The organism is Paenibacillus abyssi, from assembly GCF_014640295.1.
Lineage (GTDB): Bacteria > Bacillota > Bacilli > Paenibacillales > Paenibacillaceae > Paenibacillus_D > Paenibacillus_D abyssi.
The window spans coordinates 346,028-460,996 of record NZ_BMGR01000002.1 but is presented as its reverse complement, the minus strand read 5'-3'; the positions used below and the strand labels follow the sequence as shown (position 1 = coordinate 460,996).

The 114,969-nt window shown below is 48.8% G+C and carries 105 protein-coding genes, 1 tRNA gene and 3 pseudogenes (1 of these 109 running past the window's edge); 87 read left to right on the top strand and 22 right to left on the bottom strand.

Going from position 1 to position 114,969, the window contains the following annotated elements; genetic code table 11:
* Window positions 1-125: 125 nt before the first annotated feature.
* A tRNA-Ser gene (locus IEW11_RS04630) sits at window positions 126-216 on the top strand.
* 345 nt (window positions 217-561) lie between these two features.
* Here IEW11_RS04630 and IEW11_RS04625 read toward each other — a convergent pair.
* Entirely contained in the window at window positions 562-744 is a 183-nt protein-coding gene (locus IEW11_RS04625; RefSeq protein WP_188529468.1) for a YjzC family protein, read from the bottom strand.
* A gap of 266 nt (window positions 745-1,010) precedes the next feature.
* Between IEW11_RS04625 and rpsF the strand changes: the two genes are divergently transcribed.
* Genes rpsF through rpsR form a run of 3 tightly spaced genes read left to right on the top strand, consistent with a single transcriptional unit; the run spans window position 1,011 to window position 2,192 of the window.
* A complete protein-coding gene (gene rpsF, locus IEW11_RS04620) occupies window positions 1,011-1,295 on the top strand; it encodes a 30S ribosomal protein S6 (RefSeq protein WP_188529466.1) in 285 nt (94 codons plus the stop codon).
* Window positions 1,296-1,334: 39 nt separating this feature from the next.
* The gene (gene ssb / locus IEW11_RS04615) at window positions 1,335-1,856 is read left to right on the top strand and encodes a single-stranded DNA-binding protein (RefSeq protein WP_188529464.1); all 522 of its coding nucleotides are present in this window, start codon (window positions 1,335-1,337) and stop codon (window positions 1,854-1,856) included.
* A 51-nt stretch (window positions 1,857-1,907) separates the two neighbouring features.
* Entirely contained in the window at window positions 1,908-2,192 is a 285-nt protein-coding gene (gene rpsR / locus IEW11_RS04610; protein ID WP_188529462.1) for a 30S ribosomal protein S18, read from the top strand.
* 98 nt (window positions 2,193-2,290) lie between these two features.
* Here rpsR and IEW11_RS04605 read toward each other — a convergent pair whose 3' ends face one another.
* Complete coding sequence (locus IEW11_RS04605; protein WP_188529460.1) at window positions 2,291-2,638, bottom strand: DUF4870 domain-containing protein; 348 nt, start codon at window positions 2,636-2,638, stop codon at window positions 2,291-2,293.
* A 191-nt stretch (window positions 2,639-2,829) separates the two neighbouring features.
* Between IEW11_RS04605 and IEW11_RS04600 the strand changes: the two genes are divergently transcribed.
* From IEW11_RS04600 to IEW11_RS04530, 15 genes are all read left to right on the top strand, one after another.
* Window positions 2,830-3,876, top strand: coding sequence for an LCP family protein (locus tag IEW11_RS04600; protein ID WP_188529458.1), 1,047 nt, complete (start codon window positions 2,830-2,832; stop codon window positions 3,874-3,876).
* Between the two features lie 29 nt (window positions 3,877-3,905).
* Window positions 3,906-4,379 carry a CBS domain-containing protein gene (locus tag IEW11_RS04595; protein ID WP_188529456.1) on the top strand — a complete coding sequence of 158 codons (474 nt, stop codon included), beginning with the start codon at window positions 3,906-3,908 and terminating at the stop codon, window positions 4,377-4,379.
* Window positions 4,380-6,410, top strand: coding sequence for an amidohydrolase family protein (locus IEW11_RS04590; RefSeq protein ID WP_188529455.1), 2,031 nt, complete (start codon window positions 4,380-4,382; stop codon window positions 6,408-6,410).
* Window positions 6,411-6,502: 92 nt separating this feature from the next.
* A complete protein-coding gene (locus tag IEW11_RS04585) occupies window positions 6,503-7,459 on the top strand; it encodes a DUF2232 domain-containing protein (protein WP_229724951.1) in 957 nt (318 codons plus the stop codon).
* An 18-nt stretch (window positions 7,460-7,477) separates the two neighbouring features.
* Complete coding sequence (locus tag IEW11_RS04580; RefSeq protein ID WP_188529453.1) at window positions 7,478-9,439, top strand: DHH family phosphoesterase; 1,962 nt, start codon at window positions 7,478-7,480, stop codon at window positions 9,437-9,439.
* Entirely contained in the window at window positions 9,436-9,879 is a 444-nt protein-coding gene (gene rplI / locus IEW11_RS04575; protein WP_188529452.1) for a 50S ribosomal protein L9, read from the top strand. Before IEW11_RS04580 ends, rplI begins: the two co-directional genes overlap by 4 nt.
* Before the next feature lie 34 nt (window positions 9,880-9,913).
* Window positions 9,914-11,275: a replicative DNA helicase gene (gene dnaB, locus IEW11_RS04570; RefSeq protein WP_188529451.1), complete on the top strand. Its 1,362-nt coding sequence runs from the start codon at window positions 9,914-9,916 to the stop codon at window positions 11,273-11,275.
* A gap of 219 nt (window positions 11,276-11,494) precedes the next feature.
* Complete coding sequence (locus IEW11_RS04565) at window positions 11,495-12,781, top strand: adenylosuccinate synthase (protein ID WP_188529450.1); 1,287 nt, start codon at window positions 11,495-11,497, stop codon at window positions 12,779-12,781.
* Window positions 12,782-12,933: 152 nt separating this feature from the next.
* Window positions 12,934-13,599, top strand: a complete 666-nt coding sequence (locus IEW11_RS04560; RefSeq protein ID WP_188529449.1) for a hypothetical protein — start codon at window positions 12,934-12,936, stop codon at window positions 13,597-13,599.
* A 164-nt stretch (window positions 13,600-13,763) separates the two neighbouring features.
* The gene (locus tag IEW11_RS04555; protein ID WP_188529448.1) at window positions 13,764-15,305 is read left to right on the top strand and encodes a M23 family metallopeptidase; all 1,542 of its coding nucleotides are present in this window, start codon (window positions 13,764-13,766) and stop codon (window positions 15,303-15,305) included.
* 212 nt (window positions 15,306-15,517) lie between these two features.
* The gene (gene yycF / locus IEW11_RS04550) at window positions 15,518-16,273 is read left to right on the top strand and encodes a response regulator YycF (RefSeq protein ID WP_188529447.1); all 756 of its coding nucleotides are present in this window, start codon (window positions 15,518-15,520) and stop codon (window positions 16,271-16,273) included.
* Entirely contained in the window at window positions 16,270-18,102 is a 1,833-nt protein-coding gene (walK, locus tag IEW11_RS04545) for a cell wall metabolism sensor histidine kinase WalK (protein ID WP_188529446.1), read from the top strand. The genes yycF and walK overlap by 4 nt, the downstream gene beginning before the upstream one ends.
* Window positions 18,099-19,550 carry a YycH family regulatory protein gene (locus tag IEW11_RS04540; RefSeq protein ID WP_188529445.1) on the top strand — a complete coding sequence of 484 codons (1,452 nt, stop codon included), beginning with the start codon at window positions 18,099-18,101 and terminating at the stop codon, window positions 19,548-19,550. Before walK ends, IEW11_RS04540 begins: the two co-directional genes overlap by 4 nt.
* A gap of 49 nt (window positions 19,551-19,599) precedes the next feature.
* Window positions 19,600-20,367 carry a two-component system regulatory protein YycI gene (gene yycI / locus IEW11_RS04535; protein WP_188529443.1) on the top strand — a complete coding sequence of 256 codons (768 nt, stop codon included), beginning with the start codon at window positions 19,600-19,602 and terminating at the stop codon, window positions 20,365-20,367.
* A 21-nt stretch (window positions 20,368-20,388) separates the two neighbouring features.
* The gene (locus tag IEW11_RS04530; RefSeq protein WP_188529441.1) at window positions 20,389-21,207 is read left to right on the top strand and encodes an MBL fold metallo-hydrolase; all 819 of its coding nucleotides are present in this window, start codon (window positions 20,389-20,391) and stop codon (window positions 21,205-21,207) included.
* Here IEW11_RS04530 and IEW11_RS04525 read toward each other — a convergent pair.
* The gene (locus IEW11_RS04525; protein ID WP_188529439.1) at window positions 21,176-21,397 is read right to left on the bottom strand and encodes a hypothetical protein; all 222 of its coding nucleotides are present in this window, start codon (window positions 21,395-21,397) and stop codon (window positions 21,176-21,178) included. The two genes, IEW11_RS04530 and IEW11_RS04525, sit on opposite strands and share 32 nt — an antisense overlap.
* A gap of 161 nt (window positions 21,398-21,558) precedes the next feature.
* Here IEW11_RS04525 and IEW11_RS04520 point away from each other — a divergent pair, with 161 nt between their 5' ends.
* Both IEW11_RS04520 and IEW11_RS04515 read left to right on the top strand, forming a co-directional pair.
* Complete coding sequence (locus IEW11_RS04520) at window positions 21,559-22,899, top strand: S1C family serine protease (protein ID WP_188529437.1); 1,341 nt, start codon at window positions 21,559-21,561, stop codon at window positions 22,897-22,899.
* 49 nt (window positions 22,900-22,948) lie between these two features.
* A complete protein-coding gene (locus tag IEW11_RS04515) occupies window positions 22,949-23,116 on the top strand; it encodes a CxxH/CxxC protein (protein WP_188529435.1) in 168 nt (55 codons plus the stop codon).
* 153 nt (window positions 23,117-23,269) lie between these two features.
* Here IEW11_RS04515 and IEW11_RS04510 read toward each other — a convergent pair whose 3' ends face one another.
* Window positions 23,270-23,503 carry a hypothetical protein gene (locus tag IEW11_RS04510; RefSeq protein WP_188529434.1) on the bottom strand — a complete coding sequence of 78 codons (234 nt, stop codon included), beginning with the start codon at window positions 23,501-23,503 and terminating at the stop codon, window positions 23,270-23,272.
* 196 nt (window positions 23,504-23,699) lie between these two features.
* Here IEW11_RS04510 and rlmH point away from each other — a divergent pair, with 196 nt between their 5' ends.
* The 5 genes from rlmH (at window position 23,700) to IEW11_RS04485 (ending at window position 28,658) form a co-directional block, all read left to right on the top strand.
* Window positions 23,700-24,179 (top strand): 23S rRNA (pseudouridine(1915)-N(3))-methyltransferase RlmH, encoded by a 480-nt coding sequence (rlmH, locus tag IEW11_RS04505; protein WP_188529433.1) that lies wholly within the window; start codon window positions 23,700-23,702, stop codon window positions 24,177-24,179.
* Between the two features lie 131 nt (window positions 24,180-24,310).
* Window positions 24,311-25,180 carry a sce7726 family protein gene (locus tag IEW11_RS04500; protein WP_188529432.1) on the top strand — a complete coding sequence of 290 codons (870 nt, stop codon included), beginning with the start codon at window positions 24,311-24,313 and terminating at the stop codon, window positions 25,178-25,180.
* The gene (locus tag IEW11_RS04495; RefSeq protein ID WP_188529430.1) at window positions 25,162-26,097 is read left to right on the top strand and encodes a sce7725 family protein; all 936 of its coding nucleotides are present in this window, start codon (window positions 25,162-25,164) and stop codon (window positions 26,095-26,097) included. Before IEW11_RS04500 ends, IEW11_RS04495 begins: the two co-directional genes overlap by 19 nt.
* A complete protein-coding gene (locus IEW11_RS04490) occupies window positions 26,098-27,192 on the top strand; it encodes an RES family NAD+ phosphorylase (RefSeq protein WP_188529428.1) in 1,095 nt (364 codons plus the stop codon).
* 659 nt (window positions 27,193-27,851) lie between these two features.
* Window positions 27,852-28,658, top strand: a complete 807-nt coding sequence (locus IEW11_RS04485; protein ID WP_188529426.1) for a hypothetical protein — start codon at window positions 27,852-27,854, stop codon at window positions 28,656-28,658.
* Window positions 28,659-28,801: 143 nt separating this feature from the next.
* On the opposite strand, the gene IEW11_RS04480 is transcribed toward IEW11_RS04485, so the two are convergent.
* Entirely contained in the window at window positions 28,802-29,893 is a 1,092-nt protein-coding gene (locus IEW11_RS04480; RefSeq protein ID WP_188529424.1) for a GntR family transcriptional regulator, read from the bottom strand.
* Window positions 29,894-30,258: 365 nt separating this feature from the next.
* Here IEW11_RS04480 and IEW11_RS04475 point away from each other — a divergent pair, with 365 nt between their 5' ends.
* From IEW11_RS04475 to araA, 3 genes are read left to right on the top strand one after another with little or no spacing between them, the layout of a single operon-like run.
* Window positions 30,259-31,875, top strand: a complete 1,617-nt coding sequence (locus IEW11_RS04475; RefSeq protein ID WP_188529422.1) for a xylulokinase — start codon at window positions 30,259-30,261, stop codon at window positions 31,873-31,875.
* Between the two features lie 2 nt (window positions 31,876-31,877).
* Window positions 31,878-32,573, top strand: a complete 696-nt coding sequence (locus IEW11_RS04470) for an L-ribulose-5-phosphate 4-epimerase (RefSeq protein ID WP_188529420.1) — start codon at window positions 31,878-31,880, stop codon at window positions 32,571-32,573.
* A gap of 42 nt (window positions 32,574-32,615) precedes the next feature.
* On the top strand, window positions 32,616-34,040 hold the full coding sequence (gene araA, locus IEW11_RS04465) for an L-arabinose isomerase (protein ID WP_229724950.1): 1,425 nt from the start codon (window positions 32,616-32,618) through the stop codon (window positions 34,038-34,040).
* Between the two features lie 509 nt (window positions 34,041-34,549).
* Here the strand turns inward: araA and IEW11_RS04460 are convergent.
* Window positions 34,550-35,542 (bottom strand): LacI family DNA-binding transcriptional regulator, encoded by a 993-nt coding sequence (locus IEW11_RS04460; protein WP_188529416.1) that lies wholly within the window; start codon window positions 35,540-35,542, stop codon window positions 34,550-34,552.
* A 300-nt stretch (window positions 35,543-35,842) separates the two neighbouring features.
* Here IEW11_RS04460 and IEW11_RS04455 point away from each other — a divergent pair, with 300 nt between their 5' ends.
* The 4 genes from IEW11_RS04455 to IEW11_RS04440 all read left to right on the top strand — a co-directional run bounded on the left by IEW11_RS04455 (window position 35,843) and on the right by IEW11_RS04440 (window position 40,574).
* Window positions 35,843-37,321 (top strand): alpha-L-arabinofuranosidase family protein, encoded by a 1,479-nt coding sequence (locus IEW11_RS04455; protein WP_188529414.1) that lies wholly within the window; start codon window positions 35,843-35,845, stop codon window positions 37,319-37,321.
* A 57-nt stretch (window positions 37,322-37,378) separates the two neighbouring features.
* Entirely contained in the window at window positions 37,379-38,710 is a 1,332-nt protein-coding gene (locus IEW11_RS04450) for an ABC transporter substrate-binding protein (RefSeq protein ID WP_188529413.1), read from the top strand.
* 86 nt (window positions 38,711-38,796) lie between these two features.
* Window positions 38,797-39,708: a carbohydrate ABC transporter permease gene (locus IEW11_RS04445; RefSeq protein WP_373289300.1), complete on the top strand. Its 912-nt coding sequence runs from the start codon at window positions 38,797-38,799 to the stop codon at window positions 39,706-39,708.
* 47 nt (window positions 39,709-39,755) lie between these two features.
* Window positions 39,756-40,574, top strand: coding sequence for a carbohydrate ABC transporter permease (locus IEW11_RS04440; RefSeq protein WP_188529521.1), 819 nt, complete (start codon window positions 39,756-39,758; stop codon window positions 40,572-40,574).
* Between the two features lie 10 nt (window positions 40,575-40,584).
* Here the strand turns inward: IEW11_RS04440 and IEW11_RS04435 are convergent, their stop codons facing one another.
* Window positions 40,585-40,746 (bottom strand): hypothetical protein, encoded by a 162-nt coding sequence (locus tag IEW11_RS04435; protein WP_188529411.1) that lies wholly within the window; start codon window positions 40,744-40,746, stop codon window positions 40,585-40,587.
* Window positions 40,747-40,932: 186 nt separating this feature from the next.
* On the opposite strand from IEW11_RS04435, the gene IEW11_RS04430 reads away from it, so the two are divergent.
* The 6 genes from IEW11_RS04430 to cysI all read left to right on the top strand — a co-directional run bounded on the left by IEW11_RS04430 (window position 40,933) and on the right by cysI (window position 52,394).
* A complete protein-coding gene (locus IEW11_RS04430; protein WP_188529409.1) occupies window positions 40,933-43,368 on the top strand; it encodes a bifunctional diguanylate cyclase/phosphodiesterase in 2,436 nt (811 codons plus the stop codon).
* A 205-nt stretch (window positions 43,369-43,573) separates the two neighbouring features.
* Complete coding sequence (locus IEW11_RS04425) at window positions 43,574-45,022, top strand: DEAD/DEAH box helicase (protein ID WP_188529407.1); 1,449 nt, start codon at window positions 43,574-43,576, stop codon at window positions 45,020-45,022.
* Window positions 45,023-45,263: 241 nt separating this feature from the next.
* Entirely contained in the window at window positions 45,264-47,567 is a 2,304-nt protein-coding gene (locus IEW11_RS04420) for a stalk domain-containing protein (RefSeq protein ID WP_188529405.1), read from the top strand.
* A 283-nt stretch (window positions 47,568-47,850) separates the two neighbouring features.
* Window positions 47,851-48,474 (top strand): helix-turn-helix domain-containing protein, encoded by a 624-nt coding sequence (locus tag IEW11_RS04415; RefSeq protein ID WP_188529403.1) that lies wholly within the window; start codon window positions 47,851-47,853, stop codon window positions 48,472-48,474.
* A 314-nt stretch (window positions 48,475-48,788) separates the two neighbouring features.
* Complete coding sequence (locus IEW11_RS04410) at window positions 48,789-50,636, top strand: assimilatory sulfite reductase (NADPH) flavoprotein subunit (protein ID WP_188529401.1); 1,848 nt, start codon at window positions 48,789-48,791, stop codon at window positions 50,634-50,636.
* A gap of 36 nt (window positions 50,637-50,672) precedes the next feature.
* On the top strand, window positions 50,673-52,394 hold the full coding sequence (gene cysI, locus IEW11_RS04405; RefSeq protein WP_188529399.1) for an assimilatory sulfite reductase (NADPH) hemoprotein subunit: 1,722 nt from the start codon (window positions 50,673-50,675) through the stop codon (window positions 52,392-52,394).
* 89 nt (window positions 52,395-52,483) lie between these two features.
* On the opposite strand, the gene IEW11_RS04400 is transcribed toward cysI, so the two are convergent.
* Both IEW11_RS04400 and thrC read right to left on the bottom strand, forming a co-directional pair.
* Window positions 52,484-53,536 carry an LLM class flavin-dependent oxidoreductase gene (locus IEW11_RS04400; protein ID WP_188529397.1) on the bottom strand — a complete coding sequence of 351 codons (1,053 nt, stop codon included), beginning with the start codon at window positions 53,534-53,536 and terminating at the stop codon, window positions 52,484-52,486.
* Between the two features lie 157 nt (window positions 53,537-53,693).
* Entirely contained in the window at window positions 53,694-55,082 is a 1,389-nt protein-coding gene (thrC, locus tag IEW11_RS04395) for a threonine synthase (RefSeq protein ID WP_188529395.1), read from the bottom strand.
* 207 nt (window positions 55,083-55,289) lie between these two features.
* Here thrC and IEW11_RS04390 point away from each other — a divergent pair, with 207 nt between their 5' ends.
* From IEW11_RS04390 to IEW11_RS04345, 10 genes are all read left to right on the top strand, one after another.
* A complete protein-coding gene (locus tag IEW11_RS04390; protein ID WP_188529393.1) occupies window positions 55,290-55,646 on the top strand; it encodes a nucleotide excision repair endonuclease in 357 nt (118 codons plus the stop codon).
* A 243-nt stretch (window positions 55,647-55,889) separates the two neighbouring features.
* On the top strand, window positions 55,890-56,087 hold the full coding sequence (locus IEW11_RS04385) for a spore gernimation protein GerQ (protein WP_188529519.1): 198 nt from the start codon (window positions 55,890-55,892) through the stop codon (window positions 56,085-56,087).
* 36 nt (window positions 56,088-56,123) lie between these two features.
* Entirely contained in the window at window positions 56,124-56,510 is a 387-nt protein-coding gene (locus IEW11_RS04380) for a spore coat protein (RefSeq protein ID WP_188529517.1), read from the top strand.
* Entirely contained in the window at window positions 56,507-57,643 is a 1,137-nt protein-coding gene (locus IEW11_RS04375) for a zinc-dependent alcohol dehydrogenase (protein ID WP_188529391.1), read from the top strand. The genes IEW11_RS04380 and IEW11_RS04375 overlap by 4 nt, the downstream gene beginning before the upstream one ends.
* Before the next feature lie 32 nt (window positions 57,644-57,675).
* Entirely contained in the window at window positions 57,676-57,870 is a 195-nt protein-coding gene (locus tag IEW11_RS04370; RefSeq protein ID WP_188529389.1) for a hypothetical protein, read from the top strand.
* 16 nt (window positions 57,871-57,886) lie between these two features.
* The gene (locus tag IEW11_RS04365; protein ID WP_188529387.1) at window positions 57,887-58,186 is read left to right on the top strand and encodes a spore coat protein; all 300 of its coding nucleotides are present in this window, start codon (window positions 57,887-57,889) and stop codon (window positions 58,184-58,186) included.
* A 262-nt stretch (window positions 58,187-58,448) separates the two neighbouring features.
* Window positions 58,449-60,497, top strand: a complete 2,049-nt coding sequence (locus IEW11_RS04360; protein ID WP_188529385.1) for a catalase — start codon at window positions 58,449-58,451, stop codon at window positions 60,495-60,497.
* 157 nt (window positions 60,498-60,654) lie between these two features.
* A complete protein-coding gene (gene rlmN / locus IEW11_RS04355) occupies window positions 60,655-61,752 on the top strand; it encodes a dual-specificity RNA methyltransferase RlmN (protein WP_188529383.1) in 1,098 nt (365 codons plus the stop codon).
* A 126-nt stretch (window positions 61,753-61,878) separates the two neighbouring features.
* On the top strand, window positions 61,879-62,199 hold the full coding sequence (locus IEW11_RS04350) for an MGMT family protein (RefSeq protein ID WP_188529381.1): 321 nt from the start codon (window positions 61,879-61,881) through the stop codon (window positions 62,197-62,199).
* A gap of 29 nt (window positions 62,200-62,228) precedes the next feature.
* Entirely contained in the window at window positions 62,229-63,128 is a 900-nt protein-coding gene (locus IEW11_RS04345; RefSeq protein WP_188529379.1) for a DMT family transporter, read from the top strand.
* A gap of 184 nt (window positions 63,129-63,312) precedes the next feature.
* Here the strand turns inward: IEW11_RS04345 and IEW11_RS04340 are convergent, their stop codons facing one another.
* The gene (locus IEW11_RS04340; RefSeq protein WP_188529377.1) at window positions 63,313-63,690 is read right to left on the bottom strand and encodes a winged helix-turn-helix transcriptional regulator; all 378 of its coding nucleotides are present in this window, start codon (window positions 63,688-63,690) and stop codon (window positions 63,313-63,315) included.
* 128 nt (window positions 63,691-63,818) lie between these two features.
* On the opposite strand from IEW11_RS04340, the gene IEW11_RS04335 reads away from it, so the two are divergent.
* From IEW11_RS04335 to IEW11_RS04315, 5 genes are all read left to right on the top strand, one after another.
* Window positions 63,819-64,379, top strand: coding sequence for a DJ-1/PfpI family protein (locus tag IEW11_RS04335; protein WP_188529375.1), 561 nt, complete (start codon window positions 63,819-63,821; stop codon window positions 64,377-64,379).
* A 141-nt stretch (window positions 64,380-64,520) separates the two neighbouring features.
* Entirely contained in the window at window positions 64,521-65,069 is a 549-nt protein-coding gene (locus tag IEW11_RS04330; RefSeq protein ID WP_188529373.1) for a class I SAM-dependent methyltransferase, read from the top strand.
* Window positions 65,070-65,128: 59 nt separating this feature from the next.
* On the top strand, window positions 65,129-65,920 hold the full coding sequence (locus IEW11_RS04325; protein WP_188529371.1) for a formate/nitrite transporter family protein: 792 nt from the start codon (window positions 65,129-65,131) through the stop codon (window positions 65,918-65,920).
* Between the two features lie 71 nt (window positions 65,921-65,991).
* Entirely contained in the window at window positions 65,992-66,270 is a 279-nt protein-coding gene (locus IEW11_RS04320; protein WP_188529369.1) for a hypothetical protein, read from the top strand.
* A 124-nt stretch (window positions 66,271-66,394) separates the two neighbouring features.
* Window positions 66,395-67,414 carry an MBL fold metallo-hydrolase gene (locus tag IEW11_RS04315; RefSeq protein WP_229724948.1) on the top strand — a complete coding sequence of 340 codons (1,020 nt, stop codon included), beginning with the start codon at window positions 66,395-66,397 and terminating at the stop codon, window positions 67,412-67,414.
* A 154-nt stretch (window positions 67,415-67,568) separates the two neighbouring features.
* Here the strand turns inward: IEW11_RS04315 and IEW11_RS04310 are convergent, their stop codons facing one another.
* Genes IEW11_RS04310 through IEW11_RS04300 form a run of 3 tightly spaced genes read right to left on the bottom strand, consistent with a single transcriptional unit; the run spans window position 67,569 to window position 69,737 of the window.
* Window positions 67,569-68,291: an amino acid ABC transporter ATP-binding protein gene (locus tag IEW11_RS04310; protein ID WP_188529368.1), complete on the bottom strand. Its 723-nt coding sequence runs from the start codon at window positions 68,289-68,291 to the stop codon at window positions 67,569-67,571.
* The gene (locus tag IEW11_RS04305; protein WP_188529366.1) at window positions 68,284-68,943 is read right to left on the bottom strand and encodes an amino acid ABC transporter permease; all 660 of its coding nucleotides are present in this window, start codon (window positions 68,941-68,943) and stop codon (window positions 68,284-68,286) included. Before IEW11_RS04305 ends, IEW11_RS04310 begins: the two co-directional genes overlap by 8 nt.
* Window positions 68,940-69,737 carry a transporter substrate-binding domain-containing protein gene (locus IEW11_RS04300; protein WP_188529364.1) on the bottom strand — a complete coding sequence of 266 codons (798 nt, stop codon included), beginning with the start codon at window positions 69,735-69,737 and terminating at the stop codon, window positions 68,940-68,942. Before IEW11_RS04300 ends, IEW11_RS04305 begins: the two co-directional genes overlap by 4 nt.
* 553 nt (window positions 69,738-70,290) lie before the next feature.
* Between IEW11_RS04300 and IEW11_RS04295 the strand changes: the two genes are divergently transcribed.
* Entirely contained in the window at window positions 70,291-70,719 is a 429-nt protein-coding gene (locus tag IEW11_RS04295; protein ID WP_188529362.1) for an SRPBCC family protein, read from the top strand.
* 323 nt (window positions 70,720-71,042) lie between these two features.
* Here the strand turns inward: IEW11_RS04295 and rbsK are convergent, their stop codons facing one another.
* Together rbsK and IEW11_RS04285 are read right to left on the bottom strand one after the other, a co-directional pair.
* Complete coding sequence (rbsK, locus tag IEW11_RS04290; RefSeq protein ID WP_188529360.1) at window positions 71,043-71,969, bottom strand: ribokinase; 927 nt, start codon at window positions 71,967-71,969, stop codon at window positions 71,043-71,045.
* Window positions 71,970-71,971: 2 nt separating this feature from the next.
* Window positions 71,972-72,979 (bottom strand): LacI family DNA-binding transcriptional regulator, encoded by a 1,008-nt coding sequence (locus IEW11_RS04285; RefSeq protein WP_188529358.1) that lies wholly within the window; start codon window positions 72,977-72,979, stop codon window positions 71,972-71,974.
* A gap of 317 nt (window positions 72,980-73,296) precedes the next feature.
* On the opposite strand from IEW11_RS04285, the gene IEW11_RS04280 reads away from it, so the two are divergent.
* From IEW11_RS04280 to IEW11_RS25295, 12 genes and pseudogenes are all read left to right on the top strand, one after another.
* Complete coding sequence (locus IEW11_RS04280; RefSeq protein ID WP_188529356.1) at window positions 73,297-74,277, top strand: nucleoside hydrolase; 981 nt, start codon at window positions 73,297-73,299, stop codon at window positions 74,275-74,277.
* Window positions 74,278-74,386: 109 nt separating this feature from the next.
* Window positions 74,387-75,856 (top strand): ABC transporter substrate-binding protein, encoded by a 1,470-nt coding sequence (locus IEW11_RS04275; protein WP_188529354.1) that lies wholly within the window; start codon window positions 74,387-74,389, stop codon window positions 75,854-75,856.
* Window positions 75,857-75,949: 93 nt separating this feature from the next.
* Window positions 75,950-76,870, top strand: a complete 921-nt coding sequence (locus IEW11_RS04270) for a carbohydrate ABC transporter permease (protein ID WP_188529352.1) — start codon at window positions 75,950-75,952, stop codon at window positions 76,868-76,870.
* Window positions 76,867-77,718 (top strand): carbohydrate ABC transporter permease, encoded by an 852-nt coding sequence (locus tag IEW11_RS04265; protein ID WP_188529350.1) that lies wholly within the window; start codon window positions 76,867-76,869, stop codon window positions 77,716-77,718. The genes IEW11_RS04270 and IEW11_RS04265 overlap by 4 nt, the downstream gene beginning before the upstream one ends.
* Before the next feature lie 20 nt (window positions 77,719-77,738).
* Window positions 77,739-78,827: an ABC transporter ATP-binding protein gene (locus IEW11_RS04260; protein WP_188529348.1), complete on the top strand. Its 1,089-nt coding sequence runs from the start codon at window positions 77,739-77,741 to the stop codon at window positions 78,825-78,827.
* 16 nt (window positions 78,828-78,843) lie between these two features.
* Window positions 78,844-79,935, top strand: coding sequence for an ABC transporter ATP-binding protein (locus IEW11_RS04255; RefSeq protein WP_188529346.1), 1,092 nt, complete (start codon window positions 78,844-78,846; stop codon window positions 79,933-79,935).
* Window positions 79,936-80,332: 397 nt separating this feature from the next.
* A complete protein-coding gene (locus tag IEW11_RS04250) occupies window positions 80,333-81,529 on the top strand; it encodes a ParM/StbA family protein (protein ID WP_188529344.1) in 1,197 nt (398 codons plus the stop codon).
* Between the two features lie 50 nt (window positions 81,530-81,579).
* On the top strand, window positions 81,580-81,939 hold the full coding sequence (locus tag IEW11_RS04245; RefSeq protein ID WP_188529342.1) for a hypothetical protein: 360 nt from the start codon (window positions 81,580-81,582) through the stop codon (window positions 81,937-81,939).
* Between the two features lie 297 nt (window positions 81,940-82,236).
* Window positions 82,237-83,568, top strand: coding sequence for a purine/pyrimidine permease (locus IEW11_RS04240; protein ID WP_229724947.1), 1,332 nt, complete (start codon window positions 82,237-82,239; stop codon window positions 83,566-83,568).
* Between the two features lie 81 nt (window positions 83,569-83,649).
* A complete protein-coding gene (locus IEW11_RS04235) occupies window positions 83,650-84,021 on the top strand; it encodes a Na-translocating system protein MpsC family protein (protein ID WP_188529338.1) in 372 nt (123 codons plus the stop codon).
* Window positions 84,022-84,160: 139 nt separating this feature from the next.
* Window positions 84,161-85,174: a sodium-dependent bicarbonate transport family permease gene (locus IEW11_RS04230; RefSeq protein WP_188529336.1), complete on the top strand. Its 1,014-nt coding sequence runs from the start codon at window positions 84,161-84,163 to the stop codon at window positions 85,172-85,174.
* 24 nt (window positions 85,175-85,198) lie between these two features.
* Window positions 85,199-85,321: pseudogene (locus tag IEW11_RS25295) on the top strand (group II intron maturase-specific domain-containing protein); the annotation flags it as partial.
* A gap of 95 nt (window positions 85,322-85,416) precedes the next feature.
* On the opposite strand, the gene IEW11_RS04225 reads toward IEW11_RS25295, so the two are convergent.
* Window positions 85,417-91,122, bottom strand: a complete 5,706-nt coding sequence (locus IEW11_RS04225; RefSeq protein WP_188529334.1) for a HAMP domain-containing protein — start codon at window positions 91,120-91,122, stop codon at window positions 85,417-85,419.
* A 4-nt stretch (window positions 91,123-91,126) separates the two neighbouring features.
* Window positions 91,127-92,779 carry a response regulator gene (locus IEW11_RS04220; RefSeq protein WP_188529332.1) on the bottom strand — a complete coding sequence of 551 codons (1,653 nt, stop codon included), beginning with the start codon at window positions 92,777-92,779 and terminating at the stop codon, window positions 91,127-91,129.
* A 429-nt stretch (window positions 92,780-93,208) separates the two neighbouring features.
* On the opposite strand from IEW11_RS04220, the gene nthB (IEW11_RS04215) reads away from it, so the two are divergent.
* Window positions 93,209-93,907 carry a nitrile hydratase subunit beta gene (gene nthB / locus IEW11_RS04215; protein ID WP_188529330.1) on the top strand — a complete coding sequence of 233 codons (699 nt, stop codon included), beginning with the start codon at window positions 93,209-93,211 and terminating at the stop codon, window positions 93,905-93,907.
* On the opposite strand, the gene IEW11_RS04210 is transcribed toward nthB (IEW11_RS04215), so the two are convergent.
* Genes IEW11_RS04210 through IEW11_RS04200 form a run of 3 tightly spaced genes read right to left on the bottom strand, consistent with a single transcriptional unit; the run spans window position 93,904 to window position 96,232 of the window.
* Window positions 93,904-94,131: a helix-turn-helix domain-containing protein gene (locus IEW11_RS04210; RefSeq protein WP_188529328.1), complete on the bottom strand. Its 228-nt coding sequence runs from the start codon at window positions 94,129-94,131 to the stop codon at window positions 93,904-93,906. The two genes, nthB (IEW11_RS04215) and IEW11_RS04210, sit on opposite strands and share 4 nt — an antisense overlap.
* Window positions 94,132-94,184: 53 nt before the next feature.
* On the bottom strand, window positions 94,185-95,543 hold the full coding sequence (locus tag IEW11_RS04205) for an MFS transporter (RefSeq protein WP_188529325.1): 1,359 nt from the start codon (window positions 95,541-95,543) through the stop codon (window positions 94,185-94,187).
* 35 nt (window positions 95,544-95,578) lie between these two features.
* Window positions 95,579-96,232, bottom strand: a complete 654-nt coding sequence (locus tag IEW11_RS04200; protein ID WP_188529323.1) for an isochorismatase family protein — start codon at window positions 96,230-96,232, stop codon at window positions 95,579-95,581.
* Window positions 96,233-96,411: 179 nt separating this feature from the next.
* Here IEW11_RS04200 and IEW11_RS04195 point away from each other — a divergent pair, with 179 nt between their 5' ends.
* From IEW11_RS04195 to IEW11_RS04165, 8 genes and pseudogenes are all read left to right on the top strand, one after another.
* Entirely contained in the window at window positions 96,412-97,206 is a 795-nt protein-coding gene (locus IEW11_RS04195) for an isochorismatase family protein (protein WP_229724946.1), read from the top strand.
* Between the two features lie 233 nt (window positions 97,207-97,439).
* A pseudogene (locus IEW11_RS25430) lies at window positions 97,440-97,654 on the top strand (transposase); the annotation flags it as partial.
* A gap of 391 nt (window positions 97,655-98,045) precedes the next feature.
* Window positions 98,046-99,104, top strand: a complete 1,059-nt coding sequence (locus IEW11_RS04190; protein ID WP_188529321.1) for an ABC transporter substrate-binding protein — start codon at window positions 98,046-98,048, stop codon at window positions 99,102-99,104.
* Window positions 99,105-99,140: 36 nt separating this feature from the next.
* Window positions 99,141-99,860, top strand: coding sequence for a nitrile hydratase subunit beta (gene nthB / locus IEW11_RS04185; RefSeq protein ID WP_188529319.1), 720 nt, complete (start codon window positions 99,141-99,143; stop codon window positions 99,858-99,860).
* A complete protein-coding gene (gene nthA / locus IEW11_RS04180) occupies window positions 99,847-100,512 on the top strand; it encodes a nitrile hydratase subunit alpha (RefSeq protein ID WP_188529317.1) in 666 nt (221 codons plus the stop codon). The genes nthB (IEW11_RS04185) and nthA overlap by 14 nt, the downstream gene beginning before the upstream one ends.
* Window positions 100,513-100,563: 51 nt before the next feature.
* A complete protein-coding gene (locus IEW11_RS04175) occupies window positions 100,564-101,313 on the top strand; it encodes an isochorismatase family protein (RefSeq protein ID WP_188529315.1) in 750 nt (249 codons plus the stop codon).
* A 251-nt stretch (window positions 101,314-101,564) separates the two neighbouring features.
* A complete protein-coding gene (locus IEW11_RS04170) occupies window positions 101,565-101,993 on the top strand; it encodes an SRPBCC family protein (RefSeq protein WP_188529313.1) in 429 nt (142 codons plus the stop codon).
* 2 nt (window positions 101,994-101,995) lie between these two features.
* On the top strand, window positions 101,996-102,337 hold the full coding sequence (locus IEW11_RS04165; RefSeq protein ID WP_188529311.1) for an ArsR/SmtB family transcription factor: 342 nt from the start codon (window positions 101,996-101,998) through the stop codon (window positions 102,335-102,337).
* A 112-nt stretch (window positions 102,338-102,449) separates the two neighbouring features.
* Here IEW11_RS04165 and IEW11_RS04160 read toward each other — a convergent pair whose 3' ends face one another.
* On the bottom strand, window positions 102,450-103,550 hold the full coding sequence (locus IEW11_RS04160) for an NADH:flavin oxidoreductase (RefSeq protein WP_188529309.1): 1,101 nt from the start codon (window positions 103,548-103,550) through the stop codon (window positions 102,450-102,452).
* Between the two features lie 210 nt (window positions 103,551-103,760).
* Here IEW11_RS04160 and IEW11_RS04155 point away from each other — a divergent pair, with 210 nt between their 5' ends.
* The 11 genes and pseudogenes from IEW11_RS04155 (at window position 103,761) to IEW11_RS04105 (ending at window position 113,916) form a co-directional block, all read left to right on the top strand.
* Window positions 103,761-104,102, top strand: a complete 342-nt coding sequence (locus IEW11_RS04155) for a winged helix-turn-helix transcriptional regulator (RefSeq protein ID WP_188529307.1) — start codon at window positions 103,761-103,763, stop codon at window positions 104,100-104,102.
* A pseudogene (locus IEW11_RS04150) lies at window positions 104,071-104,343 on the top strand (MetQ/NlpA family ABC transporter substrate-binding protein); the annotation flags it as partial. The gene IEW11_RS04155 and the pseudogene IEW11_RS04150, both read left to right, overlap by 32 nt.
* 317 nt (window positions 104,344-104,660) lie before the next feature.
* Window positions 104,661-105,344, top strand: a complete 684-nt coding sequence (gene biuH / locus IEW11_RS04145; RefSeq protein WP_188529303.1) for a biuret amidohydrolase — start codon at window positions 104,661-104,663, stop codon at window positions 105,342-105,344.
* Between the two features lie 66 nt (window positions 105,345-105,410).
* The gene (locus IEW11_RS04140) at window positions 105,411-106,430 is read left to right on the top strand and encodes an ABC transporter substrate-binding protein (protein WP_188529301.1); all 1,020 of its coding nucleotides are present in this window, start codon (window positions 105,411-105,413) and stop codon (window positions 106,428-106,430) included.
* A gap of 14 nt (window positions 106,431-106,444) precedes the next feature.
* Complete coding sequence (locus IEW11_RS04135; protein WP_188529299.1) at window positions 106,445-107,272, top strand: ABC transporter ATP-binding protein; 828 nt, start codon at window positions 106,445-106,447, stop codon at window positions 107,270-107,272.
* The gene (locus IEW11_RS04130; protein WP_188529297.1) at window positions 107,269-108,021 is read left to right on the top strand and encodes an ABC transporter permease; all 753 of its coding nucleotides are present in this window, start codon (window positions 107,269-107,271) and stop codon (window positions 108,019-108,021) included. The genes IEW11_RS04135 and IEW11_RS04130 overlap by 4 nt, the downstream gene beginning before the upstream one ends.
* Window positions 108,018-109,082, top strand: coding sequence for a cyanuric acid amidohydrolase (gene atzD, locus IEW11_RS04125; protein WP_188529295.1), 1,065 nt, complete (start codon window positions 108,018-108,020; stop codon window positions 109,080-109,082). The genes IEW11_RS04130 and atzD overlap by 4 nt, the downstream gene beginning before the upstream one ends.
* 51 nt (window positions 109,083-109,133) lie before the next feature.
* Entirely contained in the window at window positions 109,134-109,568 is a 435-nt protein-coding gene (locus IEW11_RS04120; RefSeq protein WP_188529293.1) for a cupin domain-containing protein, read from the top strand.
* Window positions 109,569-109,583: 15 nt separating this feature from the next.
* The gene (locus IEW11_RS04115; RefSeq protein WP_188529291.1) at window positions 109,584-111,215 is read left to right on the top strand and encodes a PucR family transcriptional regulator; all 1,632 of its coding nucleotides are present in this window, start codon (window positions 109,584-109,586) and stop codon (window positions 111,213-111,215) included.
* Window positions 111,212-112,969, top strand: coding sequence for an allophanate hydrolase (gene atzF, locus IEW11_RS04110; protein WP_188529289.1), 1,758 nt, complete (start codon window positions 111,212-111,214; stop codon window positions 112,967-112,969). The genes IEW11_RS04115 and atzF overlap by 4 nt, the downstream gene beginning before the upstream one ends.
* A 218-nt stretch (window positions 112,970-113,187) precedes the next feature.
* Window positions 113,188-113,916 (top strand): stalk domain-containing protein, encoded by a 729-nt coding sequence (locus IEW11_RS04105; protein ID WP_188529287.1) that lies wholly within the window; start codon window positions 113,188-113,190, stop codon window positions 113,914-113,916.
* Window positions 113,917-114,106: 190 nt separating this feature from the next.
* Here IEW11_RS04105 and IEW11_RS04100 read toward each other — a convergent pair whose 3' ends face one another.
* A protein-coding gene (locus IEW11_RS04100; RefSeq protein ID WP_188529285.1) for a hypothetical protein crosses the window boundary here: on the bottom strand, window positions 114,107-114,969 show its 3' portion. It continues 247 nt past the right edge of the window; the window shows 863 of its 1,110 coding nt (coding positions 248-1,110); its start codon lies off the right edge, out of view — the gene reads right to left on this strand; the stop codon is at window positions 114,107-114,109.

Here is a 114,969-nt window from a genome sequence, read left to right as displayed (position 1 = left end):
CTGTCCCATGGTGACATTATCTCAGAACAGTTATGGGGTGACATTATCACAGAACAACGACATCATGATAAAATCTGCTTGCATCGGTTGTTGGCATGTGTTAAAATGATAATCGCTGCGGAAATGGAAAGGTACCCAAGTGGCCCAAGGGGGCTGACTCGAAATCAGCTAGGCGTCTCACGGCGTGCGTGGGTTCGAATCCCACCCTTTCCGCCATACATACAAGAACAAACGGCTCTCATGCGGAGGCCGTTTTTTTGTTTTTATGAAGTGTCCCATGAAAAAAAGGACTCTTGCGAGTCCTTTTTCGACGGTGATTTAGTTTGGAACGAGTCTACATCTCACACTGCTAGCTGGTCAGAAACCTAGGTCATCGCTTCCATACGATGCATGTGTTACAGACAAGTGTCTTTGGCACATCCCTCCGGTTCTATGCTGAGTGGATAACATCCTCTTGCGGTTGTTGCGCCATCAGGTTCAACGGAACCACACCTCTCTTTAACACCGTCACTTATAGGATGCGCTAATCTGAGTTTTCTATACCTGCCTTAATCATTTTCATTAGTGCTTCATTTTTTTCCACTTGCGATTGTGGTTAGAGGTATCGGGAAACCGCTCCCCTTTGCGAAGCTCAACTTTTTTGGGGTTCTCGATGCCCATGTGGAAAGCGCGCTCTCCGATTTCGATGTAGACACCGTCATTTGGCGCTCTGTCGCCCGGTTCGAACTCAGTCCATTCACCCATCGTATAGATCCTCCTTATTCAGCAGCTGATGTGTACAGGGTGAGCTGTACCTTTCACCATATCTATTGTTAGCGGAATAAGGGGAAAGCATGAATAACAGTTCCTGTTAGGGGAGGGGGAGATGATCCATAAGGAGAAAGTCAGCGCCGCTGTCAAGTAGTACTTGTCATGAAGGTCGTGATTTGGTATAGTATTATGGTATGCGAGTTAGCTCTCGCTCCTTGCTCCCCCAGGGAGCCGCTTAGTCCAAAAGGAGGTGAAACAATATGCGCAAATATGAAGTGATGTTCATTATTCGTCCTGAAGCTGAACAGGAAGCTGTTCAAGCGATCGTCGAAAAATTCGAAGGCATCATCAACAACGGCGGAGAGGTTACTAAAACCGATCTGATGGGTAAACGCCGTCTTGCGTATGAGATCAATAAGATTCGTGACGGGATTTATGTCCTGGTACATTTCAATGCAACGAATGAAGTTGTTGCTGAATTAGACCGCGTCATGAAGATTACGGATGAAATCATCCGTCACATGATCGTCAGAGACGTAGCTTAATCCACACGAGGATGTTGTTCGATTGGGAGGCGATAATCGATGTTGAACCGTGTTATTCTGATAGGCAGACTTACGAAGGATCCCGAGATGAGATACACTCCATCCGGCGTGGCGGTAACCCAATTCACGCTTGCGGTTGATCGGCCATTTACGAGCGGCCAAGGTGAACGTGAAGCGGATTTTATCCCTATCGTGACGTGGCGGCAGCTCGCCGAAACTTGTGCCAATTATTTACGCAAAGGCCGTTTAACAGCGGTTGAAGGCCGTATCCAGGTACGGAACTACGAGAATAACGAAGGTAAGCGTGTCTATGTGACGGAAGTCATCGCAGACAATGTTCGTTTCTTGGAGTCCGGTAATCGTGATGGCGGCTCGCGTGAAGAGTCAGGCGGAGGTTATGCAGGCGGAAGCGGCGGCGGTTACAGCGGTGGATCAAATGCAGGCGGCGGGAATTCGTATGGCGGTGGCCGATCCGGCAATACTTCGCGGAATACCAACAACGATCCGTTTTCAGATGACGGACGTCCAATCGATATCTCGGAAGATGATTTGCCGTTCTAATGCAGAAGGGCGCCTAGAATTTAAAATTTCGACGAAATGGAGGACATGACCATGGCTTTCAAGCAAAGAGATAACGGCGGCGATGAGCGTCCAGAACGCAAATTCGGCGGTCGTAAAGGCGGACGCAACAAGCGTCGCAAAGTATGTTTCTTCACTGTGAACAAAATTACTCACATTGACTATAAAGACATTGAGTTGCTCAAAAAGTTTATCAGTGAGCGTGGCAAAATCTTGCCTCGCCGTGTAACGGGAACAAGCGCGAAATATCAACGTGCGTTGACAATCGCGATTAAACGTTCGCGTCAAGTAGCATTGCTGCCTTACACAACGGAATAGCAGTAATCGAGAAACCAGCCGGTCCGCCGGCTGGTTTTTTTGTTTGTTTTTCTTTTGGAAACGGTATTGCAATGGCTGTAATGGTTACACTAAGAAGATTAAAACTTGTCAGCCTGCTGCTCCGCAAAATCGCCGATGATCGGCAGCTTGAACCATTTGCCCTGCAGTGCTGTCAGCATCAATACAATCCAAAGAATAAATGCCAACGGCGTAATGAACAGGCTGATCAGCCACCCGATAAATGGAATGATGCCAAGCAAAAAATGGATGACAAAGAGTGTGGCGGTCACAACAATCGATTGCATGGCATGGAATTTTACAAACCGGCTGTTTTTTTCGATCATCAGGAAAATAATGCCGGTTACAAAGCTGCCCAGGTAACATAAAAGCCCCGCTGCTTTAGGATCCAATCCAGTGGAGGATTTGGGCAATTGAGGTCCGTGCATAACGACCATCCTTTCCCTTGCATGGATATCTTACCGCATTTGTATTCGCCATGCTGGCCAAGTATGCCAACTAGCTGCCTATACTGCCACAGCAAAAAGATCAGATCCTGTAGCTTACAATGGTTTTGCCCCGTTTAGAATATAGGGAAGTCGTTTATATAGATAAAGAGGATTGGAGACAGGCGTTTACGATGCGTATCTTAAAAAAGCATAAGTGGCTTACTGCAATCGCCGCAATTGTGCTGTTAACAGGGACTATCGGCTATTTGAATCGTTCAGCTATCGCCTTATGGGCATTTGATACGTTTTTGTCTGCAGATGTACAGAAAAAATTAGAGAAATCTTACAAAACCTTGGAGGGCCGCGAGCCAGCACAAGTCAGTCATAAAGAAGATAAGAAGCCGTTCTCACTCCTGCTGCTTGGCATCGATCAACGCGGCCACGAGCGGGGTCGGTCTGATACAATGATTTATACGGTCGTTAGACCGGTAGACCGAATGATGCTGATGGTATCGATTCCCCGTGATTCCTACGTTGAAATCCCCGGCAGAGCAAAAGGCGATAAAATTACGCATGCCTATGTCTATGGAAAAGCAAAGTTGGCGATAGAGACCGTAGAAAAATTGTTTGATACTAGATTGGATCATTATGCAGCGATTAATTTTGAAGGCTTCCGGGACGTCATTGACGCCATGGGCGGCATAGCGCTGCCGATTGAGAAGGATCTGGTCAATGATGACCCCTATCACGAGAAGTTTGTGGTAAAAGCGGGACAAAATCGATATAATGGAAAAGATGCCCTTAATTACGTCCGATATCGTGAGGATGTGGGCGGAGATGTAAGCCGAACGCAGCGTCATCAGATTTTCATTACTGCCCTGCTGGATAAAGCGACCGAATTCGGCCAATGGACAAAAATCCCACAGTTGATCGATATTATGGGCGACAATTTCACAACCGACCTGGCACCTGATGATATGATTGATCTTGCCAAGTCCATGGTGAAGACAGGCGATCGAACCCTTTACAGTCATACCCTCAAGGGAGAGGGAAGGCGTTCCAGCAGTAATGGACTGTGGTACTATTATCTTGATGAAGCCGATCTGGAAAAAGCGAAATCGTGGATTAACAGCTGGATGAACGACTCGCTGACCAAAGCGCAACTGCCGATACCTGATCCACATCAAACCAAGCGGCCTGCTCAATCACTGCCGGTATCAGAGGTTGTTCAGCCGTAACTCAAGGGGAAACGGAGTGGCACCAACAAATGAATATTGCTTTTTTCTTATTGCCTAAGCAGGAAGTCATATGCGTCACCAACGAAGCGACACTGCGTCAAACGTTAGAGCGCATGGAGTATCATCGTTATACCGCAGTTCCTATATTAGATAACAATGGAAGCTATTGTGGTACGGTCACCGAAGGGGATCTGCTCTGGTATATGAAGAATCGTCCAGACGTCACCTTTGATCAGGCCCATCGTGTGAAGCTGGCGGATGTGCCGCTGCGCATTCAGAATCGCGCGGTGCAGATCGATGCAAACATGGTAGATTTGATCTCCCTGGCCAAAGTCCAGAATTTTGTTCCGGTGGTCGATGATATGAACCGCTTTATTGGAATTGTCCGCAGAAGCGATATTATTGATTATTGTGCGAAGGTCATGATGAGAGGTACGGGAATGGCGGATGAGTCCGCCGCAGCTTCTGCCGATGATTCTCTTGCACTTGGGCAGGAGGCATAAATGGATAACCAAAATCGACAATCAAGGAACGGGCGCAGGCCATTCCGCGGTATTCTGGCGATCGCCGCAGTATTGGTGGCGATCTTTGCCGGTTTTATGATCTGGTCGCTATTCGGAGACCAGGGGCAAAATCCGGGCAGTGGGCCGGGAAATCAGATCGCTGAAGATAACGGCAATGCCAGTACCGGAGGCAGTGATGTTGAGGACCCGGTTAACAGTGGCGGCAACGGCGGCAGCAACGGTAATCAGGCCGAACAGGAAGGGACTGCGGACCCGGAAGAAGAAGCAACCGAAGCGGAGTTGAATAAAGTATACGACATTGTCATTTCGAACGGCCGCGTCATCAATCCGGAGACAAAGCTGGATAAAGAGGGCATGAATGTAGGAATCAGCGGAGACACGATTGAAGTTGTGACGTCAAAACCGCTGAAAGGCGACCGGGTCATCGATGCAACAGGCTTAGTCGTCGCGCCGGGATTTATCGATAATTTATCCTATGATCCGAATCCGCTTGGCGTATGGAATAAAATAGCCGATGGTGTAACGTCAAATATCGCGATGCACGGCGGTACGTCAACACCTGAGAAATGGTATGGATATTATGAGCGGGACAAGCCGCCCGTTCACTTTGGGGCTTCATTCTTTTATACCCAGGCACGCAATCAATTCAAATTGGGGCGTTATGATGCGGCAACTCCCGAGCAGAGCAAGAAGTTGACTGAACAGGCGGAGAATGCGCTGAACAACGGCGCGCTTGGCATATCGTTCAGCTTTGAGTATGTACCGGGAATTACGCATGAAGAAGTGCTGCCGCTGATGCAGTTAGCCCATGAATATAATGTTCCCGTCTATTTCCACGGGCGGTATTCGGACATGGAAGAACCCGGTACCAATGTGGAGACAATGAACGAAATTATCGGTCATGCAGTGGATTCCGGTGCGGCGGTACATATCGATCATATCAATAGTACAGGCGGTACGTTCTCCATGAAGGAATCGCTGGCGATGATTGACGAGGCGCTTGCTAAAGGGCTTGATATTACCGCTTGCGTCTATCCGTATGATTTCTGGGGGACTTATCTCAATTCGGCACGCTTTGATGAAGGATGGCAGGAGCGGTTCCGTATTTCATACAACGACCTGCAAATCGCGGGAACGGATGAGAGGCTGACCGAAGAATCGTTCAAGCGTTATCAAAAGGAAGGCAAGCTTGCGGTTGCCTACGCCATCCCGGAGCAGGATGTTATCGATGCGCTCAAGCATCCGGTTGTCATGATCGGAAGTGACGCGATACTGGAGCCGGGGCATAACAATCATCCGCGTGCTTCGGGGACTTTTGCACGGACAATAGGTGTGTATGCAAGGGAGAAGCAGGCCATTTCGTTAATGGAGGCGATCGAGAAGCTTTCCCTGCAGCCGGCGCAGCGGCTCGAAAAGCAAGCACCGGCATTGCAGAAGAAAGGAAGGATCGCCAAAGGGAAGGACGCGGATATCGTCATTTTCAATTATGATACGATTACTGACCGTTCAACCGTGGAGCAGCCCGAATTGCCGTCAGAGGGCATTGAATACGTCCTCGTAGAAGGACAGCTTGCGCTGGAGAATGGCGAAGTGAATAAGAAGATCCGGGTTGGACAGCCGATCCGTAGTGAGTTCATTCGTTATAGCGAGACTGCGGGCAGCCTGCAGTGGGATGATAAGCAGTATCCGATGGTCAATTATCGAAATCAGCTTTATGTGGATTTAAATGCCCTCACACAGCACGGCTATGGCGTAACATGGAATGGGCTGCAGCGTACCTATACCGTTCAGAGCGGTGCAGCGAGCCCTGCAGCGGATGGAGATCCGACTCAGTCGCCAACGGACAATGAGCTTATGCTCGAGCGGGGTTACAAAGCGCTATTTGATGGACAGTCGGCCAAGCTGCTGTCGATCGGTGAGCGCGCGTATGTGCCGATTGAATTTTTACGGTCACTTGGTTTTGATGTTAGCAATGACGGAGACGTATGGACTGTTGAAACGCAGGAATAGCGATTAATCATGCCGGCCCTATGAGGCCGGCTGTTTTCATTCAAATATTGCCGCCATGAAGTTTCTTATTTCCTAGGGTGTTTTATGTTATAATGAAGAGTAAAGCTTGCTTGCAGGCTTATCAAATGCTAGAGGTGAACGGCTTGAAAACCGGCTTAAAATCGTTGCTTTGGAGCGCGGCGGCCCTTGTCATGTTAATATCACTCATCGTGCCAGCGCTCAATATTCTGACCGTCGCCTTAATGATGGTTCCTTTCGTTGTCTTATACACAACGTTAACGAGAAAGGAGTTTGCGCTGCATTTGTTTGCGGTGCTTGGTATCGGCTTTTTTGTATTGGGTCCGGCTGCGCTGATCCTAGGATTATTCTTTGTGATCCCTTCGATCGTGATGGGGCACATGTACAAGCGCCAAGCACAGGCGCGTACCGTACTAACCGTAGTGCTGTTGACGATTCTCGGACAGCTCTTATTGCAACTGGTATTATTCTCTGCCGTTTTGGATGTGTCGTTAACAAGGGAAATCGGCCAATTAATCCGCGGCTCTGTAACCGAATTGAGCTCACAAGGCCTGTTGCCGGCGAGTTGGTCAACGGAGATGACCGAATCACTTATTCGGACCATGGTGCAGTCTATTCCATTGACGTTCATCGTGATTGCGTTTCTCTATGCGGTTATTACGCATTGGGTGGCGCGAAATGCCTTGAGAAGGCTGCATGGCCTGGAAATTCCGGGTTTAAAGCCGGCCAAGGAATGGATGATGCCCAAAATCCTGGTTCTATATTATTTAATTGCACTCGTGCTTGATTTAATTGTGACGGACGATGGTGATTCGTTTCTTAATGTCGTATTGCTAAATCTAATTCCACTCTTGCGGTTAGTATTTACGATTCAAGCGATCGGATTTTTCTACTATCTTGCTGACCAGAAACGTTGGAATAAAGTTGTTCCGGTGCTGCTTTCCATACCTGTCTTCTTGTTCCCGCCGCTAAGTTTGATTGGTGTGCTGGATGTTGCGTTTCCGATTCGAAAGTCGTTTAAGAAACCATAGTTACAGGGGCGGATTAGAATGCCGAAATTTCTTGTTAAACGTTGGCACGGAATGCATCATGTGTGGGCATTTGTGCTGCTGATCCTAATGACGGTTGCATTGACCTGGTATCATTGGTCATTTGGCCTGATCGCTCTGATTTTTACCCTGGCAATCGGGGTATTCACCGTGCTGGCGGAACGGGCATTTCGCAGGGATTTGAAAGATTATTTGGGGACGCTGTCCTACCGGGTCAAAAAAGCCGGTAACGAGGTCATCAGCGAGCTGCCGTTTGGTATTGTGATTTATAATGAGCAAATGGTCGTAGAGTGGCATAATCCGTTTGTCTCGGAAATGCTGGAGCGCGATTCTGTGATCGGCGAATCGCTTAGCGCGATGTTCCCTTCCTGGCATCAGGCCAAAGACAAAGACCGATTGTCGGAAGTAACGATCGGCTCGCGAATTTATGAGCTTATTGTGAAGCAGGACGATCGGTTGATGTACATCCGGGATATTACGCAGCGTTGGATGATCACTAAAAAGTACGAAGATGAGAAGCAAGTAATCGGCGTTGTCATGATGGATAATCTCGAAGAGGTTACCCAGGGGATGGATGACCAGCAGCGGGCCACGCTGCTATCTAAAGTAACAGGCGCCATTACGGATTGGGCCCATCGGTATCAGCTGTATCTGAAGCGTCTAACCTCGGATCGTTATCTGATCTTGACGAATCAGGCAACGCTGAAGCAGCTGGAGCATTCGCGGTTTGTCATTCTGGACGAGGTTCGGGAAATGACGCTTGACCAGAAAATCCCGATGACGCTCAGCATCGGGATGGCAGCTGGGGCGGACAGCATAATCGAGCTGGGTCAATGGGCGCATACGAGCCTGGACATTGCACTTGGCCGAGGCGGCGATCAAGCGGCCGTTAAGGTTGGGCAGCGGCAATCGTTCTACGGCGGGAAATCAAATGCTGTGGAGAAACGCACACGCGTGCGCGCACGCGTTGTCGCCCATGCGCTGCGTGATATGATCCGGGACAGCGACAATGTCGTCATCATGGGGCATAAAATGCCCGATATGGATTCTGTCGGTGCGGCAATTGGGGTATTAAAGGCCGCACAGCTGTTTAACAAAGAAGCGTTTATCGTGCTTGAGGGCGTCAATCCTGCGATTCAGAAGATGATGGAGCTGATCAAGGAAGAGGAGCATCTGTATAAGCGATTTGTATCGCCTGAGCAGGCGATTGGGCTGACCGGGCCGCGAACGCTGGCCGTTGTCGTGGACACGCACAAAGCCTCCATGGTGAAAGAGCCTAAGCTGCTGGCATTGACGGATCGCATTGTGGTCGTTGACCATCATCGCCGCAGTGAAGAGTTTATCAACAATCCGACGTTAGTCTATATGGAGCCCTATGCTTCTTCCACTTGTGAGTTAGTGACGGAGCTGCTGCAATACATTCACGAACGCGTGGTGCTGGATGTGCTTGAGGCGACTATGCTGCTCGCAGGCATTACCGTTGATACGAAGAACTTCTCGCTGCGTACAGGAGCCAGAACGTTCGAAGCGGCATCCTTCCTGCGGCGTAATGGCGCCGATTCATCAGTAATCCAGCGGATGCTGAAGGAAGACCTGGATGAGTATATGAAGAAAGCCGAGATCATAAAGCATGCGGAAATCATATACGATCACATAGCGATTGCCGTGACGGAGCCGGGCCGCAGCTACTCACAGCTGCTGATCGCCCAGGCGGCCGATACGCTGCTGAATATGACGGATGTGGTAGCGTCCTTTGTCGTAGGGGAGCGGCCGGACGGCTATATCGGAGTAAGCGCAAGATCGCTGGGCCAGATGAATGTTCAATTAGTGATGGAACGGCTCGGCGGCGGCGGCCATTTGACGAATGCGGCCGCACAGCTGGAAGGAACGACGGTGGAAGTGGCGGAGCGCCTTCAGCAGGTATTGATGGATATCGATAAGGAAGAGGGGTTATTCGAATGAAAGTGATTTTTCTGCAGGATGTGAAGGGGCAAGGAAAGAAAGGCGAGATAAAGGACGTATCGGAAGGTTATGCGCGTAATTTTTTGCTGCCAAAAGGTTTAGTGAAGGAAGCATCAGACGGCAATGTGAAGACGCTTGAGGTTCAGAATGCCTCCGAAAATAAACGGAAAGAAAAAGAAAAGCAGGATGCGCAGGCGTTGGCGAACAAGATGGGCGAGATGACCGTTGTCATCAAAACCAAAGCCGGAGAAGGCGGCAGATTGTTCGGCGCGATTACAAGCAAGCAAATTGCCGAGGCGTTGGAAGCAAAGGGCGTTAAGATCGACAAGCGGAAAATCGAGCTCGATGAGCCGATCCGCTCGCTGGGTGTCACTCAAGTGATGGTGAAGCTGCATCCGGAAGTGAAAGCAAAGTTAAACGTACAAGCCGCAGAGGAATAGAATAAATCGCAATCTGACAGAGGAGTTAGGACCGATGAACACCGATCTGATGTTTGACCGGGTCCCGCCGCAAAATCTGGAAGCGGAGCAAGCGGTGCTTGGGGCAGTTCTGCTGCAGGGCGAAGCATTAATAACGGCGATGGAGCGGGTGCGGAGCGAAGATTTCTACAGCGTTCCGCATCAGCTTATCTTTGAAGCGATGATTGAGCTTGGAGAAAACAGCCAGCCCATCGATCTCGTTACATTGACGGCTTATCTGCAGGACCGCCAGCAGCTGGAAGAAATCGGCGGGGTCAGTTATCTGGCAAAGCTGGTCGGCGGTGTGCCGACGGCGGCCAATGTGGATTATTACGCGCAAATCGTAGAAGAGAAATCGATGCTGCGCAGGTTGATTCGAACAGCTACCCAAATTGTCAGCAATGGTTATGCTGCGGCTGAAGATGTCGGCATGCTGCTTAACGAAGCGGAACAGAAGATTATGGAGCTGTCGAATCGCCGGGCAAGCAGCGGTTTTATCTCGATACGAGACGTATTGATGGAAGTATTTGAAAGAGTGGAGCATCTATACAGCCAGAAGGGTGGGGCAACAGGCATTCCTTCGGGCTTCACTGATCTGGATAAAATGACGTCAGGCTTCCAGCGCAATGATCTTATCATTGTGGCGGCCCGTCCTTCCGTAGGTAAAACTGCATTTGCTCTGAATATCGCGCAGAATGTCGGTGTACGTGCCCGCGAAACGGTCGCGATCTTCAGCTTGGAGATGTCGGCCGCTCAGCTTGTGCAGCGGATGATCTGTGCGGAGTCGAACGTCGATGCGGGACGGATGCGTACCGGTTATCTCGAGGGTGATGATTGGGAGAAGCTGACGATGGCGATTGGTTCGCTATCCGAAGCCGAGATCTATATCGATGATACGCCCGGCATTACGGTCGCCGATATTCGCGCCAAATGCCGTCGTCTGAAGAAGGAAAAGGGACTGGGCATGATTCTGATTGACTACCTGCAGCTTATTCAAGGGCGCGGCAAAGCGGGGGAAAACCGTCAGCAGGAGGTATCCGAGATCTCCAGGACGCTGAAGCAGATTGCCAGGGAGCTTGAGGTGCCGGTCATTGCGCTGTCGCAGTTAAGCCGGGGCGTGGAGCAGCGGCAGGATAAACGGCCGATGATGTCTGACCTTAGGGAGTCGGGGTCGATCGAGCAGGACGCCGATATCGTGGCTTTCTTGTATCGTGATGACTATTATGACAAAGAATCCGAGAAGAAGAATATTATCGAGATCATTATTGCCAAACAAAGGAATGGCCCGGTAGGAACCGTAGAGCTGGCGTTTCTGAAAAATTACAATAAATTCGTCAGTCTGGATCGGACCCATCAGGAACCGGGCGTGGCTTCTTAAAATATATCGTTTTAAATTCCGAACAATTACATTGACTATAGTGTAATTGTTCGTTTTTGTTGACATTAAAAAACGGGACTGCTACACTATTATTGCTGCCTTTTTGAAAGAGTATCTTTCATTGCGAAGCGAGGCTGTCCGTCATCGGACGAAACAGCCCATTACGTATGCCGGCAGTAATTTTCGGTGTGTTCTAAACACTGAATCGGGGGTATGAGCATGTCAACAGTTGTTGTTGTAGGAACGCAGTGGGGAGACGAAGGGAAAGGCAAGATCACGGATTACTTGGCAGATGGCGCCGATGTCGTCGCCCGTTATCAAGGCGGAAACAACGCTGGCCACACCATTCTGATCGGCAATAAGAAATACAAATTAACGATGATTCCATCCGGTATATTTAATGATGATAAGCTGTGTGTGATCGGCAACGGAATGGTTATCAATCCGGCGGCGCTGATTGAAGAAATTCAATATATTCATGACAACGGATTCTCATCGTCCAACCTGAAGATCAGCGACCGTGCACATGTTATTATGCCGTATCATATGGTACTGGACGGTTTGGAAGAGGACCGCAAGGGTGATAACAAGATCGGTACGACCCGTAAAGGAATCGGTCCGTGTTATATGGACAAAGCCGCGCGCTCCGGAATCCGGATCGCGGACTTGATGGATGCGGAAGAATTCGAGATGAAGGTACGCCATTTGGTCGCGGAGAAGAATCATGTGATCCAGCAAGTATACGGCGGCGAACCCGTCGATGCGGATACAATTATTCGCGAGTATCTCGGATATGCGGAGAAGCTTCGTCCTTATGTGACCGATACGTCGGTTGTTTTGAACGATGCGATCGACAGCGGCAAAAAGGTATTATTCGAAGGCGCACAAGGCGTCATGCTGGATATCGACCAAGGTACTTATCCATTCGTAACCTCGTCCAATCCGACGGCTGGCGGCGTATGCATCGGTTCCGGCGTAGGTCCTTCCAAGATCGAACAGGTTATCGGCGTGGCGAAGGCCTACACGACTCGTGTTGGAGACGGTCCATTCCCGACCGAGCTGCACGATGAGACCGGCAGCTGGATTCGCGAGAAAGGCCATGAATACGGCACCGTAACCGGACGCCCGCGCCGTGTCGGTTGGTTCGACAGCGTCGTTGTCCGCCATGCGCGCCGTGTTAGCGGGATTACCGGGCTGTCGCTTAACTCGCTCGATGTACTGACCGGCTTGGAAACGGTGAAAATCTGTACCGGTTATAAGTACCGCGGTGAAGTGATCGAGCACTACCCGGCCAGCTTGAAGATGCTTGCAGAATGCGAAGCAGTCTACGAGGAAATGCCAGGCTGGAGCGAAGACATTACCGGCGTGAAGACGCTGGAGGATCTGCCTGAAACTACGCGGCGTTATGTGGCTCGTGTATCCGAGCTGACAGGAATTCCAATTGCGATCTTCTCTGTTGGACGCAATCGCGAGCAGACAAATCCGGTCGTGAAAATTTATAAATAATACGGATCAGTACGCCCGACTTCATCTATGAGGTCGGGTTTTTTAATGTAACTTTTTCAGCCGCCGGGGAATGACGATTCCCGTGTTTGCGCATACTAAGAAGTAGGGTTGCATGAGGACGAACTGCGGCAACATGAAAGGGAGGGTGCGTAATGTGGAGAATAGCAGGCTGGCTGGGCAAGACAATCGCTGCAGCGCTGATCGTTAGCTTTCTATCGATTTGGACGACGGGTTATATTGTGAACAGTTACATTGAAACCATTTTGAAGCAATATAATTTGCCTCTGGAGGTACAGCCTTTTGCGATGTCGGGCCTATGGGGCAGAATGTGGGGAGCGGAGCCCGTTAAACCGCTTGAGGATGCCGATGCTGAGACAAGCCTGCCTATACATACGGATCGTCTGGATTCAGGAGCCGAGAGTGAGGAGCCTCCGATATCGACAGAGTCGGGTGAAGGTAGTGGCTTGAAAGCAGGCTCGGGCTTGGAATCAACGGATAGAAGCAGCACCGAATCGGCCGAAGAGGGAGATCTGGCGGATGAGGCGACAGAGGATGGCGCGGTGCCGGCCTGGACGGAAGAGACCATCGTATCTGAAGAAGAGCTGTCGGAAGCCAAAGAGCAATGGAGCGAAGAGGACAAACAGCAGATGTTCAGTCTGTTAATGAGCAAATTGCCGCAGGAGGCATGGCAGAATATATCCGCTTATATGGAAGACGGATTGACGGAATCCGAGCTGCAGGATGTACAGCAGATTGTGGCGAGGTATCTAAATGATGAGGAATACAAACATTTAATGGAAATTCTAAAAAAATATTAATCTTGTCTAAATCTTGAATCTGTTGAACACTTTATTCGCGTTATGTTAAAGTATACTGCGTAGCCATCGATTGGGAAATTAGCCTAATGTTTTGTCGAATTTAGTCTAATTTTCTTACCGAATCCTAGCAAGCATCGAAGAGAAAGCGAAAAAAGGAGCAGATCATGACCGTTTTCAGGGACAAAAATCAGTTCCGTAAGGTAGGCCAAAAGATACAGGAAACCTTCCGGAAATTCTGGTCGAAAGACTTGAAAGGCAAGAAGCAGCATCAAACCGGCAGCGTGATGGCAGGGGTCCACCCTTGGCGTAAAAAACCAATCATGCTTGCAGGCGGGGCTCTAGCACTCCTCGCGATCGCCTTGTTCGGCGGCAGCCAATATATTAAAGCGTACACAGTTGATTTCTACCACGTATACAAGGACGGTCAGGCCATTGGTACCGTTAGCGAACCAAGTCAGGTAGAGGACATGCTCCTCCAGATGACGAATAAGGCGCAACAGGACAACCCAGACGCAAAGATGGTGCTTGATACCGGCAATATAACCTACAGAGGCGACAGCGGATTCAAAACGGTTCCCGAAAACGAAGAAACGCTGCGCAAGCTGGGCAGCATGGTCACCGCACATGCGGTTGGCGTTGAAGTAAGAGTGGACGGAAAGTTAATCGGGATTGCCAAAGACCGCGCAACGGCGGATAAGGTATTGAACAAAATCCAGGCACAATATGTACCGCAGGCGAATTCAAAGAATGCACTGGAGGTAACGGCCTTAGCTTATAGTGAGGAGAGCGGTACGTCAGAGCCGTCCCGCAGCGATGAGCTTGTTTCCGTGAAGTTCATGGAGGAGGTCCAGACCGGTTCGATCAATGTGGCTCCTGAGCGGATCACAGACGAAGAAGAGCTGTATAACCGATTAGTGCAGGGAACAACCAGGCCAACGCAATATACGGTTCAAGAGGGAGATTGTGTTGGATGTATCGCTGACAAATTCGATATTTCACGCGAGATCATCTATACCAATAACCCATGGATCAAAGATGACATCATTAAGGTCGGCGACGTGCTGGATCTGACTGTACTGCAGCCCGCACTGACGGTGCGGACGGTTGAGAACATCGTAGAGACGCAGACGATCGCGCCTCCGGTTACGATCAAAGAAAATCCGGATATGCGCGAAGGCCAGACCAAAGTCATCAAGGAAGGCAAAAATGGGAAAAAGCGCATCACGTATAAGCAAGTGAAACAGAATGGCTACTTGATGAGTGAAGAGCTCATTAACGAAGAAATCGTTGCACCGGCAGTGCCGTCGATTGTCATGAAAGGCACGAAGGTGATCGGAGTAGGAACAGGCAATTTTTCTTGGCCTGTATCGAACGCGACATTGACAAGCAAATTCGGCAAGCGTTGGGGCCGCCAGCACAAGGGGATTGATCTGGTCGGCAGCAGAAGCATTCTCGCAGCCGATCACGGCATTGTGGAATTCTCCGGGACGAAGAACGGTATGGGCATTACAGTCATTATTAATCATCAGAATGGTTACAAGACGGTATACGGCCATTTAAGCAGCCTATCCGTGAAGAAAGGTGAAAAGGTGGAGAAGGGTGACACGCTCGGCAATATGGGCAGCACCGGCAACTCTACCGGCGTTCATTTGCACTTCGAAATCCACAGGAACGGCGCGGTGCAAAATCCGCTGAATTACCTATAATCAGACAATCATTAACAAGGGGTATCGCTGCAGTGAAAGCTGTGGATGGTGCCCCTTTCTTTATGAAACGGCAGGGCTGGAAACGGATATCAGAAATTAGTAATTTTTTTCAATAAAATAACCCGATTATAAGTGAACTTTCATTGTAAAGAAGCCTTGCAGGTATGGTAAGATAGAAGCAGGAAACAGGACAAGCGACGGGCGGTGACAGGATGCACGGCAAAATTTTGGTCGTTGATGACGAACAACCGATAGCGGATATTATAAAGTTTAATCTGGAGAAGGAAGGGCACCAGGTGATCTGTGCTTTTGATGGAGGAACGGCGGTTAAGCTGGCCTTTGAAGAAGAGCCGGATCTGATCCTGCTTGACCTGATGCTGCCGGTAAAGGATGGCATGGATGTGTGCCGCGAGGTGCGCACCAGACTGCAGACCCCGATTATTATGCTGACGGCGAAAGATACCGAGCTTGATAAGGTGCTTGGCCTGGAGCTGGGAGCCGACGATTATGTAACCAAACCGTTCAGCACAAGAGAGCTGCTGGCGCGTGTGAAGGCGCATTTGCGCAGACAGCAGAAGACGGCCGCACTGATGGCGGCGGGCGGAGATGCAAGCGGAACGGCTGATAAAGAGGAAGAGCCGCAAGGGCTTAAAATATTCAATCTGTTTATCGATACGGATATGTATGTTGTCTATAAAGATAATGAGCCGCTCGATCTGACGCACCGGGAGTATGAGCTTGTCTATTACCTGGCCCGCAACAGCGGCAAGGTGATGACGCGCGAGCATTTGCTGCAAGCGGTGTGGGGATTTGAATATTTCGGTGATGTGCGTACCGTTGATGTGACGATCAGGAGGCTTCGCGAGAAAATTGAGGATGATCCGAGTCGGCCGGAGTACATTCTGACCAGGCGGGGACTCGGCTACTTGATGCGGAATCCGAAATCGGGAGGTTTCGGATACGGATGAAGGGAGCACGGATCTTCCGCACGATTCAGGTTAAGCTGATTATCATTTACGTGCTGTTGATCCTTATTGCCATGCAGTTGATTGGGGTCTATTTCATCAGCACGATGAAGACTTCACTGATGGCCTCATTCACCAATAACCTTAATGATCAAGCCAATATACTTACGAAGTTTGTCGAACAGAAGTTTTCATCGGCTTCCCTGAATTCGAGCATGACAGATGAACAAACGACAGAGGATCTTCGCGATATGGTGAGCACGCTGTTCAGTATTAATCAAGCGGAAATTCAAATCCTGGACGCCAGCGGAAAGGTGCTGACAACTTCCGTGCCTTCGCAGCAATCGTATGTCGGCCGTAAGAATACGACGCTCGCCGTCAGCCGTGCGCTGCAGGGCATACGCGATAATGAAGAGGACATCATCGGAGAAGACAATGTCCGGAAGAAGGTTATTGCCAAACCGGCCTACCACCAGCAGAAGATCGTCGGTGCGGTCTACATCGTCGCCTCGATGAACGAGTTGAATGAAACGGTCAATCGTGTGAACCAGATCTTCGTATCCGGGATGTTAATCGCACTTGGGTTGACCGGCGTGCTTGGCGTCTTGCTTGCCCATACGATTACGAATCCGATCAAGGTGCTGACAAGGCAGGCTACGGCCGTGGCAGAAGGTCATTTTGACCGGCAGGTGCCTGTTCATGGGGACGATGAAATCGGCCAGCTGAGCGAGGCGTTCAATGATATGACCAATCGTCTGCGGGAAGCCCTGTCAGCCAATGAAGAGGAAAAGGAAAAACTGGCTTCGATTCTGGCCAATATGAGCGACGGCGTGGTGGCTGCGGATGAGCATGGAGTTGTGATGATCACGAACCGGCGCGCCCGCGAAATGCTTGGCGTTAAGCGGGGAGAGGGCATGCAGCTGACAGAGCTGCTCGGTTTAAATGAACGGCAGATTGACGAGCTGATGCGCGGTTTGGAGCATGCGATTATTATACGCAAAGAAGCGTTGGAAGTAGAAGATGATGAAATCATGCGGGTGACATTCACGCCGATTCATCGCCGGGATAAGACGACAGCAGGCACGATCGCAGTGCTCCAGGATGTTACGGAACAGGAGAAGCTGGAGCAATCCCGCCGGGAATTTGTCGCCAACGTATCCCATGAGCTGCGCACGCCGCTGACGACAATCAAGAGCTATGCAGAAGCGCTCGATGACGGAGCGATGCAGGAGAAGGAACTGGGAGAACGATTTGTAGGCGTCATACGAAATGAGACGGAACGGATGATCCGGCTTGTTACGGATCTGCTTCACCTGTCGCGGCTGGATTCCAATCAGGCGCCTCTGCGGCGGCAGGCAACGAATGTGCCGGATATGCTGGAGGAGGTAGCTGATCGCTTCTCGTTCCAACTGCGGCAGAAGTCGATCCATGCGGCCGTGCAGGTGGAAGCGGGCATATCAACGCTCTGGCTGGATCGCGATCAGATCGATCAAGTGCTCGATAATCTTGTTTCCAATGCGATCAAATATACGATGGATGGCGGGCGCATTGAAATTTCGGCGCGGAAGCCTGATGCAGCCACGATTGCAATCCGTGTGAAAGATACGGGCATTGGCATTCCGCAAAAGGATTTGAACCGGATTTTTGAACGCTTCTACCGCGTCGACAAGGCCCGTTCGCGTAATATGGGCGGCACGGGACTGGGCTTGTCCATTGCCCGGGAAATTATTAAAGCGCACGGCGGGACGATCGCGCTGGAATCGGAATGGAATGAAGGCACTACCGTAACGTTCACGCTTCCGGCTTTGCATGAAGGGGGTGGGTCGGCATGATGGAGAAGATCAAAACCGGCGCACTTGCCTTTTTAGTCGTTCTAAGCTTGCTGCAAAGCTTCTTTTTGGCTTACAGCATCCCCGATCTGGGTACGACCGTATCATCGGAGCAGGATTATGTGCAAACGGAGAAGATGGGCACGGAGGATCGGGTAGAGAATCTGATCTTCCCTGAGGACATGGTCCTTCACTTGGGCGGGGACAGGCATACCGTATTATATCCGGGCATTGAATTTTATGATCTGATTCTTGGCAAGCTGAAAAACCGTGAATTCAAGGGTTTTCAGCGGAGCCCATTGGATGTGCATGATTGGAGCGAAGTGCGAAGCCGTGATATCGGCGTCGAGCTGCGGTTTGGCAATGGCGTTCCTGTAGAGCTGCTGCAAGAGATCTTCAGGCTCGAAGGGGACTTGTTGTTCTTGGCGGATAAGATCGATCGGATCTGGATTTTCAAGATGGACGAGCGTGAGGAAGTGCGCGCCTATTTCTTCAGCTCCGATGGGCGGACGGTCTATGAATCGATCCGTGCGGACCTGACGATCAGTGATGTCCATGAATACGTCGGCTTTGGGACGTATCTAACCCCTTATCAAACAGCGGATGGAAGCCTATATCTTCCTGAGCGACCGCTGGAAGAGGTGGAGACAGTCGTCGATTTCGATACGTATTCACCAGACCAAATGCTGCGCAACTTATTCTTTGATCCCGGAATTACCCGGGCCATCGAGGATCGCAGCGGCACACAGATCTATACGGACAGCAAGCGAGGGTTGCAGGTAGAGCAGGATGGCCAATGGGTGCGTTACACGAACCCGGTGGCATCCACTGGCAGCGGCAATCAATTAGGGGAAAATGTGTACACGTCGATTCAATTCATTAACCAGCATGGCGGTTGGGATGGCTCGCACCGGTATGTGAATACGGTCGAGCCGGAGGAAGGCCGCACGATTGTTTTTCAACAGTACTATCCGTCTTCACGGTATGCCTTGCCGATCTTATCGGAGCCGGCATTCCGGTATGGGATGATGAAGCTGGTCATGCAGCAGGGCATCGTGGCGGAGTATGAGCGTTCCCTGATGACGTTAGGCAGCAATACCGAGAAGACTATTCGTTATTTGCCCGGCGGCGAAGCGCTTGCCACGCGGTTATCGGATTATGGGCGACGGTCAGAGGTCGTGGCGGTCTATCCGGCGTTGAAGGCCGCTTTGACTGAAGGGCAGCATATACGCTTGACGCCGGTGTGGGCTGTTCGCCTGGCGGATGGCACACAGGAACCATTAACCGGGGCGCTGCCGGCGGGGACGGTCGTCGATAGCGAGCTGCTGCCGCAAGGAAGCGGCACTGACGTGGAAGCATTATCGGAGTCCGGCAATGAGGAAGCTGGCAGCGGGAAGCCGGAAGAGATCCTGCAGGAGAGCAGCGGGATCGCCGGGCGGGCAGCACCGTAAGAAACAAGCGGGGAACAATGATGGATTCGTGGATTGAGGTGAGCGGTCGATGGACTGGAGTCGGGCAAAGAGCGTGCTGATCTTTTCATTTCTGTTGTTGAATATTGTGTTGGGATATCAGTTATGGATGGATTGGCGGGAGCGGCTTAACACCGCCGGGGATGTAACCGACTTGCCTCAAGAGACGCTGCAGATTATGCAGGAGAAAAATATCCGGCTGATCGGCAAGATTCCTTCCGGCACGCCGGAACTGCAGGACCTTGAATACCGATTTACGACAACACCGAGCGAAGCCGTACGCAAGGAGCTCGAGACGCCGGTGGACAGCCGGATTATTTTCACCGAGAAAGAGCTTATGGAAGGGCTGGGGGATGTCATTCCTGCCTTGGATCAATATCAATATGATCCTGAGGCCAGTACGGTGGAAGTGTCTGTGCTGTATCGAATGGTTGATGAACTGCCGATGTTTAACGTGAAGCTTATGCTCTTCAACAGCAATCAGAAGATCATTGCGTATCAGCAGGTTCTTGTGGAGCAGGTTCAACCCGGACAAGCGAAGGCCCAGACGGTGCTGTCGGCTTCGAAAGCGGTGGTGCCCCTGATTGAGAATTATTTACAGCCTGGGGTGGTTATTAAGGACATCCGCCTTGGTTATCAAGGGCAGGTATTTAATTCGGAGGATCAGGTGGCCGCCCCTTCATGGCGGGTGCTGCTGGAGGATGGGCTGGAGACTTCGGAAGTGTATTATGTGAATGCAATCAGCGGGGAAGTCGTCACTGAAAAAGACATTTCGGGATTAACTGAAGAAGATCAGTAAAGAGGGAAGGCAAGAGGAGAAATGGGGCTACGTTTCACAGTGCTGGCAAGCGGTTCGACCGGCAATGCAACGATTGTGCAGACAGAGGATGCAACGGTGCTCATTGATGCGGGATTGAGCGCCAAGAAGCTTGAGGGATTAATGAAAGAACGCAGCATGGAAGGGCATCATATCGATGCCATCATGGTTACGCATGAGCATTCCGATCACATTAAAGGGCTCGGAGCGATTGCGCGCAAATATAATCTGCCCGTGTATGCAAATGAAGCGACTTGGGAGCATATGCATAAGCATGTCGGACAAATCGACGCCGATAAACGAGTCATCATGCAGACCGGAACAGCCGTGGAGTTTGGCGGGATGCTCGGACGTTTGCGGGTAGAGTCGTACGCCATATCACATGATGCGGCTGAACCGGTTGGGTATTGCTTTTATAACGGAGAATGCAAGCTAAGCTTAGTTACCGATCTGGGTTATATGAGCGATAAGGTCAAGCAGCAGGTCATCGATTCCGATATTATGGTTCTGGAATCCAATCATGATACCGAGATGCTTCGCATGGGGCGGTATCCATGGAATATCAAGCGCCGAATTCTCAGTGATATCGGCCATCTATCGAACGAAGCGGCCGGCGAAGCGTTATGCGAGCTGATGACAGACCGGACACAGCGGGTTTATCTGGCCCACTTAAGTCTTGATCATAACCAGATGGATCTGGCTAAGCTTACTGTGAATAGTGTATTAGAGAATCGGGGGTTCTTCTTTAAGCAGGATGAATTTGCTTTAAAAGAAACCTATCATGATCGCCCTACCCCATGGGATGAAGTGAAGCGGCGATAACGGCACCGAGCTCCTGGTCGAGATGGACGGTTTTTTGTTCCAGTTCTTCCTGCGTCAGCAGGCCTTTCTCAATCAGAATCTCGAGGATGGCGCTTAAGGAGAGCAGGGTACGGTAGTGGTCGTCTTTCAGATCGGCTACTTTGGCTGCGAGGTTCACCTGTTCCCAGGCGGAGACATGCGTTTTCTTCAAAATCGATCGCTCCTTAATGATTCATATTGAGTGAATAAACATTTTTTAGCTATCTCGGGTAAAGTCTATTATTATTGTAGTCCAATCTTCCGAAAACATTCCTATAGCCTGTAAAAAAATAGTCTTGATGTCTGAGGCATCGAGAGGAGCGATAGATTATTATGAGTATTTTCGACGACGATTTCTATTCGACAAAGGTATCACGCCGTGTTCGATGGAAGCAGAAGGAGAAGACCCAGCCGAGCTTCGGAATGAGAGTCGGGCGGGGGTGGACTCCGCTTCGCATCGCCTTTATGTCGTCGTTTGTCAGCGCCATGGCTGCGGTACTGCTGTTCAGTGCATTGTTCGGCTTCAGCGGCAGCGGCGGGGATCATGGCCATACGTCCGTGGCCGCGCCGATCCAAGTGGCGGATCCGTATGAAAGGCCGATTCAGGCAGCAGCCAAGATCAGGCCTGCCGTTGTAAGCATCATTAATGAACAGGTGCTGGGCAGTGGATGGGATGGATTCGGATGGGATGAACAAGGCGAAGAGGACTCGGACAATACGGATGACCTGCCGGCTGATGATGAAGGGCTGCACCAAGCCGGGCTTGGCTCAGGCGTCATCTTTGAGAAGGTTGGCGGCAAAGCGCGCATCATTACAAATTATCACGTCGTCGAAAATGCGGTATCCGTCAAAGCGGTGCTTGTAAACGGCGAGGTCAGAGAAGCCACTATTATCGGCAAGGATCAGATTACCGATCTCGCGGTACTCGAAATTGACGCGAAAGGCATTGATATCGTGGCCGATATCGGTGATTCGACGCAGCTGCGTGACGGCGAGACAGTCATTGCGATCGGCAATCCGCTCGGGCTGGGCGATTCCCTGACGATGGGAATTGTCAGCAAGACCCGCAGGGTCATCCCTGTATCGCTGAATCAGGATGGCATCTACGATTGGGAGCAGGAGGTCATCCAGATCGACGCTTCCATCAATCAAGGCAACAGCGGCGGAGCGTTGGTCGATCTCAATGGGCGATTGATCGGCATTAACAGCATGAAGGTGGCGGAATACGGCGTCGAAGGGCTCGGGTTTGCGATACCGATGCATAATGCGATGCCTGTTGTGCAAAGCTTAATCGAATACGGCAAGGTGAAACGCCCTTACATTGGCGTGTTTACGCTGGATCTGGAGCAGTACTTTGCACAACGCTCGATGACGCAATCTCCAGAGGATAAGAAAGCAGAAGAGGAAGGCATCGAAGATGACCTGAAGCTTCCCAAGGAAGTGAAGGCAGGGGTCATTGTCCTTGAAGCAGTTGGTCCCGCGTTGAAGGCCGGTCTGGAATTCAACGATGTCATCGTTCAGTTGGACGAACAACCGATCGGCAGTACGATGGAGCTTCGTAAATATTTGTACACAAACAAAGAGATTGGTGATAAAATCGAAGTCACGTATTATCGTAACGGCAAGAAGGAAACGACATCGCTTACGCTTGGAGAAGTGACGGACGAAGATTAATTACAAGGATGGCGTAATCGCCACAAGAGACGGAGCTGCTTTAAAAACAATGTATTGTGTATGTAAAGATCACATTGAATTGTCGATTGATAAGTTTGTAGATGAATATGAGGATGCGCCGGATGTGGTAGACCTGCGTGAGACGCAATTCGCCAACTGGGATCCGCCGATCAAGTGTGAGCTGTGTGATGAACCGGCCTCCTATTTGGTCGTATAAGCACACTGCACATGAACAAAAGCATGAGAAAAACCCGCGATCTGCGCATTGTGCGCGATTCGCGGGTTTTTTCAGCTCCGGCAGACCAAGGATTGGCCGGTAATTTTTTGTGCTTCATGATTGCTCACGTTCAATCATGTCAGCAAACCTTTATTAAGGCGTTGTCGTTGTTGTGTCATCAGCTGCGCCATCATTGGCTGGCGCCTCCATATCAACATCTACATCTGGATCTGTACCTGTATCAGGTACCACTACATCAGGCGTGTTGTTTTCGACGTTTACATTCGTATTCTCACCGCATGCTGCCAGTGCGAATACCAATGTTAGGCTCATGATTGCTGTCAAAAGCATGGTAACCCATTTCTTTTTTGCTGTTCTTTTCTCCATTTTAATCTTTCCCCTTTCAAGGTTATCAAATTTGTACTGCCTGATATGTATTTAACCGACAAGCAGGAGATGAAACGGTTATTTTGGTTAGAAAACATTAAGATTCATTTGTCGTTTTTGAAGGTTATTGGTAGGATTGGGGTATGCGAGCGGATCGAATGATGGCCAATGATGACGAATAAAGGATGGATAACCCGTGAATATACAGATTGCTGCGATAGGGAAGTTGAAGGAGAAGTACTTGGTACAGGGCATTGCGGAATATGCGAAGCGGCTGGGGCCGTATGTGAAGCTGCAGTTGACTGAGGTGCCGGATGAGAAAGCGCCGGAAACGATGAGCGCGGCGGAGGAAGCGCAGGTGCGGGAGCGGGAGGGCGAGCGGCTGCTCGCGCAGATTAAGCCGGACGCCCATGTCATCGCGCTGGCGATCGACGGCGAGCTGTGGTCGAGCGAGGACCTGGCAGGCCAACTGGACCGGCTGGCCACTTATGGCCGCAGCCATGTAGCCTTCGTCATCGGCGGCTCCACAGGCCTTGCCCCGGCCGTGCTGCGCCGCGCTCAGCAGAAGCTGAGCTTCGGGCGGTTGACCTACCCGCATCAGCTGATGCGGCTCATCCTGGTGGAGCAGGTGTACCGGGCGGTGAAGATTAATAGGGGGGAACCGTATCATAAGTGAGGCGAAAAATGATTGTTGTAGTACTTAAGTTGCTATACAATTGGAGTATATAAGAATTGCGGACTGTATTGAAGAGCAAAAACAAATGGATAAGGTGAACTGAATTTCGTTTAGAGAGAAGGTGTAAATGCATGAGTATAGATAATTCCATTCTCTTAAATCGTGTGTTTACACGAAACACGCTACGTGAGATTGTAGAAAGTAACTACAGTGATGTATACGCTAACGCAATCCGAAGATACATTACTGACCCTTTAGGTAAGGACAACAGGCAACTGATAAGTGAAATATATACCGTACTTAAAAAAGAATACCGCAACGAGTACTATTACAAAAATACGATTCTAAATAAATTGCTTCTTGGTGTGCACAAGCCCACAACAACGACAGCTTTAACAGAGGTTTCCGTTGGAAAATCTAAAGCTGATTTTGTGTTGATTAATGGACACGCTGTTGTTTACGAAATAAAGACAGAGCTAGATAATCTTGATCGCCTTGAGTCACAAATTACGAATTATTATAAAGCGTTTTCTCGAGTGTCTATTCTTGCTTCTGAGAACCATATTGATTCAATACAAAAGCGACTAGGTGGTTCTTTTGTAGGTATATATGCTTTAACCAAGAAAGGCACAATTAAAGAGACAAAACAGCCTCAAGAATGTGTCGACTATTTAAATAAAGATACAATGTTTAAAGTACTTCGAAAAAATGAGTACGAAAGTATCATCATAAAACACTTCGGAGTCCTTCCAGAAACATCCCAATTCGAATATTATAAAGCTTGTAGGCAATTATTTCTCCAAATTGATACCATCATGGTTTATACGGATTTTATAGCTACATTAAAGAAACGTGGCCAAATTGATGTAGAATTGTATAGTCAAATTCCGTATGAATTAAAGTTTTTAGTTTATTTTTCTTCTTTTAAAACAGATGATTATAGAAGGCTTCACACATTCCTGCAACAAAAGGAGGCTAGTTCATGTATTTCCCTTATCTGAGAGGTCGACAGTTTGAACTCATAGCTATAAGAGAACTTCTCGAAAAATCGCTGATGAGTAGAAATGTAGTGCCAGTTGTTGAGCCAGTTAAATTATCTTCTGCGTTGATAAAAACCATGGCATTCTTTCAAGAGAAGGATCGTACTTTGGGTCTGGTTCGAAATCCTCAGGTTGGAAGCATGATCAAGGACATAGCCGATGAGAAATATGAAAAAGATAAGGACCGTTTTTATGAAATACTTAAAAAATCTAATATTCTATCGTTTCTTTATACTGATGCCAATTTATTAGCACGTCTTTCTTCCCTTGAGGATCAAGGAGTAAACAAAAAGGACATTGCCACCATAAGCATCAATCAAGATTCGATTTCTTATTTTGAATCTGCTTATGCATCCAGCTCTCCAAAATTTAATTTTATACGAGATGAAAGCGGATTTCGCAGACGAATGCCAAAACAGAGGGTAATGTTCGAAGATCGTTATCCTAAAAAGAGCCGCAACGTAGACTATTTAGAACTAGAGGATGAACATTTTTCTTCGGATCACCTGTACTACGAGCAAGAAGGGTATCTGGCCTTTTCAGATTATTCAGTTGTTGGAAATGGATATTCAGAGTCTGGATTTGCTCCGTATGCGATTGCAATTCATATCGTATATATTGCGGTTGATCAGACCCTAAGAGTTCGACATTTTGTATCTGATACAAATGATGACATCACAGATCCAGCAGGTAAATTTGCCGAGGCTTTGGAAAAGTTGGTCATATGGAACCAAACTCAGAAACTTGATACATTTGGGGTTCGATCTTTTGAAGATATGTACAGAAATCGGTCATACCCTGGATTAGGAATCGTAAAGAAGCTATCTATAATGCATCACTTAGAGCTTATGAGTCGGTATGTGGATGGGGTAAAGTAAATGAAATTTTGTAGCCACTGCATTATTGACGGGGAGTTAAAGCCTATTGTTGAAGGTTTGGGGCAATTAGAGAGCTCTTGTCCTATTTGCGGAAAAAGAAGAGCATTCATTTATGATACAGATATACATTCAGAACTTACAGAATACTTTGAGCAATTATTGGAAATATATACGCCTGAGTCAATGCTTCCTTCCGATTTTCCAGATGATGAGAAGAGATTGTTAGTTACTGAACTCACAGATCGTTGGCATATCTTCAATGATAAGTTGACATCGACAGATGTGTATCGAATAATTCGTGCACTATGTGCTGAAAAATATTCAAGTATGTCTAGTTTGTTTGATGCACGGGTTGGTATAGCAGAGCTAAATGATAAAGAGTACCTTCAAGACCACTCTTTACTGCGTTCAAACTCATGGGATGACTTTGTAGGGGTTGTTAAAAATCATAATAGATTTCACTCAAATCAAATTGAGTTAACAGTCCTCAATCGTTATTGCTCTTTCATTCGAAAAGTATACAAAAAGGGATCAATATTTTTCAGAGGACGTATTTCCTCGGAGGACGGTTTTCCCTTAGATCAAATGGGGGCTCCTCAATCAGATAAGGTAACCGCAGGAAGAGCGAACTCAGCTGGTATACGCTGCTTATATTTAGCGAATGATCTGGATACTACGATTCATGAGGTGCGGGCTGGTATCTTTGATTATGTCTCGATAGGAAAGTTTGAATTAATCCAGGACATAGTTGTCGTTGATTTAAAGGCAATTGACCATATCAGTCCGTTTATTGATGGCTGCGACTTTGTGGAGCATGCAATCAATAAAGAGCACCTGAAGCGAATAAATATGGAGATTGGACGTGCCTTGAGAAGAAGTGATAGTGTTTTAGATTACGTACCGACACAATACATAGCCGACTTTATTAAAAGTATCTTGCGTGAAGGTGAACCGGAGTACGCCGGAGTTGAGTACAATAGTACAATTAATCTGACAGGACAAAATTTAGCAATTTTTTACCCAGAGCTTTTTGAGTGCACTGATGTTGAAGTATATCATATTAAAGAACTGGAATTTGAAAAAGAAAGAATATAGAAAACAGAAAATAAAAGTTATTTACATACTTTATCCATTTAGTGCTTCACCAAGCCATAACAAAAGAGAACACTCAGCACGGCGTTCTCTTTGCTACTGGATGTTAATCGCCCATTGATTTCAGCGCTTGACGTTCATCTTCAACCCAGTTTTTCCCTCATCCAGTTTCTCCACAGGTCGTACAGACATAGTCCCCAGTCTTTCCATGACGACTAGTTTCACTGACTACATGTGGGTGACTGCAACAGTTGTTGCCCCATTTTTTTCGTAGTTCAGCAGCTTCGGTGATATCTATAATATCGCTCCTTTATCCAACTTCTTACCACAATCATACTATAGTTACTTAAGTTTCCCATAAGTGTAGAGCTTCAGGGAAGCAGAAATAGTTACTTTAGGGACCATCAAAGGCTGTCGCGCGACACACTTTGAGAGATTTTCGCCGATAGACCCGTTAAGCTGAAAAATGCCACAAATGATTTCGCCCTATCTGTGATACGGTGAACCGTACCATAAGTAACGGCAAGTTTTAAGATTGACAATAACAGGAGCACATGATAATTTTATCCTAGGGAAATAAAGGCAATGTAACCTTCGGGTTCAACCTCGCTGAGAAGTGGGTTGGACCCTTTTTGCATTCCAAAAACTGAAGGAGGACTTTTATGCTGAAAACACAATTGCTGCTTCAGCGGCTCGACGAGATCGGCAAGTCGCTCGAACGCAAGGGGGGAGTTCTATTATTGTTGGGAGTTGGTTCCGTTGGGGTCGAGATAGATCGGATGGATGAGTATTCGGATTTAGACTTCTTTGTCATTGTGAAGCCTGAGCAGAAAAGTAGATATATCGACCGCTTGGATTGGCTTGAAGAAGTTCACCCACTAGCCTATTCTTTTAAGAATTCGGATGTCGGATATAAAGTTCTGTTCGAGGACGGAATTTATGGGGAATATGCAGTATTCGAGGAGCGGGAGTTGGAGAACGCTTCCTATCCAGAAGGACGCGTCGTTTGGAAGGATCCCTCGTACCGGAACACGGGAATCACAAAGCCTTCCAACCCGATACCCAGTCTAAAAAAGGACTCCCTGGACTTTCCTTTGAACGAAGCATTAACAAATCTATATGTGGGACTCGGCCGTTATGCCAGGGGTGAGCGTCTATCCGCGATGAGGTTCATTCAAGGTTATGCTATAGATCGGATTCTTTCCGTACTGCACTTATTGGAGCAAGAGGTGGAATACTTTCCCGATCCTTTCGGAGTTGAGCGACGGTTGGAAAAAAGATACCCTCGGTTTGCGGAAATCATAGGAGAAATGCTGCAGGGATATAATCATGTTCCCGAATCGGCACTTCGCATTTTAAACTTCATAGAAGAAGTGTATCCCGTCAATCCAAGGTTAAGCGATGAAATACGACAATTGGTCAATATAACTTGCCGTTACAAACAGCGCGGTGAACCGTATCATCAATGACGCAAAATCACAAAAAAGTAGACAAAAAGGCAGGCTTTGCAAAGCGTCTCGGCATCGAATCGTCGGTTTGTCGTGCATGTCATGAAAATAAAAATCCAACCGGTTTAGCTGAACCATACCACAAGTAATAACTCAGAACCCAGCTATTCCACTTCAATCGCTTTCACGGTTTCACCCTCAATTAATACGGGCTGGTAGTAGGTGTTGATGGGCAAGTCCTTTTTGCCTTGCAAATTTTTAATGACCCAGTCCGCTGCGTCGCGTCCCATTTGTTCTTGGGGGTGCGTCAGCGTCGTTAGTTGGATATTCGCGCTTTTGGCGAAATATGAATTGTCCTGGCCAATAATGGACAGCTCGTCCGGAATCGAAATCCCCAGTTTTCTGCAGAGATGTAACACTTCCAAACCTACCTCGTCGTTGTAACAAACAAGCGCCGTCAATTCATCCCGATTATCGTTCAGATACACTTCCAAGTTAGCGGACAGGTCCGACTTCGTCTCCGTATCGAAAGAAAGCACATGCTCGTGCTGGAACCGCAATTTGGCTTCCCCAAGAGCCTTGATAAATCCCTTCATTCTAAGCTTGCCTTGCAAATCATCCATTTTCGCGATAATGCCGATGTGGGTATGTCCTTTGTCAATCAGCTCTCGGGTTGCGAGATAGCTGGATTGCACGTCATCCAGACAGAAGAAAGGGACTTCCAATTCTTCATAATAGGCATTGATCATTGCGAACGGAACCTCCTGCTCCTTAAAAGACAGGTAGTAGGCGATATTAGGGTTGTATACATTGCTTCTGGTAGGCTCTATAATCAGTCCATCCACGCCGTAGGACAGCATCATTTCCAACGCCTTTTTTTCCTGGGAGATATCATTATTAGTACTGGCTAACAGCAAGGAATAGTTATCTTCATTTAATCGGCTTTCAATGCCGCGGATAATGGAGGGGAAGATGTAATCTGAGATATAGGTCGTGATGACACCGATCGTTTTATTTAGGGCCTTGGCACCCGTTCTGGACCGGTATTGGCTGCTGACGTACGTGCCGGATCCCCTCTCACTTCGCAGGAACCCCTCGTTCGATAACTCCAGAATGGCTTTTCGAACCGTCTGCCGGCTAACGTTATAGCTCTCCTGCAAAGCGGACTCAGAAGGGATTTTCTCGCCTGCTTTGTACGTTCCGGAGAGAATATGACTTTTGATATCTTCAGTAATGAGCTGGTATTTTGGCTTCATGCCATCCACTTCTTTCATCATTATTCGAAAAGTTGTACGTACACATTTTAGCATGAATTACGTGAAATGCAAATGAAATGGCATTATTTTTGATTCCAACCGTACAAATTCCATGGTTGTCAATAGGAAAGCACCATAATCAGACGAGTAAAGTCGATGTACCCCCTTATGTTAGTATAACTATTAGTATATGTTGACAAATGTACGTACAGAAAATATACTAAAGCTGTCGGCAAATGAAACCGCTTTTTTTTCGGTCGAAACCTTCCGGATGTCTCATCAAGTGGCCCGATTCGATCGAAAGCAGCCAATATAGGGATCGAATTTCTATGTAAACCGCGAATAGAGAGGGGATATATGTGACCATGAATCATGTAGACTTGAAAGAAGCGATAACTAAGGGAGAAACTTCCCTGGGTATCGAATTTGGATCTACGCGGATCAAAGCGGTGCTGATCGATCGTCGTTTCGAGACCATCGCATCGGGAAGCTTTGAGTGGGAAAATCAGTTGAAAGACGGATATTGGACATACAACCAGAAGGATATTATCACAGGCCTCCAAACGGCTTATCGTGAAATGAAGCAGGAAGTCGAACGGAATTATGGAGTCACCATCCGGACCGTCGGTTCGATCGGGTTTTCCGCTATGATGCACGGCTATATGGCGTTCGACAGTACGGGTGAGCTGCTAGTTCCGTTTCGGACTTGGCGCAATGCAACGACCGGCGCGGCAGCAAGGGAACTAACGGACTTGTTCCAATTTAATATCCCCGAGCGCTGGAGTATTGCCCATTTGTATCAAGCGATATTAGACCAAGAGGAACATGTGACTCGCATTGATTTTGTAACGACGTTAGCCGGGTATATCCACTGGCTGCTGACCGGCAATAAAGTGATCGGAATTGGAGATGCTTCCGGCATCTTCCCTATAGATGAGTCAACCCATGATTACCATCCAACGATGGTTAAGCAATTCGATGAATTAATCGCGGCCAAAGGCTATCCATGGAAGCTTGAGGGCCTTCTTCCCAAAGTATATCTCTCCGGCGAGCAGGCTGGTGAACTAACTGCGGCGGGAGCCGCCATTCTGGACCCGGCCGGGGATCTGCGACCTGGTATTCAGCTATGTCCTCCGGAAGGCGATGCCGGCACAGGTATGGTTGCGACGAATAGTGTCAGGAAGCGTACGGGAAACATCTCCGTGGGCACTTCCGTTTTTGCGATGATTGTATTGGAGAAGGAATTATCCAAGGTTTACCCAGAGATCGATATGGTCACGACGCCGAATGGCAGTCCGGTAGGCATGGTGCATGCCAACAACTGCTCCAGCGATCTCAACGCTTGGATGGGCTTGTTCCGTGAATTCTCCGAAGCCATGGGATATGGCGTAGATTCCGGAAAATTGTTCAGTGTGCTGTTGAATAAGGCATTGGAAGCCGACCCGGATGGAGGCGGATTGCTTAGCTACGGTTATCTCTCGGGCGAAAATATTACGGGAATCGACAAAGGCAGGCCGTTGTTCGTTCGCTCGCCTGAAAGCAACTTTAATCTGGCTAATTTCATGCGAACGCACTTATTCGCTGCTTTCGGAGCATTGAGGCTCGGAATGGACATTTTGACTGAGAACGAACAGGTGGCCATCGACAGCATCTTGGCTCATGGCGGCCTCTTCAAGACCCCTGTAGTTGGACAAAAGACTTTAGCCGCTGCGCTGAACGTACCGATCTCGGTCATGTCGACGGCCGGTGAAGGCGGGGCATGGGGCATGGCGCTTCTGGCATCTTACATGACCAACAAGGGTCAAGAAGAGAGCCTAGAGGACTTCCTTGAGCAGAAAGTCTTTAAAGATGCCGAAGGGCAGGAGATTGCTCCTGATAATGCGGATGTCATAGGATTCCAAGCATTCATCAAACGATACCAGGCAGGGCTTGCCATTGAACAGGCGGCTGTAGACCATCTGCTAGAGAACAGGAGGGACTAAGGTTGTTAGAACAATTGAAAGAAGAGGTATATCAAGCGAATCTGGATTTGCCGAAGCACGGCCTCGTAAAATTCACTTGGGGCAACGCAAGCGCCATCGACCGGGAAAGCGGCCTGTTCGTGATCAAACCGAGCGGAGTAAGCTATGAAAAAATGAAGCCGAGCGACATGGTAGTTTTGGGTCTCGACGGTAAGGTGGTCGAGGGGGACCTGAGACCTTCCTCCGATACCGCGACTCACGCCGTATTGTATAAGCGATATCCGCAAATCGGCGGCATCGTACATACCCACTCGACCTGGGCAACCATCTGGGCGCAAGCGGGACTCGATGTACCCGTCATGGGAACGACACATGCGGATACCTTCTATGGCGCCGTACCTTGCGCGCGGTTCTTGAACCAAGAGGAGGTTGACCGCGGGTACGAAGCGGAGACGGGCCACGTTATTATCGAAACGTTCGAGAAGCGCGGATTGGATGTTATGGCGATCCCGGCCGTACTGCTCCAGGGGCATGCACCTTTCACTTGGGGGAAAGACGTGAAGTCGGCGGTCGTCAACAGCGTCGTACTGGAGGAAGTCTGCAAAATGAATTTGTACGCGCGGCAATTGAACCATTTTGCCAAAGAACTGCCTCAAGGCATTCTGGATAAACACTATCTTCGGAAGCACGGGAAAGATGCCTACTACGGGCAGAAATAATAGCCTTACCCATTATTAATTACAGAAAAGAGGATGATCAAATTGTCAGTAACAGCAGCTAAACAGTTTTGGTTTGTCGTAGGTTCGCAGCATCTGTACGGGGAAGAAGCGCTGGCTGAAGTAAAAGCTCACGCGCAGACGATGACTGATGCCTTAAATAACAGCGGTGTGCTCCCTTATCCGATTGTCTTGCAGGATCTGGCTGTCAGTGCGGATAAAATTACAAGCATCATGAAAGAGGTCAACTATCGCGACGAGGTGGCGGGTATCATTACGTGGATGCATACGTTCTCGCCTGCGAAAATGTGGATTCGCGGTACAAAATTGCTGCAAAAGCCTCTGCTTCACTTGGCAACCCAGTTCAATGAAAGCATTCCTTGGGCAACGATCGACATGGACTTCATGAATCTGAACCAGGCTGCTCACGGCGACCGCGAATACGGCTTCATTAATGCCCGTCTGAAAAAACAAAATAAAATCGTCGTAGGCTACTGGGAGCGTCCGGAAGTGCAGCAGCAGATTGCGGATTGGATGGACGTAGCAGTTGCTTATAACGAAAGCTTCAATATCAAAGTCGCTCGTTTTGGCGACAACATGCGCAATGTTGGCGTAACGGAAGGCGACAAGGTCGAGGCTCAAATCCAATTCGGATGGACCGTGGACTACTACGGCATCGGCGACCTCGTGCAATACGTGAATGCCGTTACGGAGCAGGAAATTGATGATCTGATGGCCCAATATGCAGAGCTTTACGAATTCGATTACGGCACGAACAGCAAGGAAGCTTGGGAAGCGAGCGTCAGAATTCAAGCAAGCTATGAAATCGCCCTCAAACGTTTCTTGGATGAAAAAGGTTATAACGCTTTTACGACGAACTTCGAAGATTTGCATGGCATGAAACAGCTTCCGGGTCTTGCCGTCCAACGTCTGATGGCGCAAGGTTACGGCTTTGCCGGCGAAGGTGACTGGAAGACTGCAGCGCTTGACCGCTTGCTGAAGGTAATGAGCCGCAATCAAAACACGGGCTTTATGGAGGATTACACGTACGAGATGGCGGCCGGTCAAGAAGCTATCCTGCAATCCCATATGCTAGAGGTCGATCCGTCCTTGGCAAGTAACAAGCCGAAAATTATTGTTTCGCCGCTTGGAATTGGCGACCGCGAAGATCCGGCGCGTCTCGTATTCGACGGCAAAGCCGGCGAAGGCGTCGTCGTATCCATGGCGGACTTCGGCTCTCATTATAAATTGCTGATCAATGAAGTTTCCGCATTCGAGCCGACGGTGCCGGCTCCGAACCTTCCCGTCGCTCGCGTCTTGTGGACTGTGAAACCGAACTTCCAGGACGGAGTGAAGGCTTGGATCGAGAATGGCGGCGGCCACCATACCGTTGTTTCATTGAACTTGACGACAGATCAAATCGTGACCTACGCCAAGCTGGTTAACTTGGAATACGTCGTCATCAAGTAATATAAAGACAACCGTTTCTTTCGTAAATGGCTATTCCATTTACCAAGAGACGGTTTCTTTTTGTTTTCGGAATAGTTTCGCTTTAATGATGGTACGGTGAACCTTGTCATAAGTAGGGCGAAGTTTTTGGCCTTACATCCTTGCCGGGAGCGGAAAGTTGCCCCGGCGAAGAGGGGGTGAGACCACTTAGGGATCGTTTTAAATAAGTGGCCTCATATTGGTTAGAGGTGAGATTTTGAAAAATCTCGATATGATAAATCACTGTATGAAATGTAACCATCTTTCATTAATCTGCCAACCATGATTCCAGGGTGTATGCCCTGTATTTCGCAAAACTTTCTGAGTTCTGCTTTGTTTTTGTAATTTTCATGTTTGACAAATTCTGTGTAGGAATAATTATCAACTAGGGTGTTTAATGCAAATTGATCTGCTTCGGTCTCCAATTTGTTGATTTCTTTCTGTTCCATGTCAATAAAAATAGTGCTCTTCTTGTGTTGTAAAACATTCGTTTACAGCGACTCGCCTTCGACGACCTGATGCTGCAGGAGCATGGCGGACAGATGCTTGCGCTCGTTCTCGTTGATTTGATCGATCAAATAATTGATCGCGGTCACGGCGATTTCTTTGGCCGGATATTTCACCGTGCAGAGCTTGGGGTTGATATGCTTCAGCATGTCGATATCGTCGAAGCCCATGATGCCGACCTGCTCCGGGACTCTGATTTTCTGTTTCTTGAAGAAACTGAGCACTTCCAGCGCGTAATAGTCCGCAGGGCAAACAACCGCATGACGGACGGAAGAGCTCCAATCCATATCCTGCAGCGCCAGGAGATAATTTCTGTCGGTAATGACGATCGGCTCGGGTAGAGCTCGTTCGGCGAGCACCTCCCGGCAGCCTGCAAGCCGTTCCTCCAGCGTGTACAGATTCACCTTGCCCCGGTGGGCCAGAGGCGGGCACACATAGACGATCTGCTCGTAGCCTTTATCGACCACATACTGCACCGCGTCCCTCATCGACTCCCGCTCGTTGATCCCGACATAGGGAAAAGAAGGGGAAATGCGGTTGCCGATCGTCACAATCGGAATGTTCATCTCTTTCAGCTGCTGCTCGAACGCTTCACCCTTCTGCACGCTGAACAGAATAATCCCGTCCACCCGCCGGGTCTGAAAATGTTGAAATGCGATTTGCTCGTTTTCGGGCCGGTTGTGCGTGAATATTGGAAATACGACGTAGCCCAGCTCCCGCGCTTTAATTTCCATCGCCGTCATCAGCTGCGCTAAATACGGATTGGTCACGTCGAACAAGACGACCCCGAGCGTAAAAGACTGACCCTTCGCGAGCCCTCTTGCAAGATGATTCGGCAAGTAATTCAACTCCTGGGCAGCCTTTAAAATTCTTTTTTTCGTTTTTGGACTTATTCCTTTACGGTCGTTTAGCGCCCTGTCCACGGTTCCTTCCGAAACGTTGCACAATTGGGCGAGTTCTTTAATTGTGACTGTCATCAAGCAGCTCCTTAGAATAGCGTTTGCGCACACGTTACTAACAATATAGTAATTGATCCGCGCTCTCAAAACAAGATTTGCTCGAAAAAAAACTTATTGACACCGCAATTTTTATGGGATATATTTGCCAATATCAGGAGTCGATGTCATGGATTTGCCTGCCGGGGCTTCTGATTTTATTTTTTGGACTATCGTGTACGCCCACGAAAGCGTCAGTACACGACCGTGTCCGCCAACGTAAATTTCGACATATTTTCGTGGGCGCACACGGAATACATACCAAAGGAGAGACATGGGACAATGGCAAAAATGGAACTGAATGCACACCGAGAAATCGGCAAAAGGGACAAAAAAATCTTCGGCCAGTTTATTGAACACTTTCACCGTCAAATTTACGGGGGCATCTATGAGCCGGGCTCCGCTTTGTCGGATTCGCGCGGCTTCCGCAAGGATGTGCTGGATGCGCTGAAAAATATCGAAGTTCCCGTTGTGCGCTGGCCTGGCGGCTGTTTTGTTTCCGCTTACAACTGGAAGGACGGCGTCGGGAAAAACCGGGTTCCTTATTTCGATAAGGCATGGCGTGTCGAGGAATCCAACGAGTTCGGCACCGATGAATTCATGGAGTACTGCCGGGAGATCGGCGCCGAGCCGTATATCTGCACGAATGCGGGCACAGGTACGCCGGAAGAGATGAGCGACTGGGTCGAATACTGCAACCTGGAGTCGGAAGGCAAATGGGCTAAACTGAGAATTGAGAACGGATACAAAGAGCCGTTTAAAGTGAAATATTGGAGCATCGGCAATGAAAACTACGGTCATTGGGAAATGGGCGCCAAGGAAATCGGCGAGTGGGGAAGCTTCGTCAGAGAATCCGCGAAAATGATGAAACGGGTTGACCCGACGATCGAGCTGCTCGCGGCGAGCATTCCGGATCTGGACTGGAATATCGACTTGCTCCGCAAAGCCGGCAAATATTTGGACTGGATCTCCATCCATGATTACTGGGATAAACCGGGTATCAACAACGAGCTTTCGAATTACGAGTACTGCATGGCAAAAACGGTTCATATCGAGCCTCCGATTGTCAGGACGAAAAGCATTCTCGAGTCGCTCGGTTATTTGGGCAAAATCCGCATCGCCTTCGACGAATGGAATCTTCGCGGCTGGTACCATCCTCATGTCGATTCGAAAACCGAGGACTGCGTCACCCCGCGTGACAAAAACGACGACAACTCCACCTACACGATGGCGGACGCCGTATTCTCCGCTTCCGTGCTGAATGCTTGCCATAGACATTGCGACGTTGTCGGGATGGCCAATTTCGCTCCGACCGTCAACACCAGAGGAGCCGTGTTCACCAATCCGGAAGGTATCGTACTGCGCTCGACATACCATGTGTTCGCACTGTACACGCAGCAGCTTGGCGATGTTGTGATCGATTCGTGGCTGGGGGACAACAGGTCGTTTACGGTCGGCGAAGGAGATGCCGCGGTACAGGTGCCGACGCTCGACATCGTCGCGACGAAACGGACCGAGGATGCGAGCTTGCGCACCGCTATCGTTAACCGCCATCCGGAACAGCCCGAGACAATAATCGTACCGGTCGGCGGTTCATATACGCAGGCCACCTTATACAGCGTAGTCGGCGACTCCAAAGACGCTTACAACGATGTGGGCATCAATCAGGTTCGTACGGTAAGGCGGCCGCTCGCGATTGAAGGGCAGCAGCTGCAGTTTGACGTAGAGCCTCACTCCGTAAACGTTCTTGTATTGGCTTAGGTTTGGCGATCTTCCTAAACGAAGATATTCAACAATACAGTGAAAAGAGGCGATAGTATGCGTAAAGGGTCGGTAATTTTTCTTTTGTCGGTCATGATGCTGTTCACCATTCTGGTTGGATGCAGCGGCAACAATTCGGGCAGCGGCGGCAACGCCGCGGCGAACGAAGGCGAGGGCGGTACCGCAAACAGCGGTGCTGCGACGAAGCTTTCGCTCTGGACGTTCAGCGAGCTGCATATCAATTTTTACAAAGAGATGGAGCGGCAGTGGAATGAGAAAAACCCGGACAAACAAGTGACGCTTGAATTGACAACGCTTCCTTACGAGGACATGCACAACAAGCTGCTGCTCGCGCTGCAATCGGGCACCGGAGCGCCGGATTTGGCGGATGTCGAGATTAGCAAATTTGGCAACTTCCTGAAAGGCCAGCCGCAGCTCGTTGAATTAAACGATGTCGTCGAGCCCGAGCTTGGCAACGTGGTTAAATCCCGTTTCGATATTTACAGCAAAGACGGCAAATATTACGGCATCGACTTCCACGTCGGCGCAACCGTCATGTACTACAACAAGGGAATTCTCGATCAGGCGGGGGTAGACCCCGACTCGATCGTTACTTGGGACGATTATCTCGAGGCCGGCAAAAAGGTTGTGGCCGCTACCGGCAAACCGATGACAACGCTGGAAACTTCGGACCACTGGTTCCTATGGCCGGCGATTAACCAGCAAGGCTCGGACTATCTGGACGAGAACGGGAACGTCATTTTGGATAACGAGATTAATGTCAACACGCTCAAATTCGCGCAGAAGCTGCTTGACGAGAAAGTCGCGGTGATCGCGCCGGGCGGCGACCACGCCGCCGAGGAATATTTCGGCTTTATGGACAACGGCGGCGCGGCTTCGGTTATGATGCCCTACTGGTACATGGTTCGTCTGACCGATTACATGCCAAGCCTGAAAGGCAATATCATCATCAAACCGATGCCCGCCTGGACGGATGGCGGATTCCGCTCGGCCGGCATGGGCGGTACGGGAACGGTCGTCACGAATCAGGTGAAGGTTCCGGAGCTTGCGAAGCAGTTTCTGGCGTTCGCCAAAATGTCCAAGGAAGGCAGCATCCAGACGTGGAAAATACTCGGCTTCGATCCGCTCCGCACCGATGTTTGGGATCTGCCTGAGATGAAGGAAGCGAACAAGTTCACCGAATATTTCGGCACGAATATTTTCGATACGCTGATCGAAGTGAAGGACGAAATCAATCCGGTGCACATTACCGAGGATATTCCCGCCATCGTCGACAAAATCAAGAGCGACGTGCTCCCGCGGGTGCTTGAAGGCAAAGAAGATCCGGCCAAAGTACTGAAGGAAGCTGCGGATCAGTTTCGAAACTAACAGGCCGTTCGGATATCAGTCTCTCAGAAGACTGATATCCGACTATTTTAGGAGGGATTATTTTGAGCGCTAACGTTTCGCCTTCCATCCAAGGTAAAACAAGCGACGGCAGGCTCAGGAAGCTGCTGTACTCGCAAAAAGCGGCTCCCTATTTGTTCGTTTTGCCGTTTATCGTCTCGTTTTTTCTGTTTTTCCTGTATCCGATGGTCAACACGATCATCATGGCGTTTCAGGAAATCGCGCCGGGCGTGACCAAGTTTATCGGTCTTAAAAACTTTAGCAATCTGATGAATCCCGATTTTTATAAAGCGCTTCGCAACAGCACCGTGTTTACCTTATGGACTTTGCTCATCCTCATTCCGGTTCCGTTGGTGCTGGCCATATTTTTGAATTCGTCCCGCATGGTGGCCAAAAACTTTTTCCGCTCCGCCATGTTTATTCCGGCGCTCACGTCGGTTGTCGTGGCAGGTACGATTTTCAGGCTGATTTTCGGCGAGCTTGAAGGCGCTTTGCTTAACTCCTTCCTTGGTTATTTCGGCGTCGACCCGATCAAATGGCTGGTCAATCCGTGGTCGAGCATGATGGCGCTCGTTGCGCTCGCAAGCTGGCGCTGGATCGGCGTCAACATTCTTTATTTTTTATCCGCGTTGCAAAATATTCCGAACGAACTGTACGAATCGGCCGGCATCGACGGCGCGACGGCGCTGCAAAAATGTTATTATATTACACTGCCAATGTTGAAACCGATTACAATTTACGTGCTGACGATCAGCATCTATGGCGGATACGCCATGTTTACCGAAAGCTATATGCTATGGGGCGGAAGCAATTCCCCGCAAAATATCGGTCTGACTATAGTGGGTTATATTTACCGCGAGGGGCTGCAGCAGAACAACATGGGCTTTGGAGCCGCTGTAGGTATTACCCTGCTTTGTATAACGCTTGTCATCAACATCATACAACTAAGAGCTACCGGGCAGTTCCGTAAGGAGGATTGAGAATCGTGAACGATAAAAAAGCCGGCCGGAGTCTTCCTTCGGTATTGATGCTCATTCTGTTTATCGTGTTTACTGTTGTCGCGCTGTTCCCTTTATTCGCCTTGCTGCTCGCTTCGTTTAAGCCGTCGCAGGAGCTGCTCCGTTACGGGTTGAACCTGAAAATTCAGCCAGAGCTGCTGACGCTCAGAAATTACATGTCCGTGTTTCTGCCGAACGAATTCGGCGCGACCAGCAGCTATCTGCTTTGGTACAAGAATAGTATCGTCATCACCGCCGTGTTTACGGTCATCTGCCTGCTGTTTTCATCCCTGGTCGGCTACGGCCTTGCCGTGTATCGATTCGCGGGCAGAAACCTCATTTTCCTGATGGTGCTCGTCGTCATGATGATACCCATCGAAATTCTGCTGCTGCCGATGTATAAGCTGATGATTTCCCTGAAGCTCATCGATACGATTTGGGGCGTCATTCTGCCGTTTGCGGTGGCGCCGCTGCCGATCTTTTTCTTCCGCCAGTACGCGATGGGGCTGCCGAAGGATTTTCTCGACGCTAGCCGGATCGACGGCTGTACCGAATTCGGCATTTTCTTTCGCATTATGATGCCGCTGATGGCGCCGGCATACGGCGCGATGGCCATTCTGCAGGCGCTGCACAGCTGGAACAATTTCCTCTGGCCGATCATCGTGCTGCGGACGAACGAGAAGCTGACGCTGCCGATCGGCTTGTCTTCCCTCGTCACCCCGTACGGCAACAATTACGATATCCTGATTGCCGGATCGCTGCTCACCGTACTTCCATTGATTGTCTTGTTTCTGTTTTTCCAGCGCTTCTTCATCTCAGGTCTGACCGTTGGCGGAGTGAAGGGGTAAGGGACTATGGTTAAGCCCCGGACGATTCGTTCGGGGTTTGTTTGTGTTTGTGGATGAAGGGCAGATCCAGCTCAAGCAGAAGATCAATCCCGCCTCCAATCCAGCCGTCTGGGGCGATTTCTCCAATTGCCGCTTTGCGATCGTAATACTCCTTTAAACCAAGCAAGATCATCCTCTCACCTCAATTTCCCGTCGGTCGGTAACATCAGTATCGGAAGATTATACGGAAATGGCAGGAACTTTATCATTTACGGAGAAATGATTACAGGATAAGCTGATATTGAGATATTAACGTAAAGTTAACTCACTTTGATACTAGAATGTTTATCAAATTAGTTAGTTGAAAAGAGGGATAACAGTGGATCACCCGCATGGATCTTACGATATGACATTAGTTTTATTTTCTTATATTGTTGCAATAGTTGCATCTTATACCGTTCTTGATTTAGTGGGACGAATAAGTACATCCAAAGGAATTTATCGCTGGTCATGGCTCTTATTTGGTGCGGTTGCGATGGGCTTAGGGGTTTGGTCGATGCATTTTATCGGAATGCTTGCATTTTCGTTAAGTACTTCAGTTCCTTACAGCTTAGTGACGATCATACTTTCCGTAATGGTTGTCATTGTAGCCTCATTCTTTGCTTTATTAGTCGTAGGCCGAAGTCAACTAACATGGCCTCAATTGCTAGGGGGAGGTATGCTGCTTGCGAGCGGCATTTCAGCGATGCATTATATCGGTATGGGCGCCATGCAAATTAATATTTCCTATCAACCTGGTTATTTTGCATTATCTGTTATCATAGCTGTTGTGGCCTCTATTGCGGCATTGTGGTTGTCGTTTTATTTCCGCAAGGGGAATGAGCCGAGTAAAGTGTGGAAAAAACTTGGTAGTGGCTTTATTATGGGGGCGGCAGTCGTAGGAATGCATTATACGGGCATGTATGCAGCCCAGTTTGGGGTAGGACATTCATTAACCACACCAAAAGGCATGATTCTGGATCAGAAATATTTAGCTTATATCATTGCGGGAGGAACGCTCCTAACTCTTGGATTATCTCTTACTGGAATATTTATTTCCAACCGTTTTTCCCGAAAAGATTCCGAAATACAGCAAAGTGAAAAATGGTATAAGTCTTTATTTGAAAATAATCACGATGCAATCATTTCTGTAGACATGCGTCACCGAATTATTGGGTTCAATTCAGCTGTAACGAAGCTCACAGGTTTATCCGGTGAGTGGCTCCGCCATCGGAAAATAGACAACATATTTTCCTTTATCGTGGCGGAAGAACGGGAGCGCACAAGGCAGATGTTCTTAAAATCATTAGGCGGAGAAATGCAAAACTATCAAACCGCGATGGTCCATCAAGAAGGATACCGTATCGACTTAAATGTCGTTAACGTTCCGGTAGAACTAGAGGGACAGGTTGTCGGCAGCTATATTATCGCCAAAGATGTGACGGAGGAAAAGCAATCAAAAGAAAAGATTCAATATCTTGCTTTTCATGATGAATTAACGGGATTGCCAAATAGGCGGATGTTTAATCAATTGCTTTCCCAAATGATTGAAAGTAAAGCGAAACGATTTTTTGTGATGGTTATGGACATAGACCGCTTCAAAATTATCAATGATTCATTAGGACATACATATGGAGACATGTTCCTGCAGGAGGTCTGTGAACGAATACTTCATTGCATACGTGATTATAAGGTGACATTAGCTCGTATGGGCGGCGATGAGTTTACCTTGCTGTGCGATGGAGGTTATGAAAGCAACGAAATTGAACAATTAGCGGAACGAATCATTGGAACAATCGGGATTCCGTACCGTCTAAAAGAGAACGATTTTTACGTAACGGCAAGCTTGGGGATCACGGTATATCCTCTTGACGGACAAGACCCAGTACAATTGCTAAAAAATGCGGATGCTGCCATGTATGAGGTGAAGAAAAACGGGAAGAACGGCTATCAATTCTACACGGGTCAATTAAATGCACAAATGAAAGAGAAAATTGAGCTGGAAGCTGATCTAAGACAGGCTATCCAACGCAACCAGATTTTCCTCGACTATCAACCTCAAATTCGAGCAGGGGATAGCCAAATGATCGGAGTTGAGGCGCTAGTTCGTTGGAATCACCCAACTAGAGGCATTATATCTCCGGGAGTATTCATCCCCATTGCAGAAGAAACAGGGATGATTTATGAGTTGGGGACCTGGGTATTACGGGAAGCTTGTCGACAAATGAAAGAATGGCATAACGCGGGAGGTCCGCTTATCCCTGTTTCAGTAAATTTATCATCCCAGCAATTTCACCAATCTCATTTAACCGAACACATCAAGGGGATTCTTAAGGAAGTTGACCTCCAACCCCAATATTTGGAATTGGAAATTACAGAAAGCATGATGATGGATGCTGCGGTTTCAAGCAGCATATTACACAAATTAACTGAACACGGGATTCGAATCAGCCTGGATGACTTCGGAACAGGATATAGCTCACTGAGTTATTTAAAAAATTTACCGATACATAAGCTCAAAATCGACCGTTCCTTTATCCGTGATATTACAGTGGATCAAAATGATAAGGCAATCGTGGCTACCATTATATCCATGGCGCAACATTTAAATCTGGATGTCATAGCGGAAGGAATTGAGACGAAAGAACAGCTCGAGATCTTAATGAAAAATGATTGTAAGGAGATTCAAGGATATTATTATAGCCGACCACTGTCTGCAGATGAGGTGGAGGAAGCTTTCTTCGCACCCCTGAGAATAGAATCAATTAAATTGTGAACTGCATGAATTTAGCCGTTATAGCTTGTTCGGAGAACGTAGTGGGCTGGCTAAGCGGTTCGTAATATCGTATCATGAAGAGTCGCCTTCCTGCATGGAATGGGCGGGAATGTCCATAATATTAGGATACATTTATCTCACAAGGTTCAAATGTTATCTTTCCTTACAATGGAAGCCGCCGCTATTTAAACAAAGGGGTTTATTTATGAATGAACAAGGATTTAAGGATTACAATTTAAGTGAGGATATTATCCGTGCCTTGGATAGCTTGGGGTACCAAAAGCCCACGGAAGTTCAAAGCAGGGTGATCCCCTTTGCGCTTGAGAAGAAGGATATGACCGTCAAATCCCATACGGGAAGCGGTAAAACTGCGGCTTACGGCATTCCGATCTGTGAAATGGTGGAATGGGAAGAGAATCGGCCGCAGGCTTTGATTCTAACGCCAACGCGCGAGCTTGCTGATCAGGTCAAACAGGACATCATGAATATTGGCCGATATAAACGAATCAAGGCAACCGCTATTTATGGGAAGCAGCCTTTTGCCAGGCAAAAGGTGCAGCTGACGCACAAAAATCACGTTGTCGTAGGTACGCCGGGACGGATAATGGATCATATCGAGAAGCAAACCATTGACTTGGAGCAAGTGAGGTTTCTTGTGATTGATGAAGCCGATGAGATGCTGAGCATGGGATTTATCGAGCAGGTGGAGAAAATTATCCGCGATCTGCCCAAGGATCGAATGACGATGCTGTTCTCTGCGACGCTGCCCAAGGATGTAGAGAATTTATGCCATCGGTATATGAATCATCCATTGGATATCGAGTTGAAGACAGAGGGTAGAACGACAAGCCAAATTGAGCATTCGCTTTATATGGTGAAGGACGAGAACAAGCTTCAATTGCTCCGGGATGTTACCATAGTCGAGAATCCGGACAGCTGTATTATATTTTGCCGAACGCAGGTTAGGGTAGAAGTTGTGTTTAAAGAATTAGACAAGCGGGGATACCCTTGTGACAGAATCCATGGCGGAATGGAGCAGGACAATCGCTTTCAAGTTATGAATGCGTTCAAACGAGGGGAATTCCGCTATCTAATTGCGACGGATGTAGCCGCAAGAGGGATTGATATAGACAGCATCAGTCATGTGATCAACTATGACCTTCCATTAGAGAATGAGAGTTATGTGCATCGGACCGGCCGAACGGGAAGGGCTGGCCATACGGGGAAAGCGATCTCCTTCGCAACGCCAAATGAAGAGAAATTCGTTCTCAATATTGAGAAGTATATCGGATTTGAGATCCCCAGGAAAACAAGTCCTTCAAAAGAAGCAGTGGCACATGTTAAAGCTGCCTTTGAAGCGAAGATGAGGAATCAGCCAGCCGTCAAAAAGGACAGAAGCTCCCGAATGGATCAAGAAATCCTGAAGCTGTATTTTAACGGTGGAAAGAAAAAGAAGATCAGAGCTGTAGACTTTGTCGGCACCATTGCCAAAATTGAAGGTGTGTCGGCGAATGACATAGGGATTATCACCATAGAGGATAATGCTTCCTATGTGGATATTCTCAATGGCAAAGGCCGTCTGGTACTCCATAAGATGAAGGATACAACGATCAAAGGAAAGCTTCTGAAGGTTCAAGAGGCGAACAAGAAATAGGATGCAACAAACCTAGGATGATCCCGGTCGGCGACTTACCGGGTTTTTTTGCGTTACGATGCGGGAAATTAAAGTGGAAAAAGTATCCAAAATATATAGTCTTTCAGTCCTATTACGTGTATGGTTCCAAAGGCATATAATAGAGGTGGGTCACAGTTCGATATTTTATGAACCTCACGCAAGGTTCTTTTTTTATTGGACTGACCCCATACACCATCATAGGAGTAACTAGGAGGAAGCTATGCATTGGAAAAAAGCGGTTGTAATGATCATTTGTATCACATTGATATGGCCTTTTTTTACAGCGAATTCTGAAGTGTCTGCTGCATCTAATGAAAGCATTGACAGCATTACGTTGCAGGAGTCGCCCTACTCGATAGGCGAAGGATGGACGGTGGACTCATCATACAGTTCGGATCCGCCTTACTCTTTAGCGATAGGGGATAAAGAATATATTGCCGTTGGTCCTTACGGAACCGTGATGAAATCAACGAACGGACGGAATTGGAAGGCATTGTCGAAGTTTGGAAACTATCAACTCACAACGATCGCTTGGGATGGAAAGAAATATGTGATGTTTGGCGCAAACACGGAATATGAAAGAGAAGCGAATTATGCGTCTTCAGAAGCATTTATTTCAACCGATGGGCTGAAGTGGAAGAAGATTGATTTTGAGCCAGGTGAAGCGATTCATTATCTCGTCTGGGGAAAGAACAAATTTGTAGCTGTAGGACGAGAGCATGTGTACACTTCAAGCGACGGGGAAAATTGGACCAAAACCCTCACGCTTGAAGTTCAATATGGCTCGCATCCGATTAAATATGTTAACGGTACATACTTTATTTATGGTTATGAAGAAAAGAAGGTTTATACCTCCAAGGACGGTTTGAAATGGACAAGCAAGCCTCTTGACACCAAAGCCAATATTAACGATATGGTATGGGCCAAGAATCATTACCTGGGGGTCGGCAACGGGTTTTATACGTCGAAGGACGGGCTGACCTGGAATAAACAAAGTAAGTCGCCAAGTAACGTCAGACTGCAATCGCTGTTTACAAACGGGAAAACGTACATCGCGGTCGGATATGTCCCAAATAACGCTTCAGGCCGGCAAGTATCTTATACATCTACCGATGGGGTGAATTGGAAGCAGCACGACTTGTCCAATCTCCAAGTTTCGGTCTATACGATGTATCCAGTCGATGGCGGGTTTGCCGGGCTTGGTTCTAAGAAGATGGAGAATTATCCTGACGGCACTTACTCCATCTATACGAGCGACGGGATGAAATGGAGTTACAGGTTAGCAGGCACATCTAGAGATTTCAAAGCGATAGCCACCAATGGGAAAAGAACGGTAGCTGTAGGCCTTCAAGGAAGCGTTATTTACACCGATAATGGAACGCAGTGGAAGAGCGCTACTCCTTTTTCATATAAAGAAAGCTTTGGAAGAGTGAGTTTGTTTGATGTCGCATGGGGCGCGAACAAATTTGTTGCGGTCGGAAACGGTGGCGTTTATGTATCTTCCGATGGGGTCAGTTGGAAGCCTGTACGCGTTTCATTTAAAGATCAATACGGCGATTTGAGTAATATACTGTGGACAGGGAAGTTTTTCATTGCTTCTGATCAAGTGTATGGTGTTTATACGTCCAGGGACGGACTTTCCTGGACGAAAGTGAACAGCGTAAGCAAATCCGACTATTGGCTCACCTCTATGGTCTGGGATGGGAAACGGGTGTTGGCCGCATTCCAGATTTATAACAACGGCAATCAATATACGAAAATCATGCAATCTACGAACGGAACGGTGTGGACGGCGCTTACGAATCTGGATGTCATTGTAGTGGATCTGGCTTGGAACGGAGAACGATACATTGCGACCTATCCGTATGATGCTACGAAAATGTGGGTATCGAAGGATGGCAAGCAGTGGTCGAAATCTGCAGCCGGTCTGGATCATAATGACCGGTTTGAATTTGTTACGTCGTTTGACGGATATCTCTTCGCCTTCAATGATTCTATTGCGGAAGTAAAAGGGGATTATGTAAATTATAATGCTTATTATATTTCGAAAGACGGCGTGAAGTGGAAAGAGATTCCAATTCCAAAACAGTATTCAGACTTTGACATCGGCGGCAGTGGAATGATGCTGGACGGTATTAAAGCACACGGGAAATATATATTTGTTGGTGCATATGGCCAGATTATGTATGCGAATGGACTGAAATTTGAAGATCCGATTATTATTAAAGTAAACGGAAAGACATTATCCTCTTCGAATGAACTGGGTATCCCTTATATTGAGAAAGGTACGACTTATGTACCGCTGAAAGTGATTGGAGCAGCGCTAGGTTATACAATGAAATGGGAACAGTCAACTAAAAGCGTCACCTTCGAAAAAGATGGTGCCAAAGTAGTCTTCTCCAACGTTCAACTAACAAACGGAAGATCTTATGTACCGCTGCGGAACATCTCCGAGAGATTGGGTTATAAGGTTAACTATGAGCGAGCAAAAGAAGGATCCCTTATTTCGATTGATAACGCATAAAAGAGCAACATCGAATCAGAAGGATAAGGAGGCTTTCCGCTAAGGATGGCCTCCTTTATCCTTATTTCCTCTCGCTAACGGCTGTTCTCTGAATTCGCCTCATTTATGATACGCCGAACCGTATCACAAGTAACGGCAATTTTTTGAAGATGCAGTCCAATGCTCTGGAAGCCTTTAAGAATAAGGCTTGCTAACGCTGGTTGCGGATGTTCAAGGTGCATTTGGTTGTTCGCAACCAGGTCTATCTTTAAAATAGAGATACCGAAATGAAGGAGGGTCTCATATGGCAATCGGACAAAAAATACAAAAACTTCGAAAGAAGAATTATATGTCCCAAGAAAAATTAGCTGAACAACTTGGTGTTTCAAGGCAAGCAATTTCGAAATGGGAAGTAGGCGAGTCCATACCTGATACAGATAAAGTGATTCAACTCAGTCTCGCATTTGATGTACCCACTGATTATTTACTTTTTGACGATATGATAGACTGTAAGGATGATGCGGTTATCGCAAACGAGACAACAAATAAACGAATGGATATTGCTATTCCGGTTATTGCAGCTACAGGAGTGAGTCTAATCGGATTGCTGATATCCATTGCCGCTTATTTTACTTGGCAAACCGTATTTACCGTTAGTGTCGGACTTATTGTTCAAATCACTGCAATCATTTTCTTTGAAGCAATGAGGACGAAGAATAATGAGAGTAAAAGTAAAATATACAGAAGACATTTCTACTCGATTAACCTATGGTTAATACTCCCCTTCCCTGTATTTTATTCGTTTCAATTTGCACTAGAATTCTATCCTTATCCGCGTCTATTATTGATAGATCTATTGTTTACTGCAATTACGTATCTGTTTCTTTGCGGGATCATTACATTCGTCATGAGAAAAGCCAGGACATGACGTATGTAAGAAATGGAGCTGCAGGTTAGCAGGCACATCTTTACTTTTCAGATATGCCAACAAGCGCTGCAAGTTTGGTACGCAAAGAGCCATGCGTAACTGTATTGCAGAGGATTGACATAAAAACTCAATCGCATCCATTTATTGGGTGCGATTTGTTATGAAATTCATTTATCAGCAAAACCAATAATACCTATAAAATCATTTTTGTTGCTTGGTTTCTCTTGCTGTGATAGTTTGAATGTAAGATGAAAAATAATTTAATCGTATACGAATACTAAGAATAATTTTAATGTTATGCGAGGTGTATATTATTGGTATTACAAGTAACGAACAGTCCATTTAATCAGGAGCAGGCAGATCTGCTTAATCGTTTGCTGCCTTCGCTTACGGACGTGCAGAAGGTTTGGCTGACCGGTTATCTGGCGGCTTTTCAGCAAGTGGGGGCTCCTGCATCTGCAGCCCCGGTGCCGGCCGCTTCAGCAGACTTAACGGCATCGGCGGCTTTGACAGCGAGTGTACCCGCTGTTTCGAAAGAGGTAACGGTGCTGTTCGGGTCCCAGACCGGGAACAGTCATAAATTGGCCAAGAAGCTGACTGACAAGCTTCAGGAACAGGGCTTCCAGGCAACCGTTTCCTCCATGAACGATTTTAAGCCGAATACGCTCAAGAAGGTGCAAAACCTGCTCATTCTGGTAAGCACGCATGGGGAGGGCGATCCGCCGGACAACGCACTTCCTTTCTACGAGTTCCTGCACAGCAAGAGAGCGCCTCAATTGGAGGGCTTGCAGTTTTCCGTATTGGCTCTGGGGGATACTTCCTATGAGTTTTTCTGCAAGACCGGGAAGGACTTTGACCAGCGTCTTGAGGAGCTTGGAGGCAAGCGTCTTACCCCGCGCGTGGATTGCGACGTGGACTTCGAAGATGCTGCGGCGGAATGGATGAACAACGTGCTGGCATCACTGAGTGAAGGAACTGCGGTATCATCCTTGGCAAGCGCCGGCGGTGCGGCGGTTCAGATCGGGGAGCAAACCGAATATTCCAGATCCAACCCGTTTCAGGCTGTCGTGCTTGAAAATTTGAATCTGAACGGGCGCGGATCAGACCGGGAAACCCGCCATCTCGAGCTCTCGCTTGAGGGATCGAATCTTCAGTATGAGCCGGGCGACAGCCTGGGTATCTATCCGAAGAATCACCCCAGACTTGTCGGCGAGCTGATCGAAGCGATGGGATGGAAGCCGGAAGAGCTTGTCACGATCAATAAAAATGGCGAGCAGCGCTCATTGCTTGAAGCGTTGACCAGCCATTATGAGATAACGGTATTAACGAAGCCGCTAATGGAGCAAGCCGCGAAGCTGTTCTCAGGGAGCGGGCTGCAGGAACTGCTGGTGGCAGGAAGAGAGCAGGAGCTCAGATCGTATATCAGGGATCGCGATCTGCTGGATCTGGTGCAGGATTATAACCTGAAAGGAGTGCCGGCCAAAGATTTTGTATCGATTCTCCGGAAGCTCCCGCCTCGGCTTTATTCGATATCCAGCAGTCCGCAGGCATACCCGGATGAGGTGCATCTGACGATCCGCAAAGTTGAGTACGAGGCTAATGGGCGGAATCGGTACGGCGTATGCTCGACCTATATCTCCGAGCAGGCGGAGCCGGGTGAAGCGCTGCCTGTATTTGTGCAGCAGAACCCGAGCTTCAAGCTCCCTGAAAATCCGGATGCGCCGATCATCATGGTCGGGCCGGGTACAGGCGTTGCCCCGTTCCGGGCATTCCTGGGAGAACGGGAAGAGACCGGGGCGCCGGGCAAGACATGGCTGTTCTTCGGTGACCGCCATTTCTCCACCGATTTCCTTTATCAAGTGGAGTGGCAGCGCTGGCTGAAAGATGGCGTACTGACGCGCATGGATGTCGCGTTCTCACGCGATACGGATGAGAAGGTCTATGTACAGCATCGGATCCTTGAAAACAGCAAGGAATTATACCAATGGCTTCAGGATGGAGCCAGCATCTATGTATGCGGAGACGAGAAACACATGGCTCATGACGTTCACGCGGCTTTCGCAACGATTCTCGAGCGGGAGGGCGGACTTAGCCCGGAGGGAGCTGCGGAGTATTTGGCGCGATTGCAGCAGGAAAAACGTTATCAGCGAGATGTGTATTAAAGTACAAGCTCAAAGATAGCGAAAGGAGACAGGGAAATGAACGGAAACAACTTACTTTCGCCAAATAGTGCGCCTCACAGCGATGTAGAGGATATTAAGCGGCGAAGCAATTACCTGCGGGGATCTCTTGCAGAAACACTTCAGGACAGAATAACGGGCTCGATTCCCGAAGATGATAACCGATTGATGAAACACCACGGCAGCTATATGCAGGATGACCGCGATCTGCGCAACGAGCGGAACAAACAGAAGCTGGAGCCGGCTTATCAGTTCATGCTGCGCGTGCGGGCTGCCGGCGGGGTTGTGACGCCGGAGCAATGGCTGATGATGGACCGCGTCGCACAGAAATACGCCAACGGCACGATTCGCCTGACCACCAGACAGTCGTTCCAGCTTCACGGCGTGCTCAAGTGGAACATGAAGAGTACCATCAAGGAAGTTAATGAAGCGCTGTTAAGCACGCTTGCCGCATGCGGCGATGTGAACCGCAACGTGATGTGCAATCCGAATCCGTATCAATCGGAAATCCACGGCGAAGTCCATGAGTGGGCCCAGAAGGTGAGCAAGCACCTTGATCCGCGATCCAGAGCGTATTATGAAATCTGGCTGGATGAAGAGAAGGTGATCGACAGTCGCGAAACAGAGGAGCAAGAGCCGATATACGGCCCGGTCTATTTGCCGCGCAAGTTCAAGATCGGTATCGCGGTACCGCCGTCTAACGATGTGGACGTCTTTTCTCAGGATCTCGGTTTTATCGCGATTCATGAGCATGGGAAGCTGATTGGCTTCAACGTAGCGGTCGGCGGCGGCATGGGCATGACGCATGGCGATCCGAAGACGTATCCGCAGCTGGCGAGAGTGATCGGTTTTATCACACCGGAACAGCTCATTGATGTAGCCGAGAAAACGGTCATGATTCAAAGAGATTACGGGGACCGTGCGGTACGCAAACATGCCCGGTTCAAATATACAATTGACGACCGCGGCCTGGAGTGGTTTGTCGACGAGCTGCACCAGCGTCTGGGCTGGAAGCTGGAGGAGGCGCGGCCTTATCATTTCGACCATAACGGTGACCGTTACGGCTGGGTAAAAGGAAGCAACGGCAAATGGTATTTCACGCTCTTCATCCAGAACGGCCGGGTAAAGGACGAAGAAGGCTACCTCCTGATGACCGGTTTGCGGGAAATTGCCAAGGTGCATACGGGGGATTTCCGCCTGACGCCGAATCAGAATCTGATTATAGGCAATGTGTCCATTCAAAAGAAGAAAAAAATCGAAGCGATCATTCAGGCATACGGTCTGACCGACGGCACCCAATATTCCGCGCTGCGCAGAAACTCCATGGCCTGCGTCGCATTGCCGACCTGCGGCCTGGCAATGGCCGAATCGGAGCGTTATATGCCTTCGCTGCTGGATAAGCTTGAATTGATCCTGGATGAGGCAGGGCTGCGCGAGGAGGAAATTGTGATTCGCATGACCGGATGTCCGAACGGCTGCGCCAGGCCGGCGCTTGCGGAAATTTCCTTTATCGGGAAGGCTCCCGGCAAATACAACATGTATTTGGGCGGCGGCTTCTCGGGTAATCGCTTGAATAAAATGTACCGTGAAAATATCGGTGAAGAGGAAATTCTTCATGAACTGCGGCCGATGCTGAACCGGTATGCGAAGGAACGCGAGGAAAGCGAGCATTTCGGTGACTTCGTCATTCGCGCCGGGTACGTGAAAGAAGTTCGTTCCGGACTTGATTTTCATGAGTAATGCAATAAGGATACGATAAAAAAGGAGTTGTCTCGAAAGTACGTTGTACTGGAGAGACATCTCCTTTTTATTAGGGATTATTGCTTTGCTTATTCTTTTCCCTCGATCCGGGCAAGCTCCTTGCGCACGATTGGCGCGACCTTGGTCCCGAGCAGCTCGATGGCGCGCAGGACTTCACGGTGCGGCATCGTGCCGACATTCACATGCAGGAAGAAACGGGTAACCCCCAAATTTTTGCGCAGCAAAATGATTTTTTCCGCGACATATTCGGGATCGCCGACATAGAGGGCGCCCCGAAGGCTGCGCGCTTCATCAAATGTGGCGCGGGTGTAATGCTGCCCCCAGCCCCGCTCACGCCCGATGACGTTCATCTGGGCCTGTGTTGGAAGGAAGAAGGAATCGGCAGCCTGCTCCGTTGTTTCGGAGACGAATCCGTGCGAATGAGTCGCAATCTGGAGTTTGGCAGGATCATGCCCGGCCTGCACAGCAGCCTTCTTATAGAGTTCGACTAAAGGAGCAAATCGCTCCGGCATTCCGCCGATGATGGCGAATGCGATCGGTAAACCAAGTAGCCCTGCCCGAACGGCAGATTGTGGATTCCCGCCGCTTGCGATCCATACCGGAAGCGGATTCTGAACGGACCGCGGATAGACGCCAAGGTTATCGATGGCTGGACGATGCCCGCCGCGCCAAGTCACCTTCTCCGAGGAACGGATCGCCAGCAGCAGTTCCAGCTTTTCTTCGAACAATTCGTCATAATCATCCAGGCTGTACCCGAACAGCGGGAAGGATTCGACGAACGAGCCCCGTCCGGCCATAATCTCGGCCCGGCCGTTAGAGATGCCGTCAAGGGTGGAGAACGATTGATATACGCGAACCGGGTCGTCCGAGGACAGCACGGTAACCGCACTTGTGAGCCTGATCCGCTTGGTCATGGCAGCCGCAGCCGCTAATGCAACGACGGGTGAGGCACCTGCATAATCGGGCCGGTGATGCTCCCCGATTCCGTAGACATCCAGACCGACCTGATCAGCCAGTACGATCTCCTCGACGGCATTGCGCAGCCGCTCGGCATGACTGATGACCTCTCCTGTCTTCGGGTCCGGTGTTGTCTCCAAAAATGTACTGATTCCTATTTCCATCTTAATTCGCCTCCTTTATACCTATAGTTTACTCATTTTTTTATGGTTTCTCAAATTTTGTTAGTTATTATCGGGATAGCCTGGCGGGGATTCTCTTACAAGCGCAAATAAGCCATCCCGGTAAGGATGGCTTATTGCCTTGCTTGTTTAGATTTTGTTAAAAAAACGTCACTAACTTTTTCTTTATCTCTTCGTTGGATCCGTCGACAACCATTTGAAATTGCGGTTTGTCGAACAGCGATTGGATTTGTTCCGGATAAGTCTGGCTGATATTGCGCAGTCGGATCGCTTCGTCGAACTTGGCCGGATGAGCGGTTGACAGCGCGACCGTTACTTCCCCGTTCGCCGTTAGCCTGTCGGATGCTGCCACACCGCAGGCGGTATGGGGATCCAGCAGATAATCATGCTTTTCGTGATACTTGCTGATCGTGTTCAAACAGTCCTCGTTGTCCACACTATAGGCCGCGAAGTCGGTTTGCACGCGTTTCAAAACATCTTCGGGAATAACAATGCGGCCCTCTGCTTTGAATTGCGCCATGAGGGAGGTGACGGTTGCCGGGTCTTCCCCATACAGGTAGAACAAATAACGCTCAAAGTTGCTTGCTACTTGAATATCCATGGACGGACTGTGTGTACCGCGGAATGCCCCCGGTTGGTACACGCCTTCGTTCACGAAGCGTGCCAGGATGTTGTTCTCGTTGGTTGCCAGGATGAGCTTGTTAATGGGAAGTCCCATCTTTTGCGCGAGGAAGCCGGCAAATATGTCGCCGAAGTTCCCTGTTGGCACACTGAAGTTGACCTTATCGGCCTGCCCTTTGTTCGCCAATTGGAAGTAGGCGTAGAAATAGTATACGGTCTGTGCGAGAATCCGGGCGATATTGATGGAATTGATAGCACGCAGATGGTACTGGTGCTTGAAGCTGACGTCGGCGAACAGTTCCTTAATGATCCGCTGGCAATCGTCGAACGTGCCATTCACAGCGAGGTTCAGCACGTTAGAATCATCAACTGTCGTCATCTGAAGTTCCTGTACCTTGCTCACCTTCTGGTGCGGATGCAGGATGCAGATGCGGATGCCCTCTTTGCCGCGTACGCCCTCGATGGCCGAAGCGCCCGTGTCGCCGGAGGTTGCTCCGAGGATGTGAATGATGGAATCCGTTTTACCGGAAATGTAGGAATAGAGATTGCCCAAAAATTGCAGCGCGACGTCCTTGAAGGCGAAGGTTGGACCATGGAACAACTCCAGCACATATAGGCCGTCGTCGAGCTTCCGCACCGGTGTTACATCCTCGTGGCGGAATGTCGCATAGCTGTCGTCAACCAGTTTCTTCAGATCCGCCCGCGGAATCTCGTTGTCCACAAATAAGGAGAAAATCTCAAGGGCGAGATCAGGATATGAGAGGTGCTGCCATTGCTTGAGGGTGGCGTCTGACAATTGCGGTATATGATCTGGGACCAGTAAGCCGCCATCGTCGGCCAGTCCCATTAGAACCGAATCGATGAACCCGATGGGGGATATTTGTCCCCGCGTGCTGATATATTTCATACATACTCTCCTTGTGCAACAAAATTATTATTATTATTGTAACTTACTCCGATCTAATGGTCGATAAAAACTTGCCGTTGAGTGCCGAGCAGCAGCGGCGGAAGTGTTGTGCCGGGAGATACATGCATTACGAAAATATAGAAAATGGTTTTACATTGCGATTTGTGATAGTATTTAGACCAATATATATGGAGGAAGTGAGCTTTAGTGATACATATAACCATTCCAACACCGGACATTTCCATTACCAAACAGGATGCCCCTGTGCTAAGTAATATTTACGGATTTACTGATTTTCACCTGATTCCTAGAGATAAGGGTGGTATTTTTATGTTTTACAACGACAAGGAGGAACTATTGTTTGTCGGGAAAGCAAGGAAGCTAAGACCAAGAATAAAAAAACATTTTGAGGATACGGTATCCGTGATCAAAATGAACAGACACGAAGTAACTAAAATTGATGTTTGTATTATCGAAGACCCCGTCCATAGAGAAATTTATGAAACGTATATTATTAATGAGTTAAAGGCTAAATACAATGTAGACAAAGTGTTCTTCAAGTAAGCGGAAATATAGGTCCAGACAGCCCCTTTCGTGAAACGTGGAGGAGGGCTTTTTTTTTTTGCTGCGAACATGACACTTTGCGCCAAAGTATAAACCCTATTTGACCAGGACAATATACCACTGTAAAGGCAAATTGGTTGTTTAGAAGCGTGCCATTTAGCCGTGGCAAAATTTCTGGAAGGTGATCACTTGATAAATGAACAACAAACGTTAGCACCGCATGAAGCGCTCGAATTACACGAGATGTTGAATTTTAAAACCCTGTGTTTAAGCAAATCGAAACTGATGCAAGGCCTTGTATTCGATCAGGAGCTAAAAGATTTGATGCAGAAGGATGTGCAGCAGTCTCTCCAAGCGATTGCCGACCTGCAAGCGATTTATGGACATGCGCCATTCCAAGCGCCGGTTCCGGAATTCCGGCCAACACCAATCCTAAATTAAAGGTGACACCAGATGACAATGAAACAGGCAACTCCCATCAAAATGGATGATCTAGATCCGATTAACGCGCTTAATATGCCGGAGATGGCTGATATGACGTTCGCAATGGATTTCCTCCTTCGGGCGAAGGAAGGCGTAAGAAACACGGCGGCCGCGCTTACGGAGACGGCCTCTCCACAGGCGAGAGCGGTGCTCCGCAGCCAGCTCCGGCAAGGAGTCGCTTTGCACCAGGAAATTACCGAGCTGATGATTCGGAAAAAATGGTTTCACCCGTACGAGCTCAAGGAACAATACCAATTAGACCAGCTGTCGGCGAATAAAACGGTGCAAATCGCACAGATGAAGCTTTTTCCGGACGATACGAGACGCAAAGGAATGTTCGATCGGACGCCGGATGAGCACATTGGAGGAAATAAAGCATGAAAGCTGTAACGTATCAAGGCGTGAAGAATGTTGCCGTTAAGGAGGTCGCCGATCCGAAGATCGAGAAGCCTGACGATATGATCGTTAGAGTAACGACGACTGCCATTTGCGGCTCCGATCTGCATCTGATTCACGGCATGATCCCGAATCTGCAGGAAAATTACGTGATCGGCCATGAGCCGATGGGTGTTGTGGAAGAGGTCGGACCGGGCGTTACAAAGCTGAAGAAGGGCGACCGGGTTATTATTCCCTTCAACATTAGCTGCGGGGAATGCTTCTATTGCAAAAATCATCTGGAAAGCCAATGCGATAACTCGAACGAGCATGGGGACATGGGCGCTTACTTCGGATATTCAGGTACCACAGGCGGTTACCCGGGCGGGCAGGCGGAATATTTGCGGGTACCGTTCGCCAATTTCACCCATTTCAAAATTCCGGAAAGCTGTGAACATCCGGATGAAAAGTTGTGCCTGATCGCCGACGCGATGACGACGGCATTCTGGAGCGTCGACAATGCCGGCGTAAAGGACGGAGATACCGTCATCGTCATCGGTTGCGGCCCTGTCGGGCTGCTGGCGCAAAAGTTCAGCTGGCTCAAAGGCGCGAAGCGGGTCATTGCTGTGGACTATCTCGCTTACCGGCTGCAGCACGCGAAACGAACCAACAACGTAGAGATTGTTAACATTGAAACGTACGAGAATGCCGGCACCCACCTGAAGGAAATGACAAAAGGGGGTGCCGATGTCGTGATCGATTGCTCGGGCATGAGCGGAAAGATGAGTCCGCTGGAGTCTATTGCGTCCGGTTTGAAGCTGCATGGCGGCGCAATGGGCGGCCTCGTTATTGCTTCGCAGGCTGCTCGCAAGGGGGGCACAATTCAAATCACTGGTGTGTACGGCGGACGGTATAACGGGTTCCCGTTAGGGGATATTTTTCAGCGCAACGTCAACATTCGCACCGGCCAGGCGCCAGTCATCCATTACATGCCGTATATGTATGAGTTAATCGATACGGGCAAGGTTGATCCTGGCGATGTCGTTACGCATGTAGTGCCGCTGCGTGAAGCGAAGCATGGATATGAGATCTTCGATACCAGACAGGACAATTGTATCAAGGTCTTACTCAAGCCATAGTTGGATGAAGTAAAAAGGAGGTTCAGGAATCGATGGCATATGCACTGCATGAAACGCTGGAGGTACATGAAATAGCCGCATTCAAGACGGTATGTATGACAAAGTCCAAGACGATGCGGGCGCTCGTATCGGATCCGGCTCTAAAGCAAATCCTGCAGGAGGACGTCGATAGTTCGACCCGGCAGCTGGAGGAGCTCAGCGCAATTTTGTCCAAAGCGACTCAATAGGAGATGAAAGCACGGTATGAACACCATTCTCGAGCATTTGACAGGAATGAACACATTAACGGATCAGGTCATTGCAATGGACTTTCTTATCGCCGCGAAGAGCGGCGTAAGAAACTATGCGATGGCCGTCACGGAGGCCGGAACGCCTGAGGTGAAGGAAATTCTAAGCAAGCAGTTGGAAGAAGCGATCGATATGCACGAGCGAATTGCGGGATACATGATGGATCGCGGCTGGTATCACCCGTGGAACGTCAATGAGCAGATCCAACTTGACCTGAACAACATCCAAACTGCGTTGAACGCTCCGACGCTGTAAGACGTTGGCTGGCCAAAAACGTGGGGGATGCATCATTTGATATTGCCGAGTAAGGCCACTACGACTTCTTATTGTAGTGAGCTGCTCGGCCATTTTTTTGAGCTATAATTCAAGTGTAAAAATGAGCTGAATTCACGGGTCACTTCGCCGTGTGTACATAATCGAGCTGGACAAAAATATGAAAATAATGCTTACTTCTCCTCTTATCGGGGTAACAAATATCGTACTCTTTCTACAAAACCCTATGGGAGGAGCTGTATTGATGAGTAAAGAAAGCAGAGGAAATGAGAATAGCAAAAATGAACAGTTGGAGCAGTTTCGCGTCAAGGATGAAGGTGAAAAATTAACAACGAATCAAGGATTAAAAATGGCTGAGGATGAGTTCTCTTTAAAAGCGGGAGAACGGGGCCCGACGTTGATGGAGGATTTTCATTTCCGGGAAAAAATGACTCACTTCGATCATGAACGGATTCCGGAGCGGGCCGTACATGCGCGAGGTTTTGCTGCCCATGGCGAGTTTGAAGTATATCAATCGATGAAAAAATATACAAAGGCAGGGTTTTTACAGGATCCATCCGTGAAAACGCCTGTTTTTGTCCGGTTTTCAACCGTAGCCGGCTCACGCGGCTCGGCCGAGACGGTTCGGGATGCGCGCGGTTTTGCGACAAAGTTCTATACGCAAGAAGGAAACTATGACTTGGTTGGTAACAATATACCGGTCTTTTTCATTCAAGATGCGATCAAGTTTCCCGATCTGGTGCATGCGATCAAACCCGAGCCGCATAATGAGATGCCGCAAGCCGCGACTGCTCACGACACATTTTGGGACTTTGTTGCCAATAATCAGGAGTCGGCTCACATGGTCATGTGGGCGAAGTCCGATCGGGCAATTCCGCGAAGCTTCCGTATGATGGAGGGCTTTGGCGTGCATACGTTCCGTTTTGTGAATGATAAAGGAGAAGCGCATTTTGTAAAATTCCATTGGAAGCCGGTACTAGGGGTGCATTCCTTGGTGTGGGATGAAGCGCAGAAGATTGCAGGAAAGGACCCGGACTTCCACCGCCGCGATTTGTGGGAGTCGATTGAACAGGGGAATTACCCGGAATATGAATTGGGCGTTCAGCTTCTTAAGGAAGAAGATGAATTCAAATTCGACTTCGATATTCTGGATCCGACAAAGCTGTGGCCGGAAGAAGATGTGCCGGTCATGCTCATCGGCAAGATGACGCTGAACCGCAACGTGGATAACGTATTTGCAGAAACGGAGCAGGCCGCCTTCCACCCGGGCCATGTCGTTCCCGGCATCGACTTCTCGAACGACCCGCTGCTGCAAGGTCGTCTGTTCTCTTATACCGATACGCAGCTGACCCGCCTTGGCGGCCCGAACTTTCATGAACTGCCGATTAACAGGCCCGTGTGTCCATTCCATAACAACCAGCGCGATGGATTCGGCCGTCAAACGATTAATCGAGGCCAGGTCAGTTACCATAAAAATTCCCTGGCAGCCAATACCCCCGCCCCGACGCCTGAGGCGGAAGGCGGATATGCGCATTACCAGGAGAAGGTGGATGGCCGTAAAGTACGCGCCCGGAGCGAAAGCTTCAAAGACCACTTCTCGCAAGCGACGATGTTCTGGAATAGTATGAGCGAGCCGGAAAAACAGCATATTATCCAGGCGTTTACATTTGAACTGGGAAAAGTGAACAGCAAATCGGTGCGGCAGCAGGTTATCGACATGTTTGCGAACGTCAATCTGGAACTGGCCGCTACGGTGGCCGATGCGATCGGAGCAGATGCGCCGCAGGGCGGAGGTTCCAAAATAACCAAATCGTCTCCGGCGCTCAGCCAAGTCAATACTGCGAAAAAGCCGGATACCCGTAAAGTCGGCGTGATCATTGGCCATCATTACGAGGGGGATGATGTGACATCCGTTTTGGATAAATTGAAAAAAGCGGGCATTCAGCCTGAGATCATAAGCGATAAGCTGGGCATGATAAAAGGCTCCAAAGGCAAGGAGCTTGAAGTCAAACATACCTTCTTAACAGCCGACTCCGTCCTGTTCGACGCGATCTATGCGGTTGGAGGGAGCGGGGGCAGCAAGTCATTTGAAAAAGAAGCGATTTCCTTTATTGAAGAAGCCTTTGCCCATTACAAACCGATCGGAGCCACTGAGGAAGCGAAGCAATGGTTGGAAGCCAGTGATGCCATAGACAGTCCCGGCATTGTCGTGGGGAAAGCGACCGGTGAATTTGCGAAGAAGTTCGTTGATGCAGTTGCTGCCCACCGTCACTGGGATCGTCAGCTGACATAAGAAGCTTGTACGCGCAGAGAGGAGAAATCCTCTCTTTTTTATTGATGCCACGCATATTAACGGAAGAAGGCTGCCTGTATTATCCCCTTGTATTCCCAAAACGTTTCTGGGACAATAATAGAAAGATGAATTTTAACGTTTTGGAAAGAGGATACCGATGAATAAAGCATCCATTTATGGATTGACATTTGATCAATTGGCAGCATGGCTTATGGAATACGGGCATAAAAAATTTCGGGCATCGCAGGTGTGGGACTGGCTTTACAGAAAGCGGGTAACCGATTTCTCAGAGATGGTCGATGTCAATCCAGACTGTATCCAATTGTTGGCTGATCATTTCACCATCCAAACTTTAGACGAACACTTAAAGCAAGAATCGGCGGATGGTACGATTAAGTTTTTGTTCAAGCTGCAGGATGGCAACCTGATTGAAACGGTATTGATGAGGCATAAATATGGCTTGTCGGTATGCGTGACAACCCAGGTGGGCTGTAACATTGGGTGCAGCTTTTGTGCGAGCGGGCTATTAACGAAAAGCCGCGATCTGTCAGGTGGCGAAATTGTGGAACAAATCATGAAGGTCCAGCTTCATCTGGATCAAGCCAAGCAGGATGAGCGGGTCAGTCATATTGTGGTGATGGGGATTGGCGAGCCGTTTGATAATTTGAACAACCTTGTGGATTTTCTGCAGGTGATCAGAGATCCTAAGGGACTGGCCATCGGTCCAAGACATATCACCGTATCGACCAGCGGCCTTGCGGATAAAATCGTTGAATTCGCCGATATGAATCTGCAGGTCAACCTGGCCGTCTCCTTGCATGCGCCGAATAACGAGCTTCGCACGCGGATCATGAAAATCAACCGCGCGATTCCCATTGAAAAATTAATGCAGGCCATTGATTATTATTTGGAGAAAACGAATCGAAGAATCACACTGGAATATATCCTGCTGAAAGATGTAAATGACCGCAGGGAGCATGCCCTGGAGCTTGTAGAATTGATCGGAGAAAGGCGGCAGCTTGCAACGGTGAATTTAATTCCGTATAATCCTGTCGATGAGCATAGTCAATATCAACGAAGCGAGCACGAATCGGTGCGGGCATTTTATGATACGTTAAAAAAACAGGGCATTAACTGTAGTGTCCGCCTGGAGCATGGGACAGATATTGATGCCGCTTGCGGACAGCTGAGAAGCAAACAAATCAAAGCCTCCAAAGACAATAACCTTGATCAGAATCGTACTGAAGCAGGATGAGATCAAGGCACAGGGCAAAAGCGTATCCATTTATTTTGGTGCGCTTTTCTTTTTCACAACCAGCTTTAACCGCATAGCAACGCTTCATCAACTTGATATAACCGTTATGGAGGCAGGAGAAAGCGAATGAAGCCTTATACAAATCGGGTTATTGAGATTATTAAGGGCATACCGGAAGGGTATGTGATGACCTACGGACAAATCGCGCAGCAGGCTGGAAGCCCGAGAGGGGCCAGGCAGGTCGTGCGGATTCTCCATGCGTTAAGCGGCATCCACAACCTGCCCTGGCACAGGGTGGTCAATGCAAAAGGGGAGATCGCGATCAAGGATGAAGAGGCCCGAATGATGCAAATACTCTACTTGGACAGCGAAGGCGTTGAATTGAATCGGGAGGGGCGTATTGATCTGGATCGGTATCGTCATATTCCGATGATCGAAGAAATATAGTCAGTCCATAATAGGAAGAAGGATAACAGTTGCCACGCTTCGTTTATGCAGCATTGATATTGCTCAGCCTCATCTGGGGCGGTTCATTCTATTTCATCAAAATGCTTCTTCTTGATTTTGGGCCATGGACGATCGCATTTCTCCGCTCTGCATGCGGTTTGATTGTGGTTGCAATCATTATGCTCGCGCTCAAGAAGCCGTTTGCCTTTCGGACGATTCCGTGGCTTGCTATGGGGATGATGTCGATTATTAATACGGCTATTCCATGGGCGCTGATCGGATTTAGCGAGACGCGATTGACAAGCAGCATGGCATCGATTTTAAATGCGACTACTCCAATCTGGACGATTGTTGTCGGCATGCTGTTTTTTGGTCAAAAATCCGGCAGGGCGCAGTGGCTTGGCATCTGCATCGCTTCGTTCGGGCTGATCATACTGGTCGGGATTGAATCCGGTTCCTTCCTATCGGTGGATACGCTTGGCGTCATCTGCATGCTCGCAGCCTCCATCTGTTATGGAATCGGGTCGCAGCTGTCCAAGCGCCTTCTTAACGGATTCTCCATGTATCAGATTACATTTGGGACCTTGCTTGGCTGCATGCTTGCAACCGGCAGCATGGCATTTACGGTCGAGGAGGCCGCACTCTCGCACCTTGCTTCATTACATACCGTGTTGATGCTTGTTGGTTTGGGCGGACTAGGCTCAGGAATCGCTTATATCTTATTTTATTATATTGTCCAAAAAGGCAGCCCCGAGTTCGCGACGATGGTCACTTATCTGGTTCCATGCACTGCTCTTGTGTGGGGATCTACGCTATTAGATGAAGAGATCCGATGGAATATGTTAACGGGTCTGTTCATCATTCTTGCGGGTGTTTTCTTAGCCGGAAGAAGGAGATCGGGAAAGCGAACAACAAAAGCCGACAGCTAAAGAGGAACCTCGACTTCATCCGTCGAAGCTCCTCTTTTTCTTTTCATTCATAATTAGACAAGACCACTTTTCCAGTCACGTTCAGGAGCTGGTTGTATAGCGTATGAGAGTAAGATGAAGCTAGTATAGATGGAATAACTAGATTGTTGAGAATTGGCAGGTATGGGGAACCAAGCGATGGTTTCTATTCGCTGACGGCCTGATTATTTCTGATGTCGGATATTCTCTGTTTTCCCCATTCGTACATCATTTCAATAATAGGCAGCAATGTCATGCCCAGCTCAGTCATTGAATATTCGACTCGCGGAGGCACCTCCGGAAACACTTCCCGGTGTACAATCCCGTCATCAATTAATTCTTTCAGCTGGTTGGTTAACATTTTGTGCGTAATTTTGGGGAATAACCGCTGGAGCTCGCTGAACCGGTGAGGCCCTTCTACTCCCAAGTGCCACAAAATAACGACCTTCCATTTGCCACTGATAATGGACAGGGTTAATTCTTTCTCACAATTGAAATCTCCGTTGTTGAGTTTTTGAAGTATTTCTTTTCGTAAATCCGACATAATGAGCTCCTAACGGTTCAATAGTTACTTTTTTGTAACAACCGCACAAAAAAGTACATTCTTTTCTTTTCTCTCCCTAAAGTATAACATTTATTTGTATCTATTATACGAAAAGAGAGGTGCTATACATGTCTAAGAAAATATTGATTTTAACAGGAGACGCTGTAGAAGCATTGGAAGTATATTATCCGTACTATCGCTGCCTGGAGGAAGGTTATGATGCAGTAATCGCTTCCCCAACCGATAAAAAAGTATTGAAAACCGTTGTTCACGATTTTGAGGACTGGCAGACCTTTACGGAGAAACAAGGATATAATATTGAGGCGCATGCTTCATTTGAAAACATTAACCCTGAACAATTCGATGCACTAATTATTCCTGGCGGACGCGCTCCGGAGCATATTCGCCTTCATAAAGATTTTGCCCGCCTCGCCGGCCATTTCTTCGAGCAGAACAAACCGATCATGATTCTGTGTCACGCCAGCCAAGCGCTGTCGGTCATTGCGGATCAAATTAAAGGCCGTGAAATGACAGCATACTTCGCTTGCCGCCCTGAAGTTGAAGCTGCAGGCGCAACCTATATCGAGACCCGCTGCCATGTTGACCGCAACCTGGTTTCCGGACATGCATGGAACGATCTGCCGCAATTGATGAAAGAATTTGTGAAGCAGGTCAACGCACTAAACTAAGAAAAAACGCTGTTAACATAAAGGACAACCTTCCGGGGTTGTCTTTTTTTTGAATATGCAAGTAAGAAGTAGTAGAGTATAGAGGAGTTAGAATGGGCGAAATTTGCGAACGGATACGACGCGCAGCAGAGGAGTTCCATCATGCCTTATACACTTTACCAATTCACGACCGGTCTGCTGGCAGCGGCCTTGTCCGCGGCCGTACTGTCGATTGCATATCATAGCTGGAAGAACGGGATCACGCCAATGCCCTCATCGGCACCCGTGAGGGGCAAGGTGGCAGATGAGATCAACCGGATCGCCGGGCAAGGTACGCTGGTGGAAGCGGGTTCGGGCTGGGGGACGCTTGCGCAACATTTGGCAAAACATTGCTCCGGCTGGCGGGTGGTTGGAATAGAGAATTCTTTCATTCCGCTGTGGGTTTCCCGGATCGCCGCCAAGCTGGATTCCCGTGCCGGGGTTACAATGATTCGCGCAGATCTCTACATGTACCCTTATGACAGCGCAGATGTGGTGGTCTGTTATCTTTATCCGGGCGCGATGTTGCGGTTAAGCACAATATTCCGCGAACGATTGGTACCGGGGACACGGGTGATCAGCATTTGTTTTGCACTGCCCGGTTGGGAGCCTGAACGGGTAATCATCTGTGGAGACCTGTACCGCACCAAAGTTTATGTTTATGCTGTTTAATTGATAATTAACCCCAACCATGGCAACCCTAGATAAAAATGAGGTTTGGGGGTACAACTATGGCCTACCATACGCCGCAGCGGATCGCGGAATTAAGCATCGAGGCGGGCAAGAGAAAAGTAAGCTTACCGCTTCCCACGCTGTTAACGCTCGGATTTTTAGCGGGGGCATTCATCGCTTTAGGGTTTTTACTGGATATTCGCGTAAGCGGCAATGTTCCCGGAGAGTGGGGCAGCTTTGCCGGATTTCTGGGGGCGGCCGTCTTTCCGTTAGGCCTGGTGCTCACCATCATCGCCGGCGGCGAGCTGCTGACCGGGAACATGATGGCGGTGACCATTGCCAGGCTTGCCGGGCAGGTCTCATGGGGCCAGCTTCTTCGAAACTGGTTCTGGCTCACCGTTAGCAATTTTATTGGAGCTGTTTTTATCGCCTTCTTCTTTGGGCATGTGCTCGGATTGACGTCGGAAGGGGCATTTTTGCAGAAAACGCTGGCGATCGTCCACGCGAAGTTGGATGAATCCTTTTTTCAGTCCTTTGTTTCCGGCATTGGCTGCAATTGGCTGGTCGGCCTGGCGGTCTGGCTCTCCTATGCGGCAAATGATGTTGCAGGCAAAATATTGGCTATCTGGTTTCCGATTATGGCCTTTGTAGCCCTTGGATTTCAGCATGTAGTCGCCAACATGTTTGTGTTTCCAGCGGCCATTTTTGCCGGATATGCAGGGTGGGGAGATTGGTTGCGAAACTTCATTCCGGTCTATCTGGGGAATGCCGTGGGAGGCGCTGTTTTCGTTGCGGTGTTGTACTGGCTGGCGTATATCAGAGGAGTGGAACGGGAAGTCGCGGAGGAGTGAACCGGGCGGGAGCTTGATCAGCTGGAATATGGTACAATGGCATTATGAACATAATCAGGAGATGAAAACCAATGAGTGAGCAATTGAATGAAAAAGAGCTTATCCAATACATCGAACGAAAAACAGACATCGACGCCAATAACATCGCGCTTGTTCTGAAACATGAACAGGCATTTATTAACAACGCAAAGGCGGATGCCAAAGGGGTTGTCGATATTGATAGCGACGAGCTGGTGGATTACGTGTTAAGCCAACGCGACGTCAAATTAGATGAACTGGCCGTTGAAACCGTCTTGGACTCGGAAATGGAGTACTTGATGGAAAAAGGGCTTGCAGGTTACGAGGATTAGGGTGAAACGGCTGTCTTATCAAAAGACAGCCGTTTCTGTTTGGTATACCTTAAACTTTTGCACGAGCTCCGCAGCTCCTCCGCCAAATTCGGCCAGTATGAAAACAAGAAAGAGGCTATCCATCATGAGTTCTTCCAAGGGAAAATGGCATTTATACGGCCAATCGAAAAACTTCTCCAAGGGAAAGTTTGTGAATCAAATCCCTACGCTAATGGATACTGGAGTAAGGACTACGCTCTCTATATTGCGGGACTTTATGAAAGGAAATCCAAACGGAAAACCGGCCGGTCGGGTCCCTGTGCAGCCTATGGATGCCCGCCTGATTCAAAGAGATGATCAAGCAAGGCTTACCTGGTTCGGTCATTCTGCTGTGCTGCTGGAATTGGGAGGGAAAACCATATTGCTGGATCCGATGTTGGGCAAGGCCCCTTCTCCAGTCCCGCTGTTCGGGAGTAAACGATACAGTGAAAAGCTGCCTGTCGAGGTTGAGGAGCTTCCGCCGATCGATGCGGTTCTCCTGTCCCATGATCATTATGACCATCTAGATTATGGCACGATAAAGAAGCTTAAAAATAAGGCCAGGCAGTTCTTTGTTCCGCTTGGCGTCGGAAGGCACTTGAAAAGATGGGGGATCGACGAAAGCCAAATAGAGGAGCATGACTGGTGGGATGAGTTTGAATTTGAGGGACTCACACTGGCTTGCACGCCGGCCAGACACTTTTCGGGAAGGGGTTTGACCGACCGCAATGCCACGCTGTGGTGTTCATGGGTCATCCTTGCCGGCGAGCATAAAAAGGTTTATTTCAGCGGGGACAGCGGTTATGGCCCGCACTTTGCAGAGATTGGGGAAAAGTACGGACCATTTGACATGACGTTAATGGAATGCGGCCAATATGATGAACGATGGTCTGCGATTCATATGATGCCGGAGGAAACGGTACAAGCCCATATCGATGTGAAAGGTAAAATCATGATTCCCATTCATTGGTCGGCGTTTACATTGGCGCTGCATGACTGGACAGATCCGATCGAACGGGTAACGAAAGCGGCACAAGAACACGACATTAGCATTTCAACACCGAGAATCGGGGAGACGGTCACCATAGGCTCAGTCATATATCCTGCATCCGCCTGGTGGAGATAAGTTGGATCGCGATGAAGAGAGCGGCGCGGCGGGTCAGCACTACGGCGTCGTCCAGGCCAGCAGAGCCTTCGCGAGCGGACAAGAAAAAAGATAGCCAACTGGAGCTGTAGATGCTTCCAATCGGCTATCTTTTTATATTCAGAAAGCATGCTGGTTACAGTACCTTCTCGAGAAATTGCCGTGCGCGCTCATTGCCCGGACGGCTGAAAAATTGCTGCGGCGGGGCTTTCTCGACAAGGCGTCCCTGATCGAGGAAATAGATCGTATCGGCAGCTTCTTGCGCGAACCGCATTTCATGCGTGACAATGACCATGGTCATCCCGGTCTGGGCAAGCCCGCGAATGACATCGAGCACCTCTTTGACCATTTCCGGATCGAGCGCCGAGGTCGGTTCATCGAACAGCATAATCTCAGGTTCCATGGCAAGGCTCCGCACGATCGCTACGCGCTGCTTCTGACCGCCGGAGAGCTTGGAAGGATAGGCTTCGGCCTTATCAGCCAGCCCGACACGCTCGAGCAGTTCGAGCGCTTTGCCGCGCGCCTGCTCCTTCGTCCAGCCCTTCACCTTAACCGGAGCGAAGCAGATATTATCGATCACGCTCATATGGGGGAACAAGTGAAAATGCTGAAACACCATTCCGATTCGCTGACGAACCTGCGCGATATTCGTTTTCGGGTCGGTGATATCTTTGTCATGAATGATAATACGGCCTTCCGAAGGGGTTTCCAACAGGTTTAAGCATCGAAGAAATGTTGATTTACCCGAGCCCGAAGGGCCGATAACCGCGACAACCTCACCTTGTTTAATCGTTGTCGAAATGTTAAACAGCACCTGCTGTTTGGCAAAGGACTTGGACAAGTTTTCTACTTTAATCACTGCGGCGCATCCTCCTTTCAAGCACTCGGGCGATCATCGTCAGCATAAGCACCAAAACATAATAAATAACCCCTACAAAAACTAACGGTTCAAAATAGCGGAATGTATCCGAGCCGACCACATTGGCGCGGCGCATCAAATCCTCTACGCCAATGACGGATACCAGTGAAGATTCCTTTAGCAGCGCAATACATTCATTGACAAGGGCAGGAAGAATATTCTTGATCGCTTGCGGCAGAATGATGCTGATCATCATGGTCTTGTAAGGAATCCCCAGGGACATCGCCGCTTCACGTTGGCCCCGGTCCACAGACATAATGCCTGCGCGGATCGTTTCCGATAAATAGGCTGCGGAGTTCAGACCAAAAGCGAGCCCGGCGGCCATGAGCGGCGAAATATCGTATTTGAATAATTGGGGAGTTGCATAGTAGATCAAGAAAAGCTGAAGCAGCAGCGGTGTTCCCCGAAATATGGACGTGTACAGATTGGCAAACCATTTGAGCGGTTTAATATCGGAAATCTTAAACAGGGATAGAATGGTTCCCCATATAAAGCCAAAAAGCGCAGATACCAATGTAAATAAAAGGGTAATGGCAATCCCCTTCAATACATAGGGAACATAGCCGTTAAGAACACTAAAATCTAAGTTCATTTCTCAAACCACTTCTTCACGAGCTCATCCTTCGTTCCATTATCGCTAAGCTCTTTCAATGCAGCGTTGAAATCAGCTGCCAATGGGGAGCCTTTAGGGAACGCGATCGCGTAACCCTCTTCCTCTTCCGATTCGATGACTTTGAATTTCAAATCCGGATTGCTCTTCATATATCCCTGAACAACCGCATCCTCAATAATGGCCGCATCGATGCGGTTCGTTTTCAGCTCTTGAATCAGCTCGGGAATCCGGTTCAGCTTCTTAATTTGCGCCTCTTTCAGATCCGCAACGACCTGCTCTTGCGTTGATCCAAGCTGCACGCCGATCCGTTTATCCTTCAGATCGCCGAGCGTTTCATAGGACTTATCACCGGTTGTTACAATCGTGTTCTTGGCCACGAAATAGACATCCGAGAAATCTACATTTTTTTTGCGGTCCTCTGTTATGGACATGCCGGACATAACAAAATCGACTCGTTCCGACTGCAGCGCGGCGATTAAGCCGTTGAAGTCCATGCCCTGAATCTTAAGCTCGTAGCCGAGCTTGTCTGCCACAGCTTTGGCAATATCGATGTCAAAACCGACAATCTCGCCGTTATTTTTCGCATCTACGCTTTCGTAGGGAGGATAATCCGGTGAAGTGCCCATCACGAGCACCTTTTTCTCCTCAGCAGCCGGAGCAGGGGAATTATTAGCGTCTGTACCCGTCTGGTTCTTGTCTGCAGCGCCGCAGCCGGTAAGGGCAATGATTGCGACAAGCAGTAGTGCAATTAGCTTCAAACCATGTTTTTTCATCGTATTCACTCCTGTTGTTTAAGTTCTATCGAATAAACATGCACTCTTTAATATAACAGAAGGCAGAGGGGCTCTTCAAATGGTGAAATATTCCATTCATTGCAGGCTGCCATTGTTATTGTCTCCGAAATGTTCCATTCTAAACGGCGTTTCCCGTCTATTCTATCCAGCGCCATATACATCTATGGAGATGGTTCCATAGCCAGGCGGATTCCGGTTACCCGGATGTCAGGCCTAATTCATGGTCTTATAACGAGATTGCCGCAATGTACAATGCGGGATTTACCTTGGTGAATGTCGATAAAGGGGTGGAGAACATCGACGGGCAGCTGTGCATAGAGGCTTCTTCCATTGTGCAGCATATAGTTGCAAATGATGAAGGATATTTCAGAAAAATATGGAATCTTTTCTCTTAATCTATCATTTTACATCTTTTTGGTGGTTTGTGAAAATGGTTTCGTACCCTAGAAGGAGGCCCGGATGAACGAAACTGCACTGGAGCACGTCTAAATAAATAAGAATCAAAAACAATAATCGAGTGAGGTGCTTCAAAATGGAAACAAGTAATCAAAAAACGAGAGTAACCGTCCAGGCAGTCATTCAAGCGCCAGTAGAAAAAGTATGGAGGTATTGGTCTGAACCGGAACACATCACGAAGTGGAATCAGGCTTCAGAGACATGGCATTCGCCAAGATCGGAAAATGATTTGCGGGTTGGCGGCAAGTTTCTTACAAGGATGGAAGCGAAAGACGGCAGCATGGGCTTTGATTTCGGCGGGGTATACGATGTAGTAATGCAGCATGAGCAAATTTCATACACACTGGGAGATGGGAGAAAAGTGGATATCACCTTCGTCAATCAAGGAAATGAAACGAAGGTCGTTGAAATTTTTGATGCTGAAAGCACCCATTCCATTGAAATGCAGCAAGCGGGCTGGCAAGCGATTATGGACAATTTCAAAAGATATTCAGAAGTCCTTTGATAGGCTACACGTTGAAGACAGGGGTAAAACTGGTTCATTTAATATGAAACCACAGTCTCACTCTTACATTATGGCCGAAGACCTGAAAGATCATGGAGTGAAATGGGTGGAGACCCTGGTGTAGAGATGCTGTCATCGGTTTATTAAGGGATAAATATGCTAGCACAAATCATGTAAAATAACGGTTGTAGCGCGGGAGTAAATTTCAAGTCAAATCAATGAGCTTCTATAGTGGATTAAGCTAACAAACCTCCAAAACCACGATCCGTGGGTTTGGAGGTTTATCATTCAAAGATAAGACATGATAAGTTTTACGCGGGCATCTATAATTGGCAGATGAACCGCTCGACTTCATCCCGATAAGGCAATGAGGTCTGAGCGCCTGCTTTGGTTACAGAGAGGGCGGAGGTCTTGACCGCGAATTCCACAGCTTCCGGGAAGTTTAATTTCTCTGCCAATGCCACAGCCAGCGCTGCGTTGCAGGCATCTCCGGCTGCAGTGGTATCGACTACCTCAACCTTGCAGGCAGGAACTACGCTGATCCCGTTATCATCCTGATAAACCACGCCGTCTCCGCCGCGTGTTAACAGTACTTTGCCGACGCCCGATTGCGAGAGCTCCGACATGATTGCCTCCGCGCTTAACGATTGCTGCACATTTCCTGCGGCGAGCAAGCTGCCTTCCGTTTCGTTCGGCGTAATGATATCGGTCAGTTGATAGATATCATTGGATAAGGCCTTGGCCGGCGCCGGATTCAAGATCGTGATGACATTATGCTTCTTGGCGATTTGCAATGCCGTTCTAACGGTTTCCATCGGAATTTCCAGCTGTACCATCAACACATCGGCGTTCTTGATGATCTCTTCGCCCTGCTCGATATGCTGCGGAGTTAACCGCATATTCGCGCCTGGCGATACGACAATGCAATTGTCTCCGGAAGGGGTTACGGGAATGAAGGCCACGCCGGTAGGAGATTCCTCCAGCACCGTAATGTTGTCTGTAACAATGCCTTCATTCTGGAGGTGCTGCAGCAGCTGCTGTCCGAACTGGTCCTGGCCCAAACACCCGAACATGACCACGTGAGCTCCTAATCGGCTTGCCGCTACGGCTTGATTAGCCCCTTTGCCGCCAGGCACCGTGAAATAATCCTCACCGAGTATAGTCTCTCCTTTAACAGGCAGCGTAGGAGAATTGATCACCATATCCATGTTAATGCTGCCGACTACAACAATGCGCGCTTTTGATTTCAATGTTAATCTCCAGCCTTCCCTCTTGTACTAGAGTCTCGAATCACCAGCTTTGGTTGCAAAATAACGCTGTTTTTCTCTTTTTCCGGGTTGCGAATCGATTCGATCAGCATCTCGGCGGCGATGGTTCCAATCTCATAGATCGGCTGCGCAACCGTGGAGAGCTTGGGCTTTACCACCGAACCCAGCTGCAGTCCGTCAAAGCCGATAATGCCGATGTCATCCGGGATTTTCAATCCGCGGTCGGAGATGATATCCATTGCGCCAAGCGCCATTAAATCATTGGCGACAAACACCGCATCGGGCGGATTGCTCATGACCAGCAGCTTGTTCATGGCATCATGGCCGCTTTCAATCTGGTAATCCCCCATTTGAACGAGACTGCTGTCGTACGCTATTCCGGCCTTGGAAAGCGCCTGCTTGTAACCTTCCAGACGGTTCTCGGCCGTTGAGCTTGCTGCCGGTCCGCGGATATGGGCAATGCGTCGATAGCCCTGCTCGATCAGATGGGTGACAGCCAAGAAGGCCCCATTGATATGGTCGGTATGAACGGACAGGACAGGCATAAAGTCCACGATCGTATCGATGACCAGAAAAGCGATCCCGCGGTCTTTAAGCGTCTGGACCTGGTTATCCGTCACTTCGCCGGCCAGGATGATCCCATCGACATATTTCTCCTGGAGCAGCTGGAAATAGGACTCTTCCTTCTCGCGGTCATTATCCGAATTGCACACGATGACGCTGTACCCTTGCTTTTGCGCAACATCCTCAATCGCTCTGGCCAGCTCCGGAAAGAATACGTTGCGGATATCCGGAAGGATTAATCCAAGCGTATTGGTTTTCCGGCTGATCATTCCTCTGGCAATTTGGCTGGGTTTATAATTCAATTGTTTAATGGCCAGGTTTACTTTTTTTAACGTTTCCTCATTCACATAGCCGCTTTTATTCAGCACTCTCGAGACAGTTGATACCGAAATTCCGGCCAGCTTTGCAACATCTTTAATGGTTGCCATAACGTCATTTGCACACCCTTTTGACTAGTTAAAATAAATGATTATTAACTTATTCATTTTAACTTAACATAACCATATTTTACAGTTTGGCTCACGAATTTCCCGGGTGAAAAAGGGATGGAAGGGTAGACCTTATAGTTACCATATCACGATTAAAAATGATTTGTAAAGAACAGTGTGGTAAGGTTACCATAAAAAAATAAGTTTAAAAATTTAGTGTTGACAAAGGTGTAAGCGTATACTAAATTTATAACATGGTAACGTTACCTGAAACCATAACCCAAACTAAAACATGAGAAAACGGAGGAAATCAAATCATGGCAAAACAAAAGATTATTATCGACACGGATATCGGTACGTATTATGATGACGCTTTCGCAGTCCTCTATGGCGTACAAAGTCCTGAAGTAGAGGTCTTGGCCGTTACAACCTGTTACGGGGATGTTGATGTCAGATCGCGAATCGCGAAGAAAATTTTAAGAGTTGCCGGCAGAGAAGACATTCCCGTGTGCAGCGGTGTCGGCCAGCCGATGGATGAATACGCTCTCATGTTCGGGTTTGAAGGCGAGAACATTCTCACCGAAGCGGATTGGAAGGATGATTCGCTGAAGCCAAGCGATATTCATGCGGTCGATATGATCATCGAGCAGGTTATGAAATATCCGAATGAAGTGACGCTGATCACGCTTGGTACCGTTTCCAATGTGGCGCATGCCATTATGAAAGAGCCTAAGATCGTAGATAAAGTTAAAGAATTGATCATTATGGGCGGCGTTATCGTGCCGATCGTGGACGAGAAGGGCGTTACCCGTTCGCCGATCGAGGAATACAACCTGAATAACGACACGAAAGCAGCCAAAATTGTCGTTGAATCCGGCATGAACATTACGCTGGTGCCGATCGACGTGACGCTCAAGGTGCCGCTCACAGACGAGCAGGTTGACCGGATCAACACGACGGACACGCCAATCGCCAAATTGGTAAGCGACATTCTGGCCGTATGGCCGCCGCAAGAGAAACAAATTTACCTGACCGTAGGCATTCCGACAGAGCACACCGGCTTATGGCTGCATGACCCGCTGACGATTGCAGTTGCGTTTGACAGAACTTTTATTACGGAGACCCGCCTGCACGTTGCGCTTGAATTCGCTCAAACCTTGGTGCCGCGCGATTTGCTCATTCGAAATGATATCCTGCGGACCATTCCGAAAAAATTGCCGTTCAATATGAATGTAGCAATTGACGTTGACCATAAACGCTTCACAGAGCAGTTCACGGATCGTATTTGTAAGAAATAATTTCTCACCTGGGAATCTATAGGGCACTTATTTGCAACCATGGGGATGGAAGAGACCTGGTGCCCTTCATTTTTCCATGGTCAATGACAAACGAGGGGGCAAGTCTAAGATGGCTAAAAAGTTTTTCTTGTCTGTTCTTATGGTTGTAATGGCAAGCGTTCTGATTCTGAGTGGATGCAGCAATGGCAACAACAGCGCAGGGGGCGGCAGTAAAGTAGTGAATGTGGCCGTCGGCAGTTTTGCGACAAGCAGCTTGACAATGATTAAGGATGAATGGGAAGCGCGCACCGGTGCGACCATGAACATCATAGAGATCCCTTTTGGATCGCTCTATGAAAAGCTCGTTACTTCCTTTGCGACAGGAACAAACTCTTATGACGTGGTCGTATATCCATCCAACTGGCTTTCCGACTTTGTGGAAGGCAACTATATTCAGGATTTAGAGCCTTTTATGGCGGAGAAAAACAACTGGGATGATATTATTCCTGCCTTTGCGAACATGCAGAAGTTTGACGGGAAGCGGTATGCCGTTCCGATTGACGGGGACAGCATCATCATGTATTACCGCAAAGATGCTCTGGAAAACGAAGAATATAAGAAGCAATTTGAAGATAAATACGGCTACCCGCTCGCACCGCCAACAACTTGGGCGGAATACCGGGATGTAGCGGAGTTCTTTAACGGCTGGGATTGGGACAATGACGGCCAGATGAATTATGGCGCGCTGGAAGCGTTGGCGCCGAAAAATGTTGACGGTTACATCTATATCACGAGGGCGGCAAGCTACGCGGCTCATCCGGATGCCAAAGGGTACTTGTTCTTTGATCCGGAGACGATGGAGCCGCAGGTCAATAATCCCGCATTTGTGAAAGCGCTTGAGGAATGGGTCGAGATTAAGAAATTCGGACCGCCGAACATGGTCAACTACGGTGGCGGCGAGGTGCGGGGCAACTATGTAGCCGGCCAATCCGCACTTGCGATCGACTGGGCGGATATCGGCATCATGGCCCAAGATCCGGATAAGTCGAAAATTAAAGACAAGATCGGCTTTGCTCTGGCACCAGGCAGCAAAGAAATTTACAACGCGAAGACGAAAGCTTGGGATCAGCAGGATCAGGTATCCTATGCGCCATATCTGGCTTTTAGCGGTTTCACGACATCGATCACAACGTCGGCTTCGAATCCCGAGCTTGCGTTCGACCTGATTAATTCACTGGATACCGATGAAAATGCGCTTGCCGGCGTCACAACGCCCGGTACGGCAAGAAATCCTTACCGTGGCAAGCATCTCGAAGACCCGGCGGCATGGGAAAACTCGCCGACGAATTTCTTTGAGCCTAAGGGTTATCTGGATACGATAAAAGAATCGTATACACATCCCAATGTACAGATTGATCTGCGCGTTCTAAAAGCCGGTTCCTATCTCGATGCCCTTGGCGTCGGCATTCAGCAGGCGCTTGCCGGTGAGAAATCGTCGCAGGATGCGTTAGATGCAGTGGCCAAAGAGTGGAATCGTCTCAATGAGGAGATCGGCGTGGATAATCAGAAGAAGTTTTACCTGAACGGCTACAATCAATAATCGGTTCATTTCGGGAGATATATGATTATATATCTCCCGAAATATTAATGGTTGAGTAAAGGCATTCTGAATGGATAAGAAGGAGCTCACGACATGAAGAAACCCCGTGGCACAATAACGAAGCATCTCTTGGTTGCGCCCGCCTTGGTCATGTTTTTGGCGGTTACGATTTTCCCGCTTTTGTTCACGCTGGTCCTTAGCTTTTCCAATTGGAAGCTGGGCGGCAAGATGCAATTTGCCGGATTTGACAATTATAAACGAGCCTTCACAGATGAATTATTTCTAAAAACCTTGTTGATTACATGCGTTATTGTTGTTGTTGCCGTTGCAATCGAATATGTGCTTGGATTCCTGCTGGCGATGACCGTCAATAAAGTTGTCAGGGGAAAAAAGGCCATCCGTATCCTGATTCTGCTCCCGATGATGCTGGCTCCGGTCGTTATCGGTTTTATGTGGAAAATGCTGTTCGATGAATCCTACGGACCTATTAACCATTTCCTTGGTTTTCTCGGGCTTCCCACCGTCAGTTGGATCACCAATTCAACAATGGCGGTTATATCTGTAATCTTGGTTGATGTATGGGAATGGACGCCATTAATTGCGTTGATTCTGATGGCCGGCTTTCAATCCTTGCCGAAAGAGCCGTATGAATCCGCAAGGGTAGACGGCTCGAGCGAATGGAAAATATTCAAGGACCTGACCTTTCCAATGCTGATTCCGGCTTCGATTGCCGCCATCCTGCTTCGCTCGATTGAGACATTCAAAATATTCGATACGATCTTTGTTATTACCTCCGGTGGTCCGGGAACGGCGACGACAACCTCGACGATCTATGCCTATACGGTCGGGCTGAGAAACTTCAATCTCAGCTATGCGGCAGCCATTTGTATTATTCTGCTGATTATCGTTGTCGTGCTGTGCACCGTGTTCCTAAAGCTTGTGTTAAAGAAGAGAAAGAATATCGAACTGCCTGATGAAGGAGCGGTTGCGGAAATGGGGGTCGCTGCAAAATGAAATCGAGCAATGTAAAGTGGGGTTCCATTCTCCGGATCGCTTTTCTAACCCTTTGGATGTTATTTATTTTGTTCCCGCTATATTGGACCGTGATCACCTCTTTTAAAGTGCCGACGGATATTTACGGGCAGCCCACCTACATTCCGGGTATCGACTTCACGCCGACGACCTCGGCATGGACCTATTTATTTGGCGAGGGAAAAGACAGGTTCTTAATGGGATTCATGAACAGTATTTTGATCGGCCTCATCAGTTCATTCTTTGCCCTGGTGATCGGGGCGATGGCTGCTTATGGTTTGGCGAGATATAAATACAAATACGGCCCGATGCGCAATGACGATATTGCCTTCACGATTCTGTCCCAGCGCATGATGCCGCCGATTGTCGCCGCGATCGCCTTGTTCATCATGTTCCGCTTTTTCGGACTGCTCGATACAAAGCTCGGTATGATCATTATCTATACATGGATGAACATTCCGATTACGGTATTTTTGTTAAAAGACTATTTTGCGGGCATATCCGCCGATCTGGAGCATGCGGCAGCCATCGACGGGTACAGCAAGTTTGATCAGATTCGCAAGATTGTGCTTCCTTTGGCCAAGCCCGGCTTGGCATCGGCATTCTTACTGTCATTTATATTCGCATGGAACGAATTCTTGATTGCCTTGATTCTGACCTTCCAGGACGCACAGACCTTCCCGGTATTTATCTCGGGCTTGAATGCGCAAATGGAACCGAAATGGTCGATCATCTCCGCAACGGGCGTCGTGGCCATTCTGCCGCCGACTCTCATTGCCATTCTGATGGATAAGTACATTGTGAGCGGATTGCTCAAAGAACAGAAGTGATTGGAGAGAGGGTATAGCTAATGGCATCTATCAGACTGAATCAAGTCGTGAAAAAATATGATGATAACCTGATCATTAACCGGTTGACCATGGAGTGCAAGGAGAAGGAGTTCCTGGCGATTCTGGGCCCGTCCGGAGCCGGCAAGACGACGATTCTCAAAATGATCGCGGGCATTGAAGAGGTAACGGGCGGCAGCGTCTTCTTCGGGGAGCGGGATTACACCCGTACTTCCCCGCAGGATCGTGATTTGTCGATGGTCTTCGAGAACTACGCTTTATATCCGCATTTGTCAGTAAGAGAGAATATCTCGTTTCCTCTGAAATCGCCGAAAAAGAAAGGGCAGTTCTCGGCGTCGGAAATCGAAAAGCGCGTACAGGAAGCGGCGAAAATGGTCGGCTTGGATGATAAGCTGGAGCGGAGAACGGACCAGTTAAGCGGCGGCCAGCGGCAAAGGGTCTCACTGGCACGGGCGCTGGTCAAGAAAACCTCCGTTATCCTGATGGATGAGCCATTGGCTCACTTGGATGCGAAGCTTCGTGTTCAGATGCGGGGGGAATTAAAGCGGATCCATCAGGATCTGGGGGCGACGATCATCTATGTGACCCATGACTATATTGAGGCAATGGCCATGGCCGATCGAATCGCTGTGACCAATAATGGGGAGCTGCAGCAAATTGGAACGCCGGAAGAGATTTATTTTCAGCCGAGGAATGAATTTGTTGCGACAATTGTAGGGGAACCGCCGATGAATATTTTTCAGGCGGAGCTGGCTGCGCGGGATGGCAAGGTATACGGAAGCTGGGAAGGACAGACCTTCGAGGTTCCGCTGCCGGGTTCGTTCTCAGGGAAGGCTGTTGATATCGGGATCAGGCCCAATAACATTAATCTGGTTCCTGCCGGCTCGGATAATAGTTTAGCTGCGATTGTCGACGATGTTGAACCGCTTGGCCGTCAGCAGATCGTCACGGTGCAGGTAGGCGGCAGGATGCTTGTGGTCAAGTCGGACCGCGATCGCTCGATCACATTAGGCCAAACCGTGCATCTGCAGTTTGATTACGCCTATTTGCACTTGTTTGATACGGTTACAAAAGAAAGAATGGTTCTGTGACGGAAGGGGAATGACCATGGCGGAAATAAGATTTGAGGGTGTGGATAAGCATTACGGCAAGGTAGAAGCGATTAAAAACCTCAACTTTGTATGCGAGGATAAAGATTTTTTTGCCATTCTGGGACCTTCCGGCTGCGGGAAAAGCTCGACCCTGCGGATGCTGGCGGGCTTGGAGGACATCACAAGCGGCAGCCTCTACATAGGGGGACGGCGTGTGAACGATGTAAAGCCAAGCGAGCGAAATGTGGCGATGTCCTTCGAGAACTTCGGATTGTATCCGCATTTTACCGTATATGAGAACCTTGCTTATCCGCTAACGGTTAAAAAGATGAATAAAGCGGACATTCGGGAGAAGGTGCTTGTTATTGCCCAGGAAATGCAGCTGACCAGCATATTGAATTATATGCCCGGCAGCCTCAGCAATGGGCAAAAGCAGCGCGTGTCGATTGCAAGAGCGCTTGTTCGAAACCCGGATGTGACGATTATGGATGAACCGCTGTCCCATCTTGACGCGGAGCTGAGAGGCTATATGAGGCACAAAATCAAGCATACACACCGTGCGCTGGGCTTAACGACGGTATATGTGACTCATGACCAAGTCGAGGCAATGACAATGGCCGACAAGATTCTGATTATGAATCACGGCGTCATTCAGCAGCTCGGCACACCGGATGAAGTGTATTTCAACCCGGCCAATGAATTTGTTGCGGGCTTTATCGGCACGCCGCAGATGAACTTTATCGCATGCTCTATTCAAAGCGAAGGCACTGCCGTGTCGCTCATCAACCCTTATGGCCTGAAGGTTGTGTTAAGCGACGAGCAGAAGCACATGCTTGGCGGGCACGCGGGACCGGTTAAGCTCGGCGTGCGGCCGCATAATATTCAGATGTTCACTGAAAAGACAAGCGGCCGTCTTATGACCGGCGAGGTATATATCGTCGAGCCGCTCGGCGAAACGAACATCATTACGATTAAAGTCGGCGATATCCAGATCAAGGCGGAGACCGAGCCGAGCTTCAAACCGAAGCTGAACGATACGGTATACTTCGACATTTCGAGCGATAAGTGCCACTTATTCGACGGCAATACAGGAAAAGCATTTTTCTAGTGAAAGACGCTGATATCTATCTGAGATGTCAGCGTCTTTGTTATATTTAGGTTGATTGTGCGTACTTGCACATATCGGCTATGCACCAAAAATACGCACTGCTTTATTTGACGAACCAAGCCGCACAGCTGACGCATGAATTAAATCTCCAGCAGGCTCAATAAGAAAATTACGGGCATACCTGCTCACCTATATGCTGTTTAAGCAGTGGTTTAACAAGGAATGATGATGGCAAGTTAGTATCATTCTTTCGCTATAGAATGACTTTTTTTGCATATGTCGACGAACGGTTAGAATTTTTTAACGTGGTTCTAGGCCCTTAGCGGGTTGAATAATAACACTTCGTGTGTCAAAGTAATACCGAACTGTAGTTTACATATAAGGAGGAACATCCAAAATGAATTACCACTTTTTTGTAGGTAACGATAATGGAAATAGCGAACATGACATGATTATTGACGGCAAGCTGGTGCAGCAGCCGAATGTGAATTGTACGGTGGACGAGCTTCCGTGGAGCGAGGAGCAGGCGCCTGAGAGCTTTATCAGAAATCTGCATGACCAATTGGTCGTAACGATTGATTCCCCGGCTGCCCGCCCGGGCATGTATTATGTCGGCAAATTCGCTCTTGAAAGCGGGGAAATTCTGGATAATTTGCAGATCGGTATCGATATGAAATCCGATATGGACCTGCCGGTTGTCAATACACTAGCTCAAATTGCGGCGGCTGCCGTGCAGAAGGCTTATGATGAAGAGAAAAAAGTACCGGACAGCGTAGAGGTTGAGGTGGATATGGCCACAGCGCTGCCAGTCACGCAGCATACCGATGAAACCTCGGCGAAGTTCGAGAAGCGTTTTACCTCCGGTACTCACCATGTCACGGTACATCTGGGCATTCACAGAGTAGCAGTCAAGATTACCTTTCCATTCACCAAGGTGGTTCCAGAGGCAACGCCAGTCATCTTCACCCTCCAGAAGGATGAGGATGGCAATTGGCGGGAAGGGGATATCTTCCACGAGTTCATTGAGGCCAATGGAATCGAGAAGAAATTCAACGGCAGCTTTTTCAAAGACAAACGTATTCTTCATGTGGATATCGGCGATGGATCAACAGAGTATCCGATCACCGAGGGCAATAAATTTCTGCGCCAGTTTGTCCACGGCAGCCATCACGGAGCGGGGTATGCCATTGAAGAAGCGCTTGAAGAATTCAACCGGCTGATCCATCTGCCTGACAGCCCGCGCCAGTTCTTCAGTGATGTCATCAAGAATCCGAAGCATAAATATTACGCCCGTGCCCTGAAAACATTGAAAAGACCGCTGGAAAGTCAAGTAAGACAAATTGTGCAAAACGTAAAACGGCAGCTGACGAAGGCCCGCAATGAGATCGACCTCATCTGCGTTTATGGGGGAGGAAGCATCCTCATGCGTTCCGTTCTTTATCCTTTGCTTGCGGAGTTGTGTGCTGAACGGGAAATGAAGCTCCTGTATATACCGGCTGACTATGCGGTTCAGATGAATGCCATGGGATTGGATGCCTTTGTCCGGGGCAAGATTTATGAGGCCCTGAAGAGTAAAGCGGTTCAACCCGCCTAAGGGAACAACTTTACGGATTAATTCAAGGGATACCAAGAAGGTGACTTAGCGTGAAAAAAACGAAACAGCCGGGCGATAATATCAGCTTGAAAACAAAAAAAACGGAAGATCCCGCCGTCATGAAATGGATCAACGAACAATCCAATTTGATGGATTCATTACGTTATTTAATTGAAAATGAGATTGTTCAGAACGGCGTCCGCAACCTGCAGATGTTCATTCCAGTGGAACGGAATCTGTTACATGCGGGTCAACCGCAGCAGCAGCAGGCAGCCATAATTGCTCCCGCCCTGGGAGCTGCAAGAGAAGTGTCAACGGCTGCGGAGGAACGGGGAGAACTGCAATCAGACCGCTCCGAACCTCCGGTTGAGGATGAGATCGACGATGACGATATTGAATCGTGGATTTAAAGAAATTGCTGAGCCCAGTCTGCACAAGGGTTGCGGGGTATTGTAATAGTTGGTATCACAAAATAATACCTAGTATTACTCGGTAATGCCCAGAGGTGAAAAGTGAAGTAATACTAAGTAATGTTAGGGGTTACCCAGTTTTAGTTGTGGTAAATAATTACAAATATTTTGGCGAGTCAGGGTTAACCTGACTCGCCTTTATTTATGTACCTCTTGAGCTGTGACGTCAGCAGGAGTAATCTTAGAGCATATGGAAAAATACGGTTCATAGACAAGAGAAAGTAGAGGATGCCAATTATGACAAATAAATCGTGGGCAGCGGGTATGGCCACCGTACAATGGTTTATGTTTTTGCTTGCCGGGTCGATGGCGTTTCCGATCATTATCGGTCATATCTATCAGCTGTCCGCCGAGGACATCTCCGGCTTAATGCAGCGCACGTTCCTTGTTGTCGGAATAGCGACTTTAATAGGAGGGTGGCTGGGCCACCGTTTACCGATCATTGACGGGCCTGCGGGAATTTGGATCGGAGTCTTTGTGTTAATGGGGCAGATGGCGTTTCTGCACGGGCAGGATCCGATCCATAATTTGCGGTTGCTGGAAGGCTCCATGCTGCTGGCGGGGGGCATTTTGGCGGTTCTTGGCGCATTGGGCTGGATGGGCAAGATGCTCCAGGTGTTTACGCCTCTTGTTAACGGCGTCTACCTGATTATCATCACGTTTCAATTAAGCGGTACGATGCTAAAGGGAATGCTGGGAACGAGCGGAGCTTCGGCCGAGGTAGAGCCGGGAGTGGCTGCCGTTTCATTTTTAACCTTTTTGCTGGTAGTTGCCCTTTCGATTTGGGGGAGAAAATGGCTGAAAAGCTATGCGGTGCTCATTGGGATGATTGCCGGCTGGGCGGCTTTTGCACTCATAAATGGAGGCGATACGCCGCTTAAGTCCTCTGCGATTGTATCTTTACCGGAAGTTTTCGCATGGGGATTGCCGCGCTTAGACGCGGGGACGATCATCTCGTCGATTATTGTGGCGCTTGTACTGGTTTCCGGCGTCATCATCTCGGTATCTTCCATGCAGCAGGTGCTTGAGGAAAGAGGACAGCAATTGACGGAAACTTTAGGCCGTAAAGGCCGGTTAGCACGGGGCGGGCTGATCAGCGGCGTCTCAACTCTATTGTCTTCCGTATTTTCGACGATCGCCACCATTCCTTTTTCCGTTTCGGCAGGTTTTGTGCGTACGACCGGCCAGACTCGAATGCTTCCGTTTTTCATCGCATGTGTGCTGTTTGCGGCAGCTTCCTTTTTTCCGGTCGTGTATACGTTCTTATCCACCCTGCCGGAGCCGGTTGCCAATGCAGCCATGCTGGCGTTATTTTCTCAGATGATTGGGATCGGGATCCATTCGATACTGAAGGAGCCCCTTGATCAGCGGCGCCTTACGATTCTAAGTCTGTCGCTTATGCTGGGGACGGGAGTTATGTTTTTGCCCGCGGCAGTTTTTGCCGGATTACCGACCGTCTTGCAATATATTATGAGTAACGGTGTGATGGTCGGCATTCTGACTGCTTTGGTATTGGAACAGTCTTGGCGTAATAAGAAAATAGCGGTTGACAAAGGGAAGCAGGTATGAAATCGGTGAATGAAGACAATATAAAATAGCAGTATACAAAACGATATCGATGTTATATAATACCCAACTAGGGGTGATGTGATGAGGACAAAAGGGATGATAGAGGCCTCGGTCAGCAAAGCATTAACCCAATGGGAAAGAGATTTTCTGGGCCGTGGCTCAGTCGAAGTGAAAACAGATATCCTGCGCAATATGATCGTAGTGCTCTTAAAGGGAGTCATGACGCCTGCGGAAAAGCTGCTCTCCAAGGAAAAGGACAGCATGCTCTCCATCAAGAAAATACGCTCGGATATGATTGAAGCGGGACTGCCCGAACTTAAAAGTATGATCCATGAATCAACAAGCTTCCAAGTCGTGTCGTTTCATACGGACATTTCCACGAAGACCGGCGAACGGTTGATGGTATTTATGCTCGATGGAAATTTGGAAGAAAGCCTTACATCTAAGAATTAAATATTTATTCGGAGATCAACAAAGCACCCGAGGGTGAGTTGACGATAACCGGCAAATTGCTGAAGTCTTGTCAGGACAATAGTCCTGAAGGACCCATGCATTTGCCGGTTTTTTTATTTGAAATCAGGGAGTGGTTCACATGTGGGAAGTATTAATGGCGAATATGATGTCGCCTGTGGTGATGTTCTTTGTGCTTGGTCTGGCGGCGGCGCTGCTGCGTTCGGATTTGAAATTTCCGAGTGCGTTAAGCGATGCGCTCAGCATGTACCTGCTGCTGGCGATCGGCTTAAAGGGCGGCATCGAAATGTCGAAATATCCGGTAACGGAACTGCTGCAGCCGATATGGGGCGGGCTGCTGCTGGGAACGCTAATTCCTGTCGTTACCTTTGTTATGTTGCTGAAAATGAAAATCGACAAATTTAACGCGGCCGCGCTCGCTGCGGCCTACGGCTCGGTAAGCATCGTCACGTTTGGGGCGGGTGCCGATTTCTTGGATAAGGTGGGCGCTTCCTATGAATCCTATATGGGAGCAATTGTCGCGATTATGGAAATCCCGGCGATTCTTGTTTCCCTCATTATGCTGAAGGCATTGCAAGGCTCCGCGAATAGGCAGCGCACCGGCGGCGCCGTGCTGTACTCGGGATTCCTCCCGATTCTGCGCAAAGGCATCGATGTGGGCATCCTGCGGGAAGTGCTGACAGGCAAAAGTATTCTTCTGCTGGCGGGCGGTCTGATCATCGGATTGTTGGCAGGGCAGGAAGCCATGCCGGTCGTCCAGCCGTTCTTCATCGACCCATACCGCGGCGCGCTGATGCTGTTCCTGATGCACATGGGCATGGTGTGCGGCAGCAAGCTTGGCGAGCTGAAGGGAAGAAGCAGCCTGCTGCTTGGCTTTGCGGTCTTGGCTCCAATCGCTTACGGCGCGCTTGGCGTGCTTGTCGGAAAAGCGGCCGGCCTGTCAACGGGAAGCATGATGCTGATGGGCGTTCTGGCGGCGAGCGCTTCATACATTGCCGCTCCCGCCGCGGTAAAAGGCGCCATTCCCGAAGCGAATCCGTCGATCTACCTCGGCCTGGCGCTGGGGGTTACATTTCCCTTCAATTTGGCTTTCGGAATTCCGCTGTACTACTGGCTGGCCCAAATGTTAGCTTAACCGCCCTCCGATCTTGGAGGCTGCGTCATAGCCAATTCCAGGCGAGGCGCATGAGAAATGTCTCGAAAAATAAACAACGCCCTTCCGGCTTCCCACTGGGAAGCGAAAGGGCTGAAAAGCTTGCTATCTCGTTATTTGGAGCTTTGTTTACCTTTTGGATCCGCCGTATGCGGACCCGCGTGTACGGTAGTGTGGGAGGTCAGGGGCTGGCCGCCCCTATCTACTAATTTTGAACGTAGGGGTCATTTGTCTAACCATGTGCGCATCATAGATAACAATTGCGCGCTGTTGACCGGTTTTGTGATGTAATCCGAGCAGCCGGCTTCAAGGCACAGCTCCCGGTCTCCCTTCATGGCTTTCGCCGTGAGCGCAAGAATAGGAAGGTTCTTGAATTTCGCCTTCTGCCGGATAGCGCGGGTCGTTTCGTAACCGTCCATTCCCGGCATCATGATATCCATCAAGACAATTTCGATGTCCGGTGTCTGTTCCAGGAGGTTGATGGCATCCTGGCCGGTCTCCGCCGGAATGACTTTCATATGATGGCGTTCCAAAATTGAGGTGAGCGCAAAAATGTTCCGGATATCATCATCCACAACCAGCACTTTCTTATACTCGATCATTTCATCCGAAATATGCAGTTTAACCAGCTTGTCCCTTGAGCCGGGCGGCAAGTTTTCCGCCTTGCGGTGCAGGAAGAGGGTCGTTTCATCGATCAATTGGATATTCGACTTCACCTCTTTGAGAACCGCCATTTTGACCCACTCATCCCACTCGTTCTCCTCCGCTGGCGCCAACTTCTTGCTCAGGCGGGCCACGACGGGAACCCGTTTGTTTTTGGCGTTCTTGTGCATATCTCGGACGAACCGGAGGAGATTCATATCCGGCAAGCTGTTGTCCACTACCACACAATCAAAATTTTTTGTGTTGATCTGGTTCAAAGCTTTGCGCCCCGTGTCCACTGCAGTGATTTTGAGATCCTGGTTGCTCAGCAGGTCGACGATTTGCTTGCGCTCCTGCTCATCATGGACGACCACCAGCAGATTTTGAGTCTCCCTGTCCGCAAATTGGTTCAAACGATCCAACGCATTCTCCAGTTCTTCGTTGGTCACCGGTTTCCGGAAATAATCGTGAACTCCCTTCTGCAGCAGGAGCACCTCGTCCTCGTCGACTGTCATGACACAAATCGGAATATGCCGCAAATGGATATCGTTCTTCAGCTGCTCAAGCACCAGCCAACCATCGGTATCACCAAGATGCAGATCCAGCGTTATAGCGATCGGATTGTACTTGTGAACGAGTTCCAGGGCATCCAAACCGCCAACCGTAATGACAGCTTTGATCCCTTTCTTGCGGAGGAGATCAAGAATAATTTCATTGAACTTCTGGTCATCTTCAACAATCAGGAATACACGGTCTCCCGGCTTGATGTTATCCCGGTCGTCAATCAAAGCGTCATCCGCCGGTTTGATCAGGTTGCTTCTGCGTTTGGGCGGGGTGACATCAATCACCTCCGGAACATGTGTCTTTTTGGGCCCCGGTTCGGTGAATTCCGCTTCAGTTGGAAGGTACAAATTAAATACGCTTCCCTTGCTCACTTCACTATACAGGGTGATTTCTCCGCCCAGCATCTCGGCAATCTCGCGGGATATCGCAAGACCTAAGCCTGTTCCGCCATATTCCCGATTCGTGCTGCCGTCCGCCTGCTGGAAGGCTTCGAAAATAATCTGGTGTTTTTCATGAGGGATGCCGATCCCCGTGTCGCTGACGGAGAAGCAAATGACCGTTTTGGCACGATTGAGCGATTCATTATCCGGGTGCCATCCGTCGCTCGCTTTCCGGATCAGGAGCATGATCTGTCCTTGTTCCGTGAACTTAAAGGCGTTCGAAAGCAAGTTTTTTAAGATTTGCTGAAGCCGCTTGAAGTCCGTTACTACACTCGCCGGCACGCCCGGATCAACTTTGATTCGGTAGTCCAGCTTCTTAGCGTTCACCATGTGGCGGAAGGTGCGGTCGAGCCCGTCTGTCAGTTCTGCCAAAGGTACTTCGCTGTAATCTGGCGTAATGGTGCCTGATTCAATTTTGGACAGATCGAGAATATCATTGATAAGGTTAAGTAATTCGATTCCGGAGTCCTGAATTGTCTTCGCGAACTTCACCTGTATCTCGTTAAGATTTTCTTCCGGGTTCTCGGCAAGCTGTTCTGCCAGCAACAACAAGGAGTTCAGAGGGGTACGAAGTTCGTGCGACATGTTGGCCAAAAATTCGGATTTGTACTTGGACGTGAGGGCAAGCTGTTCCGCTTTCTCCTCCAGGTATCGCTTGGCCACCTCTACCTCATGGTTCTTGCTCTCCACTTCCGCCTTCTGCAGCACGAGCAGCTTCGCTTTATCCTCGAGTTCATCGTTCGTATTCCGCAGCTCCATCTGCTGCTTTTGGAGCTCTTCGGTGAGGGACTGAGATTGGATCAGCAGTTCCTCCGTACGCTGGTTCGCCTGCATTGTGTTAATCACGATTCCGATGGATTCCGTAAGCTGATCCAAGAATGCGATGTCTATATCACTGTATGGGCGGAAGGAAGCCAGTTCCAGAACTGCGAGCACCTGGTCTTCGAAAATGATCGGCAGCAAAATGATGTTGAGAGGTGTAGCTTCTCCCAAAGCGGACGATATCACGACATAGTCACCCGGCACGTTGGTAAGCAGGATCCGCTGTTTCTCGATCAGGCACTGGCCGACCAACCCTTGTCCAGCTCGAAATTCGTTAGCCAGATGTTTGCGGCTTTGGTAAGCATAGCTGGCAAAGAGCCTCAGCACCGGTTCGCCGTTTAACGGTTCATTGATGTAGAAGACGCCATGCTGCATCGACACGAGCGGAGCCAGCTCGGACAGGATCATGCGGCTGACTGCATACAAATCTCTTTGTCCCTGTAGCAGCCGCGAGAATTTGGCGAGGTTGGTTTTGAGCCAGTCCTGCTCTGTATTGATCCGGGTCGTCTCCTTCAGATTCCGAATCATTTCGTTAATGTTGTCTTTCAGCGTTGCGACTTCTCCGGATGCGGATACGTCAATGGCACGTGACAGATCGCCGTTCGTCACCGCTGTTGCAACGTTGGTGATGGCGCGTACCTGAGTGGTCAGCGTACTCGCCATGTAGTTAACGTTGTCGGTGAGATCGCGCCAAGTACCGGCTGCGCCAGGCACGTTCGCTTGTCCGCCCAGTTTTCCTTCGGCGCCTACCTCCCGCGCCACGGTGGTCACTTGGTCGGCGAAGGTGGCCAGCGTCTCGATCATATTGTTGATTGTGTCCGTCAGTTCGGCGATTTCGCCTTTGGCTTCTACGGTCAGCTTCTGCTTCAGGTTGCCGTTCGCAACAGCGGTCACGACCTTGGCGATCCCGCGCACCTGATCCGTCAGGTTGGTGGCCATGATGTTAACATTATCGGTGAGGTCTTTCCAGATCCCGCCGACACCGCGTACTTGGGCTTGTCCGCCGAGCTTGCCGTCCGTACCGACCTCTCGTGCCACCCTCGTAACTTCGGAAGCGAATGAATTTAGTTGATCCACCATTGTGTTGATCGTGTTCTTCAGTTCCAACAGTTCGCCTTTGACGTCTACGGTAATTTTCTTGGACAGGTCTCCATTCGCAACCGCCGTCGTAACGCCGGCAATGTTACGCATCTGAATGGTCAAGTTACTGGCCATGTAGTTAACCGTATCAGTCAAATCTTTCCACGTACCGGAAACATCTTTAACTTCCGCTTGCGCGCCGAGTTTTCCGTCCGTGCCAACCTCACGCGCTACGCGTGTAACCTCGGATGCGAAGGTCGAGAGCTGGTCCACCATGGTGTTGATCGTATTCTTCAATTCAAGGATTTCGCCTTTGACGTCTACGGTGATTTTCTTGGACAGGTCGCCCTTCGCTACCGCCGTCGTAACGTCCGCGATGTTCCGCACCTGGTCCGTCAGATTCCGAGCCATGTTATTAACGCTTTCGGTCAAGTCTTTCCAGGTCCCGCCGACCCCTTTAACCTGCGCTTGGCCGCCCAGTTTCCCGTCCGTACCGACCTCTCGCGCCACCCGCGTAACCTCGGAAGAGAACATCGAGAGCTGGTCCACCATCGTGTTGATTGTATTTTTGAGCTCGAGGATTTCTCCTTGTACATCCGCCGTGATTTTCTTGGACAGATCGCCGTTCGCGACCGCCGTCGTTACGACAGCGATGTTTCGCACTTGGTTGGTCAAGTTCGAAGCCATATAGTTAACGCTCTCTGTCAAATCGCGCCATGTACCCGCAACGCCTTTAACTTGGGCTTGTCCGCCCAGCATGCCCTCGGTACCAACCTCGCGCGCCACCCTCGTAACCTCGGAAGCGAAGGTCGAGAGCTGCTCCACCATCGTGTTGATTGTGTTCTTGAGTTCAAGGATTTCGCCTCTCGCATTAACCGTGATCTGCTTGGATAGATCGCCTTTCGCAACAGCAGTCGTTACCTCGGCGATATTACGCACCTGATCGGTCAGCGTACCAGCCATAAAGTTAACGCTGTCGGTCAAATCCTTCCATGTACCGGATACGCCTTTAACGTCCGCTTGGCCGCCCAGGATCCCTTCCGTTGAAACCTCCTTCGCCACTCGCGTAACCTCGGAGGCAAAGTTGCTGAGCTGATCCACCATGATGTTGATTGTGCTTTTCAATTGGAGGATCTCGCCTTTCGCATCCACGGTAATCGTCTTTGACAAGTCGCCTTTCGCAACAGCGGTTGTCACTTCCGCGATGTTGCGCACCTGGTTGGTTAAGTTAGACGCCATGTAGTTTACGCTTTCGGTTAAATCCCGCCAAGTACCGGATACGCCTTTAACGTCCGCCTGCCCGCCGAGTATTCCTTCCGTACCGACCTCGCGCGCCATCCGGGTAACCTCGGAAGCAAAGGTCGACAATTGATCCACCATCGTGTTGATGGTGTTCTTTAATTCCAGGATTTCGCCTTGCACATCAGCGGTAATTTTCTTCGACAGGTCGCCATTTGCGACTGCAGTGGTAACTACCGCGATGTTGCGCACCTGGTTGGTTAAGTTAGACGCCATGTAGTTTACGCTTTCCGTTAAATCCCGCCAAGTACCGGATACGCCTTTAACGTCCGCCTGCCCGCCGAGTTTGCCCTCCGTGCCGACCTCACGCGCCACACGAGTAACCTCGGAAGAGAACATGGAGAGCTGGTCCACCATTGTGTTGATCGTATTTTTGAGCTCGAGAATCTCTCCCCGCGCATTTACAGTGATTTGCTTCGACAGATCACCGTTTGCGACGGCAGTTGTAACCGCTGCGATATTACGCACTTGATCCGTGAGGTTTGTCGCCATGTAATTCACGCTATCGGTCAGATCTTTCCAGGTACCCGATACACCTTTGACGTCTGCCTGGCCGCCCAAGATTCCTTCCGTACCGACCTCTCGCGCCACCCGCGTAACCTCAGAGGCAAAGGTGCTGAGCTGATTCACCATCATGTTGATGTTGCTCGCCGTTCGCTGGAATTCACCGGTGAGCGCCCGTCCTTCGATTTCCAGTTCCACCTTCTGGGATAGATCGCCTTTGGCCACGGCGTTAATAACCCGAACCATTTCGCTCGTCGGTTGAATCAAGTCGATGACCAGACCGTTCAACGAATCGGTGATCGTTTCCCATGATCCACCCAGATTTCTCTGTACAAACCTTCTTGAAAGATTCCCTTCCTTTCCGACAACCTTGGCTACTGTCTGGACTTCATGCACCAGACCTTCCTGAATATCCATGATCTCGTTAAACGTATCCGCTACCTTGCCGGCCACTCCCGTGCGGTCATAGGGCATTCTGTAGGAGAAGTTGCCTTTTCTCATCGCCATTAAGGCGTTGAGCAGTTCGCCGACGTCAATTTGATCGTCGTTCGTTTCGTTGATTTGGTTTTGATCCTTCATATTCTCAACCCTGCCCCTTTTCCAACACGTATGTTTGAATGACCTGTTTTATGTCGTCCAATCGAACCGGTTTAACGATAAAATCGTCCATGCCCGAGGATAGACACCGCTGCATCGTTTCCTTGGAAATATTTGACGTCATGCCAATGATCACAGGATGCTTGTCCGAAACATTTGTTTTTATTTCTTGTACCGTCTCCCAGCCGTCTTTGAATGGTATTTGAAGATCAAGGAAAAGCAGGTCGTAAGACGTTTGTTTCAAAGCTGTCATCACCTCTGTGCCGTTCTCCGCCATATCGGCGGAGAAGCCGAGTACCCCCAGCATTTGTTTCATCAGCCTCCGGCTTACGTTGTCCTCTTCCCCGACCAAGACACGAATCGGAGCCGGCGTATGGCTGTTGATCATGATTCCCGTTTTCACCGGCTTTCGATCCGACTCGTCCGGAGGCTGGGAGGGAGGAACTGTGCCCGTGAACGGCTTGACTGCAATCGTAAAAATGAACGTTGCGCCGGATTCATTCGACGGTTCTACCCGAATCGTGCCGCCCATCAGTTCAACCAAGGATTTGCTGATCGATAATCCGAGTCCCGTGCCTCCGAACTTACGTGTGGCTGAGGCATCCAACTGGGAGAACGGCTGAAATAGTTCGTTTATCTTATCCGGAGGGATTCCGATCCCGGTATCTTTAATCATAAATTCAAGCGTAAGCGAATTCGCCGTCTCTGCCAGCTTGTTAACCATGATGTACACACTGCCTTCATGCGTAAACTTTACGGCATTGCCCACCAAATTATTCAACACCTGACGGAGGCGGTTCATATCTCCTTTTAAATAAGATGGCAGCGACGGATCAACCACCACCACCATTTCCAAATTCCGTTCCCTGATTTTGGCCGTAAATAAATCAATCGTTTCAATCAGGCAGTGCTGAAGGGAGAACGGTTCCTCCTCCAATTCCATCTTTCCGGACTCGATTTTGGAAAAATCGAGGATATGGTTGATGACAGAGAGCAATGCATTGCCGCTTGTGTGGATGATCCCTGCCATCTCGGAGTATTCTTCCGGCAAATCGGAGGCAAGAAGCAGATCCGACATGCCAATAATCCCATTCAGTGGAGTCCGGATTTCATGGCTCATCATGGCCAGAAATTCCGATTTCACGCGGGATGCGATTTCCGCCGTTTCCTTGGCTTGACTGAGCGCCTGATTGGTTTTTTCCATCTGCCTCGTTTGTTTCTTCAACATTTCGCTCTGGATCTGAAGGGTTTTGTTCACTTCATACATGCTGACGTAACCCTCGATTTTGGATTTAAAAATTTGTGGAACGAAGGGTTTCGTCATATAATCCATAGCGCCGACGGTATAGCCGGTGAAGATATGCTCCATTTTAGTGCTGGAGGCCGTCATAAAGATGATTGGCACGTATTTGGTTTTCTCCCGAGTCCGGATGATGCTGGCCGTCTCGAACCCATCCATTCCCGGCATTTGCACATCCATGACAATGACGGCAAACTCCTCTTCCAATAAACATCGCAAAGCCTCCATCCCGGAATATGCCCGAACCAGATGATAGGGCTCTCTGTCGAGAACCGCCTCAATAGCAACCAAGTTTTCCGGGTGATCGTCTACAATCAGGATGTTGACTGGAAAATCCATGGCGCCCCTCACTTTCCAACTTGTGGTTTGCTTACGTTTATGTTTCATTTCTATAGGTTAAATACCCAGAAGTCTAAATAATGAAACGCTCATTTGGAATACTTTTTATTGATTCCGGGTCCACCATAAAAAAGACTGTTGAGACTTTTCCGACAGTCTGTGAGGCGCCTGCGGCGCCTCTCTTTTTTGTTCGTCTATTCATGATTATTTGCATTGAACGATCTGGGCCAAGCATCCCGTTGTACTATTGGCTGGCACAGATACTGTCTTAACAGCTGAGCAACTCAGATTATTTCTTTGAATTTCGTCATTTCTCGTCGTTCATCGGTTTTGGTTATCACTAGATGTCAGCAAGATTTACATCAGATTTTCAGTGTGTTAATTTAAACGTAAATTGTTGACTAACGATAGCGTGAAGGAGATGGACGAATGAACGGAATCCATGATGTAGGCGGTATGGATGGTTTTGGTCCTGTGAAGCGGGAAGAGAATGAACCCGTTTTTCATGAGCGATGGGAGGGGCGGGTAAGAGCGCTGTCCATGCTGATTAACAAAAAGCGCCGCCTCTATTTTATCGATGAGTCCAGGCATACCATCGAACGTATTCATCCTGTTTATTATATGGGCTCCAGCTATTATCAGTTATGGCTGTTAAGATTTGAAACCATGATGATGGAGAGAGGCGTCCTTACCGAGCAGGAGATCCAGGAGAGAATGGGCCAGATCGCCCCGGGCGCTTCTTTTGAACCGGACTTGGCCGCATTTCGAACCATAAGGCCCCACAATCCCACCCAACATCGAAGAACGGCAATCCAGACGACATCGGGAACTGCTTCGCCGAATGAACCGGTGCCGCCGAAGTACAAGCCGGGAACTGTCGTGCAAGCCAAGCTGGCGGCTACTTTAGGGCATACCCGTATCCCCCGGTATATTCGCGGAAAGCAGGGGGTTATCGAGGCCGTTCACGGACACTCTCCGATTCCGGATATTAGAGTCGATCAAGGCCTCAGCCTCTACCAGCCGGTCTATCGTGTTCGGTTCAAAGCAAGGGAATTATGGGGGGAAGACGCTTCCCCCAAAGACACGCTTTGCATCGAGTTATGGGAAGATTATTTGGAGCAAGCCTAACGGCGATTGGACGTTAAATAGCTTGAATCGAACTCTTTTTCCTCTACATAGGTGTGGCTTTTAATCCAGTTTTCAAAATCTTCTTTATTAAAATAAATTTCCTTTCCGATCTTAATGTAAGGCAGCCGTTTGTAACGGCGCCACCGGTCCACGGTGGAACGGCTGACCTTCATGAGATCCATTGCGTCCTGCAGCGTAATCAGATTTAATTGTTGGCTTATCATAACAACACCCCCGCAGTTTAATCTAACCATCACTAACGGCAACTTACCCGCGCTTACCGGCGAAATTCCGACGTTTGAATTAAACTAGCTTCTCTTGAAGAGGAGAAAAAGGTCAGCAGCAGAACGGCACTTGAGATTCCGGCCCCTAAAACAGCTACAATGTGAAATTGTTCTGTTGTAATTTGATCCTTAAAAATGATGCCGAGCAGACAGGATGATAAGATCGTGCCGAGATAACGCGAGGTCATGAATAAACCGGATGCGGCACCTGTGTCTTGGGGAGCTACGGAACGGAATAAAGCCGTCTGCAATCCCAAGCTGCTAAAGCCGTTGCTGCAGCCTAACAGGGAAAGGATCAGAAATATAGAGATAGGCGCAGACTGATTGTTTACGGTTAAGAGCAGCAGCGTCCCCGTGATCGCAAATACGGCTCCCGCTATAATCGCCGGTTCGGAGGAATCGGTACGGTCGATCCATCTTGCGGCTATAGGGGAAACAACAACGCCGAACCCCGCGACAGAAAGCATAACGATTCCTGTAAGACCCGACTCATAACCGTGTACATGCTGCAAATAAGAGGGAACACCAAAAAAGAGCGAATAAAATAAAACGTTGACCAGGATAAACCTCACATACACAAGGGCTGCCTTTGTATTACTCCGCAAGGACCGCACATCAATGAACGGATGTTTCATTTTGTTTTCAAGAAAACAGAAGGCGGCGATTGACGCTGAGCACCATGCAAGCATCCACCAGTTGACATTCCCATCTAATGATAATAAGAACAGCAGCATGCTTATAATGGAGCTGGAAAACAGCACAATACCGGCTGGATCCGGGAAGGATGTTTTCTTGTCTGCCGTCTCATCCTTTGGAAATGCCTTTAAAGCGAGTAGGAATGAAGCGATAATAAAAGGGAAATTGATGAGAAAAATCGCCGGCCAATCGCCATAATGGATTAAAAATCCGCCGATAGAAGGTCCCAGCGCTGCAGACGTCGAGGCGAAAATGCTTAAAAAACTAAAGGCCTGCGCTTGTTTTTTGGTGATTGCTTTACGCACGGCGGACATGCCGGCCGGATATAACGTGGAGCTTCCGATCGCCTGAATGATACGAAATGCAATCAGCCAGCCGAAGCTTGGGGACAGTGGAGCCAGCATGGAGGCCGCGGCAACAAGTGATAATCCGATGATAAACAGCCGCTTCTGCCCCAGTGAGTCGCTGAGCTTTCCCATGATAGGCTGACCAATCGCGCTTGCCAAATAATAAGTAGAGATTAACCAGGCTGAATCGGCAAAAGAAAGGCTGTATTCTTCCTGCAAACGCGATAACGCTACTGCAATCATGGAGGAATTCAATGGATTCAATAAAATTCCGAATGCAACAGCGAGAAGTAACCTGAAATCGACCATTCCCTTGTGTTATCCTTTCCGCTGACTGTCTTCCTTCACACGTTAATGCTGTCCAACAAGTAGGACATTGTTTCTTCAGTCGTGACGACATCTGCGTATTTCGCCTGAAGATCAAATAGGCTTTGCTGATGCGCCGTTAAAGATCGATCCCCCACGGCATCGCTAACGACAATCGGCCGGAAGCCGTATGACAAGGCGTCGACGGCGGATGCTCTAACACAGCCGCTTGTTGTACATCCCGTCATAATAACCGTATCAATCTGCCCGGATACGAGCCGGGAAACCAGATCCGTGCCAAAAAATGCCGATGCATACTTTTTAACCAGCAGGCTGTCCTCATCTGTGTAGTCAAGCCTCGGATCGATCTCGACTCCCGACGACCCCGCATCCAGTGTGGCAACCCCGCCCTGCTTCAAAGCCCAGATGCCAGCATCTTTGAAGTGTTTATCTTCGTAGGCGACCGTTGTGAATATAACCGGGTAACCGTTAGCGCGCGCTGCTGTTAAGATGCGTGTCGTCTGTTCAATCTCGCTGTCCAGATTGGCGGATAAGATCATCTTCGGATTGTTATATTCGGTAAAAGCCCGGATCAGATCAATAACCAGAACCGCGGGCCGCTGTCCGAATCCGATCGTTTTGCCAAATCCTCTTTCCTTGAAAAACTGCCACTCATTATGAAACAGCTCCATCTGTTAGCCTCCTAAACTTTATATTAAAACCTACCCAAACCTATCCAAACTATATCATAATTATATTAACTTTTTCACTATCGTCAATGGAAAATTTTGAAAACACCTAAAATAACGTGAAAATGTCCCGTTTGACTACAAGACTGCTTTTATGGTAAATGTTAGGTATTCATTTCACTTTGTCAGAACGGAGGGTTATTGCTATCTTAGTCGCTATCAACGAAGCAGCGAAGCTGCTGGGCATTTCACCAACGACTTTAAGGAGATTGGAAAAGGACGATGTAGTCAAAGGGTATGGCATCAAGGTTTACTACACGCCGGGAGGACAAAGGCGATATTCGACTGCCGAGATTGAACACTACTATTTGAACCGCGGATTTTCCGGGAGGTTCGGATTCGGCAGCCGTCCTGTTCTTGTTGCGATTGACTGCAATACCTCCTTTACAAATAAAGAATCGCCAATGCATGGGGAATGGGATAAGGAAATTGCGCAGATTAGCAAACTTATTGATATCGCTCATGAAACGGATACGCCCGTTATTTTCTCTCATTCTTACTTTAAAGAAGATGATGCGGCGCTGCAGCTGTTTATAAAAAAAGTGCCCGGTGCGGAGGCGCTCCCGAGTGATCTGGCCAGCATTAAACTCGATCCGCGAATCAAACAGAGAGCCAGCGATAAGCACGTGTATATCAAGCTGTTTTTTTCGCTATACAGTGAGACCGGACTGTTCGATCTGCTGCAGCAATTAGAATGCGATACGATGATTATCTGCGGTTTTTCTACCAGCGGTGCCGTCCGTGCCATGGCGATGGAGACGATCCAGTATGCGATACGCCCGATTATTCCAGCTGAGGCGGTTGGAGACCGGGATGAAAATGTACATCGAAGCAATCTGGCCGACATCGACAAGATATTTGGCGATGTACTCTCTGTGGGTGAAGTGGCCCGTTATTTATCTGATCGGAAGAAATAAGAACATTGCATTCTTCATCGGACACCCCTCGTCCCTATTTGTTCTAACTCATCATAATTAAGGGGTTTATCGACGGTCGGGGGCTGTCCCATAAGTCATCGATGATGACGACGGGATAACCCCATTCGATCTGCTTCGTTTAGGCGTAACCTTCTCTATCCTAAAAACAAAAAAGAAGCCTTTCCTTGTTAGCATGTAAGTACGATCAAACATGAACAAAGGAGAGGCTTCTTTTGTACATCGAATATACCATGAACAGCTTACTTTGCCCATGGACCTGCAGGAAGATATCCCCGAAAACCATCTCGTCCGCGTCATCAATGATGCCGTCAATCGCCTACCTATGAAGATCTTCACTCCAGCATAACCCGGCGGCGGTCGAGATCGCTACCACCCCAAAATGCTCATGAAAGTCATCATTTATGCCTACACGCAGCGTATCTACTCTATCTAAGCGAAACTGGAAAAAACGAAGAACAAGAGTACATTCCCGGAACACGAAACAGTTATAGCAATGAATTGTAAACTTAACTAACATAAAGTTGTGATGAAGGCATTGGAACTCAGCGTTATTCATCATTCATCGTCACTTATCACATTTAGTTATCTTTCTATGTTAACTATATTTACACATGTTATTTCGTGTGATACTTTAATCCTGAGATTATTGCCACGCTCTAATCGGGTTCTCATAGTCTTAGTCAACATGAAGCACAAGGGGGTTGTGAGCTGCAGAGGATTCTGGAGATTCGACTGAGTGATGTTGGATAGACATTTGGACAAATGGCGTGCAGATATTCATAAATAATAAAAATAAATAACATGGGGAGCTGGAGAGATTGAAAAAAGGATTTAAGAAATCATACTTGTTTTTGTTTATTGTGCTGATTATTTTAGCGGGGTGTGGTGATGCAAGTCCTGCTGCGAATACTGGAGCTAGCAGCGGATCCACCGGAACATCCGGTGCTGCAGGCGGGAATTCTACAGATGATGGGGCAAATGAAGTGCCTGCCGAGCTGGTGGAGATGACGATTGCGACAGTCGGGCAATCCGTGCAATCGGGTCCGATTTATTATGCAATGGAAAATAACCTATGGGAAAAATACGGTCTGAAGGTAAAGATGGTTAACCTCGACCCGGCCGCTTCAGTCGCTGCTCTTATATCTGGCAGTGCGCACATCATCCACGCCGGACCCAATATTGTCGATGCAGCGATTAAGACGGATAAGGTCAAGGTGATCGGCACCTATGGAGAGCTCCCAATGTGGTTATATTCCAAAGAAATTACTTCATTAGCAGATTTGAAAGGGAAAACCATTGGCTCGACAACTCCAGGAGGAGCGGTCGATTATGTTACGAAAACGATGATTCGCTCTGCCGGCTTGGAGGTTGGCAAGGACGTGGAGATCTTATATGCAGGCAATGGTGCCGCTGTATTGGCGACGCTCAGCGAAGGCAAGGTTGATGCCGGCCTTCTTCTCCCGCCAAATAACTTCCAGGGGGATAATCTGGGTCTTAAAAATATTACTTATGCCAACGATATTGCAGAGGTCAAGGGCAAATATGGAGTGATGGGTGTTCATCATCCTTTTGCGGAGAAATATCCGGAGGCGGTCGAATCGTATATGAAAGGTTTTGTAGAGGCCAGCAAGCTCTTAAGGACGGATGTCGAAGGCGCTAAAGCTGCCATTGGAAAACATACGAACCTGACGGGCGATAAGGTGCTTGACCAATCTTACGATATTTATGTGGAAAACGATCTTTGGCCGACCGACCTGCACATACCTGAAAGCGAAATCGAGTTTCTGTTGGAGGAATTAGTAGTGACGAACCCCGCTGCCAGTTCAACAAAACCTGCGGATGTCATGGAAAACCGTTATGCCGATGCTGTTGAGTAACCTGTCTTATGGCTAAACCAGCAGGGAGGGGATAGGATGAACGGGATTCATGACGTAGGAGGAATGGACGGTTTTGGCCCTCTTCAGAGGGAAGAGAACGAGCCTGTCTTTCATGCATGCTGGGAAGGGCGGTTGCGGTCCATTCTAATGCTGCTTAACAAAAAGAGCCGCATCTATTATGTCGATGAAGTCAGGCATGCCATCGAGCGGATTGATCCTGTCTACTATATGGGCGCCAGCTACTATCAGCTGTGGCTGTTAAGTGCAGAAACGTTATTGATGGATAAAGGCGTGCTCACTGAGTATGAGATCCGGGCCAGGATGGATGAATTATCTCCTGATGTTACATTTGAGCCTGATTTGGTGCGGTTTCGGCAGGTCAAGCCTTGTGTTCCCTCTTCTGTGAGAAAATCCACGGTTGAAAGATCGTCCGGTACGGAGTCGCCGGATGACCCGATACAGCCCAAATATCCAATTGGAACGGTGGTAAAAGTGAAGGTTATGGCTCCAACGGGGCATACGCGCGTTCCCCGTTATATCCGCGGAAAAGAGGGGATCGTCGAAGCTCTTCACGGCAATTTTGCTATGCCTGATCTGAGGGTTGGCACAGGAATCAATGTTTACCAGCCGGTATATAGGGTGCTTTTTGAAGCCCGCGATATTTGGGGGGCGGATGCCTTTCCCGAGGATAAATTGTACATCGAATTATGGGAAGATTATTTGGAGTTGGGAGGAGCAGCGAATGAAATTGGATGAACATCTCCACGATCATCATGATCATCATGATCATCACGATCATGGCAGTCACCACCACGGCCATCATCATAAGCTCCCGGAATCGTTTGATGAGCTGCGCACGATGGCGATTGAATCCTTGCTAATCGAAAAAGGCTTGATCTCAGCGGACGATATTGATGGATTAATTGATTATTATGTTTCTGATATCGGTCCGATGAACGGGGCCAAGGTAGTGGCTAAAGCCTGGACTGATCCCGAATTTAGACAAATCCTCAAGCACAATGGCAATCAGGCGCTTTCCTTAATGGGATTGGAAAATCCGCAAGGCCAATTAATCGTGATGGAAAATACGCCGGATATTCATCATGTGGTTGTATGTACGCTTTGTTCCTGTTATCCATGGGTTCTTTTGGGCTTGCCGCCCACTTGGTATAAGAGTACGGCTTACCGGTCCAGAGTCGTGATCGATCCCAGAAGCGTGCTTAAAGAGTTTGGCTTGGAAGTGAGTGAATCCGTTGAAATCCGGGTCATCGACAGCAATGCAGAGGTACGCTATCTCATTATACCGGAGCGCCCGCAAGGGACGGAGGAGATGACGGAGGAAGAGTTGGCCGCTCTAGTAACCCGGGATTCGATGATTGGTGTAGGGAAGCCGCTGTCACCGCAATAGCGATGAGGAGATATTCAAGAACGCTCAATTAAATCAATATGGAGGTATTCTATGAATCCGGTGTGGGAACAATTTTTGACTGAACGTGACAAGCAAGTGTTCGGAAGTGCAGGATATAATGCCCGCGGGGGCTTTGGCAGCAGGCCTGCTGTGGTGATTGTAGATGTAAATTATGCTTTTTGCGGTCATCAAAGCGAACCGATTCTCGAATCTGTACGCTCGTGGCGCAACAGCTGCGGCGAGGATGCATGGGTTGCATTGCCGTATATCCAACAATTGCTGTCCGCAGCGCGAGAGCAGCATATACCTGTATTTTTTACGACTGGCAATGACCGTCGTCCGGATGGATTTGATGCGGGAGGCTGGAACCGGAAAAATACGCGTTCCCCTCATGAGCAGCAAGGGGTACCTGGCTTCCGCGGAAATGATATAGTGAAAGAGATCGCTCCGCTTTCGAGCGATATTGTCATTGAGAAGCTGAAGCCTTCTGCCTTCCATGGCACTCCGCTTGCGGGGTATCTTGTGGATCTGGGTGTAGATACATTGCTCATCTGCGGGACGACGACAAGCGGCTGCGTACGTGCCAGCGTGATCGATGCCTTTTCCCTTAATTACAAGGTGTCTGTTGTTGAAGAGTGCACTTTTGATCGCGGCCAGGCATCGCATGCGATTAATTTATTCGACATGAATGCAAAATATGCGGATGTCGTCTCTACCGATGAAGCGGTCACCTATCTGAGAAAAACCGAAAAAGGACTGTACGATCATCGCATCGACTTTTCTCCAGTTGTAACAGCTTGACGTTCCCCGCTGGGACTCGCCTCTAAACTGCGGTTTATCAGTAACATTACGAAACCCTAACCGTCAGCATGATGGTTAGGGTTTTAGTGTTCACCGGGCATATCCTTTATCCGGACTTTCCAAGCGGGGAGTTCTTCGGTCTTGAGTTTGACATGAAACCATTTGGTTTCGTATAATAGCAAAAGTGAAACCGAATGATTTCGTAATAACCCGAGTTAAAACGCAACAATAAAAAAGCGGGAGGAAAAATAATGGACAATCAACCTGCAAACACACTGCCGGATATTCGCCAGACGGTGGTATTGAAGGCACCGATTCAGAAGGTGTGGGACGCTGTTGCGACATCGGAGGGAATCGCTGCATGGTTTATGCCCAATGATTTTAAGCCGGAAGCGGGCTGTGAATTTCATCTAGACGCAGGCCAATTCGGCATGTCCCCTTGTAAAGTAACAGAGCTCGATCCGCCTACGCGCCTTTCGTTTAATTGGGGCAAGGATTGGACGCTTACCTTTGAACTGAAAGAATTGGATGCGAAACAAACCGAATTTACATTGATCCATTCGGGCTGGAATGCCGACACGGTTACCGAATTCGGAGCGCCGCATGCTGTGGTGCGCGAGAACATGGCTAAGGGCTGGGTGGGGATTCAAGAGTCGCTGGTCAAGTGCGTCGAGGGTTAACGGTGACACAGCCGCTACCGAAGTATGATGTTTTTCAGGCCATCGCCGATCCGACCCGCCGACAGCTGCTGCAGCTGCTTACCGACCAAGAGATGCCTGTCACGGTCATTAGCGGGCATTTTCCGATGAGCCGGACAGCCGTTTCCAAGCATCTGCGTGTATTGGCCGAAGCGGGGCTTGTGAAGGAAAGAAAGGTTGGCCGGGAGACGAGATACCGGCTTGATCCGGAGCCACTGCGGGAGCTGAAGCGATGGTTGGCGTATTATGAGCGTTACTGGGAGAATAAGCTGTCGATGCTGAAGCATTATGTGGAATCCGACGAATCGGATGAGACAACCTCATAGTGAACAAAAAAGAGAGGCGCCTGTGGCGCCTCTCTTGCTGTCTATAAACCATATGGCGATGAGTGAGAACAAATTGGGGTGAGGGTATCCGGTGAAGAATGGAATTTCGGCTTCAAATTTCCTGCTCTTTTATATTTGCCTTAGGTCCTAGAATCTCAGGGTTAAACGGCTGCAAAGGCTGGCCGTTCACAATGCGCTGCGGCCAGTCATGGTTGGCGAGAGCGCCCTTTCCTAATGTAATGAGATCGGCTTCGCCCTGCGCCAAGAATTGTTCGGCTTTATCGGGATCTTCAAGGTTGCCGTTCGCAATAACGGGAACGCTGCCGTGCTTTTTAGCAAGAGCTGCAAGGGAGTGTTCGGTACCTTCAAATGCCGGACGGGCCGCATCGTACTCCGTTACATGAATATAATCCAGGCCTGCTTCAGACAAGCTGGAAAAGATGATCTCGGCATCCTTCTCGCCATTTGCCCATTTATGGTTATAATCGCTCACCTTGCCTTGAGAGATGCGGATTCCAACGACAAAGTCGCTTCCAACGGCTGCACGAACCGCTTTGCTGACTTCAACCAGAAGACGAACGCGATTCTCTGTAGATCCGCCGTACTCATCCGTGCGTTGATTCATATAATCCGTTAAGAATTCATCAAGCAAATAACCGTTGGCCCCGTGGATCTCCACGCCGTCAAAGCCTGCAGCCTTCGCGTGTTTGGCGGCCTCTACAAATCCTTGAATAACATCTTGAATGTCTTCTTTTGTCATCGGTTTCGGAGCGTAGTAAGGGCCTTCTCCGACGTAGAACGGAAGCTGCTCGCCTTTGGCGGGTGTGGTGGAAGGGGCAATGAATTTCTCTTTATACGTATTGCCTTGCCCTTGGGCCCCGGCATGCATTAATTGGACGATAATTTTAGAGCCGGCTTGATGGACAGCTTCGGTTACCTTCTTCCAGGCTGCGACATGCTTGTCGTTGGCGATACCGGATTGATTGAAGTACCCTTGGCTATAAGCTTCATCGGGATAGGCGCCTTCCGTAATCAGCAGCCCGTATCCGCCTCTGGCAAAGCTTTCATAATACTTCTGCATGATTTCTGTTGCTTGGCCGTCTTCCGTAGCGCTGATCCGGGTCATCGGAGCCAGTCCAATCCGATTTTTCAATTTCATATTGCCGATTTGGATGTCGGACAGCAGGGTTGGAAATGTGGTCGTTTCTGTCATGTTTGTTCTCTCCTTTGTGGTCTGTTCAGATCTATAGGGGATACTTATCCTATCTGCCATTTATTGTGCGCAGCATGTGCGCCAAACATTTGTAAAGAAATACAACTACACAGTTTATTATTGGTTGTTATATAATTAAATGCAAGTACCCACTTTTATGTAAGATAGTATATTTTTTATACTTAAAATAAACCAAGGGAGCTGTCGGAAATGGGGGATCAGCAATTCAAGCATGCCGTAGAAATAACGCTTAAGGTCATCGGGGGAAAGTGGAAGCCTGTGATCCTTTGCCATCTGACTGAAGGCGTCAAGCGATTCGGAGAGTTAAAGCGCGATATGCCGGATATTACGCAAAAAATGCTCACGCAGCAATTACGGGAGTTAGAGCAGGACGGGATTATCGACCGCAAGGTGTATACCCAAGTGCCGCCAAAGGTGGAATATTCATTAACGGATTATGGGAGTACAATTAAGGAGGTGCTGAATGTTATGTCCCGATGGGGAGTTAAACATCAGCGGCGAAGCGGCTCAGCTGCCACGGACGGTAGATAGCGCGGATCTCGCTGTCGTACCAGGCAACTTTGCTCTGGCTGCGAAGATGGATCTGACGGCTGCTTTGCAGCTTGAAAATATGGCTGAAAACTACCGGAATGTGCTTGCGGTAAGAACGCAGGATATCGATGCCCAATTTGCAAAAGATCTGAAAGAAACGATTGAATCCGAGCAATTTGAACAATTGATTGATGAGCAGTTCCAAGGCTTTTCCAAGCCGGAATGGATGACGGGACAATAAAGGATGGAATGAAAGGCTCTCCTCTAAGGGAGGGCTTTTTTGCTTGATGGCAGGAATATGAAACCGGACAGTCCTGCAGCTGTCCGGTTTTTTTAAGGAAATTAACAATGATTTTCTGTTCGGAAAATTAGCTCATGTAAAATTACATAACATAAAACGCTTTCTTGTGAAAATTAACAAGTGATTACTCATATTCTTTGTAAAATTTATAATGACATTCGAAAATATATGTAATATAATATGACACATGATAGAAATACGTTAGTAAATATGACATTAAAGAGCGGCAAACAGCTAAGCGAGGGGAATGAACAACGATGCAGATTGAAGCAACTCCTTATCATTGGCCTTATGACGGAAAGATTGATCCGAAGCGTACAGCGCTTGTGATCATTGATATGCAGACCGATTTTTGTGGAAAAGGCGGGTATGTTGAGCAGATGGGTTACGACTTGTCGCTAACGGCCCGGGCTATTGAACCTATACGAAAGCTATTGGACCGTGTTCGCCAGATCGAAGGATTCACCGTGATTCATACACGTGAAGGGCATAAGCCGGATCTTTCCGACTTGCCGGCAAACAAGAGATGGCGCAGCAGGCAGGTTGGAGCGGAGATTGGCTCTCTGGGACCGGCGGGCAGAATCCTCGTACGAGGCGAACGGGGCTGGCAAATTATCGAAGAGCTCTCTCCGATCGAAGGTGAGCCTATCATAGACAAGCCTGGTAAGGGAAGCTTTTATGCGACGGATCTCGACTTGATTCTCAAAAACAAAGGCATTACGCATTTGATTTTGACGGGAATCACGACAGATGTCTGTGTACACACCACGATGCGTGAAGCAAATGATAGAGGTTATGAATGCTTGATCCTTGAAGACTGCACCGGAGCGACAGATCCGGCGAACCATGAAGCGGCATTAAAGATGGTAACGATGCAGGGCGGGGTATTTGGAAGTGTCAGCAACTCGGCGCATGTTTTGAAGGCGTTGGAAGTCTACTAGGAGCAGAACTCATAGCTATCAACTAAAAAATAAATAGAGAGAAATAACAAATTGGAGGGAAACATCATGTGGAGAAATTCAAAAAAATCAATGCTTGTGCTTATGACTGCATTCATGCTTTTCTTAACAGCATGCGGATCGGGGAACAACGGGGCGGCCGTATCCTCAGCTTCAGACGGAGGATCATCGGAAGAGCCGCTTAGAAAAGTCGTCTTGCGTTTGAAATGGGTGCATCAGGCTCAATTTGCCGGTTTTTATGCAGCTGTTGAACAAGGCTATTACAAAGAAGCCGGATTGGAAGTGGAGATCAGGCCGGGCGGTTCGGATTTCCCGTCGGTTCAAATGGTTGCTTCCGGGGGCGAGGACTTTGGCGTAACCGGAGCGGATCAAATCCTATTGGCGCGTGAGAAGGGTGTGCCGGTCACGGCTTTATCCACGATTTACCGGGAAACGCCGTTCGTGTTATTCGCCTTGAAAGAATCCGGCATTACCTCGATGGAGGATCTGGTTGGAGAGAGAATAGGCGTAAAATTAGGCGGCAACGAAGAATTAACTTACCGCGCAATGGCCCAAAATTCCGGCATTGACAGCTCGGAAGTTGATGAAATGCCGGTAAAATTTGACTTAAGCCCGCTGCTTAGCGGACAGGTGAAAGCATGGCCGGGTTATGTCATCAACGAAGTGCTTGCCGTTGAGAAGCAGGGCAAGGAAGTAAATGTCATTAAACCTCAAGACTACGGGATTAACTTTTATGCGGATACCCTCTTTACGAAACAGGATTTGATCGAGAAAGACCCTGAACTGGTGAAAAGCTTTGTGCAAGCATCGATGAAGGGCTGGGCCTATGCGCTGGAAAATCCGGAAGAAGCAGCCGGATATGGCTTGAAATATTCTGACAGCCTGAATATTGAGCATGAGACGAACATGATGAACGCAAGCATACCGCTGCTTCAGCCTGAGAATCTCCCGCTTGGCAATATGGATACAGAAGCATGGAGCACATTGCAGGACAATCTGCTGGAATTGGAGTTCCTAAAGAGCGAGCAAGACCTTGGGCAAGTGTTTACGAACGAATTTCTTGAATAGGGGGGTGTCCGAGTATGACATCACAAGTGATTGAAATGCAGGCAGGCACAGGACAGCAATTCGGAGGTAACCAATCATCACCTGCAAATCGTGAAATTGCGGTTTCATTAAAAAACTGCTCACTCTCCTTTGGTGAAGTACAGGTTTTAAATAACGTGTCCTTGGACATCTACAAGAATGAATTTTTATCCATTCTCGGACCGAGCGGGTGCGGCAAATCCACCCTGCTGCGGCTAATGCTTGAGCTTCTTAAACCATCCGAAGGGGGAGAAATCTCCTATTCGTCCGACAAGCCTTCGATTGGCATGGTATTTCAAAAACCGGTCTTAATGCCGTGGCTGTCCGCTATACAGAATATAGAGCTGCCGCTTGGGCTTGGCGAGAAGAAGAAGTTCACCAAGAAGGAAGCGCGGGAGAAAGCCGAAGGGGCGCTGCAGCTTGTAGGGCTGCAGGATTTCAAGAATCACTTCCCGCATCAATTAAGCGGAGGAATGCAGCAGCGGATCGCCATTGCGCGGGCTCTTGCTGCCGATCCGGCCGTACTGTTAATGGATGAGCCCTTCGGCGCGCTGGATGAATTTACGAGAGAGAAATTAAACTTTGAGCTGCTTCGCCTGTGGGAAAGTCCGGATACCAGCCTCAGCACGGTTGTTATGGTCACCCACTCGATTCAGGAATCGGTCATCATGTCCGACAGAATCGTTATGATGTCACCGCGGCCGGCCGGAGTGGAGGCGATTATTCCTGTACCGCTTCCCCGTCCCCGGGAAGTCGGTATGGAAGAGCATCCGGCATACTACCAGACGGTGAAAGAATTAAGAAAGCGGGTCAAACATCTATGAGCGATAAAATCAAAACAATCCTGTACCCATTTGGCTTCGCTGTCGGTTTCTTGATTATATGGGAGCTGGCTGTACGATTATTTGCCATTCCGGTCTATCTGCTGCCTGCTCCCACGGCCATTGTGTCTGTCATTGATGCGAATCTTGGATCCCATATGATGGTCACCTTGATGGAAGCTTTGATCGGTTTCCTGCTCGCGAACATTCTTGGATTTATTACAGCTGTTATCTTTGTCCACTCCAAACCGATTGAGAAAGGGGTCTTCCCTTTGGCCATCGCCCTTAAGACGACGCCTCTTGTCGCTTTGGCGCCATTGCTGGTCGTATGGATGGGCACCGGTTATTCCTCTAAAGTGGTTGCTTCGATGCTGATCTGCTTTTTCCCGATTCTCGTCAACAGCGTGAAGGGGTTAAAAGCGATTGAGTTTGAAGCATGGGAGCTTTTCTCAACTTATAAAGGGACGAAGTGGGAAATTTTCTGGAAGCTGCGTTTGCCGACGAGTCTTCCTTATGTTCTGTCGGCCTTGAAAATTTCAAGCTCGCTCGCTATTGTGGGCGCGATCGTCGGTGAGTTCGTCGGGGCTAATAAAGGATTGGGTTATGTTGTACTGGTATCTTCTTACCATATGGATACACCTGTTATGTTCTCCGCGATCATTGCTTCGGCAGCATGCGGCCTGCTCCTCTTCTGGTCGATCAGTTGGGTGGAGAAGAAGCTTATTTTCTGGCAAAGGGTGGATGAGGTATGAGATGTTCGGTTGTACGCGTGCCAAGCGCCTCGCCGAGCGATGTGGCGGCACTTCGGCAGCAAGTGGAGAATGGCGGCATTGATCCTCATGAAGTGGTCGCCGTCATCGGCAAAACGGAAGGTAATGGATGTGTGAATGATTTTACCCGGGGTTATGCGGTACGTGTGCTCAGCGACTTCTTTGCCGGACTGGCAGGGGAAGCCGCTTCCCGTATCTCGTATGTGATGTCCGGGGGTACGGAAGGGATCTTGAGTCCTCACTTGACTGTAGTGAGCCGTTCCGAGGGAACGGGGGCAGCTAAGCCGCAGAGCAATGGCAAAGCATTAGCGATCGGCGTTGCCAAGACACCGGCCTTCCTGCCGGAGCAAATCGGCCGCCTGGCCCAGGTGGAACAGGTTGCCGATGCGGTTAACCGCGCGATTCGGGAAGCGGGTATTGAAGACAAAGCAGATGTTCATTTTGTGCAGATTAAATGCCCTTTATTGACCGCGGATGATATCCTTGACGCCTACAGCAGAGGAGAGGCCGTAGTCACCGAGGATACGTACAAATCGATGGGCTACTCAAGGGGCGCCTCAGCGCTCGGTGTTGCGGTTGCGCTTGATGAGGTCGACCGGGCATCGCTCGAGGAGGCTGATATTTGCCATAATTGGGAGAAATACAGCGGCGTGGCCTCCACATCTGCAGGCAGTGAGCTCAATTACTGTGAAGTGATCGTATTTGGCAACTCTTCTCATGCGGAAGGCCCGCTGTTTATCGCTCATGACGTGATGAAGGACGCCATTGATGCAGACGCGCTTAGAAGGCTCATCGAGCAGCATAGCGATGCTGAAATTGTGCAGGTGTTAGCCAAGGCGGAAGCCGATCCGACAGGGTATGTCCGGGATCGGAGGCACACGATGCTGAACGACTCGGATATTAACCATACCCGTCATGCGCGCGCTGTCGTGGGCGGCGTTCTTGCATCCGTATGCGGTGACCCGATGATCTATGTCTCCGGCGGCGCGGAGCATCAAGGGCCTGCCGGCGGCGGTCCTGTTGCAGTTATATTCCGCCATTAAATTCGTAATGACTCATACACAATAGATAATGAACCCGGGAGGAACGACAAGATGATAACAGCCAAAGAAACGAGTGTAATTACAGCAGAGAGCATGACCTGGGAATTGATGCCGAATCATATTCACTTATATCACCGTGAGATCGTATCCGCGGAGCAAGCCGATGCCATGGGTTTTCGAACAAGCTCCATTTTGTGGGAGCGTATTGATGTGGGCGGGCAAGTGCTGCCGCATTATCATGATGTGGCGGAGATCATTCATATTACCGTAGGCAAAGTGAAGCTGCTTTGCAATGGGGAATGGAAGTCGTACAAAGCCGGAGACACCTTCCATGTCCCAGCTGGAGTGGTGCATTCTGTTGCGAATGACGATGTGACCGCGTCGGAGCAGATCAGTATTTTCCTGCCTGTAGAAGAGGCTGTTCCGCCGAATTCGTTTTTTAATACGACGCTTGTGGATGATGTTTATTCCGCAAAGCTGAAGTAAGCTGCCATTTCTGCTATGGTGACAAACAATAAGATCGGCTTCACATGCGGGGATATTTTATTGATCCCTTACTTTGAGGAAGCTGTGGTGCTGGCTGGGGCAAATGGAATGCAGCGTGCGATTACGCGCGTGAATGTCATGGAAGTGCCGGATGTCATCGATTGGGTAAGGCCGGGCGAGTTCTTGATCACAAGCGGATTCCCGTTTCGCGATCAGCCGGAAGTGATTGCCGATATTATCCCGCAGCTGGCTGCAAAAGGCGTGGCCGCTCTTGGCATCAAGACGAAACGATTCATCGACAGCATTCCGAAGCGGGCGCTTGAGCTGGCGGACCAGTTGGATTTTCCCATTTTCGAGCTGCCGTCAACCACTGCATTCTCCGATGTGGTCCGGGATATTATGGAGCGGGTTCTCGTACAGGAAGCAAGAGAATTGTCGCTATTGCAGAGCCGTTTCCAAAAGCTGTCTCAACAGTTGATCAACGGTAAGGGGATCGAAGAATTTCTGAAAACCCTGGATGAAATGTTGAACAATCCGATTATTCTTCTTGATGATTCGGATCATGTATTTCTGTCTCCGCAAGCCATACAGATCGGGGAGCTGATGGATGACCCCGCCTTATGGCCGCAGCTGCGGGATGATATTAATCTGGGCGTCAGCTTCATCACCATAGGCGAGCGCAGAATACGCGTATATATCTCGGCTGTCAACGACAAACAGCATAACAAGTGCCTGCTGATGCTTCTGGAATGGAGTCAGGAGCACTCCGTCGTTGACCAGCTGACGATTGACCGTGTCGGCATCCTGGTCGGACTGGAGATGATCAATGCCAATGCCCGCAAGGAAGTGGAGTCCAAATATATCGACCAGTTTCTTCAAGACTGGATATCGGGCCGGATCGTAACGACAGAGGATCTCAAATTAAGAGGGGAAGCCTGCGGCTGCCCCATCGAAGAGGGCCGCAGCCTGTACGCAGGATTGGTGCGCTGGCATCAAGCCAAGCCGAAAACCAAGCAGCTGCAGCAAGCCGTTAAGCGGCTGCGGACCAAATCCTTCTGCAAAGAGAGCCATGTTACGCTGTTGGAAGGGGAATTGGTACTGCTTTTCTCCGTCCCCTCGGAAGAACAAATCCATGCAAGCTTAGATATGATCATGTCCGATCTTAGGACTGTTTTTTTAGGCGACGAGCAGCTTTCGATTTGCCTCGGGAACCGGGTCGAGCGGCCGGATAAAGTAAGCGGGAGCTACAGCCAAGCTAAAAAGATCCACTACATTAGCTCCATATGCGATTTTAAGGAGCCCTTTATTGATGATAAACAGCTTGGCGTATTCCAGCTGCTCTATCTTTTGCCGGAGAGTGAAGAGGTTAGGGAATTCCGGAACCGGTACATCCTGCCGCTGCTCACGTATGACCTGAAGCATAATACCTTTTTGCTCGATACATTAAAGATTTATTTCAAGCATAACAAAAATGTCAAAAAGACGGCTTTGGAGATGTTCGCCCATTATAATACGGTAACCTACCGGGTGGAGCGCGCATGCGAGATTTTGCGGATTAATATTGACCATGGGGACGAGATGCTCCAACTGCACTTGGCTGTAAAGCTGCATGAAATGAGACCTGTTGAGGAGGTGCCGCAACGATGAAAACAGTAGAAATCCCGCAAGCATTATCCATTCAATGGCTGCGGGAGATGTATATGAAACGGGCTATTACACCTGAGGAGATCATCAGCGAAATCATTCATCGTGCCAGTGAAGATGTTGAGATGAATATTTGGATTACACCGCCTGCAATGGAACGGATGCAGCCTTATTTGGACCGGCTGAAGACCACAGACCCGGTTAGTCTTCCGTTATGGGGGATTCCGTTTGCCATCAAGGACAATATCGATTTGGCCGGCGTACCGACAACGGCAGCCTGTCCGGAGTTTGCTAATACGCCAAATGACCATGCTTCGGTTGTGGAACGCATGATTGCCGCCGGGGCGATACCGGTCGGCAAGACGAATCTGGACCAATTTGCAACCGGGCTTGTAGGGACGAGAAGCCCTTACGGTGAAACCCGCAACGCCCTGCGGCCAGAGCTGATCAGCGGAGGCTCCAGCTCCGGCTCAGCCGTTGCCGTGGCGCGCGGCCATGCGTCCTTTGCCTTTGGTACGGATACGGCGGGGTCGGGCCGTGTGCCCGCTGCGCTGAATAAGCTTATCGGGTATAAACCAAGCCTGGGGGCTTGGCCTACAAAAGGGGTCGTCCCCGCTTGCGCTAGCCTTGATTGTGTCACAGTGTTTACCCACTCCTTGGAGGATGCGCTCTCGGTGGATGTGATTGCCCGCGGAGTTGACACGGCAGACCCTTGGTCACGCAGCCTTCCGCGCACACATTCCAGGCTGCCTCACAAGCTTTGCCTGCCAAAGGAATCCCCTGAATTTTACGGTCCCTATGCCGAGAAATACCGTCAGGCTTGGCTTATGGCTGTAAAGCGATTGGAAACGATGAATCTGCCGATTGAATATATCGATTATGATTTATTCTCGCAAGCCGCTTCCATCCTCTATGATGGTCCGTGGGTTGCCGAGCGTTGGGCGGATTTGAGCGAATTTGTGGAATCTCATCCAGGAGACGTATTCCCTGTAACGGAGCAGATCCTGCGTTCAGGCGCTTCGGAGAAGTATGATGCCGCTTCGGTATTTCGGGCGATGCATAAGCTTCAGGAGTATAAGCTGGCGGCAAGAAATCTGCTGCAAAACGCCGTGCTGGTCATGCCGACCTGCGGAGGTACATGGACCCGTGATCAGGTGCGGCTCGATCCGATTCGCACCAACAGCGACATGGGGCGTTATACGAATCATTGCAATCTGCTGGATCTATGCGCGGTTGCTGTGCCGGCCGGAGAGGCGGCGGCAGACGTCCCGTTCGGTATTACCCTGTTTGCGCTGGCGGAGAATGAAGATTTGATCTGCGGCGCTGCAGATTTGTTCGCGAATACTGCGGACTCGGCAAAGGGATCATCAGCTAAAGAAACGACCTTAGTTGCTGTGTGCGGCTTGCATATGCGCGGGTTCCCCCTGGAGAAGCAAATGGTGGAGCACGGCGCGCAGTTTGTCCGCGAAGCGGCTACGGCAGCCAAGTATCAGATGGTGAAGCTGCCGACTGTTCCTGCGAAGCCGGGCTTAATTAAGAAGCAGTCGGGCGGGGAGGCTATTCAGCTGGAAGTTTGGGAGATGCCGCTTCACCGGTTTGGGGCTTTTGCCGCATTAATCCCGGCGCCGCTGGGCATCGGCAAGGTTGAGCTCGAAGACGGTTCCGAGGTGCCAGGATTCATCTGCGAAGGTTATGCGGAAGCCGGGGCGGAGGACATCACATCCTTCGGCGGCTGGCGGAACATTGCAGTCACATAGTGAATCATAGGAAACGAATATGGCGGACTTTACCTCAGGGTAGGTCTGCCTATCGTGTGTAGATAGGATAAAAGTATGGAGCGAGAGAGGGTGTTAGGTCAAAAGACTTCGTGATTTCCCAAAAAAGTGAATTTATTTATTAGCTCTAAAGTAACTGGATTAATTTTCCGATATAGAAATATACCCAAAGCGGAATATTTTATAGAGGAGATGTCATTTTGAAAAGAGACAAGGTAAAGGGATTAGTTGCAGGGTTATTAATCGGTTCATTAGTCTCCGGATCTGCTGTTTTTGCTGCAAGCGGATCCATGATCGAGGTATTCTATAATGTTAAGGATATCAAGATCAATAAAGTATCAAAAACTCCAAACGAGCAGCCGTTTATATACAAAGGAACTACATTTGTTCCACTGCGATTTGTATCGGAATCGCTTGGACAACAAGTTAAATGGGACTCTAAAAATCAAGCCGTTTGGATTGGTGAAACTGAAGAAGAAACTGCTGTTTATCCCGGTAATGGCATTGAGTATATGAACTATCAAGAAGGCTATTACGGACATGGCGCTACGTATGAATATAATACTACTGATGTAATTAAAGATAATACAGGACAAGAGTATAGTAGTTTTATTACAATGTTTTTAGATGACACCAATACAAAGAATTCATGGAATAAAATTGAATTCCCTCTAAATAGTCAGTACAAGTCTTTTAAGTCCAAGTTTGGTTTAACAGATGAATATAAGAATACAACTAGAGAGTTAAAATTGACGATTTTATTAGATGAGAAAATAGTTTTAGAAAAGCGCATTGTTGCAGGTGGCTTCCCTGAAGATATAAATATTGATATTAAGAATGCAAATAAAATAACGTTCCAATTTTCATCTTCAGGTGAAAACTATATTGATTCACAAATCGGTTTATTCGATGCAAGATTTATAAAATAAACATTGTCGATTAAAGGGAGCCTAACGGCTCTCTTTTCTGTTTGCTGCAGCTCTGCGAACCAGTATGAACCCTTAACGGTACCGCTAGCGAGCATACGCGGCTATCTTGCTCCAAATTCACACTGGGATTTTACACCCCAGATGATAAGATAAAAAGGAGGCCGTCCAGGCGGACGGCCTTCTCATGATATTAAATGCTGCGCTGGGCTTGGCGGATCCGTTCATCGATCTCGCTGAACAGCTGACGATACAAGCGATCAATGCGGGAGAAATCTGTTACAGCGGTATAGTAACCTCTGATACGGGAATCGATCTCCTGGGCCTCAGCCAAATAGGAAGCGGCTTCTTTCATTTTCAGTGAATATTGCTTTTGTATGGGGGCTAATTCGGAGGCATATCGTTCATCGGTTCCTGGCTCTATAACATGTTCATACATATCGAGGATCTCATCGCCGGTCCGGTCAGGGAAGTATTCGTGAGGTGCGGTACTGTCAAAGATGGCAGCGCTCAGTTGGGGAAAGGTCAGCATATCCAGGCTGTTCGGATCGAAGCCGCAATGAAAGATTTCAACGTCAAAACCTCTTTTTGCGGCTGCCGCTGCAATACGCTTGAGCATGGTCGATTTTCCCGAGCCGGGGCGTCCCTTAATAAAGATCCGCCGCTGCAGGCCGGCGGTTAGATTCTGGATATGGTCGACGGCTCCTTTGGGGGTGGCTGCTCCGAAGAAGAGGTGGCGAGTGACCGCCTCCTTGTTCAACGTCTGATTGCCGAAGAGACTGCCCGCCAGCTCCTGGCCAATCTGATCCGCCTTGTGAAAATCCATTTTGTTAATGTAGATGTCCTCCAGGTCGTCGTGAATCCGCAGTGCGGTTGCGAATGTATCGTATGCTTTCGAATAAGCATGAAGCAGTTGCCCGCGCAGTGATTCGATCTCCTGCTGCTCTTGTTCGGAGAACGGATTGTCATCCACAGCCTGCGTGAAGTCAATCCGGGCAATTTCCACATCCTTCACAGACGATAAGCCCTCGCAGGTTCGCCCGTCAGCGAAACCAA

Bases quoted from the DNA above. Each gene is read 5' to 3' on its own strand.
- IEW11_RS04625 (WP_188529468.1), bottom strand. From the start codon at position 744: ATGGGTGAATGGACTGAGTTCGAACCGGGCGACAGAGCGCCAAATGAC.
- rpsF (WP_188529466.1), top strand. From the start codon at position 1,011: ATGCGCAAATATGAAGTGATGTTCATTATTCGTCCTGAAGCTGAACAG.
- ssb (WP_188529464.1), top strand. From the start codon at position 1,335: ATGTTGAACCGTGTTATTCTGATAGGCAGACTTACGAAGGATCCCGAG.
- rpsR (WP_188529462.1), top strand. From the start codon at position 1,908: ATGGCTTTCAAGCAAAGAGATAACGGCGGCGATGAGCGTCCAGAACGC.
- IEW11_RS04605 (WP_188529460.1), bottom strand. From the start codon at position 2,638: ATGCACGGACCTCAATTGCCCAAATCCTCCACTGGATTGGATCCTAAA.
- IEW11_RS04600 (WP_188529458.1), top strand. From the start codon at position 2,830: ATGCGTATCTTAAAAAAGCATAAGTGGCTTACTGCAATCGCCGCAATT.
- IEW11_RS04595 (WP_188529456.1), top strand. From the start codon at position 3,906: ATGAATATTGCTTTTTTCTTATTGCCTAAGCAGGAAGTCATATGCGTC.
- IEW11_RS04590 (WP_188529455.1), top strand. From the start codon at position 4,380: ATGGATAACCAAAATCGACAATCAAGGAACGGGCGCAGGCCATTCCGC.
- IEW11_RS04585 (WP_229724951.1), top strand. From the start codon at position 6,503: ATGAAGAGTAAAGCTTGCTTGCAGGCTTATCAAATGCTAGAGGTGAAC.
- IEW11_RS04580 (WP_188529453.1), top strand. From the start codon at position 7,478: ATGCCGAAATTTCTTGTTAAACGTTGGCACGGAATGCATCATGTGTGG.
- rplI (WP_188529452.1), top strand. From the start codon at position 9,436: ATGAAAGTGATTTTTCTGCAGGATGTGAAGGGGCAAGGAAAGAAAGGC.
- dnaB (WP_188529451.1), top strand. From the start codon at position 9,914: ATGAACACCGATCTGATGTTTGACCGGGTCCCGCCGCAAAATCTGGAA.
- IEW11_RS04565 (WP_188529450.1), top strand. From the start codon at position 11,495: ATGTCAACAGTTGTTGTTGTAGGAACGCAGTGGGGAGACGAAGGGAAA.
- IEW11_RS04560 (WP_188529449.1), top strand. From the start codon at position 12,934: ATGTGGAGAATAGCAGGCTGGCTGGGCAAGACAATCGCTGCAGCGCTG.
- IEW11_RS04555 (WP_188529448.1), top strand. From the start codon at position 13,764: ATGACCGTTTTCAGGGACAAAAATCAGTTCCGTAAGGTAGGCCAAAAG.
- yycF (WP_188529447.1), top strand. From the start codon at position 15,518: ATGCACGGCAAAATTTTGGTCGTTGATGACGAACAACCGATAGCGGAT.
- walK (WP_188529446.1), top strand. From the start codon at position 16,270: ATGAAGGGAGCACGGATCTTCCGCACGATTCAGGTTAAGCTGATTATC.
- IEW11_RS04540 (WP_188529445.1), top strand. From the start codon at position 18,099: ATGATGGAGAAGATCAAAACCGGCGCACTTGCCTTTTTAGTCGTTCTA.
- yycI (WP_188529443.1), top strand. From the start codon at position 19,600: ATGGACTGGAGTCGGGCAAAGAGCGTGCTGATCTTTTCATTTCTGTTG.
- IEW11_RS04530 (WP_188529441.1), top strand. From the start codon at position 20,389: ATGGGGCTACGTTTCACAGTGCTGGCAAGCGGTTCGACCGGCAATGCA.
- IEW11_RS04520 (WP_188529437.1), top strand. From the start codon at position 21,559: ATGAGTATTTTCGACGACGATTTCTATTCGACAAAGGTATCACGCCGT.
- IEW11_RS04515 (WP_188529435.1), top strand. From the start codon at position 22,949: ATGTATTGTGTATGTAAAGATCACATTGAATTGTCGATTGATAAGTTT.
- IEW11_RS04510 (WP_188529434.1), bottom strand. From the start codon at position 23,503: ATGGAGAAAAGAACAGCAAAAAAGAAATGGGTTACCATGCTTTTGACA.
- IEW11_RS04500 (WP_188529432.1), top strand. From the start codon at position 24,311: ATGAGTATAGATAATTCCATTCTCTTAAATCGTGTGTTTACACGAAAC.
- IEW11_RS04495 (WP_188529430.1), top strand. From the start codon at position 25,162: ATGTATTTCCCTTATCTGAGAGGTCGACAGTTTGAACTCATAGCTATA.
- IEW11_RS04490 (WP_188529428.1), top strand. From the start codon at position 26,098: ATGAAATTTTGTAGCCACTGCATTATTGACGGGGAGTTAAAGCCTATT.
- IEW11_RS04485 (WP_188529426.1), top strand. From the start codon at position 27,852: ATGCTGAAAACACAATTGCTGCTTCAGCGGCTCGACGAGATCGGCAAG.
- IEW11_RS04480 (WP_188529424.1), bottom strand. From the start codon at position 29,893: ATGAAGCCAAAATACCAGCTCATTACTGAAGATATCAAAAGTCATATT.
- IEW11_RS04475 (WP_188529422.1), top strand. From the start codon at position 30,259: ATGAATCATGTAGACTTGAAAGAAGCGATAACTAAGGGAGAAACTTCC.
- IEW11_RS04460 (WP_188529416.1), bottom strand. From the start codon at position 35,542: ATGACAGTCACAATTAAAGAACTCGCCCAATTGTGCAACGTTTCGGAA.
- IEW11_RS04455 (WP_188529414.1), top strand. From the start codon at position 35,843: ATGGCAAAAATGGAACTGAATGCACACCGAGAAATCGGCAAAAGGGAC.
- IEW11_RS04450 (WP_188529413.1), top strand. From the start codon at position 37,379: ATGCGTAAAGGGTCGGTAATTTTTCTTTTGTCGGTCATGATGCTGTTC.
- IEW11_RS04440 (WP_188529521.1), top strand. From the start codon at position 39,756: ATGCTCATTCTGTTTATCGTGTTTACTGTTGTCGCGCTGTTCCCTTTA.
- IEW11_RS04435 (WP_188529411.1), bottom strand. From the start codon at position 40,746: ATGATCTTGCTTGGTTTAAAGGAGTATTACGATCGCAAAGCGGCAATT.
- IEW11_RS04425 (WP_188529407.1), top strand. From the start codon at position 43,574: ATGAATGAACAAGGATTTAAGGATTACAATTTAAGTGAGGATATTATC.
- IEW11_RS04420 (WP_188529405.1), top strand. From the start codon at position 45,264: ATGCATTGGAAAAAAGCGGTTGTAATGATCATTTGTATCACATTGATA.
- IEW11_RS04415 (WP_188529403.1), top strand. From the start codon at position 47,851: ATGGCAATCGGACAAAAAATACAAAAACTTCGAAAGAAGAATTATATG.
- cysI (WP_188529399.1), top strand. From the start codon at position 50,673: ATGAACGGAAACAACTTACTTTCGCCAAATAGTGCGCCTCACAGCGAT.
- IEW11_RS04400 (WP_188529397.1), bottom strand. From the start codon at position 53,536: ATGGAAATAGGAATCAGTACATTTTTGGAGACAACACCGGACCCGAAG.
- thrC (WP_188529395.1), bottom strand. From the start codon at position 55,082: ATGAAATATATCAGCACGCGGGGACAAATATCCCCCATCGGGTTCATC.
- IEW11_RS04385 (WP_188529519.1), top strand. From the start codon at position 55,890: ATGTTGAATTTTAAAACCCTGTGTTTAAGCAAATCGAAACTGATGCAA.
- IEW11_RS04375 (WP_188529391.1), top strand. From the start codon at position 56,507: ATGAAAGCTGTAACGTATCAAGGCGTGAAGAATGTTGCCGTTAAGGAG.
- IEW11_RS04370 (WP_188529389.1), top strand. From the start codon at position 57,676: ATGGCATATGCACTGCATGAAACGCTGGAGGTACATGAAATAGCCGCA.
- IEW11_RS04365 (WP_188529387.1), top strand. From the start codon at position 57,887: ATGAACACCATTCTCGAGCATTTGACAGGAATGAACACATTAACGGAT.
- IEW11_RS04360 (WP_188529385.1), top strand. From the start codon at position 58,449: ATGAGTAAAGAAAGCAGAGGAAATGAGAATAGCAAAAATGAACAGTTG.
- rlmN (WP_188529383.1), top strand. From the start codon at position 60,655: ATGAATAAAGCATCCATTTATGGATTGACATTTGATCAATTGGCAGCA.
- IEW11_RS04350 (WP_188529381.1), top strand. From the start codon at position 61,879: ATGAAGCCTTATACAAATCGGGTTATTGAGATTATTAAGGGCATACCG.
- IEW11_RS04340 (WP_188529377.1), bottom strand. From the start codon at position 63,690: ATGTCGGATTTACGAAAAGAAATACTTCAAAAACTCAACAACGGAGAT.
- IEW11_RS04335 (WP_188529375.1), top strand. From the start codon at position 63,819: ATGTCTAAGAAAATATTGATTTTAACAGGAGACGCTGTAGAAGCATTG.
- IEW11_RS04330 (WP_188529373.1), top strand. From the start codon at position 64,521: ATGCCTTATACACTTTACCAATTCACGACCGGTCTGCTGGCAGCGGCC.
- IEW11_RS04325 (WP_188529371.1), top strand. From the start codon at position 65,129: ATGGCCTACCATACGCCGCAGCGGATCGCGGAATTAAGCATCGAGGCG.
- IEW11_RS04320 (WP_188529369.1), top strand. From the start codon at position 65,992: ATGAGTGAGCAATTGAATGAAAAAGAGCTTATCCAATACATCGAACGA.
- IEW11_RS04315 (WP_229724948.1), top strand. From the start codon at position 66,395: ATGAGTTCTTCCAAGGGAAAATGGCATTTATACGGCCAATCGAAAAAC.
- IEW11_RS04305 (WP_188529366.1), bottom strand. From the start codon at position 68,943: ATGAACTTAGATTTTAGTGTTCTTAACGGCTATGTTCCCTATGTATTG.
- IEW11_RS04300 (WP_188529364.1), bottom strand. From the start codon at position 69,737: ATGAAAAAACATGGTTTGAAGCTAATTGCACTACTGCTTGTCGCAATC.
- IEW11_RS04295 (WP_188529362.1), top strand. From the start codon at position 70,291: ATGGAAACAAGTAATCAAAAAACGAGAGTAACCGTCCAGGCAGTCATT.
- IEW11_RS04285 (WP_188529358.1), bottom strand. From the start codon at position 72,979: ATGGCAACCATTAAAGATGTTGCAAAGCTGGCCGGAATTTCGGTATCA.
- IEW11_RS04280 (WP_188529356.1), top strand. From the start codon at position 73,297: ATGGCAAAACAAAAGATTATTATCGACACGGATATCGGTACGTATTAT.
- IEW11_RS04275 (WP_188529354.1), top strand. From the start codon at position 74,387: ATGGCTAAAAAGTTTTTCTTGTCTGTTCTTATGGTTGTAATGGCAAGC.
- IEW11_RS04270 (WP_188529352.1), top strand. From the start codon at position 75,950: ATGAAGAAACCCCGTGGCACAATAACGAAGCATCTCTTGGTTGCGCCC.
- IEW11_RS04265 (WP_188529350.1), top strand. From the start codon at position 76,867: ATGAAATCGAGCAATGTAAAGTGGGGTTCCATTCTCCGGATCGCTTTT.
- IEW11_RS04260 (WP_188529348.1), top strand. From the start codon at position 77,739: ATGGCATCTATCAGACTGAATCAAGTCGTGAAAAAATATGATGATAAC.
- IEW11_RS04255 (WP_188529346.1), top strand. From the start codon at position 78,844: ATGGCGGAAATAAGATTTGAGGGTGTGGATAAGCATTACGGCAAGGTA.
- IEW11_RS04250 (WP_188529344.1), top strand. From the start codon at position 80,333: ATGAATTACCACTTTTTTGTAGGTAACGATAATGGAAATAGCGAACAT.
- IEW11_RS04240 (WP_229724947.1), top strand. From the start codon at position 82,237: ATGACAAATAAATCGTGGGCAGCGGGTATGGCCACCGTACAATGGTTT.
- IEW11_RS04235 (WP_188529338.1), top strand. From the start codon at position 83,650: ATGAGGACAAAAGGGATGATAGAGGCCTCGGTCAGCAAAGCATTAACC.
- IEW11_RS04230 (WP_188529336.1), top strand. From the start codon at position 84,161: ATGTGGGAAGTATTAATGGCGAATATGATGTCGCCTGTGGTGATGTTC.
- IEW11_RS04225 (WP_188529334.1), bottom strand. From the start codon at position 91,122: ATGAAGGATCAAAACCAAATCAACGAAACGAACGACGATCAAATTGAC.
- IEW11_RS04220 (WP_188529332.1), bottom strand. From the start codon at position 92,779: ATGGATTTTCCAGTCAACATCCTGATTGTAGACGATCACCCGGAAAAC.
- nthB (WP_188529330.1), top strand. From the start codon at position 93,209: ATGAACGGAATCCATGATGTAGGCGGTATGGATGGTTTTGGTCCTGTG.
- IEW11_RS04210 (WP_188529328.1), bottom strand. From the start codon at position 94,131: ATGATAAGCCAACAATTAAATCTGATTACGCTGCAGGACGCAATGGAT.
- IEW11_RS04205 (WP_188529325.1), bottom strand. From the start codon at position 95,543: ATGGTCGATTTCAGGTTACTTCTCGCTGTTGCATTCGGAATTTTATTG.
- IEW11_RS04200 (WP_188529323.1), bottom strand. From the start codon at position 96,232: ATGGAGCTGTTTCATAATGAGTGGCAGTTTTTCAAGGAAAGAGGATTT.
- nthB (WP_188529319.1), top strand. From the start codon at position 99,141: ATGAACGGGATTCATGACGTAGGAGGAATGGACGGTTTTGGCCCTCTT.
- nthA (WP_188529317.1), top strand. From the start codon at position 99,847: ATGAAATTGGATGAACATCTCCACGATCATCATGATCATCATGATCAT.
- IEW11_RS04175 (WP_188529315.1), top strand. From the start codon at position 100,564: ATGAATCCGGTGTGGGAACAATTTTTGACTGAACGTGACAAGCAAGTG.
- IEW11_RS04170 (WP_188529313.1), top strand. From the start codon at position 101,565: ATGGACAATCAACCTGCAAACACACTGCCGGATATTCGCCAGACGGTG.
- IEW11_RS04160 (WP_188529309.1), bottom strand. From the start codon at position 103,550: ATGACAGAAACGACCACATTTCCAACCCTGCTGTCCGACATCCAAATC.
- IEW11_RS04155 (WP_188529307.1), top strand. From the start codon at position 103,761: ATGGGGGATCAGCAATTCAAGCATGCCGTAGAAATAACGCTTAAGGTC.
- biuH (WP_188529303.1), top strand. From the start codon at position 104,661: ATGCAGATTGAAGCAACTCCTTATCATTGGCCTTATGACGGAAAGATT.
- IEW11_RS04140 (WP_188529301.1), top strand. From the start codon at position 105,411: ATGTGGAGAAATTCAAAAAAATCAATGCTTGTGCTTATGACTGCATTC.
- IEW11_RS04135 (WP_188529299.1), top strand. From the start codon at position 106,445: ATGACATCACAAGTGATTGAAATGCAGGCAGGCACAGGACAGCAATTC.
- IEW11_RS04130 (WP_188529297.1), top strand. From the start codon at position 107,269: ATGAGCGATAAAATCAAAACAATCCTGTACCCATTTGGCTTCGCTGTC.
- atzD (WP_188529295.1), top strand. From the start codon at position 108,018: ATGAGATGTTCGGTTGTACGCGTGCCAAGCGCCTCGCCGAGCGATGTG.
- IEW11_RS04120 (WP_188529293.1), top strand. From the start codon at position 109,134: ATGATAACAGCCAAAGAAACGAGTGTAATTACAGCAGAGAGCATGACC.
- IEW11_RS04115 (WP_188529291.1), top strand. From the start codon at position 109,584: ATGGTGACAAACAATAAGATCGGCTTCACATGCGGGGATATTTTATTG.
- atzF (WP_188529289.1), top strand. From the start codon at position 111,212: ATGAAAACAGTAGAAATCCCGCAAGCATTATCCATTCAATGGCTGCGG.